General features: G+C 72.9%; 99 protein-coding genes and 1 tRNA gene (2 of these 100 running past the window's edge). 39 read left to right on the top strand and 61 right to left on the bottom strand.

From position 1 onward, the window contains the following. Together glgC and serB are read left to right on the top strand one after the other, a co-directional pair. Window positions 1-618: the 3' portion of a glucose-1-phosphate adenylyltransferase gene (gene glgC / locus ICW24_RS13340; RefSeq protein ID WP_226346205.1), read on the top strand. The gene continues 639 nt to the left of window position 1, outside the view; the window shows 618 of its 1257 coding nt (coding positions 640-1257); its start codon lies off the left edge, out of view; the stop codon is at window positions 616-618. Between the two features lie 72 nt (window positions 619-690). Further along, a complete protein-coding gene (gene serB, locus ICW24_RS13335) occupies window positions 691-1404 on the top strand; it encodes a phosphoserine phosphatase SerB (protein WP_226346204.1) in 714 nt (237 codons plus the stop codon). 75 nt (window positions 1405-1479) lie between these two features. Here the strand turns inward: serB and fabI are convergent, their stop codons facing one another. Both fabI and fabG read right to left on the bottom strand, forming a co-directional pair. Then, a complete protein-coding gene (gene fabI, locus ICW24_RS13330; RefSeq protein ID WP_226346203.1) occupies window positions 1480-2238 on the bottom strand; it encodes an enoyl-ACP reductase FabI in 759 nt (252 codons plus the stop codon). Window positions 2239-2311: 73 nt separating this feature from the next. After that, complete coding sequence (gene fabG, locus ICW24_RS13325) at window positions 2312-3034, bottom strand: 3-oxoacyl-ACP reductase FabG (RefSeq protein WP_226346202.1); 723 nt, start codon at window positions 3032-3034, stop codon at window positions 2312-2314. A gap of 201 nt (window positions 3035-3235) precedes the next feature. On the opposite strand from fabG, the gene ICW24_RS13320 reads away from it, so the two are divergent. Continuing rightward, window positions 3236-3643: a DUF3099 domain-containing protein gene (locus ICW24_RS13320; protein ID WP_226346201.1), complete on the top strand. Its 408-nt coding sequence runs from the start codon at window positions 3236-3238 to the stop codon at window positions 3641-3643. Continuing rightward, complete coding sequence (locus ICW24_RS13315; protein WP_264176605.1) at window positions 3631-3888, top strand: hypothetical protein; 258 nt, start codon at window positions 3631-3633, stop codon at window positions 3886-3888. Before ICW24_RS13320 ends, ICW24_RS13315 begins: the two co-directional genes overlap by 13 nt. Window positions 3889-3937: 49 nt before the next feature. On the opposite strand, the gene moaA is transcribed toward ICW24_RS13315, so the two are convergent. After that, a complete protein-coding gene (gene moaA, locus ICW24_RS13310) occupies window positions 3938-4948 on the bottom strand; it encodes a GTP 3',8-cyclase MoaA (protein WP_226346200.1) in 1011 nt (336 codons plus the stop codon). Window positions 4949-4991: 43 nt separating this feature from the next. Between moaA and ICW24_RS13305 the strand changes: the two genes are divergently transcribed. Beyond that, window positions 4992-5810: an SURF1 family cytochrome oxidase biogenesis protein gene (locus tag ICW24_RS13305; protein ID WP_226346199.1), complete on the top strand. Its 819-nt coding sequence runs from the start codon at window positions 4992-4994 to the stop codon at window positions 5808-5810. A 10-nt stretch (window positions 5811-5820) separates the two neighbouring features. Here the strand turns inward: ICW24_RS13305 and ICW24_RS13300 are convergent, their stop codons facing one another. Together ICW24_RS13300 and ICW24_RS13295 are read right to left on the bottom strand one after the other, a co-directional pair. After that, window positions 5821-7662 (bottom strand): ABC transporter ATP-binding protein, encoded by a 1842-nt coding sequence (locus ICW24_RS13300; protein WP_226346198.1) that lies wholly within the window; start codon window positions 7660-7662, stop codon window positions 5821-5823. A 253-nt stretch (window positions 7663-7915) separates the two neighbouring features. Then, the gene (locus ICW24_RS13295; RefSeq protein WP_226346197.1) at window positions 7916-9514 is read right to left on the bottom strand and encodes an ABC-F family ATP-binding cassette domain-containing protein; all 1599 of its coding nucleotides are present in this window, start codon (window positions 9512-9514) and stop codon (window positions 7916-7918) included. A 214-nt stretch (window positions 9515-9728) separates the two neighbouring features. Between ICW24_RS13295 and ypfJ the strand changes: the two genes are divergently transcribed. From ypfJ to ICW24_RS13280, 3 genes are all read left to right on the top strand, one after another. Then, the gene (gene ypfJ, locus ICW24_RS13290) at window positions 9729-10679 is read left to right on the top strand and encodes a KPN_02809 family neutral zinc metallopeptidase (protein ID WP_226346196.1); all 951 of its coding nucleotides are present in this window, start codon (window positions 9729-9731) and stop codon (window positions 10677-10679) included. Window positions 10680-11258: 579 nt separating this feature from the next. Beyond that, window positions 11259-11786: a C40 family peptidase gene (locus ICW24_RS13285; protein WP_226346195.1), complete on the top strand. Its 528-nt coding sequence runs from the start codon at window positions 11259-11261 to the stop codon at window positions 11784-11786. 97 nt (window positions 11787-11883) lie between these two features. Continuing rightward, window positions 11884-12510, top strand: a complete 627-nt coding sequence (locus ICW24_RS13280; protein ID WP_226346194.1) for an HAD family hydrolase — start codon at window positions 11884-11886, stop codon at window positions 12508-12510. Window positions 12511-12527: 17 nt separating this feature from the next. On the opposite strand, the gene ICW24_RS13275 is transcribed toward ICW24_RS13280, so the two are convergent. The 10 genes from ICW24_RS13275 to ICW24_RS13230 all read right to left on the bottom strand — a co-directional run bounded on the left by ICW24_RS13275 (window position 12528) and on the right by ICW24_RS13230 (window position 22302). Next, window positions 12528-14012, bottom strand: coding sequence for a long-chain-fatty-acid--CoA ligase (locus tag ICW24_RS13275; protein WP_226346193.1), 1485 nt, complete (start codon window positions 14010-14012; stop codon window positions 12528-12530). A 41-nt stretch (window positions 14013-14053) separates the two neighbouring features. Beyond that, complete coding sequence (gene alr, locus ICW24_RS13270) at window positions 14054-15274, bottom strand: alanine racemase (protein ID WP_226346192.1); 1221 nt, start codon at window positions 15272-15274, stop codon at window positions 14054-14056. A gap of 10 nt (window positions 15275-15284) precedes the next feature. Beyond that, entirely contained in the window at window positions 15285-15620 is a 336-nt protein-coding gene (locus ICW24_RS13265; protein WP_226346191.1) for a metal-sulfur cluster assembly factor, read from the bottom strand. A gap of 58 nt (window positions 15621-15678) precedes the next feature. After that, window positions 15679-16158: a Fe-S cluster assembly sulfur transfer protein SufU gene (sufU, locus tag ICW24_RS13260; protein ID WP_226346190.1), complete on the bottom strand. Its 480-nt coding sequence runs from the start codon at window positions 16156-16158 to the stop codon at window positions 15679-15681. Then, window positions 16158-17468, bottom strand: coding sequence for an aminotransferase class V-fold PLP-dependent enzyme (locus tag ICW24_RS13255; RefSeq protein WP_226346189.1), 1311 nt, complete (start codon window positions 17466-17468; stop codon window positions 16158-16160). Before ICW24_RS13255 ends, sufU begins: the two co-directional genes overlap by 1 nt. Window positions 17469-17571: 103 nt before the next feature. After that, on the bottom strand, window positions 17572-18333 hold the full coding sequence (gene sufC, locus ICW24_RS13250) for a Fe-S cluster assembly ATPase SufC (RefSeq protein WP_226346188.1): 762 nt from the start codon (window positions 18331-18333) through the stop codon (window positions 17572-17574). A 6-nt stretch (window positions 18334-18339) separates the two neighbouring features. After that, window positions 18340-18708: a non-heme iron oxygenase ferredoxin subunit gene (locus ICW24_RS13245; RefSeq protein WP_226346187.1), complete on the bottom strand. Its 369-nt coding sequence runs from the start codon at window positions 18706-18708 to the stop codon at window positions 18340-18342. Further along, on the bottom strand, window positions 18705-20003 hold the full coding sequence (gene sufD / locus ICW24_RS13240; RefSeq protein ID WP_226346186.1) for a Fe-S cluster assembly protein SufD: 1299 nt from the start codon (window positions 20001-20003) through the stop codon (window positions 18705-18707). Before sufD ends, ICW24_RS13245 begins: the two co-directional genes overlap by 4 nt. After that, window positions 20003-21421: a Fe-S cluster assembly protein SufB gene (gene sufB, locus ICW24_RS13235; protein ID WP_226346185.1), complete on the bottom strand. Its 1419-nt coding sequence runs from the start codon at window positions 21419-21421 to the stop codon at window positions 20003-20005. Before sufB ends, sufD begins: the two co-directional genes overlap by 1 nt. Further along, window positions 21418-22302: a helix-turn-helix transcriptional regulator gene (locus ICW24_RS13230; RefSeq protein ID WP_307781343.1), complete on the bottom strand. Its 885-nt coding sequence runs from the start codon at window positions 22300-22302 to the stop codon at window positions 21418-21420. Before ICW24_RS13230 ends, sufB begins: the two co-directional genes overlap by 4 nt. Before the next feature lie 253 nt (window positions 22303-22555). Here ICW24_RS13230 and ICW24_RS13225 point away from each other — a divergent pair, with 253 nt between their 5' ends. The 4 genes from ICW24_RS13225 (at window position 22556) to ICW24_RS13210 (ending at window position 25494) form a co-directional block, all read left to right on the top strand. Further along, on the top strand, window positions 22556-22780 hold the full coding sequence (locus ICW24_RS13225) for a hypothetical protein (protein ID WP_226346184.1): 225 nt from the start codon (window positions 22556-22558) through the stop codon (window positions 22778-22780). Between the two features lie 120 nt (window positions 22781-22900). Further along, window positions 22901-23614 (top strand): ABC transporter ATP-binding protein, encoded by a 714-nt coding sequence (locus tag ICW24_RS13220; RefSeq protein ID WP_226346183.1) that lies wholly within the window; start codon window positions 22901-22903, stop codon window positions 23612-23614. Further along, window positions 23611-24411 (top strand): ABC transporter permease, encoded by an 801-nt coding sequence (locus ICW24_RS13215; RefSeq protein ID WP_372360655.1) that lies wholly within the window; start codon window positions 23611-23613, stop codon window positions 24409-24411. Before ICW24_RS13220 ends, ICW24_RS13215 begins: the two co-directional genes overlap by 4 nt. Before the next feature lie 78 nt (window positions 24412-24489). Beyond that, complete coding sequence (locus tag ICW24_RS13210) at window positions 24490-25494, top strand: COX15/CtaA family protein (protein ID WP_226346182.1); 1005 nt, start codon at window positions 24490-24492, stop codon at window positions 25492-25494. Window positions 25495-25642: 148 nt separating this feature from the next. Here ICW24_RS13210 and ICW24_RS13205 read toward each other — a convergent pair whose 3' ends face one another. Then, complete coding sequence (locus ICW24_RS13205; RefSeq protein ID WP_226346181.1) at window positions 25643-26599, bottom strand: heme o synthase; 957 nt, start codon at window positions 26597-26599, stop codon at window positions 25643-25645. Between the two features lie 286 nt (window positions 26600-26885). On the opposite strand from ICW24_RS13205, the gene tkt reads away from it, so the two are divergent. Genes tkt through ICW24_RS13185 form a run of 4 tightly spaced genes read left to right on the top strand, consistent with a single transcriptional unit; the run spans window position 26886 to window position 32912 of the window. Further along, on the top strand, window positions 26886-29120 hold the full coding sequence (gene tkt / locus ICW24_RS13200; RefSeq protein WP_226346180.1) for a transketolase: 2235 nt from the start codon (window positions 26886-26888) through the stop codon (window positions 29118-29120). 2 nt (window positions 29121-29122) lie between these two features. Then, window positions 29123-30241 (top strand): transaldolase, encoded by a 1119-nt coding sequence (tal, locus tag ICW24_RS13195; RefSeq protein ID WP_226346179.1) that lies wholly within the window; start codon window positions 29123-29125, stop codon window positions 30239-30241. Further along, window positions 30238-31782 (top strand): glucose-6-phosphate dehydrogenase, encoded by a 1545-nt coding sequence (gene zwf / locus ICW24_RS13190; protein WP_226346178.1) that lies wholly within the window; start codon window positions 30238-30240, stop codon window positions 31780-31782. The genes tal and zwf overlap by 4 nt, the downstream gene beginning before the upstream one ends. Further along, the gene (locus ICW24_RS13185) at window positions 31779-32912 is read left to right on the top strand and encodes a glucose-6-phosphate dehydrogenase assembly protein OpcA (protein WP_226346177.1); all 1134 of its coding nucleotides are present in this window, start codon (window positions 31779-31781) and stop codon (window positions 32910-32912) included. Before zwf ends, ICW24_RS13185 begins: the two co-directional genes overlap by 4 nt. 129 nt (window positions 32913-33041) lie before the next feature. Here the strand turns inward: ICW24_RS13185 and ICW24_RS13180 are convergent, their stop codons facing one another. The 9 genes from ICW24_RS13180 to uvrC form a co-directional block, all read right to left on the bottom strand. Continuing rightward, on the bottom strand, window positions 33042-33389 hold the full coding sequence (locus ICW24_RS13180) for an RNA polymerase-binding protein RbpA (RefSeq protein ID WP_226346176.1): 348 nt from the start codon (window positions 33387-33389) through the stop codon (window positions 33042-33044). Between the two features lie 35 nt (window positions 33390-33424). After that, window positions 33425-33670 carry a preprotein translocase subunit SecG gene (gene secG / locus ICW24_RS13175; RefSeq protein WP_226346175.1) on the bottom strand — a complete coding sequence of 82 codons (246 nt, stop codon included), beginning with the start codon at window positions 33668-33670 and terminating at the stop codon, window positions 33425-33427. Window positions 33671-33835: 165 nt separating this feature from the next. Then, window positions 33836-34639 carry a triose-phosphate isomerase gene (gene tpiA, locus ICW24_RS13170; RefSeq protein WP_226346174.1) on the bottom strand — a complete coding sequence of 268 codons (804 nt, stop codon included), beginning with the start codon at window positions 34637-34639 and terminating at the stop codon, window positions 33836-33838. Window positions 34640-34711: 72 nt separating this feature from the next. After that, window positions 34712-35920 carry a phosphoglycerate kinase gene (locus ICW24_RS13165; RefSeq protein ID WP_226346173.1) on the bottom strand — a complete coding sequence of 403 codons (1209 nt, stop codon included), beginning with the start codon at window positions 35918-35920 and terminating at the stop codon, window positions 34712-34714. Between the two features lie 117 nt (window positions 35921-36037). Next, on the bottom strand, window positions 36038-37039 hold the full coding sequence (gene gap / locus ICW24_RS13160; RefSeq protein ID WP_226346172.1) for a type I glyceraldehyde-3-phosphate dehydrogenase: 1002 nt from the start codon (window positions 37037-37039) through the stop codon (window positions 36038-36040). Between the two features lie 334 nt (window positions 37040-37373). Continuing rightward, window positions 37374-38354: a DNA-binding protein WhiA gene (gene whiA, locus ICW24_RS13155; protein WP_226346171.1), complete on the bottom strand. Its 981-nt coding sequence runs from the start codon at window positions 38352-38354 to the stop codon at window positions 37374-37376. A 115-nt stretch (window positions 38355-38469) separates the two neighbouring features. Beyond that, window positions 38470-39411 carry a gluconeogenesis factor YvcK family protein gene (locus ICW24_RS13150; RefSeq protein ID WP_226346170.1) on the bottom strand — a complete coding sequence of 314 codons (942 nt, stop codon included), beginning with the start codon at window positions 39409-39411 and terminating at the stop codon, window positions 38470-38472. Beyond that, window positions 39408-40310, bottom strand: a complete 903-nt coding sequence (rapZ, locus tag ICW24_RS13145) for an RNase adapter RapZ (protein ID WP_226346169.1) — start codon at window positions 40308-40310, stop codon at window positions 39408-39410. Before rapZ ends, ICW24_RS13150 begins: the two co-directional genes overlap by 4 nt. A gap of 58 nt (window positions 40311-40368) precedes the next feature. Beyond that, window positions 40369-42420, bottom strand: a complete 2052-nt coding sequence (gene uvrC / locus ICW24_RS13140; protein ID WP_226346168.1) for an excinuclease ABC subunit UvrC — start codon at window positions 42418-42420, stop codon at window positions 40369-40371. A gap of 299 nt (window positions 42421-42719) precedes the next feature. Between uvrC and ICW24_RS13135 the strand changes: the two genes are divergently transcribed. From ICW24_RS13135 to ICW24_RS13115, 5 genes are all read left to right on the top strand, one after another. Beyond that, complete coding sequence (locus ICW24_RS13135; RefSeq protein ID WP_226346167.1) at window positions 42720-43952, top strand: branched-chain amino acid ABC transporter substrate-binding protein; 1233 nt, start codon at window positions 42720-42722, stop codon at window positions 43950-43952. 172 nt (window positions 43953-44124) lie between these two features. Next, window positions 44125-45051: a branched-chain amino acid ABC transporter permease gene (locus ICW24_RS13130; RefSeq protein WP_226346166.1), complete on the top strand. Its 927-nt coding sequence runs from the start codon at window positions 44125-44127 to the stop codon at window positions 45049-45051. Then, window positions 45048-46775 (top strand): branched-chain amino acid ABC transporter permease, encoded by a 1728-nt coding sequence (locus tag ICW24_RS13125; RefSeq protein ID WP_226346165.1) that lies wholly within the window; start codon window positions 45048-45050, stop codon window positions 46773-46775. The genes ICW24_RS13130 and ICW24_RS13125 overlap by 4 nt, the downstream gene beginning before the upstream one ends. Beyond that, window positions 46772-47671, top strand: coding sequence for an ABC transporter ATP-binding protein (locus ICW24_RS13120; protein WP_226346164.1), 900 nt, complete (start codon window positions 46772-46774; stop codon window positions 47669-47671). Before ICW24_RS13125 ends, ICW24_RS13120 begins: the two co-directional genes overlap by 4 nt. Before the next feature lie 5 nt (window positions 47672-47676). Beyond that, window positions 47677-48381, top strand: a complete 705-nt coding sequence (locus ICW24_RS13115; RefSeq protein ID WP_264176591.1) for an ABC transporter ATP-binding protein — start codon at window positions 47677-47679, stop codon at window positions 48379-48381. A 95-nt stretch (window positions 48382-48476) separates the two neighbouring features. Here the strand turns inward: ICW24_RS13115 and uvrA are convergent, their stop codons facing one another. After that, a complete protein-coding gene (gene uvrA, locus ICW24_RS13110) occupies window positions 48477-51674 on the bottom strand; it encodes an excinuclease ABC subunit UvrA (protein WP_226346162.1) in 3198 nt (1065 codons plus the stop codon). A 164-nt stretch (window positions 51675-51838) separates the two neighbouring features. Between uvrA and ICW24_RS13105 the strand changes: the two genes are divergently transcribed. After that, on the top strand, window positions 51839-52756 hold the full coding sequence (locus ICW24_RS13105; RefSeq protein WP_226346161.1) for an EamA family transporter: 918 nt from the start codon (window positions 51839-51841) through the stop codon (window positions 52754-52756). 40 nt (window positions 52757-52796) lie between these two features. Here ICW24_RS13105 and ICW24_RS13100 read toward each other — a convergent pair whose 3' ends face one another. The 3 genes from ICW24_RS13100 to ICW24_RS13090 all read right to left on the bottom strand — a co-directional run bounded on the left by ICW24_RS13100 (window position 52797) and on the right by ICW24_RS13090 (window position 56706). Beyond that, complete coding sequence (locus ICW24_RS13100; RefSeq protein ID WP_226346160.1) at window positions 52797-53786, bottom strand: TerC family protein; 990 nt, start codon at window positions 53784-53786, stop codon at window positions 52797-52799. 218 nt (window positions 53787-54004) lie between these two features. After that, the gene (uvrB, locus tag ICW24_RS13095) at window positions 54005-56107 is read right to left on the bottom strand and encodes an excinuclease ABC subunit UvrB (protein WP_226346159.1); all 2103 of its coding nucleotides are present in this window, start codon (window positions 56105-56107) and stop codon (window positions 54005-54007) included. Window positions 56108-56286: 179 nt separating this feature from the next. Then, the gene (locus tag ICW24_RS13090; RefSeq protein ID WP_226346158.1) at window positions 56287-56706 is read right to left on the bottom strand and encodes an aldo/keto reductase; all 420 of its coding nucleotides are present in this window, start codon (window positions 56704-56706) and stop codon (window positions 56287-56289) included. Here ICW24_RS13090 and ICW24_RS13085 point away from each other — a divergent pair. Continuing rightward, window positions 56705-57031, top strand: a complete 327-nt coding sequence (locus ICW24_RS13085; protein ID WP_226346157.1) for an MmyB family transcriptional regulator — start codon at window positions 56705-56707, stop codon at window positions 57029-57031. The two genes, ICW24_RS13090 and ICW24_RS13085, sit on opposite strands and share 2 nt — an antisense overlap. 74 nt (window positions 57032-57105) lie before the next feature. On the opposite strand, the gene ICW24_RS13080 is transcribed toward ICW24_RS13085, so the two are convergent. From ICW24_RS13080 to rpsA, 3 genes are all read right to left on the bottom strand, one after another. After that, complete coding sequence (locus ICW24_RS13080) at window positions 57106-57699, bottom strand: hypothetical protein (protein ID WP_226346156.1); 594 nt, start codon at window positions 57697-57699, stop codon at window positions 57106-57108. A gap of 87 nt (window positions 57700-57786) precedes the next feature. Continuing rightward, window positions 57787-58980 (bottom strand): dephospho-CoA kinase, encoded by a 1194-nt coding sequence (coaE, locus tag ICW24_RS13075; protein WP_226346155.1) that lies wholly within the window; start codon window positions 58978-58980, stop codon window positions 57787-57789. A 152-nt stretch (window positions 58981-59132) separates the two neighbouring features. After that, window positions 59133-60602 (bottom strand): 30S ribosomal protein S1, encoded by a 1470-nt coding sequence (rpsA, locus tag ICW24_RS13070; RefSeq protein ID WP_226346154.1) that lies wholly within the window; start codon window positions 60600-60602, stop codon window positions 59133-59135. A gap of 405 nt (window positions 60603-61007) precedes the next feature. On the opposite strand from rpsA, the gene ICW24_RS13065 reads away from it, so the two are divergent. Continuing rightward, entirely contained in the window at window positions 61008-61892 is an 885-nt protein-coding gene (locus ICW24_RS13065) for a class I SAM-dependent methyltransferase (protein WP_372360642.1), read from the top strand. Window positions 61893-62073: 181 nt separating this feature from the next. On the opposite strand, the gene polA is transcribed toward ICW24_RS13065, so the two are convergent. After that, entirely contained in the window at window positions 62074-64863 is a 2790-nt protein-coding gene (gene polA / locus ICW24_RS13060; protein WP_226346153.1) for a DNA polymerase I, read from the bottom strand. 134 nt (window positions 64864-64997) lie between these two features. Between polA and ICW24_RS13055 the strand changes: the two genes are divergently transcribed. Further along, on the top strand, window positions 64998-65354 hold the full coding sequence (locus ICW24_RS13055; protein ID WP_226346231.1) for a PaaI family thioesterase: 357 nt from the start codon (window positions 64998-65000) through the stop codon (window positions 65352-65354). A 79-nt stretch (window positions 65355-65433) separates the two neighbouring features. On the opposite strand, the gene ICW24_RS13050 is transcribed toward ICW24_RS13055, so the two are convergent. Beyond that, window positions 65434-66042, bottom strand: coding sequence for a GNAT family N-acetyltransferase (locus tag ICW24_RS13050; RefSeq protein ID WP_226346152.1), 609 nt, complete (start codon window positions 66040-66042; stop codon window positions 65434-65436). A 151-nt stretch (window positions 66043-66193) separates the two neighbouring features. On the opposite strand from ICW24_RS13050, the gene ICW24_RS13045 reads away from it, so the two are divergent. After that, window positions 66194-67045 carry a DUF554 domain-containing protein gene (locus tag ICW24_RS13045; protein ID WP_226346151.1) on the top strand — a complete coding sequence of 284 codons (852 nt, stop codon included), beginning with the start codon at window positions 66194-66196 and terminating at the stop codon, window positions 67043-67045. Between the two features lie 72 nt (window positions 67046-67117). Here ICW24_RS13045 and ICW24_RS13040 read toward each other — a convergent pair whose 3' ends face one another. The 15 genes from ICW24_RS13040 to hisI form a co-directional block, all read right to left on the bottom strand. Next, window positions 67118-67822 (bottom strand): ANTAR domain-containing response regulator, encoded by a 705-nt coding sequence (locus ICW24_RS13040; protein WP_226346150.1) that lies wholly within the window; start codon window positions 67820-67822, stop codon window positions 67118-67120. Window positions 67823-68017: 195 nt separating this feature from the next. Continuing rightward, window positions 68018-68100: transfer RNA gene (locus tag ICW24_RS13035), tRNA-Leu, on the bottom strand. Between the two features lie 114 nt (window positions 68101-68214). Next, a complete protein-coding gene (gene pyk, locus ICW24_RS13030) occupies window positions 68215-69633 on the bottom strand; it encodes a pyruvate kinase (RefSeq protein WP_226346149.1) in 1419 nt (472 codons plus the stop codon). Between the two features lie 122 nt (window positions 69634-69755). Beyond that, window positions 69756-71210 carry a glutamate synthase subunit beta gene (locus ICW24_RS13025; RefSeq protein WP_226346148.1) on the bottom strand — a complete coding sequence of 485 codons (1455 nt, stop codon included), beginning with the start codon at window positions 71208-71210 and terminating at the stop codon, window positions 69756-69758. Further along, the gene (gene gltB / locus ICW24_RS13020) at window positions 71203-75729 is read right to left on the bottom strand and encodes a glutamate synthase large subunit (RefSeq protein WP_226346230.1); all 4527 of its coding nucleotides are present in this window, start codon (window positions 75727-75729) and stop codon (window positions 71203-71205) included. The genes ICW24_RS13025 and gltB overlap by 8 nt, the downstream gene beginning before the upstream one ends. A 211-nt stretch (window positions 75730-75940) precedes the next feature. Further along, window positions 75941-76840 carry a prolipoprotein diacylglyceryl transferase gene (gene lgt, locus ICW24_RS13015; protein ID WP_226346147.1) on the bottom strand — a complete coding sequence of 300 codons (900 nt, stop codon included), beginning with the start codon at window positions 76838-76840 and terminating at the stop codon, window positions 75941-75943. 10 nt (window positions 76841-76850) lie between these two features. Continuing rightward, complete coding sequence (locus ICW24_RS13010) at window positions 76851-77633, bottom strand: DsbA family protein (RefSeq protein ID WP_226346146.1); 783 nt, start codon at window positions 77631-77633, stop codon at window positions 76851-76853. 149 nt (window positions 77634-77782) lie between these two features. Next, window positions 77783-78355, bottom strand: coding sequence for a DoxX family protein (locus ICW24_RS13005; RefSeq protein ID WP_226346145.1), 573 nt, complete (start codon window positions 78353-78355; stop codon window positions 77783-77785). Further along, window positions 78339-79178 (bottom strand): tryptophan synthase subunit alpha, encoded by an 840-nt coding sequence (gene trpA, locus ICW24_RS13000; RefSeq protein WP_264176585.1) that lies wholly within the window; start codon window positions 79176-79178, stop codon window positions 78339-78341. Before trpA ends, ICW24_RS13005 begins: the two co-directional genes overlap by 17 nt. Next, window positions 79172-80416, bottom strand: coding sequence for a tryptophan synthase subunit beta (gene trpB, locus ICW24_RS12995; RefSeq protein WP_226346229.1), 1245 nt, complete (start codon window positions 80414-80416; stop codon window positions 79172-79174). Before trpB ends, trpA begins: the two co-directional genes overlap by 7 nt. Before the next feature lie 199 nt (window positions 80417-80615). Further along, window positions 80616-81446 (bottom strand): indole-3-glycerol phosphate synthase TrpC, encoded by an 831-nt coding sequence (gene trpC, locus ICW24_RS12990; RefSeq protein ID WP_226346143.1) that lies wholly within the window; start codon window positions 81444-81446, stop codon window positions 80616-80618. Between the two features lie 84 nt (window positions 81447-81530). Beyond that, a complete protein-coding gene (locus tag ICW24_RS12985; RefSeq protein WP_226346142.1) occupies window positions 81531-81770 on the bottom strand; it encodes an HGxxPAAW family protein in 240 nt (79 codons plus the stop codon). Window positions 81771-81885: 115 nt separating this feature from the next. After that, window positions 81886-82677, bottom strand: coding sequence for a Trp biosynthesis-associated membrane protein (locus tag ICW24_RS12980; RefSeq protein ID WP_226346141.1), 792 nt, complete (start codon window positions 82675-82677; stop codon window positions 81886-81888). Beyond that, window positions 82674-84218, bottom strand: coding sequence for an anthranilate synthase component I (locus ICW24_RS12975; RefSeq protein WP_226346140.1), 1545 nt, complete (start codon window positions 84216-84218; stop codon window positions 82674-82676). The genes ICW24_RS12980 and ICW24_RS12975 overlap by 4 nt, the downstream gene beginning before the upstream one ends. Further along, entirely contained in the window at window positions 84215-84652 is a 438-nt protein-coding gene (hisI, locus tag ICW24_RS12970; RefSeq protein ID WP_226346139.1) for a phosphoribosyl-AMP cyclohydrolase, read from the bottom strand. The genes ICW24_RS12975 and hisI overlap by 4 nt, the downstream gene beginning before the upstream one ends. A gap of 64 nt (window positions 84653-84716) precedes the next feature. Between hisI and ICW24_RS12965 the strand changes: the two genes are divergently transcribed. Together ICW24_RS12965 and ICW24_RS12960 are read left to right on the top strand one after the other, a co-directional pair. After that, window positions 84717-85355, top strand: a complete 639-nt coding sequence (locus ICW24_RS12965) for a TIGR03085 family metal-binding protein (protein WP_226346138.1) — start codon at window positions 84717-84719, stop codon at window positions 85353-85355. A 97-nt stretch (window positions 85356-85452) separates the two neighbouring features. Next, window positions 85453-85740, top strand: coding sequence for a hypothetical protein (locus tag ICW24_RS12960; RefSeq protein ID WP_226346137.1), 288 nt, complete (start codon window positions 85453-85455; stop codon window positions 85738-85740). Window positions 85741-85869: 129 nt separating this feature from the next. Here the strand turns inward: ICW24_RS12960 and ICW24_RS12955 are convergent, their stop codons facing one another. Beyond that, window positions 85870-87474, bottom strand: coding sequence for a cobyric acid synthase (locus ICW24_RS12955; protein WP_226346136.1), 1605 nt, complete (start codon window positions 87472-87474; stop codon window positions 85870-85872). A 1-nt stretch (window position 87475) separates the two neighbouring features. Then, window positions 87476-88429: a cobalamin biosynthesis protein gene (locus tag ICW24_RS12950; protein ID WP_226346135.1), complete on the bottom strand. Its 954-nt coding sequence runs from the start codon at window positions 88427-88429 to the stop codon at window positions 87476-87478. A gap of 164 nt (window positions 88430-88593) precedes the next feature. On the opposite strand from ICW24_RS12950, the gene cobU reads away from it, so the two are divergent. Further along, complete coding sequence (gene cobU / locus ICW24_RS12945; protein ID WP_226346134.1) at window positions 88594-89172, top strand: bifunctional adenosylcobinamide kinase/adenosylcobinamide-phosphate guanylyltransferase; 579 nt, start codon at window positions 88594-88596, stop codon at window positions 89170-89172. Beyond that, window positions 89169-89966: an adenosylcobinamide-GDP ribazoletransferase gene (locus ICW24_RS12940; RefSeq protein ID WP_226346133.1), complete on the top strand. Its 798-nt coding sequence runs from the start codon at window positions 89169-89171 to the stop codon at window positions 89964-89966. The genes cobU and ICW24_RS12940 overlap by 4 nt, the downstream gene beginning before the upstream one ends. A 643-nt stretch (window positions 89967-90609) precedes the next feature. On the opposite strand, the gene gcvT is transcribed toward ICW24_RS12940, so the two are convergent. Continuing rightward, window positions 90610-91719 carry a glycine cleavage system aminomethyltransferase GcvT gene (gcvT, locus tag ICW24_RS12935; protein WP_226346132.1) on the bottom strand — a complete coding sequence of 370 codons (1110 nt, stop codon included), beginning with the start codon at window positions 91717-91719 and terminating at the stop codon, window positions 90610-90612. Window positions 91720-92139: 420 nt separating this feature from the next. On the opposite strand from gcvT, the gene ICW24_RS12930 reads away from it, so the two are divergent. The 8 genes from ICW24_RS12930 (at window position 92140) to ICW24_RS12895 (ending at window position 103395) form a co-directional block, all read left to right on the top strand. Next, window positions 92140-93735, top strand: a complete 1596-nt coding sequence (locus tag ICW24_RS12930; protein WP_226346131.1) for a leucyl aminopeptidase — start codon at window positions 92140-92142, stop codon at window positions 93733-93735. A 333-nt stretch (window positions 93736-94068) separates the two neighbouring features. After that, window positions 94069-96141: an acyltransferase family protein gene (locus ICW24_RS12925; RefSeq protein WP_226346130.1), complete on the top strand. Its 2073-nt coding sequence runs from the start codon at window positions 94069-94071 to the stop codon at window positions 96139-96141. A gap of 202 nt (window positions 96142-96343) precedes the next feature. Beyond that, entirely contained in the window at window positions 96344-97747 is a 1404-nt protein-coding gene (lpdA, locus tag ICW24_RS12920) for a dihydrolipoyl dehydrogenase (protein ID WP_226346129.1), read from the top strand. Between the two features lie 56 nt (window positions 97748-97803). Next, window positions 97804-99663: a 2-oxoglutarate dehydrogenase, E2 component, dihydrolipoamide succinyltransferase gene (gene sucB / locus ICW24_RS12915; RefSeq protein ID WP_226346128.1), complete on the top strand. Its 1860-nt coding sequence runs from the start codon at window positions 97804-97806 to the stop codon at window positions 99661-99663. Between the two features lie 91 nt (window positions 99664-99754). Beyond that, window positions 99755-100654, top strand: coding sequence for a TIGR01777 family oxidoreductase (locus ICW24_RS12910; protein ID WP_226346127.1), 900 nt, complete (start codon window positions 99755-99757; stop codon window positions 100652-100654). A gap of 98 nt (window positions 100655-100752) precedes the next feature. Then, window positions 100753-101466, top strand: a complete 714-nt coding sequence (gene lipB / locus ICW24_RS12905; RefSeq protein ID WP_226346126.1) for a lipoyl(octanoyl) transferase LipB — start codon at window positions 100753-100755, stop codon at window positions 101464-101466. Between the two features lie 138 nt (window positions 101467-101604). Further along, on the top strand, window positions 101605-102627 hold the full coding sequence (gene lipA, locus ICW24_RS12900; RefSeq protein WP_226346125.1) for a lipoyl synthase: 1023 nt from the start codon (window positions 101605-101607) through the stop codon (window positions 102625-102627). An 18-nt stretch (window positions 102628-102645) separates the two neighbouring features. Continuing rightward, window positions 102646-103395 (top strand): DUF4191 domain-containing protein, encoded by a 750-nt coding sequence (locus ICW24_RS12895; protein WP_226346124.1) that lies wholly within the window; start codon window positions 102646-102648, stop codon window positions 103393-103395. Between the two features lie 110 nt (window positions 103396-103505). Here ICW24_RS12895 and ICW24_RS12890 read toward each other — a convergent pair whose 3' ends face one another. Continuing rightward, window positions 103506-103973, bottom strand: coding sequence for an RDD family protein (locus ICW24_RS12890; protein ID WP_226346123.1), 468 nt, complete (start codon window positions 103971-103973; stop codon window positions 103506-103508). 235 nt (window positions 103974-104208) lie between these two features. Here ICW24_RS12890 and glnA point away from each other — a divergent pair, with 235 nt between their 5' ends. Further along, window positions 104209-105633: a type I glutamate--ammonia ligase gene (glnA, locus tag ICW24_RS12885; protein ID WP_226346122.1), complete on the top strand. Its 1425-nt coding sequence runs from the start codon at window positions 104209-104211 to the stop codon at window positions 105631-105633. 147 nt (window positions 105634-105780) lie between these two features. On the opposite strand, the gene ICW24_RS12880 is transcribed toward glnA, so the two are convergent. The 8 genes from ICW24_RS12880 to ICW24_RS12845 form a co-directional block, all read right to left on the bottom strand. Further along, window positions 105781-106731, bottom strand: a complete 951-nt coding sequence (locus ICW24_RS12880) for a dihydrodipicolinate synthase family protein (protein WP_226346121.1) — start codon at window positions 106729-106731, stop codon at window positions 105781-105783. A 288-nt stretch (window positions 106732-107019) separates the two neighbouring features. Next, window positions 107020-107550, bottom strand: a complete 531-nt coding sequence (locus ICW24_RS12875) for a MarR family winged helix-turn-helix transcriptional regulator (RefSeq protein WP_226346120.1) — start codon at window positions 107548-107550, stop codon at window positions 107020-107022. A gap of 59 nt (window positions 107551-107609) precedes the next feature. Beyond that, window positions 107610-109376 carry a sensor histidine kinase gene (locus ICW24_RS12870; protein ID WP_226346119.1) on the bottom strand — a complete coding sequence of 589 codons (1767 nt, stop codon included), beginning with the start codon at window positions 109374-109376 and terminating at the stop codon, window positions 107610-107612. Then, window positions 109369-109824: a hypothetical protein gene (locus ICW24_RS12865; RefSeq protein WP_226346118.1), complete on the bottom strand. Its 456-nt coding sequence runs from the start codon at window positions 109822-109824 to the stop codon at window positions 109369-109371. The genes ICW24_RS12870 and ICW24_RS12865 overlap by 8 nt, the downstream gene beginning before the upstream one ends. A 146-nt stretch (window positions 109825-109970) precedes the next feature. Beyond that, window positions 109971-110633, bottom strand: coding sequence for a response regulator (locus ICW24_RS12860; protein ID WP_226346117.1), 663 nt, complete (start codon window positions 110631-110633; stop codon window positions 109971-109973). Next, window positions 110630-113788 carry a bifunctional [glutamine synthetase] adenylyltransferase/[glutamine synthetase]-adenylyl-L-tyrosine phosphorylase gene (locus ICW24_RS12855; RefSeq protein WP_226346116.1) on the bottom strand — a complete coding sequence of 1053 codons (3159 nt, stop codon included), beginning with the start codon at window positions 113786-113788 and terminating at the stop codon, window positions 110630-110632. Before ICW24_RS12855 ends, ICW24_RS12860 begins: the two co-directional genes overlap by 4 nt. Then, window positions 113785-115122 carry a glutamine synthetase family protein gene (locus ICW24_RS12850; protein ID WP_226346115.1) on the bottom strand — a complete coding sequence of 446 codons (1338 nt, stop codon included), beginning with the start codon at window positions 115120-115122 and terminating at the stop codon, window positions 113785-113787. Before ICW24_RS12850 ends, ICW24_RS12855 begins: the two co-directional genes overlap by 4 nt. A 74-nt stretch (window positions 115123-115196) precedes the next feature. Further along, a protein-coding gene (locus ICW24_RS12845) for an SPOR domain-containing protein (RefSeq protein WP_226346114.1) crosses the window boundary here: on the bottom strand, window positions 115197-115343 show its 3' portion. 30 nt of this gene lie beyond the right edge of the window; 147 of the gene's 177 nt are visible here — the last part of the coding sequence; its start codon lies off the right edge, out of view; its stop codon occupies window positions 115197-115199.

Below are 115343 nucleotides of genomic sequence, written 5' to 3'. Positions count from 1 at the left end.
CGCGAGGTCGTCACGAAGGACGCCGAGAACGCCGACAGCAAGCACGACATGGGCGGCGACATCGTGCCCTACTTCGTCGACCGCGACGAGGGCTACGTGTACGACTTCAAGGACAACGAGATCCCCAACGCGACGGAGCGCGACAAGGCGTACTGGCGCGACGTCGGGACCATCGACTCCTACTACGACGCGAACCGCGACCTCATCGCGATCCACCCGGTGTTCAACCTCTACAACGCCGAGTGGCCCATCTACACGAGCTACGGCAGCAGCTACCCGCCGGCGAAGTTCGTGCACAACGAGGCCGGGAGGCTCGGCGAGGCCCTCAACTCGGCCGTCTCCCCCGGCGTCGTCGTCAGCGGCGCCCACGTCGACGGCAGCGTCATCTCCCCCCGCTGCCAGCTCCACAGCTACTCGCAGGTCCACGACAGCGTCCTGCTCGACAACGTCGAGATCCACCGCAAGGCCGTCGTCGAGAAGGCGATCCTCGACAAGAACGTCGTGCTCGAGGAGGGCGCCGAGGTCGGCGTCGACCACGACCGCGACCGCGAGCGCGGTTTCCACGTCAGCGCCGGCGGGATCGTCGTCGTCCCCAAGGGGGCCGTCGTCACCGCCTGAGCGAGGTCGGAGCGGTCGGGCCCCGCGGCGGTCGGGGCCCGACCCGTGCCCGGGGGCCGTAACCTGACGCCCGTGAGCAGTCACGAACCCGCGTCCCCCGTGCCCGACCCCGCCCTCGACGGCCCACGCCTCGTCGTCCTCGACGTGGACTCGACCTTCATCCGCGACGAGGTCGTCGAGCTGCTCGCCGGGCACGCCGGCCCGGAGGCGGCCGAGCGCGTCGCGGCGGTCACCGAGGCGGCCATGCGCGGTGAGCTCGACTTCGCGGCGAGCCTGCGCGCCCGCGTCGCGACCCTCGCGGGGTTGCCGACCTCGGTGTTCGCCGACGTCCTCGCCGCGGTGCGGCCGACGCCGGGAGCGGCGGAGTTCGTCGCCGCCCTGCACGCCCGCGGCGACGTCGTCGCCCTCGTCTCGGGCGGGTTCGCGGAGGTCGTCGAGCCGCTCGCCGCGCGGTACGGCATCGGCCTCGTCCGCGCCAACCGCCTGACGGTGCGCGACGGGCGCCTGACCGGTGAGCTGGACGGGCCGGTCGTCGACCGCGCGGCCAAGGCCGCCGCCCTCGCCGAGTTCGCCGCCGAACGGGGGATCCCGGCGGAGGCGACGGTCGCCGTGGGCGACGGCGCGAACGACATCGACATGGTGGAGGCGGCCGGGCTCGGGATCGCGTTCGCGGCCAAGCCGGTGCTGCGGGCCCGCGCCGACGCCGTCGTCGACGAGGTCGACCTGCGCGCCGTCCTCCCCCTCCTGGGGCTGCCGCACGACGACCGCGCCGGTCCGAGGATCTGACCCCGGTGGCCGGACGCGACGACGGCCCGCCCCCGATGGCGGGGCGGGCCGTCGTCGCAGGCCGGGGTCGGCGGGTCAGTACCCCGTCGCGTGGTAGCCGCCGTCGACGTGGACGATCTCGCCCGTCGTCGCGGGGAACCAGTCGGACAGCAACGCCGCGCACGCCTTCGCGGCGGGCGTGGGGTCGGAGATGTCCCAGCCGAGCGGGGCGTGCTCGCCCCACTTCTCGAACTGCTTGAAGGCCGGGATGTGGTTGGCGGCGGTCGTGCTGATCGGGCCGGCCGCGACGAGGTTGCACCGGATGCCCTGCGGGCCGAGGTCACGGGCGAGGTAACGGTTCGTCGACTCGAGCGCGGCCTTCGCGACACCCATCCAGTCGTAGCCCGGCCAGGCGAACTCGGCGTCGAGGGTGAGGCCGACGACCGCGCCGCCGGGGCTCATGAGCGGCAGCGACGCCGCGGCCAGGCCCTTGAGCGAGAACGCCGAGATGTTGAGGGCGGGGGCGACGTCCTCCCAGGAGGCGCCGAGGAAGTCGAAGGCCCCCTTGGGGGCGAAGCCGATGGAGTGGACGAGGCCGTCGAGTCGGTCGACGTGCTCGCCGACCCGCCCGGCGAGGGCCTCGAAGTGCTCGGGGTCGGACACGTCGAGCTCGACGACCGGCGCCGCGCTCGGCAGGCGGCGCGCGATGGCCTGCGTGATCTTCATCGTCCGACCGAACGAGGTGAGGACGACGTTCGCGCCCTCCTCCTGCGCGAGGCGGGCGATGTGGAAGGCGATGGACGCCTCGGTGAGGACACCGGTGACGAGGATGTTCTTGCCCTCGAGCAGAGCCATGGGGGTTCCCTTCGGGTGGTGCGACAGCGTGGTGACGGGTGGTTGGGCAGGTGGGGCGCGTCGGACGCGCGGCTCAGTGGCCCATGCCGAGGCCGCCGTCGACGGGCACGACGGCACCCGTGATGTAGGCGGCCTGCGGGGAGGCGAGGAACGCGACGGCGGCGCCGACCTCGCTCGCGGCGCCGAACCGCCCGGCGGGGATGTGGCCCCTGTACGTCGCCTTGAGGTCGTCCGAGAGCTCGTCGGTCATCGCGGTCTCGATGAATCCGGGAGCGACGACGTTGGCCGTGATGTTGCGGCCGCCGAGCTCGCGGGAGATCGAGCGGGCCACCCCGACGAGGCCGGCCTTGCTCGCGGCGTAGTTGACCTGACCCGGGCCGCCGTGCAGGCCGATGACGCTGGAGACGAAGATCATGCGGCCGCCCTTGCGCTTCATCATCGGGCGGACGGCGCGGCGGGCGCAGCGGATGGCCCCGACGAGGTTGGTGTCGAGGACCGCGTCGACGTCCTCGTCGCTCATGCGCATGAGGAGCTGGTCGCGGGTGATGCCCGCGTTGGCGACGAGGACGCCGACGCCCGAGCCGGTGATCTTCTCGGCCTCGCCGAAGGCCGCGTCGACCGAGGCGGTGTCGGACACGTCGAGCGTGACGGCGTCGAAGTCGTCGGGCGCCTGGCCCGACCGGCACCCGACGACCACGCGGTGTCCGGCGTCGCGCAGCGCGTGGGCGATGGCCAGCCCGATGCCGCGGTTCCCCCCGGTCACCAGGGCGGTCGTGCTCGTCGTGGACTCGGTCATCGGGGGCCTCTCGTTCCGGTTCGTCTGGTCGTCGGCGCTGGTCGTCGGCGTGGCCGGATGCGTGGCGTGGGGCGACGCGATGCGGCGTGACGCCGGTCACGGCCGGCGGCCGTGGACCAACGTACTACGGCGGCGGCGTACGGGTCCCCGTGAGCACGAGCCGGGCGCGACGGCGATGCCGACCGGGCGTAGCCTGAACGGATGCGGACTTCCACGGGCGGGACCTCGGGGGCCGGCCCGGCCGACGGCCGGGCCCCCCGGGCCCGTCGGCCCCACCACGGGTCCGAACCCCGGCAGGTGCAGTCGATCTCGGCCCTGCCCCCGTCGCCGGCCGTCGACCGGGCCCGGCGGCTGCGCGGCTACCTCATCTCGATGGGCATCCGGACGGTGGCGTTCGCAGTGGCGGGCCTCGCCGTCGTGGTCGGGTGGCCGTCCTGGATCGCGTGGGTCTGCATCGTGGCCGCGGTCCTGCTCCCCTACCCGGCGGTCGTGTTCGCCAACAACGTCGACCGGCACGTCGCCCCGGCCCCGCCGGTGCTCGGCGTCCACCGCTCGCTCGGCCCCGCCGGCCAGGCTCCTCCGCCGGAGGACGACCCGTGGCGGGGCTGAGTCTCTTCGGCGCATCGCCCGGCGACGGCGGCGCGGGGTCGCAGGAGGTGCCCGGTGACGCGCCGCAGTGCAGCGCCAAGGGGTGCCGCGCCGACGCGGTGTGGGCCCTGCGCTGGAACAACCCGAGCCTGCACCCGCCGGAACGGCGCAAGACGTGGGCCGCGTGCGAGGAGCACCTCGAGCACCTGTCGGCGTTCCTGTCGATGCGCGGGTTCCTGCGCGAGACCGAGCGGTTGCCGGCCTGACGGTCGTGCGTCCGTCGGCCCGACGAGTCCCACCCGTCGGGCGTGAGGCTCAGCCGCCGATGGACGACATCGGTCGCGCGGGCTGGGTGAAGTCGGGGTCGCCGATGCCGTGGCCACGGCGCTTGCGCCACATCTCGCCACGGATGAGCCGCACGAGCTCGGCGTCGTCCGCGCCGTCGCGCAGCGGGCCGCGCAGGTCGAGCTCCCCGCGCGCGAACAGGCAGTTGCGGACCATGCCGTCGGCGGTGAGCCGCACGCGATCGCACGCTCCGCAGAACGGGGCCGTCACGCTCGCGATGATGCCGACGGTCGCGGGGCCGCCGTCGACGAGGAAGCGCTCGGCCGGGGCGCTGCCCCGCCCGGGCACCGGGGTGAGGGTGAACCGCTCCCCCAGCCGCTCGCGGATCTCGTCGGCGGTGACCATCGACTCGCGGTGCCAGCCGTGCTGCGCGTCGAGCGGCATCTGCTCGATGAAGCGCAGCTCGTAGCCCCGCTCGAGGCACCAGGCCAGCAGGTCGGGCGCCTGGGCGTCGTTGATGCCCCGCATGGCCACCGCGTTGACCTTGACCGGGGTGAGGCCCGCGTGCGCCGCAGCGGCCAGGCCCGCGACGACGTCGTCGAGGCGGTCCCGGCGGGTGAGCGCCTTGAACGTGAGGCGGTCGGTCGTGTCGAGGCTGATGTTGACCCGCGTCAGGCCGGCGTCGGCGAGAGCCTGCGCGGTCCGGGCGAGCCCGACGCCGTTCGAGGTCATCGCGATGCGGGGCGACGGGTCGAGGGCGGCGATGCCGGCGACGATGTCGGGCAACCCTCGCCGCAGCAGCGGCTCGCCGCCGGTGAGACGCACCTGCGTGATGCCGAGGGAGACGAACACCCCCACGACGCGCAGCAGCTCGTCGTCGGTGAGCATCTGCGGCTTCGCCATCCAGTCGAGGCCCTCGGCCGGCATGCAGTACGTGCACCGCAGGTTGCAGTGGTCGGTGAGGGAGACGCGCAGATCCCGACCCACCCGCCCGAAGGTGTCGACGAGGGCGTCCGTGCGAACCGGGGTCGCGACATCCATGCCGCTCACGTTACGCGCAGGTGCGGTGGGTAGCGTCTGCCGGGTGGTGCGCACGCTCCTGACCCGCAAATGGGCGACGGCCCTCGTGGTCGCGGCCCTCTTCTGCGTCGCGTGCGGTTTCCTCGGCCGCTGGCAGTACGGCCGGCATCTCGAGAAGGTCGAGCGGGCCCGGCTCGTCGCCGCGCACTACCACGCGGCGCCGGTGCCCGTGACGGACGTCGTGCCGCCGGGGGCGTCCGCCCTGCCTGCCGGCACCGAGTGGACGCGCGTGGAGCTCGACGGGCGCTATCTGCCCGACGAGCAGCTCCTCGCGCGCGGCCGCCCCTCCGCGAAGGGGGTCGGCTTCGAGGTGCTCGTCCCCTTCCGCCTCGATTCCGGTCCCACCGTCCTCGTCGACCGCGGCCGCGTCGCCGCGGGCGAGCGCGCCGACGTCGTCCCGGCGATCCCGGCCGCGCCGCCCGGACCGGTCCGCGCCACCGGGTGGGTGCGCCCGGGCGAGGAGTCGGTGGGTGACGCCCCGGCCGGGCAGCTCGCCTCGATCGACCTCGCCGCCGCCGCGCGCGCGACCGGCGCCCCGCTGCTGCCGACGTACGTCGTCCTCGAGGCCGAGGACGACGGCTCGGGGGTCCCGCCTGCGCGTCCCGAGCCGCTGGGCGAGCCGGACACCGGCCTCGGCACACATCAGGCCTACGCGTTCCAGTGGTGGCTCGCGGCGCCGCTCGGCTTCGTGCTCGTCTGGGTGTTCGCGCGGCGGGAGTGGCTCGAGTCCACCGGCCAGGCCGAGAACCGCGCCCGCGACCGGGCGGCGCGCAGGGCCGCCCGACCGGCGAAGGTCCGGATCTGGGACGAGGAGGACGGCTGAGGCTCGCGCGTCAGCCCCGAGGTCGGGCGCCGTCTCCCGCGAACTGCGTCGTGTACAGGTCGGCGTACAGCCCCCCGGCCGCGAGGAGCTCGGCGTGGCGCCCCCGCTGCACGATCCGGCCGCCCGCGACGACGGCGATGACGTCGGCGTCGCGGATCGTCGAGAGCCGGTGGGCGACGACGATGGCCGTGCGGTCGGCGAGGGCGGCGTCGAGGGCGCGCTGCACGGCGACCTCCGACTCGCTGTCGAGGTGGGCCGTCGCTTCGTCGAGAACGACGACGCCCGGGTTCTTCAGCAGCAGACGGGCGATGGCGAGGCGCTGCTTCTCGCCCCCGGAGAGGCGGTGACCGCGGTCGCCGACGACGGTGTCCAGGCCTTCGGGCAGGGACGCGACGAGATCCCACACGTGGGCGGCCCGCAGCGCCTCGACGATCTCCTCCTGCGTCGCCTCGGGACGGGCGTACGCGAGGTTGGCGCGGATCGTGTCGTGGAACATGTGCGCCTCCTGCGTGACGACCCCGACCGCCGCGCGCAGCGACGCGGACGACGCCTCGCGCACGTCGACCCCGCCGAGGCGGACGGTCCCGGACGTCGCGTCGTACAGGCGCGCGACGAGGGCCGTGATCGTGCTCTTGCCGGCGCCGCTCGGTCCGACGAGGGCCACGGTCTGCCCCGGCCGGGCCACGAGGTCGACGTCGTGCAGGACGGGCGCGCCGGCGCGGCGGTCTCCCGTCGCCGTCGACTCGAGCGAGGCGAGCGAGATCTCGTCCGCGCCGGGGTAGGCGAAGCCGACGTGGTCCAGCTCGACGGCGACCGGGCCGGGCGTAAGGGTGACCGGGGTGGGCGACTCCGCGACGAGCGGGCGCAGGTCGAGGACCTCGAAGACCCGCTCGAACGAGACGAGGGCGGTCATGACGTCGACCCGGACCGTCGCGAGCGCCGTCAGGGGGGCGTAGAGCCGGGCGAGCAGGGCCGCGAGCGCGAGGAGGGTGCCGACGGTCATGGCGCCGGACACGGCGGCCACTCCCCCGGCGCCGTAGACGATCGCCGTGGCGAGGGCCGCGATGAAGGTCAGGCCGGTCATGAAGATCGACCGGTTGAGGGCGATGCGCACCCCGATGTCGCGGACCGCGGCCGCTCGCTGCGCGTAGCCCTCGTGCTCGCGGGTCGGGTCGCCGAAGAGCTTGACGAGCAGGGCCCCCGCGACGTTGAACCGCTCGGTCATGCGGCTGCCGAGGTCGGCGTTGACGTTCATCGAGTCCCGCGTGAGGCCCGCGAGGCGACGCCCGACGATGTGCGCCGGCACGAGGAAGATCGGGACGACGGCGACGCAGGCGAGGGTGAGCGGCCACGACAACGAGGCCATCGCCGCGAGGATGACGACGACGCTGACGACGTTGCTCACGACCCCCGACAGGGTCGAGGTGAACGCCTGCTGCGCCCCGATGACGTCCGAGTTGAGGCGGGAGACGAGCGCCCCGGTCTGGGTCCGCGTGAAGAACGCGACCGGCTGCGCCAGGACGTGCGTGAACACGGCGCCGCGCAGGTCGTAGATGAGCCCCTCGCCGATCCGGGACGAGGCCCAGCGTTGCGCCACCCCGAGGACCGCGTCGACGACGGCGAGTGCGGCGACGACGAGGGCGAGGCCCACGACGAGCTCCCGGTTCCCCGCGATGACGCCGTCGTCGACGATGCGGCGCAGCAGCAGGGGGGTCGCGACGACGAGGACCGCGTCGGCGACGACGAGGACGAGGAAGACGGCGATGAGTCGCCGGTACGGCACGGCGTAGCGCGCGATGCGTCGGACGGTCCCGGGCTTGAGGCGCTGGCCCTTGACGGAATCCTGCGACATCGAGCGCATCATCTGCCACCCGCCAGCGGCTGCCATGGGGCGCTCCCGTCCTCGTACCCCGGCCGCGAGGCGCGACCCGAAAGGAGACCGCGCGTTCGGGCGACGGTCCCTGCGTGCCAACACCGGCACCGGTCGGGCTCTTCCCTCGCCCCCGCGGTCGCCGGTGCCGGCGACCACGCGGGCGGCCGCGGTGGCCCCGATCTTCTGCCTCGACGCCGGCGGGCCGCGGCCGGCCGAGCTGCCGGTCGAGGACTCAGGCCAGCGAGATGAGGTCGAGGTAGTCGGGGCCCCAGTGGTCCTCGACGCCGTCGGGCAGCAGGAGCACCCGCTCCGGCTCGAGCGCCTCGACGGCCCCCTCGTCGTGGCTGACGAGGACGACGGCACCCTCGTAGCCCCGCAGGGCGCCGAGGATCTCCTGGCGGGAGGCGGGGTCGAGGTTGTTCGTCGGCTCGTCGAGCAGCAGCACGTTGGCGGACGACACGACGAGGGTCGCGAGCGAGAGACGGGTCTTCTCGCCGCCGGAGAGCACCCCGGCGGGCTTCTCGACGTCGTCACCCGAGAAGAGGAAGCTGCCGAGGACCTTGCGGACCTCGGTCTCCCCGAGGTCCGGGGCCGCCGACTTCATGTTCTCGAGGACGCTGCGGTCGACGTCGAGGTTCTCGTGCTCCTGGGCGTAGTAGCCGATCTTCAGCCCGTGGCCCGGTTCGACGCGGCCGGTGTCGGGCGCGTCGACGCCGGCGAGCATCCGCAGCAGCGTCGTCTTGCCGGCACCGTTGAGACCGAGGACGACGACCTTGTGCCCGCGGTCGATCGCCAGGTCGACGTCGGTGAAGACCTCGAGCGACCCGTAGGACCGGGACAGCCCGCTCGCGCGCAGCGGCGTGCGCCCGCACGGCGCCGGCTTGGGGAAGCGCAGCTTGGCGACCTTGTCGCTGCGCCGCTCCCCCTCCAGGCCCGAGAGCAGCTTCTCGGCCCGCCGGGCCATGTTCTGCGCCGCCACGGCCTTCGTCGCCTTGGCCCGCATCTTGTCGGCCTGGGCGAGGAGGGCGCCGGCCTTCTTCTCGGCGTTCGCGCGCTCGCGGTGCCGGCGCTTCTCGTCGGTCTCACGCTGCTGCAGGTACGTCGTCCACCCGACGTTGTACTGATCGATCGTCGACCGGTTGGCGTCGAGGTGGAACACCTTGTTGACGACCGCGTCGAGGAGCTCGACGTCGTGACTGATGACGACGAGCCCTCCTGAGTACGTGCGCAGGTGCTCCCGCAGCCAGACGATCGAGTCGGCGTCGAGGTGGTTGGTCGGCTCGTCGAGCAGGAGGGTCGAGGCGCCCGAGAAGAGGATGCGGCTCAGCTCCACGCGGCGGCGCTGACCGCCGGAGAGGGTGCGCATCGGCTGGCCGAGGACGCGGTCGGGCAACCCGAGCGCGGAGGCGATCGCCGCGGCCTCCGACTCGGCGGCGTACCCGCCGGCGGCCTCGAATCGCTCCTGGAGGCGGGGGTAGCGGGCCATCGCGGCGTCGTGCGTCTCCGGGTCGACGCTCGCCATGGCGCCCTCGGTCTCGCGCATCTTGCGCACGATGACGTCGAGCTCGCGGGCCGACAGGATCACGTCCTGCGCGATGCGGTCGGGGTCGCCCTCGCGGGGGTCCTGCGGCAGGTAGCCGATCTCGCCCGAGCGCGTCACCGACCCCGCGGCCGGCTCGCTCCAGCCGGCGAGCACCTTGGTCAGGGTCGTCTTGCCGGCCCCGTTGCGCCCGACGAGCCCGACGCGGTCCCCGGCCGCGATCCGGAACGTGGTGTCGTCGAGCAGGAGTCGGGACCCGGCGCGCAGCTCGATCCCGGTGGCGGCGATCACGGCATACTCCTCGTCACTTCGGGGCAATGGACGGACGCTCCACGGCGAGTCCTGCCGGGCCGGCGCGGACGGTCACCGGGGCGTCATGTCGTGGGTGGGCCGCCGCCGCGCGATTCGGTGCGATCGTGGCGGTGGGATCCGGCCCGACCAACCAGTCTAGGCGGGCCGACGATCGCCGACGCACGACGGTCGTGCACTGAGAGAGGACGGAACGATGACCTTCAACGACAACGCGCAGCTCGACACCTCGCAGGTGGGTGGCGGCGGCGGGGGCGGCTTCCGACCCGGTGGCATGGTCCTCGGCGGGGGCGGCGGCTGCCTGTCGGTCATCGTCCTGCTCGTCGTCCTCTTCCTCAACGGCGGCCTCGGGGGCGGCGACGGCCAGCAGACCCCGGCCGACCCGGGGCAGGCCGGGCCGACCATGAACCGCGGCGGCGTGGGCGGCGGCGGGCAGCTCGGTTCCGACCAGTTCTCGGACTGCCGGACCGGCGCCGACGCCAACCGCGACGCGCGCTGCCGCGTCATCGGCACCGTCAACAGCGTGCAGGACTACTGGAGCAAGGCCCTGCCGGCGCAGTCGAACGGCCGGTACGAGTGGCAGCCGACGAAGACGATCCTCTACCAGGGGCAGACGCGGTCGGACTGCGGACAGGCCAGCAACGAGGTCGGCCCGTTCTACTGCCCGATCGACCGCCAGGTGTACATCGACGCCTCCTTCTTCGACCTGCTCACCCGCCAGTTCGGCGCCGACTCCGGCGCCCTCGCCCAGGAGTACGTCGTCGCGCACGAGTACGGGCACGCCCTCCAGGACCAGCTCGGCCTGCTCGAGCGCGCCCAGCAGGACCCGAAGGGTCCCGAGAGCGGCGGCGTGCGCATCGAGCTCATGGCCGACTGCCTCGCCGGCATGTGGGCCAAGGACGCCTCGACGACCAAGGACGCCAACGGGAACACCCTGCTCGAGCCCCTCACCCAGCAGGACATCGACTCCGCCCTCTCGGCCGCCACCGCCGTGGGCGACGACCAGATCCAGAAGAAGTCGCAGGGCCGGGTCTCGCCCGAGAACTTCACGCACGGAACGGCCGATCAGCGCCGCCGGTGGTTCATGACCGGGTACACGAAGGGCAGCTTGAACGCCTGCAACACCCTCGACGCGCGCAGTTTGTGACGTTGCGTCCCGATCGGCTGGTCACGCTGTGACTCTCCGACGCGCCCGGGCGTGCGCAAGAAATTTAGTTCCGTCCCGAGGGGCCCGTGACCGTCCCGAGATCGGGCCGTGACCACTCCGTGACATCAGACCGGTGATCGGTGCGTAGACCTCTGACCTGCGCCGTTAGGACGTCGCCCGACGCCGCGGCCCGGATCCCCTCGGTGGGGATCCGGGCCGGGGCAGGCGCTGCCCGAGACGTCCAGGAACGCAACGCGCCATCCTGACGTTTGAATCCGCCTCCGACCTTGGTCTATGTTTGCCGTGGCCCGGTTCCCCTGACCGGTCCACCGAGGGTGACGCTGAGTCCTGCCACCACCCGCGGTCAGAGCGCACAGACATGTGTTGGTGGCAGGAGCGGTGCACCCAGTAGTTCGGGTCCAACGGTCGACAGTCGACATCAGACTGCTGATCAGCGGATCCTCGGGGTGAAGCCGACCGACGTCGATCGTATCGGGGCGATCGAGGGAGGCGGCCGGGGACGCCAGGTCTCCGAATCCGACAGGTCATGCCTCGCAAGCGCTTCCTGGACACACCTTCATGAATCGCGTTCTTTCTGCTGCCCCGGCTCGCGTCGCGTTGACCGGAGTGCTCGCCCTCGGTCTCGGCGGTGGCGTCACGGTCGCGTCCTCGGACGCTGCGCACGCCGCCCCGGCCGCCGTCGCCACGAGCTCCGGCTCCGGCTCCGGCTCCAAGGCCTCGCTCCGCTCCGGCTTCTCCGCCGCGCAGGGCGTCATGGCCGTGCGGATCGCTCGCACGAAGAAGGGTTCGCCCTACCGCTGGGGCGCCTCCGGCCCCCGCGCCTTCGACTGCTCCGGGTACACGTCCTGGACGATGAAGCGCCTCGGCAAGAAGATCCCGCGGACCGCGAACGCCCAGTACCGCGCCTCGAAGAAGATCAACCGCTCGTCGGCCCGCCCCGGCGACCTCGTCTTCTACGGGGGCGGCCACAAGTACCACGTCGGCATCTACGCCGGCAACGGCCGCATGTGGTCCGCCCCGCGGACCGGTGACGTCGTGAAGCTCGCGAAGATCCGCGGCGGCGCCTCCTACGGCCGCGTGCGCTGACCGATCCCAGCACCTCGGATCGCCGCGACGCCCGTCTCACGCCCGTGAGGCGGGCGTCGCGCGTGTGTCCTCCCGGCCCAGGACAAGGAGAGACTCCGTGGTCGTCCGCACCGTCGGCTTCGACATCGATCTGACCCTCGTCGACACCCGCGAGCGCATCCTGCGCAGCGTCGTCGCCGGCTTCGGCGACGTGGGCGTGACGACGACGGCCGACGCCGTCGTCCCCCACCTCGGCATCCCGCTCGCGCACAAGGTCGCCGCCCTCGCGCCCGGGACGGACGTCGACGCGTTCGTCGCCGCCTACCGGCGCCATTACCACGCCCCCGACGCCCCGCCGTCCCCCGCGCTGCCCGGCGCGCGGGCCGCGCTCGAGGCCGTCGTCGCGCGCGGCGACCGGGTCGTCGTCGTGTCGGCCAAGATCGACGCGATGGCGACCGCCGCCGTGCAGGAGGCCGGCCTCGGGGATCTCGTCGCGGCCGTCCACGGCGGGGCGTTCGCCGCCGGGAAGTCGGTCCCGTTGCGGGCCGAGGGCGCGTGGGTCTACGTCGGTGACCACCCGGCCGACGTCGAGGCCGCCCGCGGCGCCGACGCCGTGGCCGTCGCCGTCGCGACCGGGTCGACCGACGCCGCCGGGCTGCACGCCGCGGGCGCGGACGTCGTCCTGCCCGACCTGCGTGACTTCCCCGCCGCCTACGACCGCCTGCGGGCGCGCGCGGACGGCTGAGCCGGCCGGCCGGTGGTTCAGCCCGCGACGGGATCGCGCGGCAGCTCGCGCTTGAGGATCTTGCCCGTCGCGCCCTTGGGGAGTGCCTCGATGAGGCGGACGTCGCGGGGGTACTTGTACGCCGCGAGCCGGTCCTTCACGTACGTCGACAGCTCCGCGGGCTCGACGCTCGCGCCCGGCTGGGCGACGACGTAGGCGACGATCTCCTCGCCCAGGGCGTCGTGGGGGACGCCGACGACCGCCACCTCGGCGACCGCCGGGTGCTCGTAGAGCACCTCCTCGACCTCGCGCGGGTACACGTTGTAGCCGCCGCGGATGATCATGTCCTTCGTCCGGTCGACGATGGCGTAGTAGCCGTCGGCGTCGCGCCGGGCGAGGTCGCCGCTGTGGAACCAGCCGTCCCGGATGGCCTCGTCGGTGGCGTCCGGGCGGTTCCAGTACCCGCGCATGAGGTTCTCGCCGCGGATGACGATCTCGCCGATCTCACCGTCGGGCACCGGGTTCCCCGCCTCGTCGACGACGTCCATCTCGACGCCGGCGACCGGGATGCCGACCGTTCCCGGCTTGCGCGGGAGGTGCGGCTGGTTGAAGCACGCGACCGGGGAGGTCTCGGACAGGCCGTACCCCTCGAGGATGACGCAGCCGAACCGCTCTTCGAACTTGCGCATGAGCTCGACCGGCATGGAGGCGCCTCCGCTGATGCAGACCCGCAGTGACGACGTGTCGGCGTCGACGTCGCGGGAGGCGGCGAGTATGGCGCCGTACATCGTCGGCACGCCGAGGAAAGCGGTCACACGGTCCCGGGCGATGACCTCCAACGCCTTGGCGGGGTCGAAGCGCGGGATGAGCGCCAGGGAGGCGCCGACGGCGAACGCGCTGTTCATCGCGCACGTCATCCCGAAGACGTGGAAGAGCGGCAGGCAGCCCATGACGACGTCGTCGGGGCCGAGGTCGAGCAGCGTCTCGCCCGTCACCGCCTGGTTCGTCTGGAGGTTGACGTGACGCAGCTCCGCCCCCTTGGGGCGGCCCGTCGTCCCCGAGGTGTAGAGCAGGACGGCCGTGTCCTCGTCGTCGCGCTCGGCGACCTCGACGCTCGGCTCGTGGTCGGCGAGGATCCCGGGGAGGTCGGCCACGTTGACGACGTCGACCCCGGCCTCGGCGGCGCCGGTCTGCAGCTCGCCGGGCAATCCGACGACGAGAGAGGCGCCGGCGTCGCCCAGGTAGAAGGCGACCTCGCGGGCCTTGAACAGCGGGTTCATCGGGACGACGACGGCCCCGACGCGCAACGCGCCGTAGTAGAGCACCGCGAACGCGGGAACGTTGGGCAGCGACAGGCCGACCCGGTCGCCGGGGCCGACGCCGCGCCCTCGCAGCCAGCCGGCCACCCGCGCCGTCGCGTCGTCGAGGCGGGCGTAGGTCCACACGTCGTCGTCGGCGCGCAGGGCCACGGCGTCCGGGCGTTCTCCTGCGGTGCGGGTGAGGTTACCGGCGAGATTCGCCATCGACGTCGCTCCTTTGCGGCGGGTGCGGGGTGCCCTTCAGGCTAACCCGCCTGCTCGCGTGGGTCGTCCCGCTCCAAGGGCCCGTCCAGGTGCACCCTCGCGACCCGGGCCCCGATCGCGCAGACGATCTCGTAGGGGATGGTGCCCAGGTCCGCGGCCATGTCGGCGGCCGTGTACGTCTCGCCGAGGAGGACGGCCTCGTCGCCGACGGCCGCGCCGCCCTCCGGCCCGAGGTCGAGCATGAGCTGGTCCATGCAGACCCGGCCGACGACCGGCCGCGCCCGGCCGGCGACCTCGGCCCGGCCGCGGTTCGACAGGTGCCGGTCGAACCCGTCGGCGTAGCCGACCGGCAGGGTCGCGACGAGCGTGTCTCGCTCGGGGGCCCACGTCCGGCCGTAGCCGACGGTCCTGGTGGCCGGCACCTCCTTGACGAAGGAGACGCGCGCGCGCCACTCCAGGGCCGGGCGCACGTCGACGGTCCGCGGGGTCGCCGCGTCGGGGTAGTAGCCGTAGGACATGATCCCCGGACGCACGAGGGTGAGCCACGAGTCGGGGTGGGCGAGGACCCCACCGGAGTTCGCGGCGTGGATCCACGCGGGCCGACGGTCGAGCACGGCCTCGACCGCGGCGACCGCGGCGGCGAACGTCGCGAGCTGACCGGCGGTGAAGGCGTCCTGTCCCGGGGTGTCGCTCGCGGCGAGGTGGGTGAAGACCCCGTCGAGGAGCAGTCCGGGGACGGCGGCGACCGCGGCGGCGACGCGGGCGACGTCGGCGAGCCCGGACTCGTCCCGGGCGTCTGCCACGGGCACGCCGATCCGTCCCATGCCCGTGTCGACCTTGAGGTGCACGGGGATCGGGTCCCGGCGCCCCGGTCCGCCCGCCTGCTCCAGCGCCTCGGCGACGGCGGCGACGTCGGCGCGGGAGGCCACCGTGAGCGTGACGTCGTGCCGGAGGGCGTCCGGGACGTCGCGCGCGGGCGCCGGCGAGAGCTTGAGGATCGGGAGGCGGATCCCGGCGCGGCGCAGGGCGACCCCCTCGGCGACGGTCGCGACCCCGAAGCGGTCGACGACCCCGGCGGCCTCGGCCCGCGCCGCCACCTCGACGGCGCCGTGCCCGTAGGCGTCGGCCTTGACCGGAAGGAGGATCGCCACGTCGGGACCGACCCGGGACCGGATCGCGCGCAGGTTGTCGTGCAGCACGTCGTGGCGGACGAACAGCCGCGAGTCCGGCGCCCCCGCCCGGGGGGTGCCGCGGTCCGTCACCGGGGCGCTCTCAGACGTTGAAGCCGAGGGCACGCAACTGCTCGCGGCCGTCGTCGGTGATCTTGTCCGGTCCCCACGGCGGCATCCAGACCCAGTTGATGCGGTGGGACGCGACGATGTCGGAGAGGGCCTGGTCCATCTGGTCCTCGATGACGTCCGTCAGCGGGCAGGCGGCCGACGTCAGCGTCATGTCGATGACCGCGTGGTTCTGCGGGTCGACGGTGACGCCGTAGACGAGCCCGAGGTCCACGACGTTGATGCCGAGCTCGGGGTCGACGACGTCGTGCATGGCCTCTTCGACGTCGGCGACGTCCGTCGGGGTGGGCTGGGTGGGTGGAGTGGTCATCGGGTCCTCCTGGTGGGCCCGCCGCCGGTGGGCCGGCGGCGCTGGTGCGGTGGTGGTTCTACGGGGTCGTGGGCTTCGGCCCGGCCGTCACGTCGGCGCCCGCGCGTGCGAGCGCATCGGTGAGGGCCGACCACGGCAGGAGCGCGCACTTGACGCGGGCCGGGTACTTCGCGACGCCGGCGAGGGCGACGCCGTCGCCCACGACCTCCTCGTCGCCCGGGTCCTGGCCGCGGCTCGTGAGCATCGTCTTCATCGCGCCGTACGTGCCGAGCACGTCGGCCAACGGATGACCGATCGCCTCCTGCGCGAGGATCGACGCCGACGCCACCGAGATCGAGCACCCGATCGCGTCGTACGAGACGTCGGCGACGACGGCGTCGGGGCCCGTTCCCGCGTTCGGGTCGAGGCGCACGCGCAGGGTCACCTCGTCGCCGCAGGTCGTGTTGACGTGGTGGGTCTGGGCGTCGAACGGTTCGCGCAGGCCGGCGTGCTGCGGCCGCTTGCTGTGGTCGAGGATGAGCTCCTGGTAGAGGTCCATCAGGCGCTCGCCGCCTCGAGGCCGAAGACGGCCGGCACCCGGTCGAGCGCCGCGAGGAAGGCGTCGATCTCACCGATCGTCGTGTAGACCGAGAAGCTCACGCGCGTCGTGGCGACGACGCGGAGGAACCGGTGCAGGGGCCACGCGCAGTGGTGCCCGGTGCGCACGGCGACCCCGGAGTCGTCGAGGATCTGCCCCACGTCGTGCGGGTGGACCCCGTCGACGGTGAAGGAGACGGCCCCCACGCGTCGGTCCGGATCCGTCGGCCCGACGACGGTGACCCACGGACGCTTCGCGAGCTCCGCGAGCGTGTGGGCCACGAGGTCGTGGTCGTGGGCCGCGACCCGCTCCATGCCGATCGCGGAGAGGTAGTCGCAGGCCGCGGCGAGCCCGACCGCCTGCGCGGTCATCGGCACCCCGGCCTCGAAGCGCTGCGGCGGCGCGGCGTACGTCGAGCTCTCGATGCGGACGAGCTCGATCATCGAGCCGCCGGTCACGTAGGGCGGCAGGGCCTCGAGCAGCTCGTAGCGCCCCCACAGGACGCCCACGCCGCTCGGGCCGAGCAGCTTGTGACCGGTGAAGGCGAGCAGGTCGACCCCCAGCTGCGTCACGTCGACCGGCAGGTGCGGGACCGACTGGCAGGCGTCGAGGACGGTGAGGGCGCCGACGGCCCGCGCCTTGGCGACGATCGTCGGGACGTCGTTGAGCGTCCCCAGCACGTTGCTCACGTGCGTGAACGCGAGCACCTTCGTCGCCTCGCCGAGCACGGCGTCGAGGCCGGCCAGGTCGAGCTCCCCGTCGTCGGTCACGTCGACCCAGCGCAGGGTCGCGCCGGTGCGTCGGCACAGCTCCTGCCACGGGACGAGGTTGGCGTGGTGCTCCATCTGGGTGACGACGATCTCGTCGCCCGGGCCGATCGTCAGCCGCGCGGCGAGCTCGGGGTCGACCCCGTCGAGGGCCCCGGGCGCCGACGCGTTGCTCAGCGCGTACGCGACGAGGTTGAGCGCGTCGGTGCCGTTGCGGGTGAAGACGACCTCGCGGGCGGGCGCCCCGATGAACCGTGCGACGGTCTCGCGGGCTCCCTCGTAGGCGTCGGTCGCCTCCTCGGCGAGGAGGTGGGCGCCCCGGTGGACGGCGGCGTTGTGTTGCTCGTAGAAGTCGCGTTCGGCGTCGAGGACGACGCGCGGCTTCTGCGACGTGGCGCCGGAGTCGAGGTAGACGAGGGGCGCGTCGTGGCGCACGCGCCGCGACAGGATCGGGAAGTCCGCGCGGAGGCGGGCCAGTTCGGCGTCCGTGAACGTGGCGGACATCGCGTACCTCCTGGCTGGGCGGTGGACAGTGGTGCCGGCGGCGGGGTGGGAGCCAGCGGTGCGGAGGTCGGCGGACGGTCGCGTCCGCCGACCTCGCCCCCGATCAGGCCGTGGCGGCCGAGGTGAAGCGGTCGTACCCCTCGGCCTCGAGGCGGTCGGCGAGCTCGGGACCGCCCTCCTGCGCGACGCGGCCGTCGACGAAGACGTGGACGAAGTCGGGCTTGATGTAGCGCAGGATGCGCGTGTAGTGCGTGATGAGGAGCACGCCCAGGTCGTCGGTCTCCTTCGCGCGGTTGACGCCGTCGGAGACGACGCGCAGCGCGTCGATGTCGAGGCCCGAGTCCGTCTCGTCGAGGATGGCCATCTTCGGGTGGAGCAGCTCGAGCTGGAGGATCTCGTGGCGCTTCTTCTCGCCACCGGAGAAGCCGGCGTTGACGTCGCGCTCCGCGAACGAGGGGTCCATCTTCAGGTCCGCCATGGCGTTCTTGACGTCCTTGACCCAGGTGCGCAGCTTGGGGGCCTCGCCGTCGATGGCCGTCTTGGCGGTGCGCAGGAAGTTGCTCACCGAGACGCCGGGGACCTCGACCGGGTACTGCATCGCGAGGAACAGCCCGGCCTGGGCGCGCTCGTCGACACTCATCGCGAGCACGTCGGCGCCGTCGAGGGTGATGCTGCCCTGGGTGACGGTGTACTTGGGGTGGCCGGCGATGCTGTAGGCCAGCGTCGACTTGCCGGAGCCGTTGGGACCCATGATGGCGTGGGTCTGGCCCGAGGAGATGACGAGGTCGACACCCCGGAGGATCTCCTTGGGGCCGTTCTCGGTCTGGACGTCGACGTGCAGGTTCTCGATCTTCAACGTGGACATGGGCGCTCAGCTCTCTGTCGTCGGGGAGAGCGAGACGTAGACGTCGTCGCCCTCGATCTTCACGGGGTACACGGCGATGGGGGTGATCGCCGGCGGGGTCAGGGGCCGGCCGGAGCGAAGGTCGAACTGTGAGCCGTGCAGCCAGCACTCGAGCGTGCAGCCGTCGACCTCGCCCTCGGAGAGGCTGACGGCGCCGTGGCTGCACGTGTCGGACACGGCGAAGACCTCGCCCTTGCCGTCGCTCTCGTCCGTGCGGACGATGGCGAGCATCTCGCCGCCGACCTCCGCCTGGGCGGCCTGGCCGGGCGTGAGGTCGCTCAGGGCGCACACTCGCTCGAAGCCCGCCGGGGCGCCGGCGGTCTCGACCGCGCTCACGACGTCGCCGGGACCGGCTCGGCGGCGGTCGCGTCGGTCACGACGTCGGCGAGGGCGCCCGTGCCGACCGGGCCCATCGAGAGCGCGAGCTCGGCGTCGATGGCCTCCATGAGGTGCTCGACGACGTCGGGCACGCCGATGCGCGCGACCACGTCGGCGAAGAAGCCGCGGACGACGAGTCGGCGGGCCTCCTCCTCGGGGATGCCCCGCGCCTGCAGGTAGAACAGCTGCTCGTCGTCGAAGCGTCCGGTGGCCGACGCGTGCCCCGCGCCCTCGATCTGGCCCGTCTCGATCTCGAGATTGGGGACGGAGTCGGCGCGGGCGCCTTCGGTGAGGACGAGGTTGCGGTTGAGCTCGTACGTCTGGGTGCCCTCCGCGGCCGCGCGGATGAGGACGTCGCCGACCCACACCGTGTGGGCCGTCTCGCCCTGCAGCGCGCCCTTGTACTCGACGTTGGAGGAGCACCGGGGCGCCTCGTGGTCGACGAACAGGCGGTGCTCGAGGTCCTGGCCGGCGTCGGCGAAGTAGACGCCGAGGCCGTCGAACGAGCCGCCGGGCCCCGCGTACTCCGTGTTCGTGCAGACCCGCACGACGCGGCCGCCGAGGGTGACGGCGATGTGGCGCACGGACGCGTCACGCCCCACCGTCACGTCCTGCTGGGTGAGGTGCAGCGCGTCGTCGTCCCACTCCTGGAGGGTCACGAGCGTGAGGTCGCTGCCGTCGCCGGTGACGACCGAGACGAGCTCGGAGACCGCGCCGGAGCCGGCGTGCGAGAGCACGACCGTCGCGCGGCTGTGGCGCCCGGTGGTGAGGACGAGGTGCCCGAACGCCGCCTGACCCGCGATCCCCCGCAGGTCGATGCGCACGGGCTCGTCGATCTCGGCGTCCGCCGGCACGTCGACGTGCAGCGCCCCGCCCGAGCGGGCGTGCGCCAGCGCGGCCGGCCGGTCGGCCGGGGGCATCGGGGAGAGCTCGCGCGCCTCGGCCGCACCGATCTCGCGGGCGCTCACCCCCGCCGGCAGCCGCGTCGACCACGTGAGGTCGCCGCCGGCGCCCGTGTCGGCGAGCAGCACCCCGAGGCGGTCGACGGGCGTGAAGCGCCACTCCTCCTCCCGCCCCGTCGGGACGGGGAAGTCGGCGGCGTCGAACGATCGGCGACGCTCGCCGCGGGAGGTGTCGGGCACGACCTGGGTCGTCGTCTCGGCCTCCGGGCGGCCCCCCGGCACGCCGAGCAGCGCCTTGTCGTCCTCGCTGACCGGCACTCCGGTCGAGGTCTCCTTCTGCACGAGCGGCATCAGCCGACGGCTCCTTCCATCTGCAGTTCGATGAGGCGGTTGAGCTCGAGCGCGTACTCCATGGGCAGCTCGCGCGCGATGGGCTCGACGAACCCGCGCACGATCATCGCCATCGCCTCGTCCTCGCTCATGCCGCGCGACATGAGGTAGAAGAGCTGGTCGTCGCTCACCTTGGAGACCGTGGCCTCGTGCCCCATCTGCACGTCGTCCTCGCGGACGTCGACGTAGGGGTAGGTGTCGGAGCGGCTGATGTTGTCGACGAGCAGCGCGTCGCAACGCACGGTCGACTTGCTGTCGTGCGCACCCTCCATGACCTGCACGAGGCCGCGGTAGGAGGTACGACCGCCGCCGCGGGCGACGGACTTGGAGATGATCGAGCTGCTGGTGTGCGGCGCGGCGTGCACCATCTTGGCGCCCGCGTCCTGGTGCTGGCCCTCGCCGGCGAAGGCGATGGACAGGGTCTCGCCCTTGGCGTGCTCGCCGAGGAGGAAGACGGCCGGGTACTTCATCGTCACCTTGGAGCCGATGTTGCCGTCGACCCATTCCATCGTCGCGCCCTCGGCGCACGTCGCGCGCTTGGTGACGAGGTTGTACACGTTGTTCGACCAGTTCTGGATCGTCGTGTAGCGCACGCGGGCGTTCTTCTTGACGACGATCTCGACGACCGCGGAGTGCAGCGAGTCCGACTTGTAGATCGGCGCCGTGCAGCCCTCGACGTAGTGCACGTAGCTGCCCTCGTCGGCGATGATGAGCGTCCGCTCGAACTGGCCCATGTTCTCGGTGTTGATCCGGAAGTAGGCCTGCAGCGGGATGTCCACATGGACGCCCGGCGGGACGTAGATGAACGAGCCGCCCGACCACACCGCGGTGTTGAGCGCGGCGAACTTGTTGTCCCCGGCGGGGATGACGGAGCCGAAGTACTCGCGGAAGAGGTCCTCGTGCTCGCGCAGGCCCGTGTCGGTGTCGACGAAGATGACGCCCTTCTCCTCCAGGTCCTCGCGGATCTGGTGGTAGACGACCTCCGACTCGTACTGCGCGGCGACGCCGGCGACGAGGCGCTGCTTCTCGGCCTCGGGGATGCCGAGGCGGTCGTAGGTCGCCTTGATGTCCTCGGGCAGGTCCTCCCAGGACGTCGCCTGCTTCTCGGTCGACTTCACGAAGTACTTGATGTTCTGGAAGTCGATGCCCGACAGGTCGGAGCCCCAGCTCGGCATGGGTTTCTTGTCGAACAGCCGCAGCGCCTTGGCGCGCAGCTTGGCCATCCACTCCGGCTCCGACTTGCGTCCGGAGATGTCGTCGACGGTCGCCTGGGACAGCCCGCGCTTCGCGGAGGCGCCCGCGACGTCGCTGTCGGCCCAGCCGTACTCGTAACGGCCGAGATCCTTCAGGCCCGGGTTGAGCTCTTCGATGGTGCTCATCGCGGCGTCCTTTCCTTCGAACGGTGCTGATCGTGCTCACGGGACACGGCGGCGGCGCCGTGCGTGCTCGGGTCCGGTCGGGGTGGACCCTCGCGGGCAGCGGCGGGCCCGGGGCCCGGCCGCGCGTCGTGCGGTCTCGTCCCGAGATCCGGGACGAAGGTCGTGCACACGTGCTCGCCGCCCGCCAGCGTGGCGAGGCGCTGCACGTGGACTCCGAGGAGCCGGGCGAAGGCGTCGGTCTCCGCCTCGCAGAACTGGGGGAACTCCGCCGCGACGCGCTGCACCGGGCAGTGCCCCTGACACAGTTGAACACCGCCGTGGGCGGGGTCCATTCCGGCGCCCGGGCCCCGGACCGAGCGGGCCGAGGCGGCGAACCCGTCCGCGGCCAACGCCGCGGCCAGCGCCTCGACCCGGGCGCGCAGGTCGGGCCCGGCGGCGTCGACGACCTCGACGTAGCGGCGCTCGAGCCCCGCGAAACGCTCACGCGCGAAGGCGTCGACGGCCTCGGGGCCGGCGTGGTCGGACAGGAAGCGCAGGGCCGCGAGAGCGACGCCGGCGTAGTCGGACTCGAGCCTGCGGTGTCCGTGCTCGGTGACGACGAAGAAGCGCGCGGGCCGCCCCCGGCCACGGGGGCCGACGGGGCCCTCGCCGGCGGCGATGTCGCCCACCTCGACGAGGTGCTCGAGGTGCCGGCGCACGGCCGTGGGCGTGAGGTCGAGCAGCTCGGCCAGCGTGGCGGCCGTGACGGGGCCGTACTCCGAGACGTAGGCGAGCACGCGGTCACGCGTGCGGGCGTCGTGGACGGGAGCGTCCGCCGGGGCACCGACCGCCCCGGGCACGCCCGTCACCGGACCGCCCATCACGTCGCCGTCGAAAATCACAACACCATTGTTGCTTAATTGGTCGGAGGCTCACCAGCAAGGGGAGCCTAACGTGTCGAACGTCCGTCCGATGAGCTCCCCGGGTGTCGCTGCGACGCCGTGCCCTGGAGATCCGTGTGGCACGCCTCGGTGCCCCTGGATTCGGTGCCACCGGTGCGACGTGGTGCTCATCGCCGCCACCGGAGGTCGCCGGCGTGCTCCCGGCCCGGCCGGCCCGACGACCCGCGGCAGTGAGTGTCGCTAGGTTGGTGGGATGACGCCCCGCGTGCGCTCCGCGGTTGTCCGCGGCACGGTCCTGAGTGTGGCCTTCTTCGTCATCCGAGTGCTCCTGCTGCTCTGGCCCGGGCGCACTCCCGAGCCTCTGACGCGGACCGTTCTCACGGCGGTGGTCGTCGGCGTGCTGTGGGGGATCGTCTCGTGGCTCCTCTGGCCGCGAGAGCAGCGCCGGCTCTCGGAGCGCGGCGACGCCCGACGCTGAGGACGGACTGCAACGGCGCCGACCCGCGACGCAGGACGCGTCCGGTGGTCCGGAACCAGACCCCGTCGGGTCCTCGGCCCTCGCCGGGGCATTGCGGGCCACGCCCTAGACTCGCTGACCGTGACCTCCCCCGTCGTCGTCGAGTCCCTCGTCAAGGGCTTCGGCGGCGTGCGTGCGGTCGACGGGATGTCGTGGTCGGCGCCCCCCGGCGCCGTGACGGCCGTCCTCGGCCCCAACGGGGCGGGCAAGACGACGACGATCGCGTGCCTCGAGGGCCTGCTGCGTCCCGACTCCGGTCGGGTGCGCGTCCTCGGCGCCGACCCGTGGCGCGCCGACGCCGCCCACCGCGCCCGGGTCGGGGTCATGCTCCAGGACGCCGGCCTCGTCAACACGTCCCGCCCGGTGCGTCTGCTGCGGCACCTCGCCGCCCTCTACGACTCGCCCACCGACGTCGACGAGCTCGTCGAGACCCTCGGCATCGCGGCCTTCGCGGGGACGACGATCCGCCGGCTCTCCGGCGGCCAGAAGCAGCGCGTCGCCCTCGCGGCGGCGTTGCTCGGACGCCCCGAGGTCGCGTTCCTCGACGAGCCCTCCGCCGGCCTCGACCCGCACGCGCGTCTCGACGTGTGGGCCCTCCTGCGGCGCACCCGGGAGGCGGGCGCGACGGTCGTCGTCTCGACCCACTCGTTCGAGGAGGCGGAACGCCTCGCCGACCACGTGGTCATCGTCGCCGGCGGGCGGGCCGTGGCCGAGGGGACCCCGTCCGACATCGCCGGCGAGGCCGGCCTCGAGGCCACGTACTTCGCCCTGACGTCCCCCGAGGCGGCCCGGTGAGCGCGGGGTCCGCGGCGACTCCGCGCCCCCGCCCCGCCCCTCGGCCCGTCCCCCGGCCGGCGGGCGCGCTCGCCCGGGCGGGCGCCCAGGCCCGCTTCGAGACGGGCATCCTCCTGCGCAACGGCGAACAGCTCCTCGTCGCGCTCGTCCTCCCGGTCCTCGCGCTCGTCGGGCTCACCCTCGCCCCGTTCCCCGACCTCGGCTCGGGGGTGGCGCGCATCGACGTGGTCGCCCCCGGCACGCTGGCCCTCGCCGTCATCTCCACGGCCTTCACCGGTCAGGCCATCTCGACCGGTTTCGATCGTCGGTACGGCGTGCTGCGCCTGCTCGGCGTCACCCCCCTCGGCCCGCGCGCGATGCTGGCCGGGAAGGTCCTCGCCGTTCTCGCCGTCGAGGCCGTCCAGGTCGTCGTCATCGCGGGCGTGGCGCTGGCCCTGGGGTGGAGCCCCGCCCTGGCCGGGCTTCCCGCGGCGCTGGTGTTCGGCCTCCTCGGCACGTGGGCGTTCGTCGCCCTCGCGCTCCTGCTCGCGGGCACACTCCGCGCCGAGGCGGTCCTCGCGCTCGCGAACCTCGTCTGGGTGCTGCTGCTCGCGCTCGGTGGGGTCCTCGTCCCACCCGAGACCCTGCCCGGAGGGTGGTCGGGCCTCGCGCGCCTCCTCCCCTCCGGGGCGCTCGCCGACGGTCTGCGCGCCGCCCTCGGCGCAGGCACGGTCGATCTCGTCGCGCTGCTCGTCCTCCTCGGTTGGGGCGGACTCGCGTCCCTCGCCGCGGCCCGCCTGTTCCGCTGGTCCGACTGAGTCCGTCCGCGACCGGGCCGGACGCGGCGGCGCCTGCGGCCCGCAGGGTCCCGAGGGCAGGACCGTAGACTGAGGCCCGTGCGTGACGACCCCTCCCACTCCCCCGACCACCGCGGACCGACCACGGCGACCGACTCCCCGTCGGGCACGTCGAGCATGTCGAGCGCGGCGCACGCGGCCCCCGACGTGCGCAGCGATCCGGCGCTCCCCCGCTGGGTGACCTGGGCGTTCGTCGTCAACCTCGTCGTCGAGATCGGCATCGTCGTCACCGGCGGCCTCGTGCGTCTGACCGGATCCGGCCTGGGGTGCCCGACCTGGCCCCAGTGCACCCCGGGGCGCTACACGCCGGTCGTCAAGGAGGCCACGAGCTACCACATCTTCGTCGAGTTCGGGAACCGGCTGCTCACGTTCGTCCTGGTCGCAGCCGCCGCGGCCGTGGTCCTCGCGATCCTGCGCCACCTGCGGCACCGCCGCGGTTTCCTGCTGCCCGCCGCGGCGCTCGTGCTCGGCATCGTCGCCCAGGCCGTCATCGGGGGCATCTCCGTGCGGGTCGACCTGCACCCCGCCTGGGTCCTCTCCCACTTCCTCGTCTCGGCGCTGCTCATCGCGCTGTCCGTCTACCTGCTCGTCCGGCTGAACGAGGGCGACGGCCCGGCCGTGCCCCTCGTCCCCGACGTCGTGCGGGCGCTGGCGATGGTCACCGCCGCCGTGGGCGCGGTCGTCGTCGTGCTCGGGACCGTGGTGACCGGGTCCGGGCCCCACTCGGGTGACGCCGAGAAGCCCATGCGCCTCGGCTTCGCCGTCAAGGACGTCGCGTGGCTGCACGCCGACGCGGTCCTGCTCTTCGTCGGCCTCACCGTCGCGGTGTGGCTGGCCGCGCGGCTCACCTCGACCGCCCGCCGCCCCCGGCGTGCCTGGGAGCTGCTCGGGGCCCTCACCGTCGTCCAGGGCGTCGTCGGGTACACGCAGTTCGCGCTCGGTGTGCCCGAGGCGCTCGTCCTCGTCCACATGCTCCTGGCCGCCCTGTTCGTGGCGGCCCTGACGAACGCGGTCCTCGCCCTCCGGCACCGGCACCACGCCTGATCCGCCGCTGCCCGGCGACCTTCGGTCCGGCAGGGCGCCGCCGGCCCGCCCGGTACCCCACCCCCACGCGACGCGACGGCCTCCCCGGGTATCCGGGGAGGCCGTCGTCGTGTCCGGCCGGCCGGGACCAGCCCGGGACGGGGTGGGCTCAGAAGGGCAGCGGCAGGTGCAGCAGCGGGTCGAGCGCGACGGCCACGAACAGCAGCGTCAGGTAGCTGATCGAGTAGTGGAACAACCGCATGGGCCGCAGCGAGGCCAGCGTGGTGTTCTCGGGGGCGCAGGCACGGCGCAGGAGCCGGTGCGCCTCGAGGAGGAAGACCGCGCCCGAGACGAGCGCCGCGACGAGGTAGATCCACCCCATGTCGGCGACGGGCACGAGGGCGAGCGAGACCACCACGGTCGCCCACGCGTACGCGACCACCTGGCGCGCCACGGTCACGTCCTGCGCGACGACGGGCAGCATCGGGACGCCGGCAGCGGCGTAGTCGTCCTTGAACCGCATCGACAGCGGCCAGTAGTGCGGCGGCGTCCACAGGAAGACGACGAGGAAGAGGACGACGGCGGCCCAGTCGAGCCGGTTCGTCACGGCCGACCAGCCGATGAGCACGGGGAAGCAGCCGGCGATCCCACCCCAGACGATGTTCTGGGAGGTCCGACGCTTGAGGACCATCGTGTAGAAGACGACGTAGAGGAAGATCGCCCCGAGCGACAGGCCCGCGGAGAGCCAGTTGACGGCGAACCCCAGCAGGAGCACCGACGCGACGCCGAGCACGATCCCGAACGCGAGGGCGCGCCCCGGGGAGATGACCCCGGTGGCGAGGGGACGGTTCTCCGTCCGGTGCATGAGCCGGTCGATGTCGCGGTCGAGGTAGCAGTTGAGCGTGTTGGCGCTCGCCGCCGACAGGGTGCCCCCGACGAGGGTGGCGAGGATGAGCCCCACCGGCGGGACCCCGCGCTGCGCGAGAAACATGACCGGGAAGGTCGTGACGAGGAGCAACTCGATGATCCGCGGCTTGGTGAGCGAGACGTAGTCCGCGAGCGTCGCCGACCGGGCCGACGCGTCGAGCTCGGGCGCGCTCGTCCGGCGGGGGTGGAGTGCAGTCACGATGTCCTTTGCGGGGTTCTCGTCCAGCGGTCGTCGGCGTCGCCGACGGCGGGAGGCCCGGCGTCGCTGGTGACCGGCCGACGCTCCCACCCGCAGTCTACGGGGCGGAGGCGCCGAAACGGGGGCGGCCCCAGCTCGCGACGCCTCGACCACGCGTTAGGCTCGAAGTGAGAGTTCTGGGTGTGACGCGGATCATGCCGCGCGACGATCGCGCGGCCCGCACGTCCATTCAGCTTCGTCCAGGTCGCGCCCGGTCGGGCGCGGGCCCGCACAGCGAGAAGGAGTCGTGACCAGCGTGTCAGACACGTCCCCCAGCACGAAGGCATCGCAGGGCGCACGCCGGCGTTCCGTCACCGCGCCGAAGGCCGACCAGGTCGGTTGGACCGATCTCGACGTCCGCGCCGTCGACACGGTCCGCGTCCTCGCGGCCGACGCCGTCCAGAAGACCGGCAACGGCCACCCCGGCACCGCGATCAGCCTCGCGCCCCTGGCCTACCTGCTCTACCAGAACGTCATCGATCACGACGTCCAGGACCCGCACTGGCTCGGCCGTGACCGGTTCGTCCTCTCGGCGGGCCACTCGAGCCTGACCCAGTACATCCAGCTCTACTTCGACGGCCTCCTCGAGAAGTCCGACATCGAGTCGCTGCGCACGTTCGGCAGCAAGACCCCCGGCCACCCGGAGGTGCACCACACCGAGGGCGTCGACCTGACGACGGGCCCGCTCGGCTCGGGCGTCGCGACCGGCATCGGCATGGCGATGGCCCAGCGCCGCCAGCGCGGCATGTTCGACCCCGACGCCGCCCGCGGCGAGTCCGTCTTCGACCACCACGTCTACATCATCGCCGGCGACGGCTGCATGATGGAGGGCGTCGCGAGCGAGGCGAGCTCGCTGGCCGGCACGCAGAACCTCGGCAACGTGACGATGTTCTACGACCAGAACCAGATCTCCATCGAGGACGACACCGACGTCTCGTTCAGCGAGGACGTCGCGAAGCGCTACGAGGCCTACGGCTGGGACGTGCGCGTCGTCGAGTGGCGCACGAAGCACGGCGTCCGCGACGAGGACTACGTCGAGGACGTCGACGCGCTCTTCGCCGCGATCGAGGAGGGCAAGAAGGTCACCGACAAGCCGACCCTCATCATGGTGCGCACCGTCATCGCGTGGCCCTCCCCGAAGAAGCAGGGCACCGGCAAGGCCCACGGCTCCGCGCTCGGCGACGACGAGATCAAGGCCATGAAGGAGCTCATCGGCTTCGACCCCGAGAAGAACTTCGAGGTCGCCGACGACGTCATCACCCACGTGCGCGACAGCCGCCGCGAGAAGAGCGCGACGGCCCGCGCCGCGTGGGACCAGAAGTTCGCGGCCTGGGAGAAGGCGAACCCGCAGCAGAGCAAGCTGCTCGCCCGCGTCCGCGACCACGGCCTGCCCGAGGGCTTCGACGAGGCCTTCCCCACCTGGGACGCCGACCCCAAGGGCATCGCGACCCGTGCCGCGAGCGGCAAGGTGCTCACCGCCCTCGCCGACGTCATGCCCGAGCTGTGGGGCGGCTCGGCCGACCTCGCGGAGTCGAACAACACGACGATGGGCGGCCAGCCGAGCTTCATCCCCGCCGAGCGGCAGACGAGCGAGTGGCAGGGCAACCCCTACGGGCGCACGCTGCACTTCGGCGTCCGCGAGAACGCCATGGGCATGATCGTCAACGGCATCGCCCTCGAGGGGCTGACGCGGCCCTACGGCGGCACGTTCCTCGTCTTCTCCGACTACATGCGCCCCGCGGTGCGCCTCGGCGCGATCCAGGAGTGCGACGCCATCTACGTGTGGACGCACGACTCCATCGGCCTCGGCGAGGACGGCCCCACGCACCAGCCCATCGAGCAGCTCGCCTCCCTGCGCGCGATCCCGGGCCTCGACGTCGTCCGCCCGGCCGACGCCAACGAGACCGCCCAGGCGTGGAAGTCGATCCTGTCCCGCCACGGACGCCCGACGGGGATGGCGCTGAGCCGTCAGGCCCTGCCCGTCTTCGACCGCACCGAGATGGGAGCGGTCGAGGGGGTCGACAAGGGCGCGTACGTGCTCGTCGAGGGCTCGAAGCCGACCCCCGACGTCATCCTCGTGGCCACCGGCTCGGAGGTGTCGATCGCCGTCGAGGCCGCGAAGACGCTCGAGTCCGAGGGGACCGCCGCCCGCGTCGTCTCCATGCCGTGCATGGAGTGGTTCGCGGAGCAGGACGACGCGTACCAGGAGCGGGTGCTCCCCAAGGCCGTCAAGGCCCGCGTCAGCGTCGAGGCCGGCGTGCCCATGTGCTGGCGCGACATCGTCGGCGACGCCGGGAAGATGGTCTCGATCGACCACTTCGGCGCGTCCGCCGACGGCAAGAAGCTGTTCGAGGAGTTCGGCTTCACCCCCGACAACGTCGTCGCCGAGGCCAAGAAGTCACTCGCCGCAGCCGCCGGCGAGTCCGTGCCCGGTGGGGACGGCCCGACGGCCGGAACCGCCTCCTTCGAAGAAGGGAACTGAACATGGCCGCCAACCCGAATCTCGACGCCCTGGCCGAGGCCGGCGTCTCCGTCTGGCTCGACGATCTCAACCGCCCGATGATCACCGAGGGCAAGCTGCAGTCGCTGCTCGACGAGAAGGGCGTCGTCGGCGTGACGACCAACCCGACGATCTTCGCGACGGCGCTCTCCGAGGGCGAGGCCTACAACGACCAGGTGGCCGAGCTCGCGAAGGGCGGTGCCGACGTCGAGGAGGCCGTCTTCGCCATCACCACCGAGGACGTCCGCAACGCGTGCGACGTCCTGCGGCCGGTCTTCGACCGCACCGACGGTGCGGACGGGCGGGTCTCGATCGAGGTCGACCCCCGCATGGCCAAGGACACCGCGGCCACGGCCGACATGGCCAAGAAGCTGTGGACCACGGTGGACCGCCCCAACGTCATGATCAAGATCCCCGCGACCGTCGAGGGTCTGCCGGCCATCGCGGAGGCGATCTCCGAGGGCATCAACGTCAACGTCACCCTCATCTTCAGCCTCGACCGCTACCGGGGCGTCATGAACGCCTACCTCACCGGCCTCGAGCAGGCTCGCGAGAAGGGCGTCGACCTGAGCACGATCCACTCGGTCGCGTCGTTCTTCGTCTCCCGCGTGGACGGCGAGATCGACAAGCGTCTGGAGAAGATCGGCACCCCCGAGGCCCTCGAGCTGCGCGGCAAGGCCGGCGTCGCCAACGCGCGCCTCGCCTACCAGGCGTACGAGGAGGTCTTCTCGACCCCGCGCTGGGCCAACCTCGCGGACGACGGCGCGCACAAGCAGCGTCCGCTGTGGGCCTCCACCGGGGTGAAGAACCCCGACTACCCCGACACGATGTACGTCGTCGACCTCGTCGCGCCGAACACGGTCAACACGATGCCGGGCAAGACGCTCGACGCGGTGGCCGACCACGGCCAGGTGCGCGGCGACGCGGTCACGGGCGAGTACGAGTCGGCCAAGGCCGTGCTCGACGACCTCGAGCGCGTCGGCGTCTCCTACGGCGACGTCGTCGAGTTCCTCGAGAAGGACGGGCTCGACAAGTTCGACAAGTCCTGGGCCGAGCTGCTCGAGACCGTTCAGGGCGAGCTCTCCAAGGCTGCTACCGCGTGAGCCCCGCACGGGTGAGCGCGACGCACAATCCGCTTCGCGATCCGCGGGACAAGCGTCTCCCGCGGATCGCGGGGCCGTGCGGAATGGTCATGTTCGGGGTCACCGGCGACCTCGCCCGGAAGAAGCTCATGCCGGCCATCTACGACCTGGCCAACCGCGGCCTGTTGCCGTCCGGTTTCTCCCTCGTCGGCTTCGCCCGCCGCGAGTGGGCGGACCAGGACTTCAGCAAGATCGTGTACGACTCGATCCGCGAGCACGCCCGGACCCCGTTCCGGGAGGAGGTGTGGCGCCAGCTCGCCGAGGGCCTGCGTTTCGTGCCCGGAGCCTTCGACGACGACGACGCGTTCGACCTGCTCGCCGAAACGGTGCGCTCGCTCGACGAGGAGCGGGGCACCGGGGGCAACCACGCCTTCTACCTCTCGATCCCGCCCGGGTCCTTCGCGCTCGTCTGCCGCCAGCTGGAACGCAGCGGCCTGACGCGCTCGGAGGGCGACGCGTGGCGACGCGTCGTCATCGAGAAGCCGTTCGGGCACGACCTCGAGTCGGCCCGCGAGCTCAACGACGTGGTCGAGAGCGTCTTCCCCCCGGACTCGGTGTTCCGCATCGACCACTACCTGGGCAAGGAGACGGTGCAGAACCTGCTCGCCCTGCGGTTCGCGAACACCATGTACGAGCCCCTGTGGAACGCGAACTACGTCGACCACGTGCAGATCACCATGGCCGAGGACATCGGCATCGGGGGTCGCGCGGGGTACTACGACGGCATCGGCGCCGCCCGCGACGTCATCCAGAACCACCTCCTGCAGCTCCTCGCCCTCACGGCCATGGAGGAGCCGGTCGCCTTCGACGCGACCAACCTCCGGGCCGAGAAGGAGAAGGTCCTCTCGGCGGTCCGGCTCGGCGGCTCCGTGGCCGAGGCCACGGCACGCGGCCGGTACTCCGCCGGGTGGCAGGGCGGCGAGAAGGTAGAGGGCTACCTCGACGAGTCGGGGGTGCCCGCCGACTCGACGACGGAGACCTACGCGGCCCTCAAGCTCGAGGTCGAGACCCGCCGCTGGGCCGGGGTCCCGTTCTACCTCCGCACCGGCAAGCGGCTCGCCAAGCGGGTGACGGAGATCGCGGTCGTCTTCAAGCAGGCCCCACACCTGCCCTTCAGCGACACCGCCACCGAGGAGCTCGGCGCCAACGCCATCGTCATCCGGGTGCAGCCCGACGAGGGCGTGACCATGCGCTTCGGCGCCAAGGTGCCCGGCGCGGCCCTCGAGGTCCGCGACGTGACGATGGACTTCGGCTACGGCCGGGCGTTCACGGAGTCGAGCCCCGAGGCGTACGAGCGACTCATCCTCGACGTCCTCCTCGGCGACCCGCCGCTGTTCCCGCGCCACGAAGAGGTGGAGCTGTCCTGGCAGATCCTCGACCCGGTCACCCGGGCGTGGGCCCGCCAGGCCACGGCGCCGCAGGACTACCCGGCCGGCGGCTGGGGTCCGGAGTGCGCCGACGACATGCTCGCCCGCGACGGACGCCAGTGGAGGATGCCGTGATCGTCGACCTGCCCGACACCAGCGTTCGCGCGGTGTCCAAGAAACTCGTCGCCCTGCGCGACGACGTCGGCGCGATGGCGCTGGGTCGCGTCCTGACCCTCGTCGCCGTCGTCGACGAGGCGCACGTGGGCTCGGCGCTCGACGTCGCGAGCGCCGCCACGCGGCAGCACCCCAGCCGGATCGTCATGCTCGTCACGGGCAACCGGCGCGGCGCCGACCGGATCGACGCGCAGATCCGGGTGGGCGGCGACGCGGGGGCGAGCGAGATCGTCGTCATGCGCCTGTACGGCGAGCTGACGCGCCACGGGGCCTCCGTCGCCCTGCCGTTGCTGCTCGCCGACTCCCCCGTCGTGGCCTGGTGGCCGAACGAGGCACCGAAGGATGTCGCGAGCGACCCGGTGGGGGTACTGGCGCAGCGGCGCATCACGGATGCGGAGCACAGCCCGAACCCGATCAAGACGATCGCGGGCCGCGCCAAGTCCTACGCCGACGGCGACACGGACCTCACGTGGACCCGCACCACGAAGTGGCGCGGCCTGCTCGCCGCGGCCCTCGACCAGCCGCCGTTCCAGTCGGTCACCGCGGTCACCGTCGCGGGTGGCCTCGACTCGGCCGCCACCGATCTACTGGCCGGCTGGCTCGGCGCCTACCTCGACGTGCCCGTCACCCGGGCGCGCACGCCCGCGGGCACGGGCATCGTCAGCGTGCGGCTCGAACGCGAGTCGGGGCCGATCGACCTGGTCCGCCCGGAAGAGAACATCGCGACCTTCGCGATGCCCGGCCAGCAGGTCCGCCGGCTGGCCCTCCCGCGCCGCCAGGACGCCGAGTGCCTCGCCGACGAGCTCGCCCGGCTCGATCCCGACGAGGTGTACGAGCGCAGCCTCATCACGGGGCTCGCGCTCTTGTCGCCGAAGCGGTCGATGACGGCGGGTGACGCCGCGGCGAAGGGGCTCGCCCCCTCCGTCGACGAGGCGCGTCGGGCGTCCGAACAGGTCCGTCGCGCGATGGGCTCGCGCGGCAGCGCCACGATGGTCACGCGGGAGACCCCGGCCGACGACGCGACGTCCGAGGGGGTCCACGAGCTGGCCGAGGAACGCCTCGAGGAGGTCCGCGAGGACCGGGAGGGCTAGCGACCCACCGGCCCCGGGAACACCGAACGGGCGGAGGATCCCTGGCGGGGATCCTCCGCCCGTTCGTGTTGCGCCCGCTGCTGCCTGACGCCTGCGTGCTCCCGCCGGGGCGGACCGCTCAGGGACGGTTCAGCCGCCGCGTCGCGCTCGCAGCGCGGCGAGGGCCTCCCCGAGGAGCTGCTCGCCCTCGGCCGGGCTGCGACGCTCCTGGACGTAGGCGAAGTGGGTCTTGTACGGCTCGGTGCGCGCGGCCTCCGGGGGCGCGTCGCGATCGGGGCCGGCGGGCAGGCCGCAACGGGTGCAGTCCCACACGGGAGGATGCTCGACGCCCTGCTCGTCGGCGAACGCGACGGCCGTGCGGTGGCCCCGCTCGCACCAGTAGGCGACGACGACCCGCGGGGCGGTCGTGCCTCGCTCGGCCTCGCCCAGGGGGCCGGCGCCGACCCGGGAACCGCGGATGAGATGGGAACCGGCCACGTCGAAGTCCTCTCGGAGTGCCGGTGGCGAGGACGTCAGCCGGCGAAACGGATGAGCAGCCCGTGTCCGACGATGCACGCCACCCACACGAGCGCCACGGTGATGGTGATGCGGTCGAGATTACGCTGCGCCACGGACGAACCGCCCATGGTGCTCGACATGGATCCGCCGAACATCTCGCTCATGCCGCCGCCCTGCCCCTTGTGCATGAGGATGAGGAGCGTCAGGAAGAGCCCGGTGATGACGAGGACGGCGTCCAGGGCGATCTTGAGGATGTCCACGGGATGCACTCGCTTTGCGTCGATCGGGGCCGGTGGGTCGGGCGGCCGGGGCGGAAGCACCGACGTCCCAGGGTAACCCCTGACCGGGGACGCGCCGCGGCGCCGCCCCCGGAGGTGGCGGCGCCGCGGTCACGCAGTCCTCGCCGGGTCGCGCCGGCGATCCGCTCAGCCCGCGTGGTGATCGCGGAAGCGGACGATGCCGGCGAAGTCCTCCGGCTTGAGCGACGCCCCGCCGACGAGCGCACCGTCGACGTCGGGCCGCGTCATGAGGTCGGCCACGTTCGACGGCTTCACGGAGCCGCCGTAGAGGATGCGCACACCGTTCGCGACGTCCGCGTCGTAGAGCTCGGCGAGAAGGCCGCGGATCGCCGCGCACACCTCCTGGGCGTCGTCGGGGGTGGCGACCTCGCCGGTGCCGATGGCCCAGACGGGCTCGTAGGCGATGACGACGGAGGCCGCCTGCTCGGCGGGCACGCCCGCGAGGTCGGCGCGGAGCTGGGCCAGCACGTGCTCGACCTGCCCCCCGGCCTTGCGGACGTCCAGGCCCTCGCCGCAGCAGAGCACGGGCGTCAACCCGTGGCGGTAGGCGGCCTTGACCTTCGCGTTGAGCAGCTCGTCGTCCTCGCCGTGGCCCTCGCGGCGCTCGCTGTGGCCCACGAGGACGTACGTGCACCCGAGCTTCGCGAGGAAGGCGCCGGAGACGTCGCCGGTGTAGGCGCCCTCGTCGTGCGGCGAGAGGTCCTGGGCGCCGTGGACGAGCTGGAGCTTGTCGCCGTCGACGAGGGTCTGCACCGTGCGGATGTCGGTGAACGGCGGGAAGACCGCCACCTCGACCGCGCTGAAGTCGTGCTTCGCGTCGCGCAGGGTCCAGTCGAGCTTCTGCACGAGGTGCGTCGCCGCGACGTGGTCGAGGTTCATCTTCCAGTTGCCCGCCATGAGCGGCGTGCGACCGGTGGTGTTCGAAACCATGGTGATCCCTTTCGGTGGACCGGCCCGGCGGGGGCCCGGACCGCGTCGCGCGCGGCCCGGCCCCCACCGCGGTCAGTCGGAGAGGACGTCGATGCCGGGGAGCGTCTTGCCCTCGAGGTACTCGAGGCTGGCGCCACCGCCGGTGGAGATGTGACCGAAGTCGTCGTCGGAGAACCCGAGCTGCCGAACGGCCGCCGCGGAGTCGCCGCCGCCGATGACGGTGAGTGCGCCGGCCGACGTCGCGTCGACGAGCGCCTTCGCCACCGTCTTCGTCCCGTCGGCGAACGGGGCCATCTCGAAGGCGCCCATGGGCCCGTTCCAGAAGATCGTCCGGCAGTCCGCGAGCTTCTCGGCGAACAGCTTCGCGGACTCCGGGCCGATGTCGAGCCCCATCCGGTCGGCGGGGATGGCGTCGACCGCGACGACCTCGTGGTCGGCGTCGGCCGAGAAGGCGGTTGCGACGACGACGTCGGTCGGGAGCACGATCTCGACGCCCTTGGCCTTCGCGTCCTGTAGGTATCCCTTGACGGTGTCGATCTGGCCGGCCTCGAGGAGGCTCTTGCCCACCTCGTGGCCCTGGGCCGCGAGGAACGTGAAGACCATGCCGCCGCCGATGAGGAGGCGGTCGGCCGTGCCGAGCAGGTTCGCGATGACGCCGAGCTTGTCGCTGACCTTGGCGCCGCCGAGGACGACCGCGTACGGACGCTGCGGGTCCTCGGTCAGCCGGCGCAGGACCTCAACCTCGGACGTGACGAGACCGCCCGCGTAGTGCGGCAGGCGCGTCGCGACGTCGTAGACGCTCGCCTGCTTGCGGTGCACGACGCCGAAGCCGTCGGAGACGAACGCGTCGGCGAGGGCGGCGAGCTCGTCGGCGAAGGCGCCGCGCTCGGCCTCGTCCTTGCTCGTCTCACCGGGGTTGAAGCGGAGGTTCTCCAAGACGGCGACGCCGCCGTCCCCGAGGCCGTCGACGACTTCACGCGCCGACTCCCCCACCGTGTCGGTCGCGAACGCGACGTCGCGGCCGAGCAGCTCGCTCAGGCGCCCGACGACCGGCTCGAGGGAGTACTTGGCCTCCGGCGCGCCCTTGGGGCGGCCGAGGTGGGCGACGACGACGACCTTGGCGCCGGCGTCGGAGAGCGCCTTGAGCGTCGGCACCGACGCGCGGATGCGCCCGTCGTCCGTGATCGTGCGGTTGTCGTCGAGGGGGACGTTCAGGTCGCAGCGGACGAGGACGCGCGTGCCGCGCACCTCGCCGGCGAGCAGGTCTTCCGTGGTCTGCATGGGGCGGTTCACTCCTTGTCGGGTCGGGGACGGGGCTACGGTCGGAGGCCCCACGACGGACGTGCGCCGGGCGCCCCGGTCGGGGTCGCCCGGCGCACGCCGCTCATCCGGTCACGCTCAGAGCTTGGAGCCGACGAGCTCGACGAGGTCGACGAGGCGGTTGGAGTAACCCCACTCGTTGTCGTACCAGCCGACGACCTTGACCTGGTTGCCGATGACCTTGGTCAGGCCCGCGTCGAAGATGCAGGACGCCGGGTCGGTCTCGATGTCCTTGGACACGATCGGGTCCTCGGTGTAGACGAGCTTGCCCTTCATGGGGCCCTCGGCCGCCTTCTTGACGATCGCGTTGACCTCCTCGACGGAGGTCTCGCGGCCGGCCTCGAAGGTGAGGTCGGTGGCCGAACCGGTGGGCACCGGCACGCGCAGCGCGTAGCCGTCGAGCTTGCCCTTGAGCTCGGGCAGCACGAGGGCGACGGCCTTCGCGGCGCCCGTGCTCGTCGGGACGATGTTGAGCGCGGCGGCGCGGGCGCGACGGAGGTCCTTGTGCGGCGCGTCCTGCAGGTTCTGGTCCTGCGTGTACGCGTGGATCGTCGTCATGAGGCCCTTGACGATGCCGAGGTCGTCGTTGAGCGCCTTCGCCATCGGCGCGAGGCAGTTCGTCGTGCACGAGGCGTTCGAGATGATCGTCTGGCTGCCGTCGTACAGGTCGTCGTTGACGCCCATGACGACGGTGAGGTCCTCGTTCTTCGCGGGGGCGGAGATGATGACCTTCTTCGCGCCGCCGTCGATGTGCGCCTTCGCCTTGGTCGCGTCGGTGAAGAAGCCGGTCGACTCGACGATGACGTCGGCTCCGACGCCCTTCCAGTCGATCTGGGCCGGGTCCTTCTCCTCGAAGACGCGGAACGTCTTGCCGCCCGCGGTGATCGACTTCTCGTCGTACGTCACGTCTCCGTCGAAACGGCCGAGGATCGAGTCGTACTTGAGCAGGTGCGCCAGCGTCTTGTTGTCCATGAGGTCGTTGACGGCGACGATCTCGACGTCCGCCCCCGACGCCACGACGGCGCGGAAGAAGTTGCGGCCGATGCGGCCGAAGCCGTTGATTCCCACACGTACGGTCACGAGTTGACCCTCCTGGTAGTGGATTTGGGGTTTGGCCTTCGGGTGGTTCCGGTGCTGCCGGTCGTACCGGCCCGCGGGACCCGGGTCGGTTCCACGGAACCGGTGCTTCGCCGACCGCTCCGCGCCGGACCCGGCGGCGTGACCTCGTCACGCGCCCACCGGGCTCGACCGGACCGGTCGGCCGGTCCACGACTCGACCCTATCGGAGGCGCCCCGGCGCGCAGTAGGGACAGGGGTCCCTGGTCGCGGGGTCGCGGCCCGGGGCCGGTCGTGGGGCCGAGGACCGGGTCGCCCCGGGTCCGCGCCACGCCCCTCCGGCGCCGGCGGGAGGCGATCAGGCGTCGAGCATCTCTTCGCTGAGGACAGCCTCGGTCGAGGGAATGCCCAGGTCGGAGGCCCTCTTGTCGGCCATCGCGAGGAGGCGGCGGATGCGCCCGGCGACGGCGTCCTTCGTCATCGGCGGCTGCGCCAGGGTGCCCAGCTCCTCGAGGCTCGCCTGCCGGTGCTCGAGCCGCAGAGCGCCCGCCGTGCGCAAATGTTCGGGCACGTCGTCGCCGAGGATCTCGAGGGCGCGCTCGACGCGGGCGCCGGCGGAGACCGCGGCGCGGGCGGACCGGCGCAGGTTCGCGTCGTCGAAGTTCGCGAGCCGGTTCGCGGTCGCGCGGACCTCCCGGCGCACCCGGCGCTCCTCCCAGGCGAGGACGGCGTCGTGGGCGCCGAGCCGCGTGAGCATGGCGCCGATGGCGTCCCCGTCCCGGAGGACGACGCGGTCGACGCCGCGCACCTCCCGCGCCTTCGCGTGCAGCTCCATCCGGCGGGCCGCCCCCACCATCGCGAGCGCCGCCTCCGGACCCGGGCTCGTCAGCTCCATCGACGAGGAGCGGCCGGGCTCGGTGAGCGAACCGTGGGCAAGGAACGCGCCCCGCCACGCCGCCTCCGCGTCGCACACGGCGCCGTTGACGACCCGCGGCGGCAGCCCCCGCACGGGGCGACCCCGCAGGTCGATGAGCCCGGTCTGCCGCGCGAGGGCCTCGCCGTCCTCGACCACGCGCACGACGTAGTGGCTTCCGCGACGCAGACCGCCGGCGGAGACGACGACGACCTCGGCCTGGACGCCGTACATCTCGGCGAGGTTGTGACGGAGGCGCCGGGCCGCCGCAGCGGTGTCGAGCTCGGCCTCGACGACGACGCGGCCGGAGACGATGTGCAGCCCGCCGGCGAAGCGGAGGGTCGCGGACACCTCCGCCTTGCGGCAGCAGGGCTTGGTCACCGTGTGGCGAGCGAGCTCGTCCTTCACCTTCGCGGTCATGGCCATGGGGGCCATCCTGCCAGGGTGGTCAAGCACCCTCCGGGTGGGCCCGACCGACGGAGAACCCGGATGAAAGTCGTGAATACCGTTGGACGACAGTCCAATTCAGCGAACCGAGCGGTCAGTCGAAGAGGTCTCGGTAGGCCGCGGCGAGACGCAGCACGTCGTGAACGCCCGGGTGGTCGTGCCGGGCGACGGGCGCGACGACGAGGCGGGCGCCGAGGCGGTCCACGGCGCCGCGCAGCGCCGACTCGTCGTCCACGACGCTGGGGTCGGCGAGGACGACGTCGAACGTCAGGCCGGGCGCGTGCTGGGCGAGGACGTCGAGGTGGGCGGCGGCCGTGTACCCGTTCGTCTCGCCCGTGTCGAGCTCGAGGTTGAGGGTGAGCAACCGCCGCGCCTCCGTGGTGCGGATTGCGTGGGCGAGGTCGGGAACCAGCAGGTGCGGCAGGACGGAGGTGAACCAGGACCCCGGTCCGAGGACGACCCACTCGGCCTCGCCCACCGCGCGGACCGCGAGATCGGAGGCGGGCGGGTCGCCCGGCTCGAGCGCGATCCGCCGCACGTGGCCGGTCGTCGTCGCGACGCTGGCCTGGCCCCTCACGAGCGCCTCGGCCTCGGGGCGGGCGGGGTCGAGGCCCTGCACGGTGGCGCTGATCTCGAGCGGGACCGTCGACATGGGCAGGACGCGGCCGCGCGCCCCGAGGAGCCGGCCGACCATGGCCAGGCCCTCCGACGGGTCGTCGCCGAGCAGCTCCCACAGCGAGACGATGAGCAGGTTGCCCAGCGCGTGTCCCCCGAGCGGCCCGTCACCGGTGAACCGGTGTTGGAGCACGTCGCGCCACAGGTGCCCCCACTCGGAGTCGTCGCACAGTGCCGCCAGTGCCATGCGCAGGTCGCCGGGCGGGAGGACCCCGTACTCGTCGCGGAGCCGCCCGCTCGAGCCGCCGTCGTCGGCGACGGTGACGACGGCGGTGAGGTCGTCGGTGACGTGGCGCAGCGCGGCGAGGGAGGCCGACAGGCCGTGCCCTCCGCCGAGGGCGACGACGGACGGGCGGATCACTCGCGCCCCAGGTCTCGGTGGAAGAGGAGGGTCATGATCTCGGGGGCGCGCAGCCGCGTCGCGAGCTGCTCCGCGATGGCGACGGACCGGTGCTTCCCGCCGGTGCACCCCACGGCGAGCGTGATGTAGCGGCGGCCCTCGGACAGGTAGCCCGCGAGCATCGGCTCCATGAGGTCGACGACGCGCTCGACGAACTCCCGCGCCTCGGGCCGCGCGAGCACGTACTCGGCCACCGGGGCGTCCAGGCCGGTGTAGGGCCGCAGCTCCGGCACCCAGTACGGGTTGGGCAGGAAGCGCAGGTCGAACACGAGGTCGGCGTCGAGCGGGACGCCGTACTTGAACCCGAACGAGACGATGGCGATCCGGAGCCGGGAGGCCCTCTCGGCCCCCATGGCGTCGCGGACCTTGGCCGAGAGCTGGTGGACGTTGAGGCCGGAGGTGTCGACGAGGACGTCGGCGTCGGCGCGCAGGTCGGCGAGGATCCGCCGCTCCTCGAGGATGCCGTCGAGGAGGCGGCCGTCACCCTGGAGCGGGTGCGGCCGGCGCACCGACTCGAACCGGCGCACGAGCGACTCGTCGTTGGCGTCGACGAACACGACCCGGGGGCGGAGGCCGAGCTCCCGGACCTGCGCCAGCGCTCGTTCGAAGTGGTCGAAGAAGTCGCGGCTGCGGGCGTCGACGACGGCGACGAGGCGCCGGGCCTCCCCCGTCGTCGTGTCGTCGACGAGGCGCACGAGGTCGGGGAGCATCTGCGGGGGCAGGTTGTCGACCACGTACCAGCCGAGGTCCTCCATGGCGTGCGCCGCGGTCGAGCGTCCCGCGCCGCTCATCCCGGTGAGGATGACGACGTCGACGGCGTCGGCCGACCCGCCTGGTGCGCGTTCCCCGTCCACCGTCATGTCCGCCTCCGCCGTTCCGCCTCGACCCGGATCGTGTCTCGTCCTCGAGTATCCCCGATCACTCCAGCACCTCCCCGGTGGTGAGGTTCACGGCGGGTTCGGCGGGCTCGCCGCCGTGCAGCGCGGCGTGGATCGCCGCGGCGAGCGCCGGACCGATGCCCGGGACCTCGCACAGCTCCGCGACGGTGGCGGCCCGCACCCCCTTGACCGAGCCGAAGCGGGCGAGGAGCGCGGCGCGTCGCGACGGCCCGAGGCCCGGCACGTCGTCGAGGGCGCTCGTCGTCATGGCCTTGGAGCGTCGCTGCCGGTGGAAGGTGATGGCGAACCGGTGCGCCTCGTCGCGCAGCCGCTGGAGGAGGAACAGCCCCTCGCTGGTGCGCGGCAGGACGACGGGGAAGCTCTCGCCCGGCAGCCACACCTCCTCGAGCCGCTTCGCGAGCCCGACGACGGCCACGTCGTCGACCCCGAGGGAGTCGAGGGCGGCCTGGGCGGCCTCCACCTGGGGCAGGCCCCCGTCGACGACGACGAGCTGCGGCGCGTAGGCGAACCGCCTGGGCCGCCCCGTCTCCGGGTCGATCCCCGACGGAACGGTGACGGCGGCCTCGTCCTCCCCCTCGGCCGCGACGTCTCCCACGCCCCCCGGCAGAGGGTCGGCGGGACCGTCGGTCTGCACCGCGGCCGGGTCGGGGGCGGCCACGTGGCGCCGGAAGCGCCGCAGGAGCACCTCACGCATGGCGGCGACGTCGTCGGTGCGGGCCCGGCCCGCCTCGTCGAGGACGTCGCCGCGCACGATGAACCGCCGGTACTCGCTCTTGCGGGGCAGCCCGTCCTCGAACACGACCATGGAGGCGACGACGTTCGTGCCCTGCACGTGCGAGACGTCGAAGCACTCGATCCGCAGGGGCGCCTCCGGCAGGTCCAGCGCGTCCTGCAGCTCCTCGAGCGCCTGGCTGCGAGCGGTCAGGTCCCCCGCCCGGGCCACCTTGTGGCGCGCGAGGGCCTGCTGGGCGTTGCGCTGCACCGTCTCCATGAGGGTCCGCTTGTCGCCCCGCCGCGGCACGCGGAGGTCGACGCGGCGTGTGCGCACCGCGGCGAGCCACTCGGCGAAGGACTCGGCGTCGGGCGGGAGCGTGGGGACGAGCACCTCGGCCGGGACGCCCTCGGCCGACTCGGTGCCGTACACCTGCTGCAGGAGCTGCTCGATGAGCAGGCCGTCGTCCTCGCCGGCGATCTGGTCGCGCTCGAGGACCCAGCCGCGCTGGCCGCGGATGCGGCCGCCACGGACGTGGAACACCTGCACCGCCGCCTCGAGGTCGTCGCCGGCGAGGCCGAACACGTCGGCGTCCGTCGCGTCGGTGAAGACGACCGCCGACTTCTCGAGCGCCTTGTTCAGAGCCCCGATGTCGTCCCGGAGGCGGGCCGCGGCCTCGAAGTCGAGCTCGGCGCTCGCCTCCTTCATCCGGCGCTCGAGCCGCTTGACGAAGCGGCCGGTGTTGCCGGCCATGAAGTCGCAGAAGTCGTCGGCGATGGCGCGATGCTCGTCGGCGTCGACGCGGCCGACGCACGGCGCCGAGCACTTGTCGATGTACCCGAGCAGGCAGGGCCGGCCCACCTGCCCCGCGCGCTTGAACACCCCCGAACTGCACGTGCGCAATGGGAAGACCCGCAGGAGGGTGTCGAGGGTCTCGCGGATCGCCCACGCGTGGGCGTACGGACCGAAGTAGCGGGTGCCCTTGCGCTTGGCGCCGCGCATGACCTGCGCCCGCGGGAACTCCTCCCCCATCGTCACCGCGAGGTACGGGTAGGACTTGTCGTCGCGGTACTTGACGTTGAAGCGGGGGTCGAACTCCTTGATCCAGCTGTACTCGAGCTGGAGCGCCTCGACCTCCGTGGACACGACCGTCCACTCGACGGCGGCGCCCGTGGTGACCATCCGCCGGGTGCGGGGGTGCAGGGCCGAGAGGTCCTGGAAGTACGAGGACAAGCGGGAGCGCAACGACTTGGCCTTGCCCACGTAGATGACCCGCCCTTGGGCGTCGCGGAACCGGTACACCCCGGGGTCGACGGGGATCTGCCCCGGCGCGGGGCGGTAGGTCGCTGGATCGGCCACCGGGCCAGCCTAGGAGTCGCCCCCGACAGGGTCGTCGGGCCCCAGGGCCACACGACCGGAGACGCCGCCCCGCCCGCGCTGCTTCCCGGATCCTGCCGCCGCGTGCAGGGAGCACCCGTCGCCGAAAGGTCCGGACCCGTCGCCCAAAGGTCCCCGGGGTGGGGAATGGGTAACGAACTGGACACGTGAACCCGGATGGGCGGTGGGTCGGGGCCCGGGAGGCTTATGTTCCTGGCACTCGCTGCGGCGAGTCGTGCCCGGGCGTGTGCCCGGCGCGGCATCCCTGAGGAGGACCTTCCGTGCGTCTACGTTCCGTGACCACCGTCGCAGCCAGCGTGCTCGCGACCTCCCTCGTGCTGTCGGCCTGCGGATCGCGCGGTGACAACTCGAACTCGAACTCCGGTTCCGGCGGCGGCTCCGGTGAGAAGACGGCCACCATCGGCGTGATCGCGCCCCTGTCCGGTGACCTGTCCGCCCTCGGCCTCGGCATCAAGAACAGCGTGGACCTCGCCATCAAGCAGGCGAACCAGAACAAGATGATCCCGGGGTGGACGCTCAAGCTCGACGCCAAGGACGACGAGGCCAAGCCCGACACCGGCGCGAACGCGGCCACCGCCCTCGCGGGCGAGGCCGACGTCGTCGGCGTCGTCGGCACCCTCAACTCGAGCGTCGCCCAGAACGTCCAGCCGATCCTGTCGACGGCGAAGATCGCGCAGGTCTCGCCGGCGAACACGAACCCGGCCCTGACGAAGGGCGCCGCGTTCGCGACGGCGCCCAAGCGCACCTACCCCGGCTACTTCCGCACGTGTACGACGGACGACGTGCAGGGCCCCTTCGCGGCGCAGTACCTCCTCGAGAAGGGGATCAAGAACGTCGCGACGATCCACGACAAGAAGACGTACGGGCAGGGTCTCGTCGACGCCTTCACCAAGGAGTTCACCGCCAAGGGCGGCAAGGTCGTCGCCGCGACGACCATCAACCCCGACGACGCGAACTACCAGACCGCCATCACCGCGGTGAAGGGCGCCGGCCCGCAGGCCGTGTACTACGGCGGCGAGTTCCCCCAGGCCGGCCCGCTCTCCAACCAGATGAAGAGCGCCGGCCTCGCCGTGCCGCTCATGGGCGGCGACGGCATCTTCGACCCGAAGTACATCTCGCTCGCCGGCGGCGCCAAGGCGAACGGCGACCTCTCCACCTCCGTGGGCGCCCCGATCGAGGAGCTCGCGAAGGGCAAGGAGTTCCAGGACGCCTACAAGGCGGCCGGCTACGCCGAGCCTCCGGGCGCCTACGGGGCCTACTCGTACGACGCCGCGCAGGCGATCATCGAGGCGCTCAAGACCTCGCTGGCGAGCGCGCAGGACGCGCAGAGCGCCCGCCAGGCGACGATCGACGCGCTCGGCAAGGTGAGCCTCGACGGCGTCTCCGGCAACGTCGCCTTCGACGAGTACGGCGACAGCAAGACCCGCACGCTGACCGTGTACACGGTCAAGTCCGGCGCCTGGGCGCCGGAGAAGACGGGCGAGGTCAAGTAGGACCGCTCACGAACGACGCAGGCGTCGGGGGTCACCCCGGCGCCTGCGTCCGTCCGGGTCGACCGGCCCGGAGCCCCAGTTCGCATCGCACCGTCGCGCCTGCGCGTTCGAGTTGCGGCCGCGCAGGTACGGCCGCAGGCCCGCTCCCGAGGACAGAGGTCCGCCCACCACCATGAACGACATACCTCAGCAGCTCGTCAACGGCCTGACCAACGGCTCGTTGTACGCCCTGATCGCCGTCGGATACACCGTCGTCTACGGCATCGTCCAGCTCATCAACTTCGCCCACGGCGAGGTCTTCATGATCGGCGCCTTCGGGGCGTTGAGCACCTGGTTCCTCCTCTTCCGGGACAACACCTCGGTGTGGGTGCTCCCGGTCATGATCGCCGGGGCGATCGCCGCCTCCGTCGCGACCGCGGTGATCATGGAACGCATCGCCTATCGCCCCTTGAGACACGCGCCGCGCCTGGCGCCACTCATCACCGCGATCGGCATCTCGGTGTTCCTCCAGGAGTTCGTCCGCCTCTTCTACGGCACGATCCCCGGCTTCCCCTCGGCGAAGTCCAAGATCCCCTTCCCGGCGATCGACGGCGTCACGGGAAGCCCGTTCCACCTCGGCTCCGTCGTCATCCAGCGACCGGCGCTGTTCACGATGGGCGCGCTGCTCGTCTGCGGTCTCTTCCTCGGCTGGTTCATCAACAAGACGAAGCAGGGCCGCGCGATGCAGGCCGTCTCCCAGGACCCCGACACCGCCCGACTCATGGGCATCGACGTCGACCGGATCATCGTCATCGCCTTCGCGCTCGGCGCGGCGCTCGCCGCCATCGCCGGCGTCGCCCAGGGTCTGCAGAACAACAACATCGACTTCAAGATGGGCTTCATGGCCGGCCTCAAGGCGTTCACCGCCGCGGTGCTCGGCGGCATCGGCAACATCCAGGGCGCCGTCGTCGGCGGCCTGACCCTCGGGGTGGCCGAGGCCCTCGCCACCGTGTTCGTCACGGGGGCCTGGAAGGACGTCTTCGCGTTCGGTCTCCTCATCCTCGTTCTCGTCTTCCGCCCGCAGGGTCTGCTGGGCGCCCGGGTGGTGGATCGCGCATGAGTACGACAGTCGACCGCGCCGACGGGGCGAACAGCCCCGACAGCTCCGCCCCCGCCCCTGCGCCCCGCGCCACGGGCAAGGGTGTGCCCCTCGCCTACGCCGGCAGCGGCCTCATGACGGCCTCGGCCCTCATGTCGTGGTGCTACGACCCCGACGTCCTCGGGGACCTCACCCTCTACGGCAACCCCGCCCCGGTGCAGCTGACGATGCTCGTCCTCGGATTGCTCGGACTCGTCCTCGCGATGTCGGCGAAGGGTCCCCTGCGCCGACTCGGGGCCGGCCTCGACACGAGCCGGGGCGCGTTCCGCCTCGGGCTCGGCGCCGTCGCCTACATGGCGTTGACCCTGGCGGCGATCACGGCGCAGGCCGGCGGGCTCGTCAACGCCGACCCGGGGGCCTGGGTGGCCCTCGTCGGATCGCTCGTGCTCGTCGTCGCCGGGCGCCTCGGGGTGAGCCGCCCGAGCCGCAACATCGGGGCGATGCGGGCCAAGGGCTGGGTCGAGATCCTCGTCCTCGTCGCGCTCGTGGCGATCGCGCTGCTGCTCGTCGCCGACGGCCTGACGCTGCGCGACCCCTGGGCCTTCGTCCTGCTCCTGCTCGGGGTCGGCGCGGCCGCCGCCGGGCTGGCCGGAGCGAACGCGTTCACGTGGCTGGGCGTCACCGCCTCGTACCACAGCCGCGTGCTCACGCTCGCGGCGTTCGTGGCCGCGTTCGCCTTCCCGCTGACGCAGAACGGGTCCGACGCGAACATGTCCATCGCGACCCAGGTCATCATCTTCTCGGCGACGGCCCTCGGGCTGAACATCGTCGTCGGGCTCGCGGGCCTGCTCGACCTCGGGTACATCGCCTTCCTGGGCGCCGGTGCCTACGTCGGGGCGATCCTGTCGGGCTCGGCGTTCGCGACGATCGACTGGCAGCCGCCGTTCCTGGTCACGGTCATCATCGGCGCGCTGTTCTCGGCCCTGCTCGGCCTCATCATCGGGTCGCCGACCCTGCGGGTCTCCGGCGACTACCTCGCGATCGTCACGCTCGCCTTCGGTGAGATCTTCCGGCTCGCGATGTTCAACCTCGACGGCAACAACGGCCCGAAGATCACGAACGGCCCCAACGGCATCCCGGCGATCCCGGAGCTGAACTTCTTCGGCTTCGACTTCGGGGTCACCCACCACCTGTTCGGGATCCCCATCACGCGCTTCTCGAACTACTACCTGCTCCTGCTGTGCGTCATCGCGCTGATCATCGTCATCTTCTCGAACCTCAACAACAGCCGCATCGGTCGCGGCTGGGTCGCGATCCGCGAGGACGAGAAGGCGGCCGACGCGATGGGCGTCAACGTCTTCGGGCTCAAGCTGCTCGCGTTCGCCGGCGGCGCCTTCCTCGCGGGCCTCGCGGGGACGATCAAGGCGCACCACGACGTCTCGGTCACCCCCGATCAGTACCAGTTCCTCGAGTCGGCGTTCCTCCTTGCGGCAGTCGTCCTCGGCGGCATGGGCACCGTGGGCGGTGTGCTCCTCGGCGCGGTCGTGCTCAAGCTGCTCCCCGAGAAGCTGCGCTTCTTCTCCGAGTACCGCCTCCTCATCTTCGGGCTCCTGCTCGTCCTCATGATGCGGTTCCGCCCCGAGGGCCTCGTCGCGAGCAAGCGTCGCAAGCTCGAGTTCCACGAGGACGACGAGCACCTCGCCGACAAGGTCCAGACGATCCACCTCGAGGAGAAGACCTCATGAGCACCGCGGTCGCCCACGACACCGGCGCGCCCGACGCCCCCTCGGGCCGCGACGTCCTGCTCGAGGCCCGGGGGGTCGTCATGCGCTTCGGCGGCCTCACCGCCGTCGACGACGTCGACCTCACGGTCCGCGAGGGCGAGATCGTCGGCCTCATCGGCCCGAACGGCGCCGGGAAGACGACGTTCTTCAACTGCCTGACGGGTCTGTACAAGCCGACGGAGGGCGAGGTGCGTCTCAGCGGCACGGTCCTCCCGCCGAAGCCGGGACGGGTCGTGCGGGCCGGGATGAGCCGGACGTTCCAGAACATCCGCCTGTTCGCGAACATGACCGCGCTCGAGAACGTCATGGTCGGGCGGTATTGCCGGACGAAGGCGGGCGCGTTCGACTCGATCCTGCGGACGCCGCGCTTCCGTCGGGAGGAGGCCCAGACCCGGGAGCGGGCCCAGGAGCTCCTCGACTACGTCGGCCTGGGTCGATCGACCGAGCTGCTCGCGCGCAACATGCCGTACGGCGACCAGCGCCGACTCGAGATCGCCCGCGCGCTGGCGACGGACCCGAAGGTGCTCCTGCTCGACGAGCCGACGGCCGGCATGAACCCGCAGGAGACGGCCGACGCCGAGAGGCTCATCTTCAAGATCCGCGACTCGGGTCTCGCCGTGGTCGTCATTGAGCACGACATGCGCTTCATCTTCAACCTGTGCGACCGCGTGCTGTGCCTCGTGCGGGGCAAGACGCTCATCGAGGGCACGCCCGGCGAGGTGCAGTCCGACCCGCGGGTCATCGAGGCGTACATCGGGACCGGCGACGGGACCGAGCCCGACGATCCGGACGACATCGACGCGAAGATCGAGGCGCAGGTCGAGGCGCGCGAGGCACGGGAAGGAGGCCGGGGATGACGGCGATGTTGGAGGTCACGGACCTCGTCGTGGCCTACGGCAAGATCCAGGCGGTCAAGGGCATCACCTTCTCCGTCGAGGAGGGCCAGGTCGTCTGCCTCATCGGGACGAACGGCGCCGGCAAGACGACCACCCTGCGCACCATCTCGGGTCTGCTCCGGCCCGAGTCGGGGAGCATCACGTTCGAGGGCGAGCGCATCGACAAGGTGCCCGCCCACAAGATCGTCACGCTCGGGCTCGCCCACTCCCCCGAGGGACGCCGGATCTTCCCGCGCATGACCGTCGAGGAGAACCTGCGGCTCGGCGCCTTCAGCCGGACCGAGAACACGCAGAAGGAGGACCTCGAGGCGGCCTACGAGCTGTTCCCGATCCTCGCCGAACGCCGCAGTCAACCGGCGGGCACGTTCTCGGGCGGCGAGCAGCAGATGCTGGCCATGGGGCGGGCCATGATGAGTCGCCCCCGGCTGCTCCTGCTCGACGAGCCGTCCATGGGGCTCTCGCCGCTGATGATGAAGAAGATCATGTCGACGGTGCGCACCCTGCGCAGCCAGGGCACGACCATCCTGCTCGTCGAGCAGAACGCCCAGGCCGCGCTGAGCCTGGCCGATCACGGGTACGTGCTCGAGGTCGGCAAGATCGTCCTCCACGGCACCGGCAAGGAGCTCCTCACCAGCGACGAGGTCCGCAAGGCCTACCTCGGCGAGGCGTGACGCGCGTCGCCCGCAGGCGACGACCTCTCAGACGTGACGGCGGGGCCTCGGCCCCGCCGTCACGCGTCACCGCACCGTGTGCTGCGCCCGATCCGTCAGCGCGTCCCGCGCGCCCGGTTCGCGCCGGCCTTGGCGGCCGTCTTCTTCGCGGTCGACTTCTTGGCCGGCGTGTTCGTGGCGGCCTTGCCCGTCGCCTTGGTGGTCGCGCCGTTCGGCGACGTCCCGGCGCGGGCCGACGACCGGGTGCCCTTGGCGGACCGGTTCGCGGCGTCGGCCGCGCGGCGTCGCCCGGCCGAGAGGGGCAGTTCCTCGGGGCGTTCGCCCAGCGGGGCCACGGCGGGGACGTGGTCGGCGCGGGCGAGGACCGGCGCGAGGAATCGACCGGTGTGGCTCTCGGCCACGGTCGCGACCTGCTCGGGCGTGCCCGTGGCGAGGATCCTGCCGCCACGGTGACCGCCCTCCGGGCCGAGGTCGACGATCCAGTCGGCGTTCTTGATGACGTCGAGGTTGTGCTCGATGACGAGGACGGTGTTGCCCTTGTCGACGAGCCCCTGCAGCACCCCGAGGAGCTTGCGGATGTCCTCGAAGTGCAGGCCGGTCGTGGGCTCGTCGAGGACGTAGACCGTCCTCCCGGTCGAGCGCTTCTGCAGCTCGGAGGCGAGCTTGACCCGCTGGGCCTCGCCGCCGGACAGCGTCGGCGCCGGCTGACCGAGTCGCACGTAGCCGAGCCCGACCTCGTGCAGGGTCTTCATGTGGCGCGAGATCGCGGGGACGGCCGCGAAGAAGTCGACCGCTTCCTCGATCGGCATGTCGAGGACCTCGGCGATCGACTTGCCCTTGAAGCGCACCTCGAGGGTCTCGCGGTTGTACCGCGCCCCGTGGCACACCTCGCACGGCACGTACACGTCGGGCAGGAAGTTCATCTCGATCTTGATCGTGCCGTCGCCCGAGCACGCGTCGCAGCGACCGCCCTTGACGTTGAACGAGAACCGCCCGGGCTGGTAGCCGCGTACCTTCGCCTCGGTGGTCTCGGCGAAGAGCCGACGGATGTGGTCGAAGACCCCGGTGTACGTGGCCGCGTTGCTCCGCGGCGTCCGTCCGATGGGGCTCTGGTCGACGTGCACGACCTTGTCGAGGTGCTCGAGGCCGGTGACCGTCTTGTGGCGGCCCGGGACGTGACGGGCGCCGTTGAGCTTGTTGGCGAGCACGTTGTAGAGGATGTCGTTGACGAGCGTCGACTTCCCGGAGCCCGAGACCCCGGTGACGGCGACGAAGGTGCCGAGCGGGAACGACGCGTCCACCCCGTGGAGGTTGTTCTGCCGCGCGCCGACGACCTCGAGCATGCGTTCCGGATCGACGGCCCGGCGCATCCGCGGCACGGGGACGACCTTCCGCCCGGACAGGTACGCCCCCGTCATCGACTCGGGGTTCTCGAGCAGCTCGGCGACCGGCCCCGAGTGGACGACATGACCGCCGTGCTCGCCGGCGCCGGGCCCGATGTCGACGATCCAGTCGGCCTCGTTGATCGTGTCCTCGTCGTGCTCGACGACGATGAGGGTGTTGCCGAGGTCCCGCAGGCGCGTCAGGGTCTGGATGAGCCGGTGGTTGTCCCGCTGGTGCAGCCCGATCGAGGGCTCGTCGAGAACGTAGAGGACTCCGACGAGCCCGGAGCCGATCTGGGTCGCGAGCCGGATCCGCTGGGCCTCGCCGCCGGAGAGGGTCGCCGCGGGGCGGTCGAGCGAGAGGTAGTCGAGGCCCACGTCGAGGAGGAAGCCGAGCCGGGCCTGGATCTCCTTGAGGACCCGCTCGGCGATCCGCGCCTCCCGCGCGCCGAGGGTGACCTCGTCGAGGAAGCGCGCGCAGTCGACGATGGACAGCGCGGACACCTCGGCGATGCTCCGGCCGCCGAGCCGCACCGACAACGCCTCGGGCTTGAGCCGCGCCCCCTTGCACACCGGGCACGGCACCTCACGCATGTACCCCTCGAACCGCTCGCGCGACCACTCCGACTCGGTCTCGGCGTGCCGGCGACGGACGAACGGCAGGACGCCCTCGAAGCCCGTCGAGTAGGAGCGCTCCCGCCCGAACCGGTTGCGATACCGCACGTGGACCTGGTGATCGCGGCCGTCGAGCAAGGCCGTCCGGGCCCGGTCGGGCAGGGAGTGCCACGGCTGGTCGAGGGAGAACTTGAGATCCGAGCCGAGCGCCTCGAGGACCCGGACGAAGTAGTCGGACAGCCCGTTGGCCTGGGACCACGGGGCGATCGCGCCCTCCCGCAGGGTGAGGTCCTCGTCGGGGACGACGAGCTCGGCGTCGACCTCGAGCTCGGTGCCGATCCCCGTACACGCCGGACAGGCCCCGAAAGGGCTGTTGAACGAGAACGTCCGCGGCTCGATCTCGTCGATCGACAGGGCGTGGTCGTTGGGGCAGGCCATCCGCTCTGAGAAGCGCCGCTCGCGCGGCAGCCCGATCTCGGGGTGCACCGCGTCGACGGAGTCGACGCCGTCCTCTCCCCCGACCGGGACGTCGACGAACTCGACGACGAGTCGCCCGTCGGCCAGGCCGAGGGCGGTCTCGACGGAGTCGGTCAGCCGTCGCTTGGCGCCCGCGTCGTCGCCCTTGGCCACGAGACGGTCGACGACGACCTCGATCGTGTGCTTGCGCTGCTTCTCGAGCTTCGGCGGCTCCGAGAGGGAGACCGTGTCGCCGTCCACCCGGGCGCGGGAGAACCCCTTGGTCTGCAGCTCCGCGAAGAGGTCGATGTACTCGCCCTTCCGGCCGCGCACGACGGGCGCGAGGATCTGGAAGCGGGTCCGCTCGGGCAGGGTGAGCAGCCGGTCGACGATCTGCTGCGGCGACTGCCGGGTGATGGGCTCGCCGCAGACCGGGCAGTGCGGGCTCCCGGCCCGGGCGAAGAGCAGGCGGAGGTAGTCGTACACCTCGGTGATGGTGCCCACCGTGGAGCGGGGGTTGCGGTTCGTCGACTTCTGGTCGATGGACACGGCCGGCGACAGGCCCTCGATGAAGTCGACGTCGGGCTTGTCCATCTGGCCGAGGAACTGCCGCGCGTAGGCGGAGAGGGACTCGACGTAGCGGCGCTGCCCCTCGGCGAAGATCGTGTCGAAGGCCAGGGAGGACTTGCCCGACCCCGAGAGCCCGCTGAAGACGACCATCGAGTCGCGCGGGATCTCGATGGAGACGTCCTTGAGGTTGTGTTCCCGCGCGCCCCGGACGACGAGATGGTCGTGGCGCGGACGGGGGGTGGCTGAGCTTGGCGATGGCACGTCCGCCATCGTATTCGGGCCCACCGACAGGGTCCGCGCGCCGCCCGGGTCCGGTCCCGCGACGGGTCGGTCGGCCGCCGACCGGCCGGCCCCCGGGTGTCCGGCAGCCGGCAGTCCCGCGCCCACCGGGAGGCCCGACGGGAGGCCGGCCGACGGCGTCTAGGTTGGGACCCATGCGTGCCGCCCCCACCCTCGACCCCAGCTCGCGCGCCTCCGCCGTCGGCCTCGTCCTCGCGGCCGTCGTCTCGGTGCAGTTCGGCGGGGCCCTCGCGGCCACGCTGCTGCCCATCGTCGGCGTCGCGGGCTCGGTGACCCTGCGCCTCCTCGTGGCGGCCGTCGTCCTCCTGCTCGTCGCGCGGCCCCGGATCCGCGGCCGGTCCCGCGGCGACTGGGCCACCGTCGTGGCCTTCGGGCTCGCGCTCGCCGCGATGAACACGTCGTTCTACGCCTCGCTCGTCCACCTGCCGATCGGCGTCGCCGTGACCGTCGAGTTCATCGGGCCGCTCGTGCTCGCCGCGGTGCTGTCCCGTCGGGTCCTCGACGGGGTCGCCGTGGTCGTGGCCGCGGCCGGCGTCGTGCTCATCTCGAGGATCGTCGACACCGACGGGGCCGCGGTCGACGTCGTCGGGCTCGGCCTCGCGCTCACGGCGGGAGCGTGCTGGGCCGCGTACATCCTGCTCTCGGCCCGCGTCGGGGCCCGGTTCGCCCGCCTCGACGGGCTCGCGATCGCGCTCGTCGTGGCGTCGGTCGTCGTGACCCCGTTCGGCGTCGCCGGGCACGGGAGCCGGCTCGTGGATCCGCATCCGCTCCTCGTCGGAGCGGGCGTGGCCCTGCTCTCGTCCGTCCTGCCGTACTCCCTCGAGCTCCTTGCCCTGCGCCGCCTGCCCGCCCACGTGTTCGGCGTCCTGCTCAGCCTCGAACCCGCCGTCGCCGCTCTCGCCGGCTTCCTCGTGCTCTCGCAGACCCTGGCGCCGGCGCAGCTCGTCGGGATGCTCCTCGTCGTGGCCGCCTCCGCGGTCGTGACCCGGCGGGATCCGGCGGACCCGGAACAGGAGGCGCCCTCCGGCCCGCAGACCGACGCCGGCCCCTGACGCGTCGTGCGTCAGGGGCCGGCGGGGCGGCGGCGGGCGGTCAGGAGACGCGCTCGTCCCGGCGGGTCTTCGCGAGACTCGCGACGGTGGTCACGCCGAGGATGACGACGATCGCGCCGAGCGACACGGAGATGGGGATCTCCGGGACGGAGTGGATCGGCTGACCGCCGTTGAGGAACGGCAGGTTGTTCTCGTGCAGGGCGTGCAGGATGAGCTTGACGCCGATGAAGGCGAGCAGCACGGACAGGCCGAGGCTGAGGTACACGAGGCGCTTGAGCAGACCGCCGATGAGGAAGTACAGCTGGCGCAGACCCATGAGGGCGAAGATGTTCGCGGTGAGCACGAGGTAGGGCTCGCGGGTGAGGCCGTAGATCGCGGGGATCGAGTCGAGCGCGAACATGAGGTCGGTGGTGCCCAGGGCGAGGATGACGATGAGCATCGGGGTGATGATGCGCTTGCCGTTCTCCCGGGTGAAGAGCTTCGTGCCGTGCTCCCACGAGTTCGTGGCCGGGAACTTCCGGGTGACCCACTTGAGGAACGCGTTCTCTTCGTAGTCGTCATCGTCGTCGTCGCCCATGCCCTCCTTGGCGAGCTTGACGGCGGTGTAGATGAGGAAGAGACCGAAGAGGTAGAACACCCACGCGAACTGGTTGATGAGGGCGGCCCCGGCCGCGATGAAGATGCCGCGGAGCACGAGGGCGATGATGATGCCGACCATGAGGGCCGCCTGCTGATACTTCTCCGGCACCCCGAACTTCGCCATGATGATGATGAAGACGAAGAGGTTGTCGACCGACAGCGAGTACTCCGTCATCCAGCCGGCGAAGAACTGGGCGCCGTAGTCCCAGCCGGACAGGACGCCGATCGCGATGCCGAAGACGATGGCGGATCCGACGAAGAACGCGAGGTGCCGGGCGCACTCCGCCATCGTCGGGACGTGGGGCCGACGCGCGATGACGAGCACGTCGACGAGGAGGAACGAGACCGTCACGACGAGGGTGGCGATCCACAACCACAGCGGGATGTTCACGGGGGCCTTCCGGAGGGCAGGGGGCCGGAGGTCTCTCCCACCCCGAGGGGCCGACCTCCCGGGCCGGGCGTCGGTGCGCCGGGACCGTGCTGACGGGAGGTCGTGACAGGGATACTCCCCTCCGTTGACGTTCGCACCTTACCGGTTCCGGCGCCCCGTGCCGATCCCCGCCCGCCACCGGTGTGCGCACAACCGGCCGGCGCGCCGATCGGTGCAGGTCAGCGTGTCGCCTCCTGCATCTGACGCAGCTCCTTCTTGAGGTCGCCGAGCTCGTCCCGCAGCCGGGCCGCGAGCTCGAACTGCAGCTCCTCCGCGGCGCCGTGCATCTGCGTGGTGAGCTCCTGGATGAGGTCGGACAGCTCCGAGGCGGCCATCGACGTCGTGTCGACCGCCCGGGACCGGCCGGCGTCGGCGTCGGCGCCCTTGCGGCCGCCCTTCTTGCCGCGCGACTGGTTGCGGCCCGAGCCGAGCAGCGCCTCGGTGTCGGCGTCCTCCCGGTTGATCATGTCGGTGATGTCGGCGATCTTCTTGCGCAGCGGCTGCGGGTCGACCCCCCGCTCGAGGTTGTAGGCCACCTGCTTCTCACGGCGTCGGCGCGTCTCGTCGATCGCCGACTCCATCGACGGCGTGATGGAGTCGGCGTACATGTGCACCTGGCCGGAGACGTTGCGCGCGGCCCGCCCGACGGTCTGGATGAGGCTGCGGGCCGACCGCAGGAACCCCTCCTTGTCGGCGTCGAGGATGGAGACGAGAGACACCTCGGGCAGGTCGAGGCCCTCGCGCAGCAGGTTGATGCCGACGAGGACGTCGTACTCCCCCATCCGCAGCTCCCGGAGCAGTTCGACCCGGCGCAGGGTGTCGACCTCGGAGTGCAGGTAACGGACCCGCACCCCCTTGTCGAGGAGGTAGTCCGTGAGGTCCTCGGCCATCTTCTTGGTCAGCGTCGTGACGAGGACGCGTTCGTTCTTCTTCGTGCGCTCGCCGATCTCGAAGAGCAGGTCGTCGATCTGGCCCTTGGTCGGCTTGAGGACGATCTCGGGGTCGAGCAGTCCGGTGGGCCGGATGATCTGCTCGACGACGCCGTTGCTCTTGGCGACCTCGTAGTCGCCAGGGGTCGCGGACAGGTACACCGTCTGCCCGATCCGGTCGAGGAACTCCTCCCATTTCAGCGGGCGGTTGTCCATCGCGCTGGGCAGCCGAAAGCCGTGGTCGACGAGGGTGCGCTTGCGCGACATGTCGCCCTCGTACATGGCGCCGATCTGGGGCACGGTGACGTGGGACTCGTCGATGACGAGGAGGAAGTCCTCGGGGAAGTAGTCGAGGAGGCAGTTGGGGGCCGACCCGGGTTCGCGGCCGTCGATGTGCAGCGAGTAGTTCTCGATGCCGTTGCAGACGCCGACGGTCCGCATCATCTCGATGTCGTACGTCGTGCGCATGCGCAGGCGCTGCGCCTCGAGGAGCTTGCCCTGCTGCTCGAACGTGCGGAGCTGATTCTCGAGCTCGTGCTCGATGCCGCCGATGGCGCGCTCCATGCGTTCGGGGCCCGCGACGTAGTGCGACGCGGGAAACACGTACATCTCCTGCTCCTCGCGCACGATCTCCCCCGTGAGCGGGTGGAGCGTGTACAGGCGCTCGATCTCGTCGCCGAAGAACTCGATCCGCACGGCGAGTTCCTCGTACATGGGGATGATCTCGACGGTGTCACCCCGCACCCGGAACGTGCCCCGCGTGAACGCGAGGTCGTTGCGGGTGTACTGCATCTGCACGAACCGGCGCAGCAGCGTGTCGCGGTCGATCTCCTGCCCGACCTTGAGCCGCGCCATCCGGTCGACGTACTCCTGCGGCGTGCCGAGACCGTAGATGCACGAGACCGAGGCGACGACGATGACGTCACGCCGGGTGAGCAGGCTGTTCGTGGCGGAGTGCCGCAGCCGCTCCACCTCGTCGTTGATCGAGCTGTCCTTCTCGATGTACGTGTCCGTCTGCGGGACGTACGCCTCGGGCTGGTAGTAGTCGTAGTAGCTGACGAAGTACTCGACGGCGTTGTTCGGCAGCAGCTCCCGGAATTCGTTGGCCAGCTGCGCCGCCAGCGTCTTGTTGGGGGCCAGCACGAGCGTGGGCCGCTGCACCTGCTCCACGAGCCAGGCCGTGGTGGCCGACTTGCCCGTGCCGGTGGCGCCGAGCAGGACGACGTCCTGCTCCCCGGCCCGCAACCGCCGTGTGAGGTCCGCGATCGCGGTCGGCTGGTCGCCGCTCGGGGAGAACTCCGAGACGACGTCGAACGGGGCGACGGTGCGCTGCAGATCGGTCACGGGACGCATGGGTGACACGGTAGACGCCCCCACCGACAACCTCGACGCACCCGGACGACGACCGCCCCGCCCGGGTGCGTCCCCAGCTCAGAAGAGCTCGCCGATGGCCTGCTCGGAGGACTCGACGTAGCGGTGGCGCTGCTTCTCGCCGAACGGCCCGTACGGGTAGTCGTTCGGCGTCGGGGCGCTCACCTCGTCGAGACGTTCGTCTCCTCCATCGGGGTCAGCGCATCCCAGCCGTGCAGCTGGTATAGGTCGATGTTCTCGCGCCCGAGGCGGCGCAGCGACGCGCTCAGGGCGCGGTCGAGGTTGCGGCGGGAGTTGCCGACCTCGTTGACGTCGGGCCCCGTGCCGAACCGTGCCTTCGTGGCGAGGACGACGCGCTCGCTCAGGTCGTCCGGGCGGTCGGCCATCCAGCGGCCCACGACCTCCTCGGAGACGCCCCCGCCGTACACGTTGGCGGTGTCGACGAGGTTGCCGTCGGCCTCGACGAACCGGTCGAGGATCGCGAACGCGTCTTTCTCGTCGGTCGCGGTGCCGAACCCCATCGTGCCGAGGGCCAGGTTGGAGACGCTGATTCCGGTGCCGGGCAGGTGGCGGTATCTCATGACGCCGAGTCAACCCGTTCCCGGTCGCCCGCGCGAGGGTCCGCCGGTAGGTGCACCGGCAGGGACCCCTCCCGGAGCCGCCCACAGCCAGGAGTTCCGGGAGCTCTGGGACGCCCACGACGTCGTCGACCATCGCGCCGGCACCAAGAGCATCCGGCACCCGGTCGTCGGCGACCTCGACCTCGTCTTCCAGAGCATGGACCTCGCCGTGGACCGCGGACTGCAAATGCTCGTCTTCTCCGCGGCGCCCGGGTCCCGCTCCGACGAACGCCTCCGGCTGCTCGCCGATCGGACCTCCTCCGGAGTGCGGTCCGCGACGTCGTGACACGGGCGAGATGCCGCGGGGACACGGTCCCGCGACGCCTCGGCTCATGCCAGGCGTCGATTCGACCGGCGCGGTCAGGGCGCGTGGGGCGCGACGGGTGTGGCCTCCGGCATCGCCGAGGAGTGGTGGCTCGTGATGAGCCACCGGTGGCCGGTCCACCGGTACGTGAACGTGTACCGCGCCGGCACGACCCGCCCGTCGCCGAAGGTGAAGGTGTAGAGCCCGGCGTCGACGGCCGTGCGGCAGTCGATGTCGATGTGCCGGGACACGATGCGACCGGTGGGTCGGCCCGCGAGGAAGTGCGTGAAGTAGTCACGCTGCTCCTCGGGAGTGTCCCGCGGGACGTTCGACAGCGTGGGCAGCAGGACGGAGCCGGGGGCGTAGTTGCGTCGCACGACCGTGTCCGCCCGTCCCGTCGCGAGGGAGGCGTTCCATCGGTCGAAGAGGCGGGCGATCTCCTTCTCGTTCGTCGCCCGGCACCGGGGCCGATGACGCTCGCCGCCGGCAACGGCATCCGGGGCGTCCGTCAGGGGGCGGTCGGCCGAGGCCCGGACGGCCGTCGGCGTCGTCGACGAGGCGGGGGCGGAGGCCGCCGTACCGGCGAGCAGCACCGGGACTGCAGCGAGGACGGCGAGGGCGGCACGAAGGGACGACGGCACGACGATCACCCGATTCTGTGGTGGGACAGGGTGAGTGGACTGTACCGGAGGCCGGCGCCGGGTGGGCCGATCGAGCTCGTCGGATCGGCGGTGGGGTCAGTCGTGCCAGCCGGACCGCTGCGCCCAGGCCTGGATGCGGGGCCAGATCTCACCGAACCACGGGGCCTTCGCCTCGGCGTAGTCCGCGCTCGAGGAGGACTCGCGCCGGAGCCGGTCCTTGACGTCGACGTACTCGGCCGCGGCCTCGGGATCGGCGCGCAGGAAGTCGCGGAACAGGAGGGCGTACTGCCAGCCTGCGCTGCCGAGCTCCCGGACGTGGACATGGACGACGCGGCCCGGGTCGCACGAGGCGTGGAACCGCTTCACCCACAACGACGGGTCCGGCAGGTCCTCCGTGGGGTGATCCATCCGGTAGTCGTCGATCCGCGGGAAGCCGAGGTCGGCCATGGTCGACATGAAGTCCGGGTCGTCGGCGTCGGCGAGCCTGGACACCCCGATCTGCACGTCGATGACGTCCTTGCCGGGCATCCCCGGCACGGCGGTGGATCCCACGTGCTCGATCTCGGGCGCCCGGTCCCCGAGGGCAGCCCCGAGACGGTCGACGATCCGCCGAGCCGCGTGGGGCCAGCCGGGGTCGTAGTCGACGAGCACCGGGGTGTCGGGCCGCCGGAACGGGCGGCCGAGCCGGACGTTCTCCTCGAACGGGCGCAGCCGCTCGTGCCACAGCTCGTGCACCGCCGCCACGAGCTCCTCGCGCGAGCCGCCGTTGGGCAGCAGCACGTCGGCGGCCGCACGCCGGGTGTCGTCGTTCGCCTGGTGCTCCATGCGGGCTCGCGCGTCCGCCTCCCCCATGCCGCGTTCGCCGACGAGGCGCTCCAGCCGCACCGCGGCCGGCGCATCGACCACGACGACGAGGTGATAGCCGGGGCCCATGTGCTTCTCGACGAGCAGAGGGACGTCGTGCACGACGATCGCGTCGGGCGGCGCGGCCGCCACGACCTGCGCCGTCCGCTCCGCGATGAGGGGATGCAGGATGCCTTCCAGGTCCGCTCGGGCGGCGTCGTCTCCGAAGACGGCGGAGGCGAGGGCGGGCCGGTCCAGGGACCCGTCCGCCGTGATGACGCCGTCCCCGAAGCGGCGCCGCACGCGCGCCAACCCGTCACCACCGGGGGCCGCCACCTCGCGCGCGAGAACGTCCGAGTCCACGACGCACGCGCCGAGCTCTGCCAGTCGGCGCGCCACCGTCGACTTGCCGGATCCGATTCCGCCGGTCAGGCCCACCTTCAGCATGACCCCACTGTAGGCGCGCCGCCCGGAGCGTGGGGGTCTTGCGGTCGGACGCCCGACCAGGCGGGTCCGACGCGGAGACGACGGACGGCCCGCCCCCCGGTGGGGGACGGGCCGTCCGCGTGAACCGTCGAGGCGGCCGGGGCCGCGCCGACTCAGTTGCCGGTGAGCTTCTCGCGCAGCGCGGCGAGAGCCGCGTCGGAGGCGAGGGTGCCTTCGGTGGAGGTCACCTGACCCGTGTCGGACGACGAGCCGCCGCTCGAGTACGAGGTCGCGGGGGCCTCGCCCGTGGTGACGGCCTCGGCGTCGGCCTTCTGGGCCTCCTCGACCTGGGCGCGGTGCGCCTCCCAGCGCGCGTGCGCGTCGGCGTACTGCTTCTCCCAGGTCTCCCGCTCCTTCTCGTGGCCCTCGAGCCACTCGTTGGTCTCGGGGTCGAAGCCCTCGGGGTACTTGTAGTTGCCCTGCTCGTCGTACTCGGCCGCCATGCCGTACAGCGTGGGGTCGAACTCGGCGTTGCCCGCGGCCGCGTCGTTGGCCTGCTTGAGCGACAGCGAGATGCGGCGACGCTCGAGGTCGATGTCGATGACCTTGACGAAGATCTCGCCACCGACGGTGACGACCTGCTCCGGCAGCTCCACGTGACGCTCGGCCAGCTCGGAGATGTGGACCAGACCCTCGATGCCGTCGTCGACGCGGACGAACGCACCGAACGGAACGAGCTTGGTGACCTTGCCCGGCACGACCTGACCGATCGCGTGGGTGCGGGCGAAGTGCTGCCACGGGTCTTCCTGCGTCGCCTTGAGCGACAGGGAGACGCGCTCGCGGTCCATGTCGACGTCGAGCACCTCGACCGTGACCTCCTGGCCGACCTCGACGACCTCGGAGGGGTGGTCGATGTGCTTCCAGGACAGCTCGGACACGTGGACGAGACCGTCGACGCCGCCGAGGTCGACGAACGCACCGAAGTTGACGATGGAGGACACGACGCCCGGGCGGACCTGGCCCTTCTGGAGCTCCTTGAGGAAGCTCGTGCGCACCTCGGACTGCGTCTGCTCGAGCCACGCGCGGCGCGACAGGACGACGTTGTTGCGGTTCTTGTCGAGCTCGATGATCTTGGCCTCGATCTCCTTGCCGACGTACGGCTGGAGGTCGCGGACGCGGCGCATCTCGACGAGGGAGGCGGGGAGGAAGCCGCGGAGGCCGATGTCGAGGATGAGACCACCCTTGACGACCTCGATGACGGTGCCGGTGACGACGCCGTCCTCTTCCTTGATCTTCTCGATCGTGCCCCAGGCGCGCTCGTACTGGGCGCGCTTCTTGGAGAGGATCAGGCGACCCTCCTTGTCCTCCTTCTGGAGGACGAGCGCCTCGACGTCGTCGCCGACGGCGACGACCTCGGACGGGTCGACGTCGTGCTTGATCGACAGCTCACGCGAGGGGATGACGCCCTCGGTCTTGTAGCCGATGTCGAGCAGAACCTCGTCGCGGTCGACCTTGACGATGACTCCCTCGACGATGTCGCCGTCGTTGAAGTGCTTGATCGTCGCGTCGATGGCGGCGAGGAGGTCTTCCTCGGACCCGATGTCGTTGATCGCGATCTCGGAAGTGGCCGGGCTGGCAGTCATGTAGTTGGGGCTCCGTTGGTGGACAGTGGAATCAAGGGGCACGCGTTCGGCAGCGCACTCCGGCGAACAGGGTGTGCACACCCGAGCGAACGAACCGCGGAACGGCCGATCGTGAAGGTGTGCGGTGCGACACGGGTCCGCTCACCGGTGCGACGATCGGGCGGGGTCGTGCATCCTCGGGCCACCCGTTGGTCTCGGGTGGCCGCCGGAGCGATCTGGGACGATCGCGGCCGGAGCGATGCGGACGATGGACGATCGTGCGGCGAGCGCACGCCATGCGCACGTCTACCCTACCGATCCCACCGTCGGTCTCCAAGTCCCGGTCGCCACGCGACGGATCCGCCCGACCGACGATCCGCTCGCGCGGGGGTCCGCCGGGACGCCACAGGCTGGGAGACTGCCGGGGTGAGCGACTCCGACCAGACCGCCGCCGTCGCCTTCGGACCCGACGGGAAGCCCGTGCACGACGAGATCGTCGCCGCCCGCCGCGACGTCGGGGCCGACGACTCCGCCCGGGCGAACCGGGCCTGGTGGGACGAGCAGGCCGAGGACTACTACGCCGAACACGGGGCGTTCCTCGGCGACGCCGAACTCGTCTGGGGACCCGAGGGCGTCCGGGAGTCCGACCTGCACCTCCTCGGCGACGTGGCCGGCGCCGACGTCCTCGAGATCGGCGCGGGAGCCGCGCAGGGCGGCCGGTACGTCGCCCGCACCGGCGCCCGCGTCGTCGCCACCGACCTCTCGGCCGGGATGCTCCGCCGGGCCCGCGCGATCGACGGGTCCGCGCGCGTCGACGACGCCGACGAGAAGGGCGCTCGCGCAACGCTGCCGCTCGTGCAGTGCGACGGCCGGGCCCTCCCCTTCGCTGACGCCTCGTTCGACATCGTCTTCTCCGCCCACGGGGTCCTCGCGTTCGTCGCCGACCCGCACGTCGTGCTCGCCGAGGTCGCCCGCGTCCTGCGTCCCGGCGGGCGGGCCGTCTTCTCCACCCCGCACCCGATGCGGTGGTGCTTCCCCGACGACCCCGGTCCGGCCGGTCTCGTCGCGACGATGTCCTACTGGGACACCACCCCGTACGTCGAATCCCTCGCCGGCCGGCCCACGTACGCCGAACACCACCGCACGCTCGGCGCCCGCCTGCGGGAGTTCGTCTCCGCCGGCCTCGAGGTGGTCGACCTCCTCGAACCCGAATGGCCGGACGAGAACACGTCCGTCTGGGGCGGATGGAGCCCCACCCGCGGCGCGATCCTGCCCGGCACCTGCATCTGGGTCGCGCGACGGCCGGGGTGACGACCGGTGCGCAGGTGGTCAGAACTCTCTGTCGCGCTCACGACGGCTCGCACGCTCGCCTCCGTTCGCCGCTCAGAACCCTCTGTCGCGCTCACGACGGCTCGCACGCTCGCCTCCGTTCGCCGCTCAGAACCCTCTGTCGCGCTCACGACGGCTCGCACGCTCGCCTCCGTTCGCCGCTCTAGTGACCGGCCGCGTGCCAGCTCCCTCCCACGCCCACGCTGACGTCGAGCGGCACGTCCATCTCGACGGCGCTGCCCATCTGTTCGCGCACCAGCGCCTCGAGGGACTCCCGCTCCCCCGGCGCGACCTCGAGGATCAGCTCGTCGTGCACCTGCAGCAGCACGCGCGACGCGGCGTCGGCCTCGCGCAGCGCGCGGTCGACCCGCAGCATGGCGAGCTTCATGACGTCCGCCGCCGACCCCTGGATCGGGGCGTTGAGCGCCATGCGCTCGGCCATCTCGCGCCGGGCACGGTTGCTCGAGCCGAGGTCGGGCAGGTAGCGGCGCCTCCCGAGCATCGTCTCGGTGTATCCCGCGCGCCGGGCCTGCTCGACGACGTCGCGCAGGTAGTCGCGGACCCCGCCGAACCGCTCGAAGTAGCCGTCCATGAGCTCGGTCGCCTCGGACGTCGGGATCAGGAGCTGACGCGACAGGCCGAATGCCGACAACCCGTAGGCGAGTCCGTAGGACATCGCCTTGACCTTGGCCCGCATCGCCGACGTGACGTCGGCCGGCTCGACACCGAAGACCCGGCTGCCGACGAACCGGTGGAGGTCCTCCCCCGCCCGGAAGGCCTCGATGAGGCCGGCGTCGCCCGACAGGTGCGCCATGATCCGCATCTCGATCTGGCTGTAGTCGGCCGACATGAGCGACTCGAACCCGTCCCCGACGACGAAGGCGGACCGGATCCGGCGACCCTCCTCCGTGCGCACCGGGATGTTCTGCAGGTTGGGGTCGGTGGAGCTCAGGCGGCCCGTCGCCGCGATCGTCTGCTGGTAGGTCGTGTGGATCCGACCGTCGTCCGAGACGGACTTCATGAGGCCCTCGACGGTGACCCGCAGGCGCGAGGCGTCGCGGTGGCGCAGCAGGGCCTCGAGGAACGGGTGCTCGGTCTTCGCGTAGAGGTCGGCGAGGGCCTCGGCGTCGGTCGTGTAGCCGGTCTTCGTCCGCTTCGTCTTCGGCAGGCCCAGCTCCTCGAACAGCACGACCTGCAGCTGCTTGGGCGAGCCGAGGTTGACCTCGTGGTCGATGGCGGCGAACGCGTCGGCCTGGGCGGTGGCCACCTTGGCGGCGAAGTCGGCCTCCATCGTGGCCAGCCCGTCGGAGTCGACGGCGATCCCGGTGCGCTCCATCCGGCCGAGGACGTCGAGGACCGGCAGCTCGAGGTCGCGCAGCAGCGGCAGCCCCTCCCGCGACTCGAGTTCGGCGACGAGGACGTCGGACAGGTCGACGACGGCGCGGGCCCGCACCATCGCCCCCTGGGCCGCACCGTCGGACTCCTCCGCCGCGAAGTCGAGGACCCCCTGCCCCGAGGCCTGTTCCGCGTCGTCGCGCAGCTCGCGGTGGAGGTGGCGCAGCGCGAGGTCCGCGAGGTCGAACGAGCGCTGGTCGGGCTTGAGCAGGTACGCGGCGAGGGCGGTGTCGCAGACGAGGCCGGCGACCGGGAGGCCGCGCGCGGCCAGGGCGTGGAGGGGGCCCTTGGCGTCGTGGAGCACCTTGGGCCGGGCCGGGTCGGCCAGCCAGGCGGCGAGCTCGCGCTCGTCATCGCTCGTGAGGTCGACGAGGTCGACGTACGCACCGGTGCCGTCGGCCCCGGCGAGGGCGAGGCCCTGGGCGTCGCCCACCCCGAAGCGCGCGGTCGCGCCGACGACGTGGACGCCGGTCCGGGCCGCCGACGGCGGGGCCGGCGTGGTCGACGGCGTGGCGGCCGGCTCGACCTCGGCGGTCATGCCTTCGGCGGTGACCTCCTCGGGCCGGGCCGCGGGATCCACCGGCTGCTGGGCGGACGTGTGCTCACGCAGCCACGCGGCCACGGTGCCGGGGGCCAGGGTCTCGCCGCGCACGTCGAAGCCGCCCTCGCCCTCCGGCTCGGCGGTGGTCAGCGTGGCGAAGAGGCGGTCGCGCAGGACCCGGAACTCGAGCCCGTCGAAGACCTGGTGCACCTCGTCGCGGTCCCAGTCGGCGCGCGCGAGATCGGCGATGTCGAGCGGCAGGTCCACGTCGTGCACGAGCTGGTTGAGCCGTCGGTTGCGCAGCACCTGGTCGAGGTGCGCCCGCAGGTTCTCCCCCGCCTTGCCCTTGATCTCGTCCACCCGGGCCACGACCCCGGTGAGATCGCCGTACGCGCCGATCCACTTGGCCGCGGTCTTGGGGCCCACTCCGGGGACGCCGGGGAGGTTGTCGGAGGTCTCCCCGACGAGGGCCGCGAGGTCGCTGTACCGGTTCGGCGTCACGCCGTACTTGGCCTCGATCGCCGCCGGCGTCATGCGGGACAGCTCGGAGACGCCCTTGACCGGGTAGAGCAAGGTGGTGCGCTCGTCGACGAGCTGGATGGCGTCGCGGTCGCCGGTGCAGACGAGCACCTCGTCGAGCCCCGCGGCCGCCGCCCGGGTGGTCAGGGTGGCGATGATGTCGTCGGCCTCGAACCCCTCGACGGAGACGTGGCGGATGCGGAGCGCGTCGAGCACCTCTTGCAGCAGCGAGATCTGGCCGCGGAACTCGTCGGGCGTCGCCGCTCGGCCGGCCTTGTACTCGGCGTACTCCTGCGTGCGGAAGGTCTGCCGGGACAGGTCGAAGGCCACGGCGAGGTGCGTGGGCTCCTCGTCGCGCAGCAGGTTGATGAGCATGGACGTGAATCCGTACACGGCGTTCGTCGTCTGGCCGGTCGTCGTCGAGAAGTTCTCGGCCGGCAGCGCGAAGAAGGCCCGGTAGGCCAGCGAGTGTCCGTCGAGGAGGAGAAGTCGGCTCACACATGGCAGCGTAGGGGCAGGCACCGACACGAAGGAGACGAGGCGGGATGAGCGAGGCGGGTCGCACCGGCGGAGACGGGACACGAGGGTGGGTCGTCGACCCCGACGACGTCGCGGACACCCTCATCGGGCGCATGGGGATCGAGCTGGACGAGTACGGCCCGGAGGGTGGGTCCGGTTCGATGCCCGTCGCCGGCAACACCCAGCCGTACGGCCTCCTCCACGGCGGCGCGAGCGCGGTGCTCGCCGAGACCCTCGGGTCGTTGGCCGCGGCCGCCCACGCCGGCGCCGATCGCATCGCCGTCGGCATCGAGCTCGGGTGCACCCACCACCGGGCGGCCCGCACGGGGCGGGTCCACGGCGTGGCCACGGCGCTGCACCGGGGCGGCAGCCTCGCCACGTACGAGATCGTCGTCCGCGACGACGAGGGCCGGCGCGTGTGCACCGCCCGGCTCACCTGCCTGATCCGCCTGCGCCCGCCGGGCGCCTGAGTCGGTCCCGCGTACCCCGTGGGGCACCTCGGCCCGGTCCGCCCTCCGGGGGGCCGACCGGGCCGCTCGGGGCAGGGATTCAGCGGGCCAGGGCCACGCCTTCCGCGGCGAGTCGGGCCCGGTGGGTGCGACGGCGCAGCAGCACGGCGTCCCGCGGCGAGGACCCGCCGCGCAGGCGGCGGAGCAGCGCCGACGAGGAGGCGACGCGGGACGTGGCCGCCGGCACGAAGCCGAGCCGGGCGAGAACCCGGTTGAGGGTGCGGGCGTGCGTCGGCGCGACGCAGGCGATCTGGTCGCCGCCGTTGCGTTGCGACAGGGTGCCGGCCGCGACGAGCAGCGCCTTGGCCGTCCCGTGGCGGCGGCGGTCGGGGTCGACGTACATGTCCTCGATCGTCACGCCCGGGCTGTCGAGGAGGGTCGACAGCGGGCGGACGGCGACCCACGCGAAGCCGCGGATCTCCCCGGCGCAGACCGCGAGCTGGACGACGACGTCGCTCGACAGGGCCGCCTCCCGGAGCCGGCCGTCGGCGACCGCCCGGCGGGCGCTGTCGGCGGGATGACCGAGGTCGACCCGGCGCTGGACCCACAGCTGCGCGAACGCGGCGAAGGCCTCGTCGGGCGCGAGCTCCGGCACCCCTCCCGACACGGCCTCCGACAAGACCCGGATCGACGTACCGACTCGCGACATCGCTGCTCCTGAAGGGGGTGGGGTCGGACGCTGGTGGACTCGTCCGCCGCACACACTAGACCCTCCGCGCCCCCGTGGTGAGCGGTTGTCCGGGACGCTCGTCCGAGGAGGACGCGGCGGCCCCGGCCGACCCGCCGTCTAGGGTGACGCCATGACGAGCTTCCCCGGCCTCGGCACGGTCCTCAACGCGTCGACGGTCGTCCTCGGCGCCCTGGTGGGGATGACGATCGGGCACCGGCTCCCCGCGGCCACCCGGGGGGTCGTCACCGATTGCCTCGGCCTCGTCACCCTGCTCATGGCGGCCCTGTCGGCGACCGCCGTCACGGACGCCGCGTTCGCCGACGCGGTCGGCGGATCCGCTCCCGTGCTCATCGTCCTCGGCAGCCTGCTCATCGGCGGCGTCGTCGGCTCCCTGCTGCGGATCGAGCACCGTCTCGAGGGGCTCGCCGACCACGTACAACGCATCGTGGCCCGGCGCCTGCCGGGCGGCCGCCGCGCGTCGGGCCCCGCGGGCCCGGGGCGAGGCTCCGTCGCGTCGGACGAGCCCGCCACCGAGCGCGCGCCGGGCGCCCGCGAGGTCGAGGCCTCCCCGCGGGAGCGGTTCATCGAGGGGTGGCTCACGGCGACCCTGCTCTTCTGCGTCGGCCCGCTGACCATCCTCGGGGCGCTCAACGACGGGCTGGGCCGCGGCATCGACCAACTCGCCGTCAAGTCGGTCCTCGACGGGTTCGCGGCAATGGCGTTCGCGGCGTCCTTCGGCGTGGGGGTGCTCGCGTCGGCGGTGTCGGTCGTCGTCATCCAGGGCCTACTCACCGTGGCCGGACTCGTGCTCGGCGGCGTCATGCCGGACGCCCAGATCAGCGCGCTCACCGCGACGGGCGGGCTCCTCCTCGTCGGGATCGCCTTCCGACTCCTGCGGATCCGGGACATCCCCGTGGGCGACCTGTTGCCCGCGCTCGTCGTCGCCCCGCTGCTCACCCAGCTCGTCGCGACCCTGGCCTGAGCCGCATCATGCGGGACGTCCGCCCCGACGTCGGTCGGAGCGGGCGTCCCGCAGGTCACGTGGCGCGGCGCGTCAGCGGCCGGGGATCCCGTCGATGACGGCCTCGGCCACCTGCCGCATCCCGAGGCGACGGTCCATCGCCGTCTTCTGGATCCAGCGGAAGGCGTCCTTCTCGCTCAGCTTGAGCTGGCTCATGAGGATGCCCTTGGCCCGGTCGACGGCCTTACGGGTCTCGAGGCGCTCACCGAGGTCGGCGATCTCGGCCTCGAGCGCCACGACCTCGGCCCAGCGCGACCGGGCGATGTCGATGGCGGGCCGGAGGTCGTCGATGGTGAAGGGCTTGACGACGTAGGCCATGACCCCGGCGTCGCGGGCGCGCTCGACGAGCTCCCTGTCGCTGAACGCGGTGAGCATGACGACCGGGGCGATCCGCTCACGGCCGATCTCCTCGGCGGCGCTGATGCCGTCGAGCTTGGGCATCTTGACGTCCATGATGACGAGATCGGGACGGTGCTCCCGGACCGCCTCGACCGCGGCGGCCCCGTCCCCGACCTGGTCGACCACGTCGTACCCGGCCTCGCCGAGCATCTCGGCCAGGTCCAGGCGGATGAGCGCCTCGTCCTCGGCGACGACGACGCGGGTGCGGCCGGCGCCCCCCTCGCGGTCCTGGGCGTCGTCGGCCCCGGGCGCGGAGGTGGCGGGCTCGGCGGCGTCGGGACCGCTCGGGGCGGCCGGAGCCGCGGGAACCGGGATGGCGGAGTCGTTGGCGTCGGTCACGTCGCCCACCCTAGACCGCCGAACCGACCGCCCGGCGCCGGGGCTCGCGTCGATGCCGGTGGGCCGGGTGGGGGTCTCGCGCAAAGGCGTCCTGCCGCCGTCGGGGGCCGCCCTCCCCCGCACCGTATCCGCTCCGGCCGGCCCCTGCGCTGACGCGTGCAGACGTCCGCCGCGCGGAACGTGCAGGGAGTGCGGTGCCGGGAGCGGGACTCGAACCCGCACGACCTCTCGGCCAGAGCATTTTGAGTGCTCCGTGTCTGCCATTCCACCATCCCGGCCGGGAATCGTCGTTCAGCATAACGCGGCCCGCCGCCCCCGTCGGCCGGCACGGCGGAGGCCGGCCGGCCGAGGACGAGCGGCCGGCCGCGGGCCGGGCGACGCAAGGCTGCGGCTCAGGTGCCGGAGACGCCCACGCGGTGCACCTGCAGGGTGTTCGTGGAACCCGAGACGCCGGTGGCGACCCCGGCGACGACGACGATCGCGTCGCCCTCGGTGCACCGGCTCTGGGCGAGGAGGATCTCGTCGGCGTGCGTGACCATCTCGGCCATCGTCTCGATCATCGGCAGGTTGATCGTCGTGATGCCCCACGTGAGCGCGAGCCGGCGACGCGTCTGCTCCTCCTGCGAGAACGCGATCATCGGCAGCGACGGCCGCACCCGCGACATGCGCCGGGCCGAGTCGCCCGACGTGGTGAAGACGACGAGGTACTTGGCGTGCAGGAACTGCCCGATCTCGGCGGCGGCCCGGGTGATGGCGCCCCCGGTGGTGCTCGGCGTCGACCCCAGCGGAGGGATGCGACCGAGCCCGTGGTCCTCGGTGTTCTCGATGATGCGGGCCATCGTGCGGACGGCGATGATCGGCCACGCGCCGACGCTCGTCTCGCCCGAGAGCATGATCGCGTCGGCCCCGTCGAGCACGGCGTTCGCGCAGTCGCTCGCCTCGGCGCGCGTCGGGCGGGGGTTCTCGATCATCGACTCGAGCACCTGGGTGGCGACGATGACCGGCTTGGCCTGGCGACGCGCCAGCTCGACCGCCGTCTTCTGGACGAGCGGGACCTCCTCGAGCGGCATCTCGACGCCGAGGTCGCCGCGGGCGACCATGATGCCGTCGAAGGCGTCGATGATCTCGGCGAGGTTGGCGACGGCCTGGGGCTTCTCGATCTTCGCGATGACGGGGCGGACGATCCCCTCCTCCGCCATGATCTCGTGGCATCGCTCGACGTCACGTGCGTCGCGGACGAACGACAGCGCGATCCAGTCGGCCCCCTCGCGCAGACCCCAGCGCAGGTCCTCCTCGTCCTTCTCGGACAGGGCCGGCACGGAGACGGCCACGCCCGGGAGGTTGATGCCCTTGTTGTTCGACACGACCCCGCCGACCTCGACCTCGGTGACGACGTCGGTCTCGCTCACCTCGCGGGCCCGCAGCAGCACCTTGCCGTCGTCGATGAGGAGCATGTCGCCGGGGCGCACGTCGCCCGGCAGGCCCTTGAACGTCGTCGAGACGCGGTTCTGGTCGCCGTCGACGTCGTCGATGGTGATGGTGAAGCGGTCGCCCGGGGCGAGGGTGACCGGGCCGCCCGAGAAGCGGCCGGTGCGGATCTTCGGCCCCTGCAGGTCCACGAGCACGGCCACGGCCCGGCCGGTGGCCTCGGAGGCGGCCCGGACCCACGCGATCTGCTGCGCGTGCTCCTCGGCGCTCCCGTGGGACCGGTTGATCCGGGCGACGTCGACGCCCGCCTCGATCAGCTCGCGGATCTTCTCCTCGCTGGCGACGGCGGGGCCCAGGGTGCTGACGATCTTGGCTCGGCGCATGAGCCCAATCCTAGGGGCAGCCCGGACGACGATCGGGGCGGCCCGTTGCTCGGACCGCCCCGACATGGTGAACGTCTCGTGACCGGCGCTCGACGACCCGGTCGACGCGCCCGCCCTGGTTCTCAGACCACCAACGGGCGGTCCGTCGGCGCGATCGGCCGCGGCAGGGTGGACCGACCGGTCAGCCACGCGTCGACGCCGTTGGCCGCCGATCGACCCTCCGCGATGGCCCACACGATGAGCGACTGGCCGCGGCCCGCGTCGCCGGCGACGAAGACGCCGGGGACGCTCGTCATGAAGGCCTCGTCGCGGGTCACGTTGCCGCGCCCGTCGAGGTCGACGCCGAGCTGCTCGACGACCCCCTCCTTCTGAGGGCCGACGAAGCCCATGGCGAGGAGCACGAGCTGCGCGGGGATGACCCGGTCCGTGCCGGGGACCTCCTCGAAGCGGCCGTCCTTCATCTCGACCTCGACGATCTCGAGACCGGAGACGGCGCCGTCGTCGCCGAGGAACCGACGGGTGCTCGTCGCGTAGACCCGCTCGCCGCCCTCCTCGTGCGCGCTGGCCACCCGGAAGAGCATCGGGTAGGTGGGCCACGGGTGGGCCGAGGACCGCTCGGTCCCGGGCTGGGGCATGATCTCCAGCGACGTCACCGAGCGTGCGCCCTGGCGCAGGGCCGTGCCGATGCAGTCGGCGCCGGTGTCGCCGCCGCCGATGACGACGACGTCCTTGTCGGTGGCCAGGATCTGGTCCGGCACGTCCTGGCCGAGGCTCGCGCGGTTGCTCTGCGGGAGGTACGTCATCGCCTGCACGACGCCGCTGAGGTCCGCGCCTGGCACGGGCAGCCCGCGCGGCACGGTCGACCCCACCGCGAGGACGACGGCGTCGTAGCGACGCCGCAGGTCCTCGCCCGAGATCTCGCCGCCGACGTCGACGCCGGTACGGAACCGGGTGCCCTCAGCGCGCATCTGCGCGAGGCGGCGGTCGAGGACGGCCTTCTCCATCTTGAACTCCGGGATGCCGTAGCGCAGGAGGCCGCCGGCCTTGTCGGCGCGCTCGAAGACGGCCACCGTGTGGCCGGCCCGGGTGAGCTGCTGGGCGGCGGCGAGCCCCGCCGGGCCCGACCCGACGACGGCGACGGTGCGGCCCGACAGGCGCTCGGGGGCCATGGGGACGACGCGGCCGTCGTCGAAGGCCCGCTCGATCGTCGTGACCTCGATCTGCTTGATCGTCACCGGGTCGGAGTTGATGCCGAGCACGCAGGCGGTCTCGCACGGCGCGGGGCACAGGCGCCCGGTGAACTCCGGGAAGTTGTTCGTCGCGTGCAGCCGCTCGATCGCCTCGGGCCAGCGGCCCTTCCACGAGAACGTGTTCCACTCGGGGATGAGGTTCCCGAGCGGGCACCCGCTGTGACAGAACGGGATGCCGCAGTCCATGCAGCGGCTCGCCTGCCGCTGCAGCTGCTCGACCGGCTGCGGCTCGTAGACCTCCTTGTAGTCCATGATCCGCACCGGCACGGGCCGGCGGGCGGGCAGCTCTCGGGTGCGGTGCTTGAGAAACCCTCGGGGGTCAGCCACGGGAAGCCTCCATGATCCGGTCCCAGACCTGGGCGCCGTCGAGATCGAGCCCTTCGGCCTCCGCGGCGGCGCGGACGTCGAGGACACGCTGGTAGTCGCGCGGGAGCACGAGACTGAAGCGGCCCGCCTGGGCCGGCCAGTCGTCGAGCAGAGCCCGCGCGGTCGGGGAGTCGGTGTACTCGACGTGGCGACGCAGGAGCGTCTCGACCACGTCGAGATCGGTCGGTCGCAGCGGCGACACGTCGACGAGCTCGGTGTTGACGCGCTCGGTGATGAGGTCGTGCACGTACGCGACGCCACCGGACATGCCGGCCGCGAAGTTGCGGCCGATGCGACCGAGGACGACGGCCACGCCGCCGGTCATGTACTCGCACCCGTGGTCGCCCACGCCCTCGACGACCGCGCTGGCCCCGGAGTTGCGGACGCAGAACCGCTCCCCCGCCTGCCCGCGCAGGAACAGCTCGCCGCTCGTGGCGCCGTAGGCGATGACGTTGCCGGCGATGACGTTGCCCTCGGCGAGGCCGTCGGACCCGGGCGCCGGGCGCACGGCGATGCGACCGCCGGAGAGCCCCTTGCCGACGAAGTCGTTGGCCTCGCCGGCGAGCCGCAGCGTGATGCCGGCCGGCAGGAACGCGCCGAAGGACTGACCGGCGCGGCCCGTGAGCCGGACGTCGATGGTCCCGTCGGGCAGCCCGTCCGGGTGGGCCGAGGTGACCGCGTGGCCGAGCATCGTCCCGACCGTGCGGTTGACGTTGCGCACCGTGTGCTCGATCGTCACCCGCTCGCCCGACTCCAGGGCGGGCCGGGCGGCCGCGATGAGCTCGTTGTCGAGCGCGCGCTCGAGCCCGTGGTCCTGCGTCTTGGTGCAGTAGCGGTCCTGGTCCTCACCCGGCACCGCCTCCGCGAGGATCGGCGACAGGTCGAGGCCCGAGGCCTTCCAGTGCTCGACGGCCTCCCGCGTCTCGAGGACCCCGCCCTGGCCGACCGCCTCGGCGATGCTGCGGAAGCCGAGCTTGGCCAGCCACTCCCGGACCTCCTCCGCGATGTACTCGAAGAAGGTCTCGACGAACTCGGGCTTGCCCGAGAACCGGGACCGCAGCTCCGGGTTCTGTGTCGCGATGCCCACCGGGCACGTGTCGAGGTGGCAGACGCGCATGAGGATGCAGCCCGAGACGACGAGCGGGGCGGTCGCGAAGCCGAACTCCTCGGCGCCGAGCAGCGCCGCGACGACGACGTCGCGACCCGTCTTGAGCTGCCCGTCGGTCTGCACGACGATCCGGTCGCGCAGCCCGTTGAGGATGAGCGTCTGCTGCGCCTCCGCCAGGCCCAGCTCCCACGGCCCGCCGGCGTGCTTGAGCGACGTGAGCGGCGAGGCGCCCGTGCCGCCGTCGTGGCCCGAGATGAGCACGACGTCCGCGTGGGCCTTGCTCACCCCGGTGGCGACGGTGCCGACGCCGACCTCGGAGACGAGCTTGACGTGGATGCGCGCATTCGGGTTCGCGTTCTTCAGGTCGTGGATGAGCTGCGCGAGGTCCTCGATCGAGTAGATGTCGTGGTGCGGCGGCGGGCTGATGAGGCCGACGCCGGGCGTGCTGTGCCGCGTCCGCGCCACCCACGGGTAGACCTTCGGCCCCGGCAGCTGCCCGCCCTCGCCGGGCTTGGCGCCCTGGGCCATCTTGATCTGGATGTCGTCGGACTCGGTGAGGTAGAGGCTCGTCACCCCGAAGCGGCCGGAGGCGACCTGCTTGATGGCGCTGCGGCGCTCGGGGTCGACGAGGCGCTCGGGGTCCTCGCCGCCCTCACCGGTGTTCGACCGGCCGCCGAGGCGGTTCATGGCGATCGCGAGCGTCTCGTGCGCCTCCTTGGAGATGGAGCCGTAGCTCATCGCCCCGGTGTTGAAGCGCGTGACGATCTCGGAGACCGGCTCGACCTCCTCGAGCGGGACCGGTGGGCGGACGCCCTCCTTGAGGGAGAAGAGGCCGCGCAGCGTCATGAGGCGGCGCGACTGCTCGTCGACGCGCGCCGTGTACTGGCGGAACACGTCGAAGCGGCGGCTGCGCGTGCTGTGCTGCAGGCGGAAGACCGTCTCGGGGTCGAACAGGTGCGGCTCCCCCTCGCGGCGCCACGTGTACTCGCCGCCGATGTCGAGGACCCGGTGGCTGGGGCTGATGCCGTCCTTCGGGTACCCGATGGCGTGCCGGGCGGCGGCCTCCGCGGCGATGACGTCGAGTCCCACGCCGCCGAGGCGGCTCGTCGTTCCGGTGAAGTAGGCGTCGATGAGGTCCTGCGCGAGACCGACGCACTCGAACACCTGCGCGCCGCGGTACGACGCGACGGTGGAGATGCCCATCTTCGACATCACCTTGAGCACGCCCTTGCCGAGCGCCTTGATGAGGTTCTTCGTCGCGGTCTCGGCCGTGACGCCGGTGATGGCGCCGCGCCGGACCATGTCCTCGACGGTCTCCATCGCGAGGTAGGGGTTGACGACGGCCGCCCCGTACCCGATGAGGAGGGCGACGTGGTGGACCTCGCGCACGTCGCCGGCCTCGACGACGAGCCCGACCTGGGTGCGGGTCTTCTCGCGGATGAGGTGGTGGTGGACCGCGGCCGTGAGCAGCAGCGACGGGATCGGGGCGAGCTCCGCGGTGCAGTCGCGGTCGGAGAGGACGACGTTGCGCACGCCCTTGGAGATCGCGCTGCTGACCTCCTTGAAGATCTGCTCGATCCGGTCGCGCATCGCGCGGGCCCCGCCGGCCACCTCGTACAACCCGCTGACGACGAGCGTGGGCCGGTTGCCCTGGACGTCGCCGAACGGGTCCTCGTCGAGGTGGACGATCTTCGCGAGCTCGTCGTTGTCGATGACCGGGAAGGGCAGGACGATCTGCTGGCAGGCCTCCGGCGTCGGCTCGAGGGCGTTGGCCTCGGGGCCGATGACCGAGCCGATGGACGTGACGAGCTGCTCGCGGATGGCGTCGAGCGGCGGGTTCGTCACCTGCGCGAACAGCTGGCTGAAGTAGTCGAACAGGAGCCGGGGCCGGCTCGACAGGACCGCGATGGGCGTGTCGGTGCCCATCGATCCGAGGGCCTCGGCCCCCGTCGTCGCCATCGGCGCGAGGATGGTGCGCAGCTCCTCCTGCGTGTACCCGAAGGTCTGCTGGCGCCGGGCCACGGACGACGCCGTGTGGAGGATGTGCTCGCGCTCGGGCAGGTCCTTGAGCTCGACGAGACCCTCGGAGAGCCACCGGCCGTACGGGTGCTCGGCCGCGAGGGCGTTCTTGACCTCGTCGTCGGGCACGAGCCGGCCGGCGGCCGTGTCGACGAGGAACATGCGCCCCGGGGAGAGGCGGCCGCGCTTGACGATGCGGGCGTCGTCGATGTCGAGGACGCCGGCCTCGGAGCCGAGGACCACGAGCCCGTCGTCGGTCACCCAGTACCGCCCGGGGCGGAGCCCGTTGCGGTCGAGGACGGCGCCCACGAGGGTGCCGTCGGTGAAGGTGACGCAGGCCGGGCCGTCCCACGGCTCCATGAACATCGAGTGGTACTCGTAGAACGCGCGCCGCTCCGGGCTCATCTCGGCGTGGTTCTCCCACGCCTCGGGGATCATCATGAGCACGGCGTGCGGGAGGGAGCGGCCGCCGAGGTGGAGCAGCTCGAGGACCTCGTCGAACGACGCGGAGTCGGAGGCCCCGGGCGTGCAGATCGGGAAGGTGCGGCGCAGGTCGCCCGGGATGACCGAGCTGCGGAGCTGGCTCTCGCGGGTGCGCATCCAGTTGCGGTTGCCCTTGACCGTGTTGATCTCGCCGTTGTGGGCGATGAGGCGGTACGGGTGCGCGAGCGGCCAGCTCGGGAACGTGTTCGTCGAGAAGCGGGAGTGGACGAGCGCGAGCTCGGTGGCCATGCGCTCGTCGGACAGGTCGGGGAAGAAGTCCCCGAGCTGCTCCGTGGTCAGCATGCCCTTGTAGACGAGGGTCCGCGAGGACAGCGAGGGGAAGTAGACCGCGAGGTCGCGCTCGGCGCGCTTGCGCAGGCAGAACGTGAGCCGCTCGAGGTCCAGCCCCTCGACCGAGGCGTCGAGCGGGCGCAGGAAGAGCTGCTCGAACCGCGGCATGACGGCGCGGGCCGCCGCCCCGACGATGTCGGCCCGCACGGGCACGTCGCGCCACGCGAGCACCTCGAGGCCCTCGTCCGCGGCGAGCTTCGCGACGCCGCCGCGGACCGCGTCGGCCTCCGCGTCGTCGGTGGGCAGGAAGGCCAGGCCCGCGGCGTAGTGACCGGCCTCCGGCAGGTCCACGTCGAGGACGCCGCGGAAGAAGGCGTCGGGGGTCTGCAGGAGGATCCCCGCGCCGTCGCCGACGGTGGGATCGGCGCCCGTCGCACCGCGGTGGTCGAGGTTGCGCAGCGCCTCGAGGGCGTGCTCGACGATGTCGTGGCCGGGGGTGCCGCGCAGGGTCGCCACCATGGCGACCCCGCAGGCGTCGTGCTCGAGGCTCGGGTCGTACAGACCCGTCAGGCCGGGCATGGCGGAGAAGAGCGGACCGGGCACAGAACATCACCGTCCTGGGAGGAGGCGGCCTGCGCACAGGCCGAGGAGGCTCGCATGGACGTCGATGGCCTGCGATGACTGACGAGAGCGTCAGTTTAGGGCCTGCATCCCGTCATCCGGTACGCAACCGATCGCATCGTGAGACCGCCGAGGTGGGCCCGACCGGGCCCGCCGGGCGAGGGCGATCTCAGGGTCGCGGGGCGCTCGCGGCGTCGGCGGCCGCGGAGCCCACCCGCTCGCGGTGCGGCTCGATCGCCGGTCGACCGCGCCGACCGAGCCACCACCACCAGGCGAGGCCGAAGGCGAGGACGAGGACCGACGTCCACACGTTGAGCCGGAGCCCGAGGACGTGGTTCGCCTCGTCGATGCGCACGTTCTCGATGACTCCCCGACCCATCGTGTACGCGACGAGGTAGAGCGCCATGAGCTGGCCCTGGCGGCGGTAGAGCGGGCCCCGACGGCGCCCGACGGCGACGAGGACCGCCGCGGCGGCGAGGCACCACAGGAGTTCGTAGAGGAACGTGGGGTGGAAGGTGCCGAGGACGACGGGGGCCCCGTCCGGAGCCACCGTGGCCCGGCCCAGGGCGTGGTCCCACGCGTGGATCTCGAGGGCCCACGGCGCGTCGGTCGGCGCCCCGTACAGCTCGTTGTTGAACCAGTTCCCGAGCCGACCGATGGCCTGGGCCGCGAGCAGCGGCGGCGCGAGACTGTCGGCGAGCGTGAGGTAGTCGACCCCGGCCCGCCGGCAGCCGATCCACGCCCCGACCGCCCCGAGGGCGACGGCCCCCCAGATGCCGAGGCCGCCCTGCCAGATCTTCAGGGCGTCGACGGGGTGACCGCCCGGGCCGAAGTACGGCTGCCACGACGAGGCCACGTGGTAGAGCCGCCCGCCGACGATGCCGAACGGGACGGCCCAGACGGCGACGTCGAGGACGGCGTCGCGATCCCCGCCCCGCGCCTCGAGCCGGCGGCCCGTCCACACGGTGGCGACGACGATGCCGAGCAGGATGCACAGCGCGTAGGCCCGGAGGGGGAAGGGGCCCAGGTACCAGACGCCCTGGTCGGGGCTGGGGATCGCGGCGAACACGGCCAGTGCCTCAGGACGTGGGCGACGCGGCGCCGCCGGCGAGGACGGCGGCCCGGAACCCGGCGGCGTCGTTGACCTTGCTCAGGTCCATGTCCTTGCCGTTGACGCGGAACGTCGGGGTGCCGGTGACGCCCGCCTTGGCGGTCGTCTCCTCGACGCCCTTGACGTAGTCGGCGTACTTCTTGGTCGAGTAGCAGGACTTCCACGTGTTCAGCGCGTCGCCGGTGACGCCCGACTGCGTCGCGAACGTCTCGAGCTGGGCGTCGGTGTACCCCTGCCCCTCGGGCGTGTTCGCCGCGAAGACGGCGTCGTGGAACTGCTGGAAGCGGCCGGCGTCGGCGGAGCAGGACGCGGCGAGCGCCGCGCGCGTCGAGGAGTCGTTGCCGAGGTTCGCGTCGAGGAACGACTTCATGTGGTAGACGACCTTGGCCTCACCGTCGGCGGCCATCTTCCTGATGGTCGGGCCGACCGCGGCCTCGGCCTGCATGCACGCGGGGCACTGGAAGTCCTCGTAGACGTCGAGGGTGGGCGCGCCCGCCTTCGCGTTCGTGGTGACGGCGATCCCGCCGGTCGCCCCCGTGGCGCCCTTGGGGGCGGCGGCCGCCGGATCGGTCTGCGACCCGCGGGTGCCGAACCACACCGCGGCGACGACGCCGAGGACGGCGACGATCGACACGAGCGCGATGAGGATCGGCTTGGCCTTGCTCGGCTTCGGCGCGGCGGCGTCGATCTTGGCCTGGCGGGCACTGCGATCCCCCGGCCGGCTGCCGGGTCCCTGGGGCGTGCTGCTCATCGGTTCTCCTTGCTCGGGTGGCTCACGTCTCGGCCGGATCGTGGGTCAGGGGCGTCGTGGGTCAAAGGCTTTGTGGGTCAAGGGCGTCGTGGGTCGGACGGGGCGGGGTCGTGGTGCGGCGGTTCGGTCCGTCGGCCGCGGGTCTCGTGTCATCGCGCGCCGAGGCGAGCGTCGAGCGAGAAGGGGGTGCGTGGGCGCAGCGCGAGCCAGGCCCCGCACAGGGCGAACCCGAGGTCGCGGGCGATCTCCGCCGGGTAGGCGGTCTGGGCCGCGCCGATCTCGCCGCCGCCCCCGAAGCACCCGCAGTCGATGCTCAGGCCCCGCGCCCAGGCGGAGGCGATGCCCACGACGAACGCGAGCATGAGCAGGCCGCCGACGACGGCGGAGACCCGCGTGAAGAGACCGACGACGAGCGGGGCGCCGACGACGATCTCGACCACCGGCAACGCGTAGCCGATGACGGCGGCCACGTCGAAGGGAAAGATCTGGTACGCCTGGACGGCCCGGGCGGACACGAGGGGGCGACCCACCTTGAGGGCGCCCGCGACGATCAGCACTCCCCCGAGGACGAGACGCGCCGGCAGGCCGAGGCCGTCGAGGATCCGGGTGCGTCTCGCGGAGCGGCCCTCGGGCCGCCCTGAGGGATCGGCGGTCGGGAGGGCGGCGTCGGAGCCGTCCTCACCGGGGCCGGAACGCGCCGGCGGTCTACCGTCGACCTGCACTTGCACCCTCCCGTACGCCCGCGCCGAGGTCCGTCACCACCTCCGTCAGGTTAACGAGGTCACCTGGGTTCTCGCTGGAGGCGTCCTGCCCCAGCGCGGCGACGAGCGCGGAGCCGACGATGACGCCGTCGGCGAACGAGGCGACGTCGGCGGCCTGGGCCCGCGTCGACACCCCGAGTCCGACGGCCAGGGGCAGGTCGGTGACGGCGCGCGCCCGGCCGACGAGGTCCCGGGCCCCCGCCCCGACGCTCGTCCGCGCCCCGGTGACGCCCATCGTCGACGCGACGTAGACGAAGCCCCGGCAGTTGCCGGTCGTCATGGCCAGGCGCTCCGGCGTGCTCGAGGGCGCGACGAGGAAGATCGTCGCGAGCCCGTGGCGGTCCGCGGCCCGCATCCACTCGTCGGCCTCGTCGGGGATGAGGTCGGGGGTGATGACGCCGCTGCCGCCCGCGGCGGCGAGGTCGGCCGCGAAGCGGTCGACGCCGTAGCTGAGGATCGGGTTCCAGTAGCTCATGACGACCGCCGCCGCGCCGGCCTGCGTCACGGTGCGGACGGCGTCGAAGACGTGCGGCAGGCGGGTGCCCGCCTCGAGCGCGGTCACCGCCGCCTGCTGGATCGTCGGTCCGTCCATCATCGGGTCGCTGTAGGGGAAGCCGACCTCGACGACGTCGGCGCCGGCCTCGACCACCGTGCGCATCGCGCGCAGGGAGGTCTCGACGTCGGGGTAGCCGACGGGCAGGTAGCCCACGAGCGCCGCGCGGCCCTCCGCCCGCGTCCGTTCGAAGACGTCCTTGATCCGTACCGCCGCCTGCCCGCTCACCAGCCGCTCCCGTCCGCCTCGGCGACCGGTTCGGACGCCTTGAGTTCCTGTTCCTCGACGAGGTCCTCAGCGCTGAGCAGCCCGAACCACCGCGCCGCCGTGTCGACGTCCTTGTCGCCTCGGCCGGAGAGGCTGACGAGGACGACACCCTGCGGCCCGAGCTCTCGGCCGACCTTCATCGCCCCGGCGAGGGCGTGGGCGCTCTCGATGGCGGGGATGATGCCCTCGGTCCGGCACAGCAGGCGGAACGCCTCCATCGCCTCGTCGTCGACGACGGGCGCGTAGGTGGCCCGCCCCGACTCGTACAGGTAGGCGTGCTCCGGGCCGACGCTCGGGTAGTCGAGGCCGGCCGAGACCGAGTGGGACTCGATCGTCTGGCCGTCGTCGTCCTGCAGGACGTAGGTCGCGGCCCCGTGCAGGACCCCGCGGGTCCCGGTCGAGAAGCGCGCGGCGTGCCGCCCGGAGTCGATGCCCGCTCCCCCGGCCTCGAAGCCGAAGAGGCGCACCGAGGCGTCGGGGACGAAGGCGTGGAAGATGCCCATGGCGTTCGACCCGCCGCCGACGCAGGCGCAGACGGCGTCGGGCAGGCGCCCGACGGCCTCGAGCACCTGCTCGCGGGCCTCCTCGCCGATGATCTTGTGGAAGTTGCGGACCATCTCGGGGAACGGGTGGGGGCCCGTCACCGTGCCGAGGACATAGTGCGTGGAGTCGACGTTGGCGACCCAGTCGCGCATCGCCTCGTTGACGGCGTCCTTGAGGGTGCGGCTGCCGTTCTTCACCGGCACGACCTCGGCACCGAGCAGCCGCATCCGGGCGACGTTGAGCGCCTGCCGCTGCGTGTCCCGCTCCCCCATGTAGACGACGCACTCCAACCCCATGAGCGCCGCCGCGGTCGCCGTCGCGACGCCGTGCTGACCGGCCCCGGTCTCGGCGATGACGCGCGTCTTGCCCATCCGCTTCGTGAGCAGGGCCTGCCCCAGGACGTTGTTGATCTTGTGGGAGCCGGTGTGGTTGAGGTCCTCGCGCTTGAGGAAGACCCGGGCGCCGCCGGCGTGCTCGGCGAAGCGCGGCACCTCGGTGAGCAGGCTCGGGCGGCCCGTGTAGGTGCGCTGGAGGCGCAGGAGCTCGTCGGTGAAGTCGGGGTCGACCTCGGCCTTGCGCCGGGCCTCGTCGAGTTCGTCGAGCGCGGCGACGAGGGCCTCGGGGACGTACCGCCCGCCGAAGTCGCCGAAGCGGCCTATGCCGACGCCCGGTGGGGCGGGGCGGGGCGGGTTCTCGGGGCGATGGGGTTCAGGGGTCACGACGGGGGCCTTCTGCCGGTGCGGTCGGTGGGCGGGGTGGAACGGTGTCGGAGGGAACGGCCGGGGCGTCCGGGCCGCCGGTCCGGCAGGGCCTTCGTGCCGGACGGCGACGGCTCGGTGTCCGGTCCCCTCGGGCGCGTCAGGACGGGCCGTGCCCGGCGCGCAGGGCCGGGTGGGAGCCGGCGGCGACGAGGTCGGCGACGGCCGAGGCGGGGTCGCCGCCGGTCACGAGCGTCTCGCCGACGAGCACGGCGTCGGCGCCCGCCTGGGCGAACTCGATGACGTCGTGGGGTCCGCGGACCCCGGACTCGGCGATGCGCACGAGGTCGTCGGGCAGGTGGGGCGCGACGCGGGCGAAGGTCCCGCGGTCGACCTCGAGGGTCTTGAGGTTGCGGTTGTTGACGCCGACGACCCGCGCTCCCGCGTCGACGGCACGCCGGGCCTCCGCCTCGTCGTGGACCTCGACGATGGCCGTCATGCCGAGGGAGCGCGTCCGCTCGAGCAGCCCGACGAGCTCGTCGTCGTCGAGGGCCGCCACGATGAGCAGGACGAGGTCGGCGCCGGCCGCCCGGGCCTCCCAGAGCTGGTAGCTCGTGACGACGAAATCCTTGCGCAGCACGGGGATGTCGACGACCGCGCGCACGGCCTCGAGGTCGGCGAGGCTGCCGCCGAAGCGGCGCTGCTCGGTGAGCACACTGACGACCGAGGCGCCGCCCCGCTCGTAGTCCTGGGCGAGGGAGGCCGGGTCGGCGATGAGGGCCAACGCGCCCTTGCTAGGGCTGGACCGCTTGACCTCCGCGATGACCCGCACACTCTCGCCCTCGCCCCGCCCGCGCAGGGCGGCCACCCCGTCGAGCGCGGGCGTCACGCGTTCGACGCGGCGCTTGAGGTCGTCCAGGCTCACCCTGGTCTGGCGCTCGGCGAGGTCTTCACGGACCCCGACGATGATGTCGTCCAGTACGGTTCCCACCCCGACAGGCTATCTCGCGCCGACCGGGGCGCCGCACGCCCCGGGGAGGCCGGGGCGGGGGTGGGCGCCGCGGCCCCCGAGCGGTCAGCGGACGGCGGTCGTGCCCTGCTCGTGGCCGGCCTTCGCGGAGGCGGCCTTCTTGGCCAGGACCACCCAGGCGGCCGCGCCGACGACGATCCCGACGATGCCGACCATCCACATGAGGGGCACGTCGAGGACCATGCCCAGGCAGATCAGAGCGGAGGCCACGAGGAGGATGCCGACCCCGGTCCAGGCCGCGGGGCTGTGGCCGTGGTCCTCTGCGTGGGCGTGTGCGTCTGCCATGGGTGTGTCTCCTTGCCGAGCCGTGATCCGGTGCGGTGATGGTCGCTGCGACGGCGGCGCCGTCGGACCGATTGTGTCAGGCGGGGGGCCCGTTCGGGGCCACCGGTCCGGCGGCTCACGCCGTCGGGTCGTCGCCCCGGCTGAGCCGGTCCCAGTCCGTGACGGCGGAGTCGCGCCGGGAGCGGGGGGCGTCCTCGCCCTCGCGCGGGACCCGGCCGACCGCGGGGTCGCCCGCCGCGGGCGCCTCGGCCGGCCGGCCTGTCCTCGCGCCCTCGTCGTCGGCGTCGGTGCGTCCGTGCGGCCCGGCGGGCCCGCCCACCGTGGCCGCGCCGACGGGCGCCTCGTAGCGCGACGACAGGCCGGAGGGTCCGCGCACGGCGAACGCGAGGACGAGCCCCGCCACGACGAGGAGCGCCCCGACGACCGCGGCCGCGTAGGCGGCGGGGGCGGCGACAGCACCGGTGACCCCGGCGGCGTCGGCGCGGCCGACGCTCCCGGCCGCGCCGCGCGCGAGGGCGGCTCCCGGGTCACGGAGGACGAGCGCGGTGGCCCAGACGATCCCGATCCCGCATCCGAGCGCGACGACGGCGGCGACGACCCGCGCGAACCTCCCGGTGAGGGCGCCCGCGAGGCCCGCGGCGCCCGCGGCGAGCGAGAGCCCGAGCACCGCGGGGGCCACGACCGTGCCGGGCAGCGCGGCCCGATGCGGTCCGAGCGCCGGGTCGACCACGTCGCCCGCGACCCACGTCGGCAGCGCGAGGACCGCGCCGAGGGCCGCGAGCCCCACGAGCGAGGCGACGACCGCACCGCGTCGCGGCGTCCGCCGCACTCGGGCCGGCGTCCCGACACCGCCGGACCCCTCGACGGCCGGCCGGCCCGGGGGTGGTTCGGGAGGCGAGGACGTCACGGTGTCATCGTCCGCATCGTCGCGGCGGTGGCCACGGCCCGCAGGGCGGCCGCGGCCTTGTTGACGGACTCCGCGAACTCCAGATCGGGCACCGAGTCGGCGACGATGCCCCCGCCGGCCTGGACGTACGCCTTTCCGTCCTGGATGACGGCGGTCCGGATGGCGATGGCCATGTCGAGGTCGCCGGCCACGTCCATGTACCCGACGACCCCGCCGTAGAGGCCGCGGCGGCTCTGCTCGAGCTCGTCGATGAGGGCCATGGCCCGGGTCTTCGGAGCCCCGGACAGGGTCCCGGCGGGGAACGTCGCCGCGAGGGCGTCGTAGGCGTCGGCCCCCTCCTTCAGGCGGCCGACGACCGTGGACTCCAGGTGCATGATGTGGCTGTACCGGCGCACGTCGAGCAGGTCGACGACCTCGACGGTGCCCGGCCGGCAGACGCGCTGCAGGTCGTTGCGGGACAGATCGACGAGCATGACGTGCTCGGACAGCTCCTTGGCGTCGACGAGCAGGTCGGCCTCGAACGCGGCGTCCTCCTCCGGCGTCGCGCCGCGCGGGCGGGAGCCGGCGATGGGGTGCGTGACGACCCGGTCCCCGTTCACCTTGACGAGGGCCTCCGGGCTGGAGCCGACGACGTTGTAGGGCGTCCCGTCCGGCTTCGTGAACCGCATCAGGTACATGTACGGGCTCGGGTTGGTCGTCCGCAGGACGCGGTAGACGTCGAGCGCGTCGGCCGGGCAGGGCGCGGTGAACCGTTGGGACAGCACGACCTGGAACACCTCGCCGGCCCGGATGGCCTCCTTGCCGGCCTCGACGATCCCGTGGAAGTGCTCCGGGGTCACGTCGCTCGTCGCGTCCGGCGGGGCCGCGTCCACCGCCACCACCGTCGACGGGGCCGGCGCCGCGAGGTCGGCGGTCATCGCGTCGAGGCGCGCCAGCGCGTCGGCGTGCGCCTCGTCGACCCGCTCGTCGCTGCCGTCGTAGTTGACGGCGTTGGCGACGAGGAGGATCGAGGCGTCGGCGTGGTCGAGCACCGCGAGGTCGGTGGCGAACATCATCGCCAACTCGGGCAGACCGAGCACGTCCGGCAGGGCATCGGGGACCTTCTCCCAGCGCCGCACCGCGTCGTACGTCACCATCCCGACCATGCCGCCGGTCAGCGGGGGCAGGCCAGGCAGCGGCGGGGTGGCGAGCACCTCGAGCGTGGCCCGCAGCGCCTCGAGCGGGTCGTCGCCCTCGCGGGGCACGCCGGCCGGCGGCTCGCCCAGCCAGTGGACGCGACCCTCCGACTCGGTGAGCACCGCCCGGCTGCCCGCGCCGATGATCGAGTACCGCGACCACACGCCGCCGTGCTCGGCCGACTCGAGCAGGAAGGTCCCGGACGCGTTCTTCGCGAGCTTGCGGTAGAGCCCGACCGGCGTCTCCGCGTCCGCGAGCAGCCGGCGGACGACGGGGATGACGCGGCGGTCCGGCGCGAGCGCGCGGAAGGTGGGCAGGTCCGGCCACGTGGTCCCGTACGTGAGGTCGGGGGCGGGGGTGGTCATCGAGGGGCCCTCTCGGTCGGCCGGGTCGGGTGGGTCGGCGGGGCGGGGGTCGGCCGGGGGGCGGTCGCGCCGGTCACGGCCGGCAGGTCGCGGGTGAAGCAGGACCAGGTCCCCGTGTGGCAGGCCGCCCCCACCTGGTCGACGACGACGAGCAGGGCGTCGCCGTCGCAGTCGAGGCGGACCTCGCGGACGAACTGGGCGTGCCCGCTCGTGTCGCCCTTGCGCCAGTACTCCCCGCGGCTGCGGGACCAGAAGGTCACGCGGCCCTCCGACAGGGTCCGGCGCAGCGCCTCGTCGTCCATCCACCCGACCATGAGCACGTCCCGCGTGGCGTGGTCCTGGACGACGGCCGCCACGAGCCCGGCGGCGTCGCGCTTGAGCACGCGCGCGATCTCGTCGGGGAGCGGGCCGGCGGGCGGGGTGGGGTCGGTCACGGTGTCATTGTGCCAACGCCCTACGGTCGCCGGCCCTCCGCCCGGGTCTGCGACGATGGTCGACATGACGGGACTCGCCCAGCTCGAACGCCGATCGCTGTGCTCGACGCTCACCCGCGTCGGACCGCACGCGCCGACGCTGTGCGACGGGTGGGACACCTCCGATCTCGCCGCGCACCTCGTCGTCCGGGAGCGCCGCCCCGACGCGGCGGCGGGCGTCGTCATCCCCGCCCTGGCCGACCGCACGGCCCGCGTCCAGGACACCTACGCGGAGCAGGCGTGGCCGGGCCTCGTCGACATGGTCCGCCAAGGGCCGCCCGGCTGGTCCCCCGTCCGCGTGCCCGCGGTGGACGACGCCGTCAACCTCGTCGAGTTCTACGTCCATCACGAGGACGTCCTGCGCGCGCAACCCGACGAGCCGCGCCGGGCCCTCGACGCCGACGTGCAGGCCGCGCTCTGGTCGCGTCTGCGTCAGATGGGTCAGCTCATGTTCCGGCGCTCCCCCGTGGGCATCGTCCTCGTCACCCCCGAGCACGGGCGCAAGGCCGTGCGCGGCCCGACGAAGCTCGGCACCGTCGTCCTGCGCGGCGAGCCGGGCGAGCTCGTGCTGTACGGGTTCGGCCGGGGGGCCGTCGCGGCGGTCGAGGTCGAGGGCGAGCCCGACGCCGTGGCCGCGCTGCAGGAGACCCGCCTCGGGCTCTGAGTCCCACCACGTCACGCCCCGTCCCATCCCTGCCGCATCGACGACCCGCCCGCGACGCGCACCTCGTGGTGGAGCCGCGGAACGTAGCGTGGTCGACATGTTCGGATTCGGCGATGAGCAACGGGAACGGCGCCTCGCGCGCATCGAGCGCACCCTCGTGCGCCAGGACGAGCTGCTGCGGCGCCTCGCGGCGCACGCCGGCGTCGAGACCGACGACCTGCCCGACGAGTTCGCCCTGACCGCGGACGAGAAGGCCCTCGTCGACGCGAACCGGTCGATCGAGGCGATCAAGGCCTACCGCGAACGCACCGGCGCGGGCCTGGCCGAGGCGACGCGCTGGGTGCGGGGGTACCAGTCCGGCCGGGACGAGCGTCCGCGCAGCTGAGGAGGCCGCCTCTGCGGCACGGTGAGGCCCGGGCCGCGGTGCGCGGCGGCGGCCTGCGCCGCGCCCGCCAGGCGACGAGCCCACCGAGCGACGTCGGCGGCCACGCCGACGGGGCGGCATCGTCCCGGCTCAGATGCGCATGAGGCGCCGGAGCTCGCCGGTGTCGAGGTGGCCCTCGACGGCGTCGGCGAGGTGCTCGAGCATGGTCTCGCGGCGGGCGCGGAAGCCCGGCGCCCCGGTCCGGGCCCGCCACGGCAGGCGCCGGCGGTCGGCGACCTGGGCGAGGAACGCGCGACGGAAGCCGTCGTTCTCGAACGCCCCGTGCCACGTCGTGCCCCACACGGCACCGGCGGACCAGCCGTCGAGGAACGGCCGCACCTCCCCCGTCGGTGACGCGCCCAGCGCCGGGACTCCGCCCGGCTCCCCCGTTGGGCCCGGCTCACAGCGGCGGGCCACCCCGTGGTGGATCTCGTACGCCTCGACCCGGTGACCCTCCCACGAGCCGACGGGCGTCCCGAGGCGCTTCTGCGCGTGGAACGTGACGTCGACGGGCAGCAGCCCGAGGCCGTCGACCGCTCCCCCGCCGGGGATCTCGACCCCGGCGTCGTCCCGGATGCACCGGGCGAGCATCTGGTACCCGCCGCAGATGCCGACGATGGGCCCCCCGTCGGCGGCCCGCCGGGTCAGGGCCTGGGCGAGACCGCGCGAGCGCAGCCAGGCCAGGTCGCTCGCGGTCGCGCGCGAGCCGGGCAGGACGACGAGGTCGGCGCCCGCGAGGTCGCCGGGGCGGCGGGTGACGACGACCTCGACGCCCGGCTCCGCGGCCAGCGCGTCGACGTCCGTGGCGTTCGACAACCGCGGGAAACCGACGACGGCGACGCGCAGCGGGTCGATCCCCGCCGCCCCGGACCGCGTTCCGGCACTCCCGGCATTCCCGACAGGGCCGTCGGAATCGTCACGGCGGTCGGGGTCGTCGAGGTCGTCGAGGTCGTCGAGATCACGGTCGCCCCACGCCCCGAGCGCGAGGGCGTCCTCGCCGTCGAGCCACGCGTCCTCCAGCCAGGGGACGACGCCGAGCATCGGCAGGCCGGTGCGGGTGCGCACGACGTCGAGTCCGGGCGTCAGCAGGTCGAGGGCGCCGCGGAACTTGTTGACGATCCAGCCCGCCAGGCAGGCGCGGTCGTCCTCCGGCAGCAGCGCCCACGAGCCGTACATCGAGGCGAGGACGCCGCCGCGGTCGATGTCGCCGACGACGACGACGGGCAGCCCCGTCGCGCGGGCGAGCCCGAGGTTCGCGAAGTCGCCCTCGCGCAGGTTGACCTCGGCGATGCTGCCGGCGCCCTCGGCGACGACGACCTCGTGGCGGCCGGCGAGCTCCTCGACCGCCGCGAACGCCGCGGCCGCGAGCTCTCGCCGGCCCGTCGACCACTCGCGGGAGTGCAGGTGCCCGGCCGGGCGGCCGAGGAGGACGACGTGGGAACGCCGGTCGCTGCCCGGCTTGAGTAGCACCGGGTTCATCGCGGCCTCGGGGACGACGCGGGCGGCCTGCGCCTGCAGCCATTGGGCGCGGCCGATCTCGGCGCCGTCGGCGCACACCATCGAGTTGTTCGACATGTTCTGCGCCTTGAACGGCGCGACGTCGACGCCGTCGCGGGCCAGCCAGCGGCACAGGCCCGCGGTGAGCAGGGACTTCCCGGCGTCGGAGGTCGTCCCGCCGACGAGCAGACCACGCACGTCAGGCCCCGATCCGCGAGGCGAGGGCGACGCAGCACCCGAGGGCGGCGGCCCCGACGGCGCCGGAGAGGCGCAGCACGCGGGGCACGTCGCCGACGCCGACCGGGCGGCCGCGGCCGAGGGTGCCGCGGTGCTCGACGACGTTCCCGTAGGCGTTGCTGCCGCCGAGTCGCACGCCGAGCGCGCCGGCGGCGCTGGCCTCGACCGGGCCGGCGTTGGGGCTGGGGTGCGCGGGCGCGTCGTCGCGCCAGGCGCGCCACGCCTGCGCCGGGGCGCCGCCGACGAGCGGGGCGAGCGCGACCGTGAGGGCCGCGGTGAGCCGGGCGGGCACGACGTTGAGCGCGTCGTCGAGCCGTGCCGCGGCGCTGCCGAAGCGCGCGTAGCGGGGGCTGCGGTAGCCGACCATCGCGTCGAGGGTGTTCGCGCACCGGTAGGCGACGATCCCGGCCGGCCCGGCGACCGCCCCCCAGAACAGCGGGGCGACGACGGCGTCGGAGGTGTTCTCGGCCAACGACTCGACCGTCGCGCGGGCGAGTTCGTCGACGTCGAGGCCCTCGGGGTCGCGGGCGCACAGGTGACTCAGGCGGCGACGGGCCGCGGCGACGTCCCCGGTCGCGAGCAGGGCGGCCATGACGACGCCCTCCCGGTACAGGCTGCGCCCGCCGAGGGCCGCCCACGTGCACGCGGCGACGAGGACCGCGCGGGCCGCGGGCCGGCGCCGGACGAGGGCGTCGGCGCCGGCCGCGAGCAGCGTGGGCGCCCCGACGGCGACCGTCACGTAGCGCGCCCCGGCCCGCACGTCGTCGGCGTAGAGCGACCGCTCGAGCCGCAGGGCGGCGCTCCCGAACCCGGCGACGGGGTGGAACCGGCGGGGGTCGGCGAACACGAGGTCGGCGGCGTAACCGATCGCGAGGCCGGTCATGAGCGCGGCGGAACGCGCCGTGGTCGAGGGCACCGGCCCAGTCTGCCGTGAGCACCGCCCTCCCCGGCGTCAGGGGGACGGCCGCGTGGTGAGATGCCACGTCGTACCGGCCAGGGCCCGCCGGGGGCGGTCGGTCGTGCGATCTCACGATCCGGCCGGGGCGCCGGTTAGGGTCGGGGCGTGAGTGGAGGGACGACGTGACGACGGTGCTCGTGCTGGGCGGGGCGCGCAGCGGCAAGAGCGCCTACGCCGAACGGCTGCTGGCCGGTCGCGAGGCGGTCACGTACGTCGCGCCCGGACCCGTCCCCGGTCACGGGGACACCGAGTGGGCCGCACGCGTCCGGGCCCACCGCACCCGCCGACCGGCCGCGTGGACGACGCTCGAGACCGCCGACGTGCCCGGCGCGCTCGCGGACGCCGGGCCGGGTGACGCTCTGCTCGTGGACTGCCTGGGGACGTGGTTGACGCGGCTCGTCGACGACGCGCGCGCCTGGGACGACGCCGGCCGGGCGCGGGCCGAGATCGGGGCGGGGATCCGCCGGCTCGTCGCGTCCGTCGAGCAGACCCGCGCGGACGTCGTGCTCGTCTCGAACGAGGTGGGCTCGGGCGTCGTCCCGGCCACGCCCTCCGGGCGCGTCTTCCGCGACGGTCTGGGCCGCGCCAACGCCGCCGTCGCCGACGTCGCCGACCACGCGGCGCTCGTCGTCGCGGGTCGCGTCCTCGACCTCACCGGGGTGCCGCGGCTCGACGACGCCCCCCGTTTCGGCCTGTCGTGACCTCGGATCCACCCCCGCCGCGGGGGCGCGTCCTGCGCGACGCCCTGCGCCTCGCGGTCGGCACGCTCACCGCGTTCCCGGTGCCGCCACCCGAGCGGGTGGACCGGCGCGTCGCGGGCGCGGCGATGGCCCTCGCCCCGCCGGCGATGCTGCCGACGGCGGTCGTCCTCGGGCTCGTCGCGTGGGCCGGATCGCGGTCCCCGGCGCCCCCGCTGCTCGTCGCCTCCCTCGTCGTCGCCGCCCTCGCGCTGAGCACCCGCGCGATGCATCTCGACGGCCTGGCGGACCTCGCCGACGGGCTGTCCGCGGGGTTCGACCGCGAGCGCGCGCTCGCCGTGATGAAGCGCAGCGACACCGGGCCGAGCGGCATCGCGGCGATCGTCCTCGTCCTCCTCGTCCAGGTCGCGGCCCTGTCCGGCCTGATCGTGTCGCTCGCCGGCATCGGGCTCGCCCTCCTCGCGGTCCTCGTATCGCGCCACGTGCTCGCGTGGGCGTGCCGTCGGGGTGTCCCGGCCGCCACCGCCGGGGGGCTCGGCGCGACCGTCGCCGGGACGGTCTCCCCCGCCGCGCTCGCGGCCGCCACTGCCGCCGCGGCGGTGCTCGCGGTGGCCGTCGGCCTGGCGGTCGGAGACGTCCTCGCGGCCGGGCTGACCCTCGTCGTCGCCGTCGTCAGCGCCGTCGTCGTGGTCGAACACGCCCGACGGCGTCTGGGCGGCATCACCGGCGACGTGCTCGGCGCCGCCGTCGAGGTCTCGCTGGCCTGCGCGCTCGCCGCGGCCGCCGCGACCCTCTGAGCCCGGGTTCTCGGGCCATGCCTCCGCGCCGCGGGCGCGGTGCGGCCCCTTCTGTGGCGCTCGCCTTCGTTCGCCGCTCGACTCGTGGGACGCGGGGGCGGTGCGACCATGCCACATGCCCGAGAACGTCCCCGATCACCCGTCGCCGATGGAGACCCGCCGGGTCGACGGTGGGTCGGAGGCCCGTCCCCGGATGTCCCCCAAGCTGCGCGCGCTGTCCTGATTCACCGCCGCCGTCTGGGGCGCGATGTTCCTGCTGCACGCCCTCGACGGGAGGTCGTGCACGGTGGCCGTCTACGGGGCGTTGGCCCTGTTCCACGTCGGCTTGGCGCACCTGCCGGGACGCTGGTTCCAGGTCGACGGGGACGGGATGAGGATGAGATGGCCGCTGCGGCGGGCGTGGTCCTGGGACGACGTGGACCACGTCATCACGCCGGGCCGCTGGGACCCGGACGTCGTCCGCGTGGTGACCTCGAGCGGGCGCGTCTCCGCAGCATCGGCTTCCTCCCCGAACACGCCGCGGAGATCGCGCGCATCGGCGGAGTGCCGCTCGACCCGTCGGAACACGTCCTGCGGGACCGGACCGGCTGAGAGCCCAGCGACCGTCCGGTCCGGCGTGCTCGCCCCCGGGTCGGCCTCCCCGTCAGTCCCCGGCGCCGGCCTGCACGAACGGGGGCTTGGTGACCGTGGCGGCGACGTCGCGGCCCCGGACGTCGACGACGACCTCGTCGCCGACGCTCGCCCCGCGGTCGAGCAGGCAGAGGGCGATGCCCTTCTTCAGCGTCGGCGACATCGTCCCGGACGTGACGACCCCGATCTCGGCGCCCTCCGCGTTCTTGACGACGCACCCGGCCCGCGGGATGCCGCGACCGTCCACGAGCAGTCCCCACGCGAGGCGGCACGACTTCTCGGCGCGCTGCGCCGAGAGGACGTCCTTGCCCCAGAACGTCTCCTTGTCCCAGCCCACGGCCCAGCCCGCGCGCGCCATGTTCGGGGTGATCTCCATGCTCAGCTCGTGACCGTGCAGGGCGTACCCCATCTCGGTGCGCAGCGTGTCGCGCGCCCCGAGACCGCAGGGCAGCCCCTCGTACGGGGCCATCGCCTCGACGAGCGCGTCCCACACCGCCTCGGCCCGGCCCCACGGCATGACGAGCTCGTACCCCTTCTCCCCCGTGTAACCCGTCCGGCACACCGTCAGCGGCTCGCCGCCGAACGCGGCGTCCGCGTAGCTCATGTACTCGAGGTCCGTGGGCAGGCCGAGCGCGGCCACGACCTCAGCGGACCGCGGCCCCTGCACGGCGATGATGCCGTGGTCGTGATGGAGGTTCGTCAGCGTCAGCCCCTCGGGCAGCTCCGCGCGCATCCGCGCCACGACCTCCGTCGTGTTCGAGGCGTTGGGGATGAGGAAGACCTCGTCGTCCCCCTTGTAGTACTGGATGAGGTCGTCGACGACGCCGCCCGTCTCGGGATCGCAGCACATCGTGTACTGCGCCTTGGGCGGGGTCACCTTGCGCAGGTCGTTCGTGAAGCAGGCGTTGCAGAAGTCCGCCGCCCCGGGCCCCGAGACGAGGGCCTTGCCGAGGTGGGAGACGTCGAAGATGCCGACCCGCTCGCGCACGGCCGTGTGCTCACGCAGCACGCCACCGCCGGGGTACTCGATCGGCATCTGCCACCCGCCGAAATCGGCCATCTTGGCGCCGAGCGCGACGTGGCGCTCGTGCAGGGGCGAGGTCAACGGGTCCGTCTGCGTCATGACCGCCAACCTAGCGGCAGGGGCTTTCTGTCGCGCTCGCTTCGGCACGCACGCTCCCCTCCGTTCGCCGCTCAGAGCCTTCTGTCGCGCTCACTACGGCTCGCACGCTCCCCTCCGTTCACCGCTCAGAGCCTTCTGTCGCGCTCACTACGGCTTGCACGCTCCCCTCCGTTCGCCGCTCAGATTCTTCTGTCGCGCTCACTACGGCATGCACGCTCCCCTCCGTTCGCCGCTCAGAGCCTTCTGTCGCGCTCACTACGGCTCGCACGCTCCCCTCCGTTCGCCGCTCAGAGCCTTCTGTCGCGCTCACTACGGCTCGCACGCTCCCCTCCGTTCGCCGCTCGAATATCCTGAGGTCACGGACATCCCCGACGGCCGCCCGATCCGGACGCCGGTGCCACCCCAGCGAAAGGACCACCCGTGACGACGCTGTCCCCGTCCACCTCGGCCCCCCACGAGATCGAGGCCGACGCCCTCGTCCTCTTCGCCGTCCCCGCTCAGGGGTCGACGACGAAGGGCCGGCCCGGCGTCCGCCTCCTCGGAGCCGAGGCACTCGGCAAGAAGGCGCGGACCCACCTGACCGAGACGCTCGCCACCCTGCGCGCGGCGGGCACCGCCGGCGAGAACGTGTCGGTCACCGGCACCCCCGGAGTCGCCGCCCCGCTCGTCGTCGTCGCCGGCCTCGGCGCCCACGAACCGGGCGAGGTCCCAAGCGAGGAGACCGTCCGCCGGGCCGCCGGCGCCGCGATCCGCTCCCTCGCCGGTCGCAGCCGGGTCGTCGTCGCGGCCCCCGCGGGCGAGGCAGAAGGCGCCAAGAACGCCAAGGGCACCAAGAGCGCCCGGAGCGCCACGAGCACTGAGATCGCGAGCGGTACCGCGCTCGCCGTCGCCGCGGCCGAGGGGGCGGCGTTCGGGGCCTACCGCTTCGACCGCCACCGCAGCACGCCCGGCGAGGGGTCCGGGGCGCCCGTGGCGGAGGTCGTCGTGTGCGGCCCGTCGTCCGCCGAGCTCGACGCCGCCCTCGAGCGCGCGGCCGTCCTCGCGCAGGAGCAGGCCTGGGCCCGCGACCTCGTCAACACGAGCCCCAACGCCCTGTACCCCGCCAGCTTCGCCGACGCCGTCCGCGAGCACGCGCCCAAGCGCGTCGACGTCGAGGTCCTCGACGAGTCCGCGCTCGAGGCGGGCGGATTCGGCGGCATCCTCGGGGTCGGGCAGGGGTCGGCCCGGCCGCCCCGCCTCGTGACGATGACCTACCGCCCCCGCCGCAAGGCCCGCGCCCGCCTCGCGTTCGTCGGCAAGGGCATCACCTTCGACTCGGGCGGCCTGTGCATCAAGCCCGCCGGGAGCATGATCACGATGAAGTGCGACATGGGCGGTGCCGCCGCCGTCGCCGCGGCCGTGTCGGCGATCGCCCGCCTCGGCCTGCCCGTCGAGGTCACCGGCTACCTGTGCCTCGCCGAGAACATGCCCGGATCGAACGCGCAGCGTCCCGGCGACGTCGTGACCATGCGCGGCGGACGGACCGTCGAGATCATCAACACCGACGCCGAGGGCCGCCTCGTCATGGCCGACGGCATCGCGCTCGCCGCCGAGTCGGACCCCGACGCCATCGTCGACGTCGCCACCCTCACCGGCGCGGCGATGATCGCGCTCGGCAAGCGGACCGCCGCCGTCATGGCCAACGACGACGACCTCCAGGGCGAGCTCACGAGCGCGGCCACGGCCGCCGGCGAGAGCGTGTGGCCGATGCCGATCGCCGAGGAGATCCGGTCCGGCATGGACTCCCTCGTCGCCGACCTCAAGCACACGGGCGAGCGCGAGGGCGGCGCGATGGTCGCGGCCGCGTTCCTGCGCGAGTTCGCCGGCGCGAGCGCCGACGGCCGCCCCCACTCGTGGGGTCACCTCGACATCGCGGGTCCGGCCTACAACGAGGGCTCCGCGCACGGCTACACCCCCAAGGGGGGCACGGGGTACGGCGTCCGCACCCTCGTCGGCTTCGCCGAGTCCCGCGCCTGACCTCGGGCGGGATTCGCCGGCCCGACCCACCGCCGGCCACCCGGACGGCCGCACCCACCTCGACGCCCCCGCGACGGCGGGCCCCTGACCCCGGGCTCCGCGGCGGGGCGTCGCGGTGGCCCGAGGTCGGGCGGTTGCGGTGGGTCCGCCGGCCGGCACGGCCGGCCCGCGGCGCGGCGGGTCGACCGGGCGCGGCGGCGCGGCCCATCGGGGCCTCCGCCGTAGACTGGGGGACGTCATCGCAGGCCCGCGCGCCGCGGGGGGCCAGGGATGCCACCGCGATCCACACCGCGACCACCGGGCGTGCGCCGCAGCGTCAGGAGTCGTCCCCTCGTGAGCCAGCCCGCGCCCGCCCCGGCCCGATCGCGTCGCGGTACGCGTCCACGGCGCCTCGACGCGCTCGACGGGCTGCGGACCGTCGCCGTCTTCCTCGTCATCGCCTACCACGTGAGCCTGCCGTTCTCCCACGGCGGATTCCTCGGCGTCGACGTCTTCTTCGTCCTCTCGGGCTACCTCATCACCACGCTGCTGCTCACCGAGCTGACGCATCGCGGCCGGATCGACCTCGCCCGCTTCTGGATGCGGCGCGTGCTCCGGCTCCTGCCGGCCTCGATCGTCGTCATCCTCACGGTGCTCGTCTGGGCGATGATCGCCGCTCCCCCGTTCCGACGCCCCGGTCTCGGGGCCGACGCCCTGTGGTCGCTGCTCTACGTGGGCAACTGGCGGTTCATCTCGACCTCGAGCTACTTCGCGGCCGACGGGACGATGTCACCGCTGCAGCACGTGTGGTCGCTCGCGGTCGAGGAGCAGTTCTACCTCCTGTGGCCGCTCCTGCTCGCCGGGCTCGGCGCCCTCGCGCTGCGCCGGGCACGGACCGCCTCCGACGGCCCCATCGACTCCGCCGGCCGGAACGAGCGCAACGCCGACCGCAGGCGCCGGACCGCGACCGCCGCGCTCGTCGCGGCCGGCGCGCTGATCCTCGGGTCCGTCGTGCTCATGGCGACGCTCTACGACCCGTCCGGACCGGACCGCGCCTACATGGGCACGGACACGAAGGCCTTCGAGCCCCTCCTCGGGGCGTTCGGGGCCGCCCTCATGGCCCGACCCGGCGTCCGCCGGGTCGTCACCGAACGCAGCCAGCCGCTCATGTGGCTCGGCCTCGCCGGCGTGGTCGCGGGGGTCGCGACGCTCGGCGACTCCCACGCACCGTCCCCGCTGTACTTCCGCGGCGGCGCGTTCGCCTTCGCCCTGGCCTGCCTCGTCCTCGTGGCCGCGACGAGCGTCGCCGACCGGCGCCGGGGTCTGACCCTGGTCCTGGGGTCGACGCCGATGGCCTACCTCGGGCGCATCTCCTACGGCATCTACCTGTGGCACTGGCCGCTGGCCGTGTGGATCATCGACGGGCACGGCTTCTCGCCGCGCCGCGCCGCCCTCGTCGTCGCGCTCACCGTGGCCCTCGCCGCGCTGTCCTACCACCTGATCGAGACGCCGATCCGGTCCGGTCGCCCGGCCCGGTGGCACCCTCGCCGCGTCCTCGTGCAGGCCGCCGGGGTCATGGCCGTGGTGGCCCTCGTCACCTCGATGCTCGGCGGCACCCCGCTCAACACCGTCGTGCCCGCGCTCGCGTCGGGGACGCAGAGCGACCGCACGGTCGTCGTCGTCGGCGACAGCGTCATGCGGCGCCTCGTGCCCGCCCTCGATCCGGTCGCGGCGCGGCGCGACCTCACCGTGCTCAACGCGGCCCGCGGCGGTTGCCCCGCCATCGGGGTGCCGGCCCTCGACGTCGACGGGACACTCCTCGCCGGGGGGTCCTGTGCGCAGGAGGTCCCCGAGGCGCAGACGGAGACGATCGAGCAGGCCAAGCCCGGCGTCGTCGTCTGGTGGTCGCGCTACGAGCTCGCCGACCGCCAGGGGCCGGACGGTCGGCCCCTCGTCGCGGGCACGGACGAGTTCTGGGCGGCGCAGAAGGCGTCGCTGGCGGAGGCCGTCGACCGGCTCACGGCCACGGGCGCCCGGCTCGTCATCGTGGACGTGGACCGGGTCGGCGACGGCATCGACACCCGGTGCACGCCGCAGAAGTGCCACGCGTTCCTCGACCGGCTGCGCAACCACGACGACCTGCGCCGGACGTGGAACGGCATCGTGCGCGAGTACGCGCAGCGCGACCCTCGCGTGGTCACCGTCCGCGTCGACGACCTCTACTGCCGCGACGACGGGAACCCGTGCGACGACCACACCCCGGCGCGGCTGCCCGGCGCCCGGTTCGCCGCACCCGGCGGCGCCGAGTACGCCCGGCCGGACGGATCGCACTTCTCGGGCCCGGCCATGACCACGGTCTCGACGGGCCTGCTCGACCGCGTCGCCGAGGCGACGGGCGCCTCCTGGGGGACGCCGCCGGCGAACTGAGGCGCCCCGCGGCGGGACCCGCCCTCGTCCACCGTCGACCCGGGACGCGTCGCTCGGCCCGCGTGCCGGCCGCGCCGATGAGAGGATGGGGCCCGTCGTGTCCGGGGCCACCGTCGCCGGCCACGGCCGGCCGGGCGGCCCGACGCCGCGCGGTCGTCCCACCTCGCGTGCCGTGACCCGGCAGGAAGCAGGGCGACACCCCATGACCGCAGGCAACGACGCCTTCGACCTCATCGTGCTCGGAGCGGGCAGCGGCGGATACGCCTGCGCCCTGCGGGCAGCCCAACTCGGCCTGCGCGTGGCGCTCGTGGAACGCGCCGAGCTGGGGGGCACGTGCCTGCACCGCGGGTGCATCCCGACCAAGGCGCTCCTGCACGTCGCCGAGGTGGCCGACACGGCCCGCGAGGCCGAGTCCGTGGGCGTCCGCGCCACCCTGGCGGGCGTCGACCTCGCCGGCGTCCACGCCTACAAGGACCGGGTCGTCGGCCGCCTGTACCAGGGTCTGCAGGGTCTCGTCTCCGGGGCCGAGAAGATCACGTTCGTCCAGGGCGACGGCCGGCTCGCGGCCCCCGACGCCGTCGAGGTGGCCACGGCCGACGGTCCGCTCCGGCTGACCGCCCCGAGCGTCGTCCTCGCCACCGGTTCCCGCGCCCGCACGCTGCCCGGCCTCGACATCGGCGGGCGCATCCTCACCAGCGACGAGGCCCTGAGGCTCGAGACGCTCCCGGACCGCGTCGTCGTCCTCGGCGGCGGGGTCATCGGGGTCGAGTTCGCCTCGGTCTTCCGGTCCTTCGGGGCGCACGTGACCGTCGTGGAAGCCCTCGACCGCCTCGTGGCCGCCGAGGACCCCGCGGTGTCCACCGCCCTGGCGCGGGCGTTCAGGCGCCGCGGCATCGACGTCCGCACGGGCGCCCGCCTCGCCGGGGCGACCCAGGACGCGGACGGCGTCACCGTCACGGTCGAGTCGGGCGATCCGCTGCGCGCCGACCTCCTGCTCGTAGCCGTCGGACGGGGCCCGGTCACGCAGGGCCTCGGCTACGAGGAGGCGGGGGTCGCCGTCGAGCGCGGCTTCGTCCTCGCCGACGAGCGCTGCCGCACGAACGTCCCCGGTGTCCGCGCGGTCGGCGACATCGTGCCGGGCCTGCAACTCGCCCACCGCGGCTTCGCCCAGGGCATCTTCGTCGCCGAGGACCTCGCCGGCCTGCACCCCACCCCGCTGGACGAGAGCGGGATCCCGCGCGTCACGTACTGCGACCCCGAGATCGCCTCCGTCGGGCTCACCGAGGCGCAGGCCCGCGAACGGTACGGCGAGGTGACCACGTACGAGTACCACCTGGGCGGCAACGGCAAGAGCCAGATCCTCGGCACCACCGGGTTCGTCAAGCTCGTGCGCCGGGGCGGGGCGAACCAGACGGGGCCGGTGGTGGGGCTGCACATGGTGGGCGCGAGGATGGGCGAGCAGGTCGGCGAGGCGCAGCTCATCTACGGCTGGGAGGCGTTGCCCGAGGAGGTCGCCGCCCTCGTCCATGCCCACCCCACGCAGAACGAGTCGCTCGGCGAGGCGCATCTCGCCCTCGCCGGAAAACCGCTGCACGCCCACGCATGACCAGGGCCACGGCGTCCTAGACTCACGTCAACACCGACACGGAGGAGATCTCTCAAATGTCCGAACGCGTGACCATGCCGGCTCTTGGCGAGTCGGTCACCGAAGGAACCGTCACCCAGTGGCTCAAGAGCGTGGGCGACAGGGTGGAGGTCGACGAGCCGCTGCTCGAGGTGTCCACCGACAAGGTCGACACCGAGATCCCCTCGCCGGTCGCCGGCACCCTGCAAAAGATCCTCGTCGACGAGGACGAGACCGCCGACGTGGGCGCCGACCTGTGCATCATCGGTGACGGCGACGCCGACGACGCGGGCGGCAGCGACGAGTCCGCCTCCTCCGACGGGTCCGACGCCGAGGCGGCCAAGGAGTCCGACGAGGCCACGGCCGAGACCGAGCAGACCGTCGAGGAGACCACCTCCGCGTCCCCGAGCTCCGAGTCCGACGACCCCGAGGGCACGGCGGGCTCCGGCTCGGACTCCGGCTCCGGCGACTCGGGGTCGGGCGACGGCGAGCGCGTCACGATGCCGGCGCTCGGTGAGTCGGTCACCGAGGGCACCATCACGCGCTGGCTGAAGGAGGAGGGCGACGACGTCGAGGTCGACGAGCCCCTGCTCGAGGTCTCGACCGACAAGGTCGACACCGAGATCCCCTCGCCCGTCGCGGGCAAGCTCACGAAGATCCTCGTCGCCGAGGACGAGACGGCCGAGGTCGGCGCCGACCTCGCCATCATCGGCGGCTCCGGCGGCGGGTCCGCCGCCGAGGATGAGCCGAAGAAGGACGAGCCCAAGAAGGAGGAGCCCAAGAAGGAGGAGCCGAAGCAGGAGGCTCCGAAGAAGGAGGAGGCCGCCCCCAAGCAGGAGCAGGCCCCGACGAAGGACGAGGCCCCCAAGAAGGAGGAGGTCAAGGCGGAGCAGCCGAAGCAGGACGCGTCGTCCGACGACGTCGAGGACGCCTCCGCCTACGTGACCCCGCTCGTGCGCAAGCTCGCCGCCGACAACGGTGTCGACCTGTCCTCGCTCAAGGGCACCGGCGTCGGGGGCCGCATCCGCAAGCAGGACGTGCTCGATGCGGCCAAGGCCGCGGCCGAGCCCGCGGAGCCCGAGCAGCAGCCGGCCCCGGCGCCGGACTCCTCGTCCGCCCCGAGTGCTCCCGCGGCGCAGGCGGCTCCCGCTCCCTCCGGCAAGGGCGGCGGCGCGAGCGCCCCGGTCTCGCCGAAGCGCGGCACCACCGAGAAGATGACGCGCCTGCGCAAGATCATCGCGCAGCGCATGGTCGAGTCCCTGCAGGTCTCGGCGCAGCTCACCGCGGTCGTCGAGGTCGATATGACGCGCATCGCCGCGGTCCGGGCCAAGAACAAGGAGAGCTTCGCCGCTCGCGAGGGGGCCAAGCTGTCGTTCCTGCCGTTCATCGCGGTGGCCACGGTCGAGACCCTCAAGGCGTTCCCGTCGATCAACGCGAGCGTCGACGGCGAGAACATCGTCTACCACGACGGCGAGCACCTCGGCATCGCGGTCGACACCGAGAAGGGCCTGGTCGTCCCGGTGGTCAAGGACGCCGGCGACCTCAACATCGCCGGCATCGCCCGCAAGATCGCCGACCTGGCCCAGCGCACCCGCACGAACAAGATCGGGCCGGACGAGCTCGGTGGTGGCACGTTCACCATCAGCAACATCGGCAGCAACGGGTCGATCCTCGACACGCCGATCATCAACCAGCCGCAGGTCGCCATCCTCGGCACGGGCGCGATCGTCAAGCGGCCCGTCGTCGTGCAGGACGAGTACGGCAACGAGTCGATCGCGATCCGCTCGATGATGAACCTCGTGCTCACCTACGACCACCGCATCGTCGACGGCGCGGACGCCGGTCGCTTCCTCTCCGCGCTGAAGAAGCGCCTGGAAGAGGGTGCGTTCGACGTCTGATCCTGGCAGGGTCGGGGTGCGGGCCACCGGCCCGCACCCCATGGCAGGTCACCGCTCGACACTGCCGCCAGGAGACACTCAGGAGACACCCATGACACAGCGCGTCGCCATCACCGGAGCCTCTGGCCTGATCGGCGGCGCGCTGTCGTCGTCCCTGCTGGAGCGCGGCGACGAGGTCGTCCACCTCGTGCGGCGGGCCCCCCGCACGTCGTCGGAGGTGCGGTGGGAGCCCGGCTCCCCCCTCGACCCGGGCGCGCTCGACGGCGTCGACGCCGTCGTCAACCTCGCGGGCGCCGGCATCGCCGACCACCGCTGGAGCGCCGAGTACCGGGCCACGATCCGGCGCTCGCGGCTCGACTCGACGCGCACCCTCGTCCGGGCCCTCGCCGGGCTCGGACGCCCCGTCCGGCTCGTCAGCGGGTCGGCCATCGGCGTGTACGGCGACGATCGCGGCGAGGCGCTCCTCCCCGAGACGGCGTCGTGCGAGCCGGGGTTCCTGCCCGACGTCTGCCGCGACTGGGAGGCCGAGGCGATGCTCGCCGCAAAGGACGGCCACCAGGTCGCCCTCGCCCGGACGGGCATCGTGCTCAGCACGCGTGGCGGGGCGCTCGCCAAGACCCTGCCGCTCGCGAAGGCGGGCCTCGCGGGGCCCCTCGGCACCGGCGAGCAGTGGTGGGCGTGGATCTCGCTCGAGGACGAGGTCGCCGCACTGACGTTCCTGCTCGACCACCCCGAGATCACCGGACCGGTCAACCTCGTGGCGCCGGAGGCGGCGCGCCAGAAGGACGTCTTCGCCACGCTCGCCCGCCTCGTCTCCCGTCCGTACGGCCTCCCCGCGCCGGCCGCCGCGATCAAGTTCGGCCTCGGCGGGATGTCCACCGAGCTGCTCGGCAGCCGGCACGTCGTTCCCGAGGTGCTCACCGACGCCGGCTTCGCGTTCTCCCGGCCGGACGTGGAGTCGACGCTCGCGGCCGAGGTCACCCGCTCCTGACCGGGGCCGCGGCGCCGCTGCCGGTCCGGTCGCGGGTCGGGCCGGGAGCGGACCGGTCGGCGCCCGTCACCCGCCACCGTGCGGCCTAGACTCGGGCCATGCGTTTCGAAGTGCTCGGCCTGGACCCGGACCTCGTCGACTATCGGCAGGCGTGGGACCACCAGCGGGCGGTGCACGCGCAGGTCGTCGCGGGGACGTTGCCCGACACGACCCTCCTCCTCGAGCACGCCGCCACCTACACGGCCGGCAAGCGCACCGAGCCGCACGAGCGCCCCCTCGACGGCACGCCCGTGGTGGACGTCGACCGCGGCGGCAAGATCACGTGGCACGGCCCGGGGCAGCTCGTCGGCTACCCCATCGTCCGGCTCCCCCGCCGCCTCGACGTCGTCGCGCACGTCCGCCGGCTCGAGGACGTCATGATCGGGGTGTGCGCCGACCTCGGGGTGCACGCCGAGCGGGTCGCCGGGCGCAGCGGCGTGTGGATCCCCGCCGACGCGACCCGGCCCGAACGCAAGGTCGGCGCCATCGGCATCCGCGTCGCCCAGAACGTCACCCAGCACGGGTTCTCGCTCAACGCCGACTGCGACCTCGGGTGGGGCGGGGTGATCGTGCCGTGCGGCATCGCCGACGCGGGTGTGACGAATCTGTCGCTCGAGACGGGGCGCGACGTCACGGTCCGCGAGATCCTCCCCCTCGCCCAGGCCCACCTGAGCCGCGTGCTCGACGCGGTCGCCGTCCGCGCCGACGCGGACTGGCGTGCCGGGGTCGACGAGCCCGACACCGCGCCCCTGGCGCGCGCGGCGGGCGCGTAGGCTGGGGTACCCGCGCCACACCACGGCGCCCCGGCGCGCCACGAGGCGGTTGACGTCCTGCTGACGAACTCCCTCGTGCCGCGCGCCACGGTCGGCGTCACCCGCCGGCCGTACCCGACGTCGAACAAGGAGCCGTCCGTGACCGTCACACCGCAGGGACGCCGACTGCTGCGGGTCGAGGCCCGCAACGCGGAGACCCCGATCGAGCGGAAGCCGTCCTGGATCCGGACCACCGCGAAGATGGGTCCGGAGTACACCCAGCTGCACTCGATGGTCAAGACCGAGGGTCTGCACACCGTCTGCCAGGAGGCGGGGTGTCCCAACATCTTCGAGTGCTGGGAGGACCGCGAGGCGACGTTCCTCATCGGCGGCGACGTGTGCACGCGACGCTGCGACTTCTGCGACATCGCGACGGGCCGACCCACCGAGCTCGACCTCGACGAGCCCCGCCGGGTCGCCGAGTCGATCGCACGGATGGAGCTGCGGTACGCGACCGTCACCGGCGTGGCCCGCGACGACCGTCCGGACGGCGCCGCCGGCCTGTACGCCGACACGATCCGCGAGATCCACCGGCTCAACCCGAACACGGGCGTGGAGATCCTGCCGCCCGACTTCGGCGCCCGACCCGAACTCGTGGGCCAGGTCTTCGACGCCCGCCCGGAGGTGTTCGCCCACAACCTCGAGACGGTGCCGCGGATCTTCCGGCGCATCCGGCCGGCCTTCACGTACGAGAAGTCCCTCAAGGTGCTCTCGATGGCCAAGGCCGAGGGCCTCGTGACCAAGTCCAACCTCATCCTCGGGATGGGCGAGGAGGACCACGAGATCGACGAGGCCATCCGCGACCTGCACGACGCGGGCTGCGACATCCTTACGATCACGCAGTACCTGCGCCCGAGCAAGCTGCACCACCCGATCGACCGCTGGGTCAAGCCGGAGGAGTTCGTCCACTGGTCCGACCGGGCGCGCGAGGTAGGTTTCCTCGGCGTCATGGCGGGCCCGCTGGTCCGGTCCTCCTACCGCGCCGGCCGGCTGTGGGCGCAGGCGATGCGCGCGTCCGGCCGTACGATTCCCGAGCACCTGTCCCACCTCGATCAGGACGTCGACGCGCCCGCGCGCCAGGAGGCCGCGAGCCTCGTCGAGCGGCGCCTGACCGCCTCGTAAGGAGCGACCTCCACCGCCATGGCCCGTTTGTTGAAGAGAAGGACGGACGACGGTTCGGCGTCCGCCAAGCCGCCCAAGGAGAAGAAGCAGCGCTTCGCGCAGCTCCGTCAGGTGTTCACGCTGGCGCACCGGGCCGACCGGCTCATTGGCTGGAAAATGGCCGGCGCGATCCTCGGGATCGTGCTCGTCGGTGTCCTGATCGGCGCCGCGTTCGGCCACCCCGTGTACGGCGGGTTCCTCGCCCTCCCCCTCGGCGCGCTCGCCGCGATGTTCCTGCTCTCCCGCGTGGCCGAGAAGGCGGCGTACGGCGCCATCGAGGGTCGTCCCGGGGCCGGTGGTGCGGTCCTGCAGGGGCTGCGCCGGGGCTGGGCCTACGAACAGGAACCGGTGGCCGTCGACGGCGGTCGCGGCGCGAACCTCGAGCACGCCTCGATGGTCTACCGCGCCGTCGGGCGGCCGGGTGTCGTCCTCATCGGCGAGGGGCCGACGGGCCGCACGAACAAGCTCCTCGCGGCCGAGCGCAAGCGCGTCGGGCGCCTCGTGCCGAACGTCCCGGTCACGACCTACCGCCTCGGCACGGGTGAGGGCGAGAACGTCGTCGCCGCGCGCGAGGTCATCGGCCGGATGAAGAAGCTGAAGAAGCAGCTCACCAACCACGAGGTGACGGCGGTGAACCGGCGCCTGCACGCCCTCGCGCGGGTGGCCCCGCCGGTGCCGAAGGGCATGGACCCGCAGCGGATGCGCTCCGGGGGGCGTCCCCGGATGTGACGCGCCGGCCCCCGGGCCTCGTCACGACATCGAACGCCGCATCGGCCCGCTCCCCGTCCGGGGGCGGGCCGATTCGCGTCCGGGGCGGGAGGCGTCCGGGGCGGGACGCGTCAGGAGCGGACGAGGACCGTCCCGGCGAGGCGGTCGTGCAGGCCGCGACCGTCGCGGCCGACGACCAGGGGCGGGACGGCGAGGCAGAGCAGGAGCGCGCGCACGAGGGCGCGGCGCGGGCCGGCCCACCCGCGGGGGCAGGCGTCGACGCGCATCCCCAGGAGCCGGTGCCCGATGGTCCAGCCACCGGCGCCGACCATGAGCACGTTGATGACGAAGACGACGAGCAGGGGCTTGAAGGCGTCGAAGCCGCCCACCCCGAGCTCGAATCCGAGCAGTCCGCGCGCGATCAGCTGGGCCACCGCTCCGTCGATGAACAGGGCGAGCACACGTCGGCCGATCGGGGCCAGGGAGCCGGGACCGTCCTGCGGGAGCCCGAGGGATGCGCCGGGGTAGGCCTCGGGGTCCTGGGGCCCGCGGGCGCCGGGGCCCTCGAGCCACGAACCGATGTCTCTGCGATCGACCACGGCACCCACTCTAGGCGGCGCTCCGACGACGCCGGGCGGGTCCGGGCGGCGCGGGAGGGGCGCCGACGCGATAGCGTCGAGCACGACCAGGCCTGCGACGGCGCGACCCGGGGCCACGGCCTGAAACCCCCCGGAAACAATCGGGTGACGGTGCCGAAACCCTCCGCGCCTAACGTCGTGGGCGAACGAGATCCAGGTCGTCGCCGCGGGCGACGCCCCGAACAGGAGGCCGTGCGTGTTCAGCAAACCCGAAGAAGTCCTCGAGTACATCAGCAGCGAGGGCGTGCAGTTCGTCGACATCCGCTTCTGCGACCTGCCCGGCGTCATGCAGCACTTCAACGTGCCTGCGAAGACGGTCGACCTCGATTTCTTCACCGAGGGACAGGCGTTCGACGGCTCCTCGATCCGGGGTTTCCAGGCCATCCACGAGTCGGACATGAAGCTGTTGCCCGACATCTCGACGGCCTTCGTCGACCCCTTCCGGGTCGAGAAGACGCTCGTCATGAACTTCTTCATCGTCGACCCGTTCACGGACGACCCCTACTCGCGCGACCCGCGCAACATCGCCGCCAAGGCGGAGACGTATCTGCGGTCCACCGGGATCGCCGACACGGCGTTCTTCGGCGCCGAGGCCGAGTTCTACGTCTTCGACGACGTCCGCTTCGAGACGAAGCAGAACGCCGGCTACTACTTCATCGACTCCGTCGAGGCCGCCTGGAACACGGGCCGCGTCGAGGAGGGTGGCAACAAGGGCTACAAGACCCGGTACAAGGGCGGCTACTTCCCCGTCCCGCCGGTCGACCACTACGCCGACCTGCGTGACCTGATCTGCCAGAAGCTGGACGAGGTCGGTCTCGAGGTCGAGCGCAGCCACCACGAGGTGGGCACCGCCGGGCAGCAGGAGATCAACTACAAGTTCAACACGCTCGTCCACTCCGGCGACGACATCATGAAGTTCAAGTACATCGTCAAGAACGTCTCCTGGGAGGCGGGCAAGTCGGCGACGTTCATGCCGAAGCCGCTCTTCGGTGACAACGGGTCGGGCATGCACACGCACCAGTCGCTGTGGAAGGACGGGAAGCCGCTCTTCTACGACGAGCAGGGTTACGGCGGCCTGTCCGACATCGCCCGCTGGTACATCGGTGGTCTGCTCAAGCACGCGCCGTCGCTGCTCGCGTTCACGAACCCGACGGTGAACAGCTACCACCGCCTCGTCCCGGGCTACGAGGCTCCGGTGAACCTCGTCTACTCGGCGCGCAACCGTTCCGCGTGCGTCCGCATCCCGCTCGCGGGCACCTCGCCGAAGGCGAAGCGCATCGAGTTCCGCATCCCGGACCCCTCGGCCAACCCGTACCTGTCGTTCGCGGCGCAGCTCATGGCCGGTCTGGACGGGATCCGCAACCGCATCGAGCCCCCGGAGCCGGTCGACAAGGACCTCTACGAGCTGCCCCCGGAGGAGCACGAGAACATCGCGCAGGTGCCCGGCACCCTGCCGGAGGTGCTGGACGCCCTGGAGGAGGACCACGAGTACCTGCTCGAGGGTGACGTCTTCACCGAGGACCTCATCGCCGCGTGGATCGAGTGGAAGCGCAAGAACGAGGTCGACCCGATCCGGTTCCGGCCGCACCCGCACGAGTTCGAGATGTACTACGACATCTGACGAAGACGTAGCGGAGGGTGGGCGTCGAGCGCAGCGAGGCGCCCGCCCGAAGCGGAGTCGAGAACATGTCGTCATCGAGGACGACATCCCGACGTGGATGGGCGGATGCCGCCGGTGGAGCTTCGGCTCGACCGGCGGCATCCGCCGTTACCGGAGCGGTGCGAGTCCGGGCACTCCGCGGGCGGCGAGGGTGTCGACGGCGGCGCGGAGTCGGTCGCGGGCGGCCTCGTCGAGGCCGAGGACCGGCCGGGGCAGGTTGGGGTGCCCCACGAGGCCCAGCTCTTCGGCGAGGGCGGAGACGACCCGGTAGCTGCCGTGCGCGGAGAAGAGGTCGAACAGCGGGGCGAGTCGTTCGCTGAGCTGCGCCGTCCGGGCCGCGTCGCCGGCGGCGGCGGCGTGGACGATGTCGCGACAGGCCTCGGGGAGGGTGCCGCCGAGGACGCTGTACCAGATGTCGCACCCGGCGAGGAGGGCGTCCGCGGCCACGTGGTCGCCGCTGATGCCGATGGTGACGTCCGACGGGATCCGGGCGCGGAGGGCCTCGACCCGCCGGCGCACGGCGTCGGGGCCGCCGGTGACGGGCGGGATCTTGATCGAGGCGATGTGGGGCAGCCGGGCGATGCGGGCGTGCAGGTCGTCGTCGAACGTCACGTGGGTCGTGCCGGGGTTGTCGTAGACGACGATCGGCACGGAGGTGGCGGCGTCGACGTCGCTGAACAGGGTGTGGACCTCGTCGTCGGTCAGCGGCTGGTAGGAGACGGGCGCGAGCAGCAGCCCGGCGGCGCCGGCGGTCTGCGCGTCCGCGGCGTGGCGCCGGACCTCGCGGGTGCGTGTGGCGCCGATGCCGGCGATGACGGGTACCTCGCCGGCCTCGGCGACGGCGATCTCGACGGCCCGGGCGCGTTCGTCGGCGGTGAGGTAGGCGTAGCTGCCCGTGGAGCCCAGGACGGTGATGGAGTCGACGCCGGCGGCGGCGGCTCGGGCGACGAGGCGGGCAAAGGCGGTCTCGTCGATCCCGGCGTCGGTGACGGGCGTGAGCGGGAAGGCGCTCAGGCCGCCGGGGAGCGACCCGCGGGGGCCGCCGTTCGGCTGGGTCATGGGGCACTCCTGAGGTGGGACGCGAGGTGCCCCGCGGGTCGGGGCGGGTGGCGCGTGGCCGGCGGACGAGGGGCGGTGGCGGGCCGGCTGCATCTCGACCCCGGGGGATCTCCCGGGCCCGACGCCGGGCCGGGCCCGGGAGACGATTCTCCACCCCGAGTGCCCGCACGGTCAGGATCCGTGCGTGGTGCGAGCTTACCGAGCGGGTCACCCGGCGCGGCGCAGGCTTGGATGCATGGGTGTAGGCGTCGTATGCATGCGGGTGGCGGCTCTGGGGGCCGGGCCGTTTCAGCGTTCGGGCCGGGCCGCGCCCTCGGGGTCGATGTTCTCGAGGATGGCGTCGCCGATGCCGGCGAGCTGGGCGAGCTGGGCGCGGTCGAGGTGATCGAGGACGTACTCGCGGACGGCGGCGACGTGGTCGGGCGCGGCGCTGCGCACCTTGTCCATCCCGGCGGGCGTGATGATGGCGTGGGTGGAGCGACGGTCCGTCGCGTCCCGTTCCCGGCGGATGAAGCCCTGCCGTTCGAGGCGCTTGGCGACGTGGGACAGGCGGGACTGGGACCCGTTCGTGAGCACGGCGAGCCAGCTCATGCGCAGGCTGTGATCGGGGGACTCCGACAGCATCGCGAGGACCATGTACTCGAAGAAGGTCAGACCGTGGTCGCGGGCGAGCTCCCCGTCGAGGAGCCCGGGGAGCTTGATGAGGAGTCCGTTCAGGCCGACCCAGGCGGCGCGTTCCTCGTCGTCGAGCCACCGAGGGTCGCGGGACGGGTCACGGGAACCGTCACCCCCGACGGGGGTGGAGGCGGAACCGGTCATAGGGCGATTCTACCGAAACTTGAGCGTTCAACTATACGGGTGTCTCTCCCGGACCCCGGTCAGGAGCGGACCGGGGCGCGCCACCGGAGCATCGTCCCGCGGGGCGAGCGGGACGTGACGGAGAACGCGCCGCCGTGGGCGAGGGCCCGGTCCTGGAGGTTGACGAGTCCGCGCCGGTCTGCGGCGTCGTCGATGCCGACGCCGTCGTCCTGCACGACGACGAGGACGTCGTCGTGGACGCTGAGCAGGATCTGGGCGTCGCCGGCCCGCGCGTGCCGGACAATGTTCGACAGGCCCTCGCGCACGACGGCGAGGACGTCCTGCTCCATCCCGACCGGGACGTGCGACAGCAGCCCGTCGAAGGCGACGTCGGGCACGAAGCCGCACACCTGGGCGGCCTGGGCGACGAGGGTCTCGATCTCGGGCCCCAGCCCGCCCTCGGGGAGCCGGGAGTGCAGCTCGAAGATCGCGTGCCGCAGGTCCTTCACCGCGAGGTCGAGCTCCGAGACCGCCGCCTCGACCCGGTCGCGGGCGCTCCCCTCCAGGCCGCGGGAGGTGACCTGCAGGGACAGCCCGGTCGCGTACAGGCGCTGGATGACGTGGTCGTGCATGTCGCGGGCGATCCGGTCGCGCTCCTCGAGGAGGGCGGCCCGCTCGCGCTGGCGTTGCGCGCGGGACGCCTCGATCGCCAGACCCATGGCGTCGGCGAACCTCGTCAGGGAGTCAATGGTCTCGAACGCCCGGTGCCGGTCCTCGAACGGCCACGCCAGGGCGATGACGCCGACCTCGACCTCGCCGACGGTGATCGGGACGACGGCGCACGAGCCGAGGGTCTCGAGCCCATGGCCCGCGGCGAGCTCGTGGACGAGGTCGTCGCGGTGGGTGTCGCCGGTCCGGCCCATGACGAGGACCGGCACGCGGGACCGCAGGATGAGCGCGAACCCGATGCCCTCCAGGGGCGTCCCGACGAAGGAGTCGCGGGCCGCGGGCCCGCCGACGGCGGCGACGACGAGCGAGCCGTCGTCCTCGCGGATCGCGAGCGTCCCGAGGTCGGCGCCGCCGAGGTCGCAGGCGTGCTTGACCATGCGGGCGAGGACGCTGTGCTCGTGGCGACCCTCGAGGAGCGTGCGGGTGAGCTCGCCGAGGACCTGGGCCCATTGCTCCCGCATCTGCGCGTCGCGGTACATCTGCGCGTTCTCGACGGCGATGCCGGCGGCCGCCGCGAGGCCCTCGAGCATCGACGCGTCCTGGTCGCCGAACTCCCTGGCCCCGGGCGCGCGGGTGAGGTAGAGGTTGCCGAAGACCCGGTCGCGCACCCGGATGGGGGACCCGATGAACGGCCCCATCGGCGGGTGCCCCCGCGGGATCCCGACGGACGCCGGGTGGTCGCGGAGGTCGGCCAGGCGAAGCGGTCGCGGCTCCCGGATGAGCAGGCCGAGGATGCCGTGACCGCGGGGCGGTTCCACGAGCCGGCCGCGTTCGACCGGGTCGAGCCCGACGGTGATGAACTCGGCGAGCTCGATCCCGGCGCCGTCGAGGACGCCCAGGGCGCCGTAGCGGGCGTCGGCGAGCGTGCAGGCGGACGCGACGATGCGTTCGAGGACGACCCGCAGGTCGAGGGCGGACGAGATGGCGACCACGGCGTCGAGCAGGGAGGCCAGGCGCTCGGTGGTCCGGGTGGCCCCCTCGGCCCGTCGCCCGATCTCGGCCAGCAGGTCGTCGAGGTGGAGGCTGCCGGCCTGGGCCAGGCCCCGGGCGTGACCGCCGCCGCGGCGCGCGCCGGCCCCCCGGTCGCCGGGGTTCGGCGGCGAGGGTCGGTCAGGCATCGACGCCCGCCTGCGCGGGGGCCTGGGCGGGGGCCCCGACGATGAGGACGTCGCAGCGGGCCAGGCGGCGCACGGCCTCGAGCGCCGGGTGGTGGTCGCGACCGAGCACGAGGACGGCGGCGCCGGCGCCGATCTCGACGAGACGCTCCGCCGCACGCGAGGGGTTCAGGCGGAGGGTCTCGAAGGTCACCGGCACCCGCGTCTCGTCGCGCAGGGCGCGCAGGGCGGCCTGGAAGACCATGGACTGCCCCGCGGGGCCGTCCACGTCGCGGGGGTCCCGGCTCGCGTCGATCAGCCTGAGGAAGTGCACCCGCGCCGACCGGGTGCGGGCCTGGCGGGCCGCGGCGCGGGCGACGTCGACGGCGGAGCGCTCGTCCTCGAGCACCGCGATGACGTCGGACATCTCCATCCCCACGTGCGGGGTGACGGACCAGGCTCGACCGGGCATGAGTTCAGCGTCCGCCCCGTGCTCGCGGGCGGCCCGTGACCAAGGTCCCCTCCGCTCGCCCGGCGGTGGCCGGCGCGCGACGACCGGTCCCCCGCCGGCCGGTCGTGGACCCGGTCGGCGTCGGCGGCCCCGCGGTCGCGTGGCCATCACGGGCGGCGGCCTCCGCGCTGGTCGAGGTCGTCGGCGTGCTGGACGGCGAACACCGCCGCCTGGGTCCGCCGCTCCATGCCGAGCTTCGACAGGATCGTCGTCAGGTAGTTCTTCACCGTCTTCTCGGCCAGGGCGAGCTCGGCCCCGATCTGCCGGTTCGTCAACCCGTCGGCGACGAAGGCGAGGATGCGGCGCTCCTGCGGGGTGAGGCTGCGCAGCCGCGGGTCGGCGGGCTCCGCCGCCCCGGGATGCGCCTGCGGCGGGCCCGCCCGGTGCGGGGCGAAGAGGCGACCTCCCCGGGCCACGACCCGGATGGCCTCGACGAGGTCGGTCCCCCGCACGTCCTTGAGCAGGTAGCCGGAGGCCCCCGCCTCCTGCGCGGCGGCGAGGGCCCGGTCGTCGTCGTAGGACGTGAGGACGAGGGCGCGGATCGTCGGGTCGACCGCGCGGACGTGCCGGCACACGTCGATGCCGGACCCGTCGGGCAGCCGGGCGTCGAGGACCGCGACGTCGGGGCGGATGGCGGGGATGCGTCGGGCCGCCTCCGCGGCTAACGCCCCCTCACCGACGACCCGCAGGTCGTCCTCGAGCTCGAGCAGCTCGCGCAGCCCGCGCCGCACGATCTCGTGGTCGTCGAGGAGGTACACCCCGATCGTCATCGGCCGACACCCCGTCGGGCCCCGCCGCCACGCCGGGCCCCCGTGGGCGGGTCGGTGTGCGGCGCGGCCGGGTCGTGTCCGTAGAAGAGGTGCTCGGTCACCGCCCGCGCGCGGCGCGCGACCCGCCGGTACCGCTCGCCCAGCTCCCAGCCGCGGCCCGCTCCCCCACCGAGGATGCGATGGATCCCGTCCGCGTCGCGGACGTCGTCGGGCAGCGATTCGGCGCCGCGCACCCGGTAGAGCACGGCCGCGTTGCGCACCCCCGAGGCGAGCCGCCAGGCCTCCTCGAGGACGGCGGCGTCGGCGGGCTCGATGAGCTTCGCCTCGGCCGCCGCGTGCAGCGCCGACATCGTGCCCGTGGTGGCCAACGCCGGCACCTCGTGCGCGTGCTGGAGCTGGAGGAGCTGGATGGTCCATTCGACGTCGGAGAGCCCGCCGCGCCCGAGCTTGAAGTGCGTCTTGGGGTCGGCGCCGCGCGGGAGGCGCTCGGACTCCATCCGCGCCTTGAGGCGGCGGATCTCGGTGAGGGCCGCGGCGCTCAGCCCGCGGGACGGGTGGCGGATCGGGTCGACGAGGGCCTCGAACTCGCGCCGGAGCTCCGCGTCGCCGGCCACGCCGCGGGCGCGGAGCAACGCCTGGGCCTCCCACGTCGCCGACCACCGGTCGTAGTAGGCGCGGTACCCCTCGATCGTCCGCGACACGGGGCCCGCCTTGCCCTCGGGGCGCAGGTCGAGATCGACCTCCATCGACGGATCGGGCCCCGGCGAGCCCACGAGCCGGCGTAGCTCGTGGACGACGGCCGTGACGAACTCGGTCGCCGCCCGCTCGTCGACGCCCGCCGCCGGCCGGTGGACGACGACGACGTCGGCGTCGGAGGCGTAGCCGCACTCGGCGCCGCCGAGCCGGCCGAGCCCGATGAGCGCGATGTCGGCGCTCACACCGTCGTCCCGGTCGAGCGAGACCTTCTTCGTCGCGATGTAGAGCGCGACCTCGAGGAGGGCCTCCGTGACGTCGGTGAGCGCGCGGGCGACGGCGTCGTCGTCGATCGCGTCGACGAGGTCGGCGAGCGCGATGCGGAACAGCTCCTGGCGCCGGATGACCCGGGCGGCCGACATCGCGGCCGGCGCGTCGTCCTTGCGCCGCACGGCGGCCCGCATCGTCGTCAGGACCTCCTCACGCGTGCGCGGCACGAGGCCGCTCTCCTCGGCGAGGATCTGCACCGACTCGGGCGCCTGCATGAGCAGGTCGGCGGCGTACTTGCTCCGGGCGAGGACGTGGGCGAGGCGTTCGGCGGCCCGGCCCTCGTCGCGGAGCATCTTCAGGTACCAGTGGGTGCTGCCGAGGGAGTCGCTGAGCTTGCGGAAGGTGAGCAGGCCGTAGTCGGGGTCGCTCTCGTCGGCGAACCAGCCGAGCATGACCGGCAGCAGGGTCCGCTGGATCGCCGCGGTGCGGTTCGTGCCGCTCGTGAGGGCCTCGAGGTGGCGCAGCGCGCCGGCCGGGTCGCGGAAGCCCAGCGCGAGCAGGCGGGCCCGGGCGGCCTCGGGGGTGAGCCGGGCCTCGTCGGCCGTCAGCTTGGCCGCCGCAGAGAGCAGGGGCCGGTAGAAGAGGCGCTGGTGCAGCCGACGCACCTCGACCTTCTGGGCGCGCCAGGCGGCGATGACCTCCTCCCCCGGCTCGCTGCGGTAGCCGACGCTGCGGCCGATGCGGCGCAGGTCGGCGGCGTCGGTGGGCATGAGGTGGGTGCGGCGCAGCTTGTAGAGCTGGATGCGGTGCTCGAGGGTGCGCAGCAGCCGGTAGGCGTGGTCGAGCTCGACGGCGTCCTCACGCGCGACGTAGCCGCCGTGCGCGAGCGCCGCGAGACCGACGAGGGTCGTCCCGCTGCGCAGCGAGGGGTCGGTGCGACCGTGGACGAGCTGGAGGAGCTGCACGGTGAACTCGACGTCACGCAGCCCGCCGACGCCGAGCTTGATCTGCCGCTCCGACTCCCGGCTCGGCACGTTGTCCTCGACGCGGCGGCGCATGGCCTGCACGTCCTCGACGAAGTTCTCGCGCTCGACGGCGCTCCAGATGAAGGGCCGGATCGCGTCGAGGTACGCGGCGCCGACCTCGCGGTCGCCCGCGGCGGTCCGCGCCTTGAGCAGCGCCTGGAACTCCCACGTCTTGGCCCACCGGCGGTAGTAGCGCTCGTGGCTCTCGACGGTGCGCACGAGGGGGCCCTGCTTGCCCTCCGGACGCAGCGCGGGGTCGACGGGCCACAGCGTGCCCTCGGCGGTGGACGCCGAGCACGTGCGCATGAGCGTGGTCGCGAGCGTCGTCGCGGCCGCGACGGTCGCCGCCTCGTCGGTCTCCGACGCGCGGGACGGTGCGGCGCCCGACGAGCCGGACCCGTCGCCGCCCCCGCCCTCGGGCGCGTCGCCGGGCGGCTCGGCGACGAAGACGACGTCGACGTCGGAGACGTAGTTGAGCTCGCGGCCCCCGCACTTGCCGAGCGCGATGACGGCGAGCCGCGTGATCGCGGCCTCCTCCGGGTGCTCCTGCCGCGCGACCGACAGGGCGGCCTCGAGGGCGGCGCCGGCGAGGTCGGCGAGCGCCTCGGAGGTCTGCGGCAGGGTGAGGGTGGGGTCATCGCACGACAGGTCCAGCGCGGCGATCTCCAACAGGTGGGCCCGGTAGGCGACGCGGAGCGCGTCGGCCCCGCTGCGGTCGCCGCGGACCTGCGGCGACACGGCCCGGACGAGGTCGTCGGAACGCGACTGCGCGTCCCACAGGCCGGCGTCGGCCGCGCGCGCCCAGTGGCCGGGGTGGCGCTGGAGGTGATCGCCGAGCGCCGCGGAGGCCCCGAGCACGGCGAGCAACCGGGCCCTGCGCGGACCGTCGGACCCGAGCACCTCGCGCAACTCGTCGACGCGGTGGGCGTCCCGGCCCAGGTGCCCCGGGCCGTCGGCCGCCTCGAGCAGGCGCACGAGCCCGAGGAGGGCGACGTCGGGATCCGCCGTGCGCCCGATCGCCCGGAGCAGCCCGTTCTCGTCGGCGTCGGCGTCGGCGAGCCCCGCCAGGGCGGGGTCGGCGGCGAGCGAGCCGGCCCGGGCGGGCTCGTCGAAGCCCCACCGGGCGAACTGGGCCGCCGCGCTGCCCTTGCGCCGTGCCCCGGTCACAGCCGCGGAAGGAGATGGGTGAGCTCGAACGGCGTCACCTGGGCGCGGTAGTCGGCCCATTCCTGCCGCTTGTTGCGCAGGAAGACCTCGAACACGTGCTCGCCGAGGACGTCGGCGACGAGCTCGGAGCGCTCCATGATGTCGATGGCCTCGGACAGCGACGCCGGGAGCGCGCGGATGCCGAGGGCGTGCCGCTCGGCGTTCGTCAGGCGCCACACGTCGTCCTCGGTCTCCTCGGGGAGCACGTACTCCTCCTCGATGCCCTTGAGGCCGGCGCGCAGCAGCACGGCGAAGGCGAGGTAGGGGTTGCAGGCGGCGTCGAGCGTGCGGACCTCGATCCGGGAGCTGTTCTCCTTCTGCGGCTTGTACATCGGCACGCGCACCATGGCGCTGCCGTTGTTGTGCCCCCACGAGACGTGCGCGGGGGCCTCGGCGCCGCCCCACAGCCGCTTGTAGGAGTTGACCCACTGGTTGGTGACGGCCACGATCTCGGGACCGTGGTGCATCAGGCCCGCGATGAACTGCCGCGCCACCTTACTGAGCTGGTATCGACCGCCGGCCTCGTAGAACGCGTTCTGGTCGCCCTCGAACAGCGACAGGTGGGTGTGCATGCCCGAGCCCGGGTGACCCGACAGCGGCTTGGGCATGAAGGACGCGAAGCAGTCCTGCTGGAGCGCGACCTCCTTGATGACCGTGCGGAACGTCATGATGTTGTCGGCCGTGGAGAGCGCGTCGGCGTAGCGCAGGTCGATCTCCTGCTGGCCGGGGGCGCTCTCGTGGTGGCTGAACTCGACGGAGATGCCCATCGCCTCGAGCATGCTGATGGCGTGACGGCGGAAGTCGTGGCCGTCGCCCTGGGCGACGTGGTCGAAGTACCCCGCGTCGTCGACGGGGACCGGCTGCTCCCCCGGCACGACGGGCTTGCGGAAGAGGAAGAACTCGATCTCGGGGTGCGTGTAGAACGAGAACCCCATGTCGCCGGCCACCTTGAGGGCCCGCTTGAGCACGTGGCGCGGGTCGCCGGGGCTCGGGGATCCGTCGGGCAGGAGGATGTCGCTGAACATGCGGCCGGTGCCGGGCGGCGAGCCGCGCCACGGCAGCACCTGGAAGGTGCCCGGATCGGGCAGGACGAGCATGTCCGACTCGGTGATGCGGGTGTACCCCTCGATGGCGCTGCCGTCGAAGCCCAGGCCCTCCTCGAAGGCGGGTTCGAGCTCGGCCGGGGCGACGGCCACGGACTTCAACGTCCCGAGGACATCGGTGAACCACAGCCGGATGAAGCGGATGTCGCGCTCCTCGACGGTGCGCAGCACGTACTCCTGTTGACGGTCCATGACTCGATCTTGCCCCACCGGGCCGCCCGGCGGGCGCCCGGGCCCATGCGCCGGGCGCGCCGCGCGGGCGGGCCTCAGTCGTCCTGCTCGGCCGCGGTCTCCTCGTCCCAGCGGCGGGTCTTCTCGGCGGCGGTCTGCAGCGCCCGCGCCGCCTCGTCGTGCGTCGCGTAGGGACCCATGAGGTTGTCCTTGCGGGACGTGTTGCTGTCCTCCTCGACCTG

Source organism: Agilicoccus flavus, assembly GCF_014857905.1.
Classification (GTDB): domain Bacteria; phylum Actinomycetota; class Actinomycetes; order Actinomycetales; family Dermatophilaceae; genus Agilicoccus; species Agilicoccus flavus.
Note: the sequence above shows the minus strand (reverse complement) of the source record. Positions and strands in the feature narration are given on the sequence as shown.

Excerpts from the sequence above, each read along its gene's own strand:
- fabI (WP_226346203.1), bottom strand. The coding sequence starts at position 2,238 with ATGGCTCTGCTCGAGGGCAAGAACATCCTCGTCACCGGTGTCCTCACC.
- fabG (WP_226346202.1), bottom strand. The coding sequence starts at position 3,034 with ATGACCGAGTCCACGACGAGCACGACCGCCCTGGTGACCGGGGGGAAC.
- ICW24_RS13320 (WP_226346201.1), top strand. The coding sequence starts at position 3,236 with ATGCGGACTTCCACGGGCGGGACCTCGGGGGCCGGCCCGGCCGACGGC.
- moaA (WP_226346200.1), bottom strand. The coding sequence starts at position 4,948 with ATGGATGTCGCGACCCCGGTTCGCACGGACGCCCTCGTCGACACCTTC.
- ICW24_RS13300 (WP_226346198.1), bottom strand. The coding sequence starts at position 7,662 with ATGTCGCAGGATTCCGTCAAGGGCCAGCGCCTCAAGCCCGGGACCGTC.
- ypfJ (WP_226346196.1), top strand. The coding sequence starts at position 9,729 with ATGACCTTCAACGACAACGCGCAGCTCGACACCTCGCAGGTGGGTGGC.
- ICW24_RS13285 (WP_226346195.1), top strand. The coding sequence starts at position 11,259 with ATGAATCGCGTTCTTTCTGCTGCCCCGGCTCGCGTCGCGTTGACCGGA.
- ICW24_RS13275 (WP_226346193.1), bottom strand. The coding sequence starts at position 14,012 with ATGGCGAATCTCGCCGGTAACCTCACCCGCACCGCAGGAGAACGCCCG.
- ICW24_RS13265 (WP_226346191.1), bottom strand. The coding sequence starts at position 15,620 with ATGACCACTCCACCCACCCAGCCCACCCCGACGGACGTCGCCGACGTC.
- sufU (WP_226346190.1), bottom strand. The coding sequence starts at position 16,158 with ATGGACCTCTACCAGGAGCTCATCCTCGACCACAGCAAGCGGCCGCAG.
- ICW24_RS13255 (WP_226346189.1), bottom strand. The coding sequence starts at position 17,468 with ATGTCCGCCACGTTCACGGACGCCGAACTGGCCCGCCTCCGCGCGGAC.
- sufC (WP_226346188.1), bottom strand. The coding sequence starts at position 18,333 with ATGTCCACGTTGAAGATCGAGAACCTGCACGTCGACGTCCAGACCGAG.
- sufD (WP_226346186.1), bottom strand. The coding sequence starts at position 20,003 with ATGCCGCTCGTGCAGAAGGAGACCTCGACCGGAGTGCCGGTCAGCGAG.
- sufB (WP_226346185.1), bottom strand. The coding sequence starts at position 21,421 with ATGAGCACCATCGAAGAGCTCAACCCGGGCCTGAAGGATCTCGGCCGT.
- ICW24_RS13225 (WP_226346184.1), top strand. The coding sequence starts at position 22,556 with ATGACGCCCCGCGTGCGCTCCGCGGTTGTCCGCGGCACGGTCCTGAGT.
- tal (WP_226346179.1), top strand. The coding sequence starts at position 29,123 with ATGGCCGCCAACCCGAATCTCGACGCCCTGGCCGAGGCCGGCGTCTCC.
- tpiA (WP_226346174.1), bottom strand. The coding sequence starts at position 34,639 with ATGGTTTCGAACACCACCGGTCGCACGCCGCTCATGGCGGGCAACTGG.
- ICW24_RS13165 (WP_226346173.1), bottom strand. The coding sequence starts at position 35,920 with ATGCAGACCACGGAAGACCTGCTCGCCGGCGAGGTGCGCGGCACGCGC.
- whiA (WP_226346171.1), bottom strand. The coding sequence starts at position 38,354 with ATGGCCATGACCGCGAAGGTGAAGGACGAGCTCGCTCGCCACACGGTG.
- rapZ (WP_226346169.1), bottom strand. The coding sequence starts at position 40,310 with ATGACGGTGGACGGGGAACGCGCACCAGGCGGGTCGGCCGACGCCGTC.
- ICW24_RS13130 (WP_226346166.1), top strand. The coding sequence starts at position 44,125 with ATGAACGACATACCTCAGCAGCTCGTCAACGGCCTGACCAACGGCTCG.
- ICW24_RS13125 (WP_226346165.1), top strand. The coding sequence starts at position 45,048 with ATGAGTACGACAGTCGACCGCGCCGACGGGGCGAACAGCCCCGACAGC.
- ICW24_RS13120 (WP_226346164.1), top strand. The coding sequence starts at position 46,772 with ATGAGCACCGCGGTCGCCCACGACACCGGCGCGCCCGACGCCCCCTCG.
- ICW24_RS13115 (WP_264176591.1), top strand. The coding sequence starts at position 47,677 with ATGTTGGAGGTCACGGACCTCGTCGTGGCCTACGGCAAGATCCAGGCG.
- uvrA (WP_226346162.1), bottom strand. The coding sequence starts at position 51,674 with ATGGCGGACGTGCCATCGCCAAGCTCAGCCACCCCCCGTCCGCGCCAC.
- ICW24_RS13105 (WP_226346161.1), top strand. The coding sequence starts at position 51,839 with ATGCGTGCCGCCCCCACCCTCGACCCCAGCTCGCGCGCCTCCGCCGTC.
- uvrB (WP_226346159.1), bottom strand. The coding sequence starts at position 56,107 with ATGCGTCCCGTGACCGATCTGCAGCGCACCGTCGCCCCGTTCGACGTC.
- ICW24_RS13085 (WP_226346157.1), top strand. The coding sequence starts at position 56,705 with ATGACGCCGAGTCAACCCGTTCCCGGTCGCCCGCGCGAGGGTCCGCCG.
- ICW24_RS13090 (WP_226346158.1), bottom strand. The coding sequence starts at position 56,706 with ATGAGATACCGCCACCTGCCCGGCACCGGAATCAGCGTCTCCAACCTG.
- coaE (WP_226346155.1), bottom strand. The coding sequence starts at position 58,980 with ATGCTGAAGGTGGGCCTGACCGGCGGAATCGGATCCGGCAAGTCGACG.
- rpsA (WP_226346154.1), bottom strand. The coding sequence starts at position 60,602 with ATGACTGCCAGCCCGGCCACTTCCGAGATCGCGATCAACGACATCGGG.
- ICW24_RS13055 (WP_226346231.1), top strand. The coding sequence starts at position 64,998 with ATGGGGATCGAGCTGGACGAGTACGGCCCGGAGGGTGGGTCCGGTTCG.
- ICW24_RS13050 (WP_226346152.1), bottom strand. The coding sequence starts at position 66,042 with ATGTCGCGAGTCGGTACGTCGATCCGGGTCTTGTCGGAGGCCGTGTCG.
- ICW24_RS13045 (WP_226346151.1), top strand. The coding sequence starts at position 66,194 with ATGACGAGCTTCCCCGGCCTCGGCACGGTCCTCAACGCGTCGACGGTC.
- pyk (WP_226346149.1), bottom strand. The coding sequence starts at position 69,633 with ATGCGCCGAGCCAAGATCGTCAGCACCCTGGGCCCCGCCGTCGCCAGC.
- gltB (WP_226346230.1), bottom strand. The coding sequence starts at position 75,729 with ATGCCCGGCCTGACGGGTCTGTACGACCCGAGCCTCGAGCACGACGCC.
- ICW24_RS13010 (WP_226346146.1), bottom strand. The coding sequence starts at position 77,633 with ATGAGCAGCACGCCCCAGGGACCCGGCAGCCGGCCGGGGGATCGCAGT.
- ICW24_RS12985 (WP_226346142.1), bottom strand. The coding sequence starts at position 81,770 with ATGGCAGACGCACACGCCCACGCAGAGGACCACGGCCACAGCCCCGCG.
- ICW24_RS12975 (WP_226346140.1), bottom strand. The coding sequence starts at position 84,218 with ATGACCACCCCCGCCCCCGACCTCACGTACGGGACCACGTGGCCGGAC.
- ICW24_RS12965 (WP_226346138.1), top strand. The coding sequence starts at position 84,717 with ATGACGGGACTCGCCCAGCTCGAACGCCGATCGCTGTGCTCGACGCTC.
- ICW24_RS12960 (WP_226346137.1), top strand. The coding sequence starts at position 85,453 with ATGTTCGGATTCGGCGATGAGCAACGGGAACGGCGCCTCGCGCGCATC.
- gcvT (WP_226346132.1), bottom strand. The coding sequence starts at position 91,719 with ATGACGCAGACGGACCCGTTGACCTCGCCCCTGCACGAGCGCCACGTC.
- lpdA (WP_226346129.1), top strand. The coding sequence starts at position 96,344 with ATGACCGCAGGCAACGACGCCTTCGACCTCATCGTGCTCGGAGCGGGC.
- sucB (WP_226346128.1), top strand. The coding sequence starts at position 97,804 with ATGTCCGAACGCGTGACCATGCCGGCTCTTGGCGAGTCGGTCACCGAA.
- ICW24_RS12910 (WP_226346127.1), top strand. The coding sequence starts at position 99,755 with ATGACACAGCGCGTCGCCATCACCGGAGCCTCTGGCCTGATCGGCGGC.
- lipB (WP_226346126.1), top strand. The coding sequence starts at position 100,753 with ATGCGTTTCGAAGTGCTCGGCCTGGACCCGGACCTCGTCGACTATCGG.
- ICW24_RS12895 (WP_226346124.1), top strand. The coding sequence starts at position 102,646 with ATGGCCCGTTTGTTGAAGAGAAGGACGGACGACGGTTCGGCGTCCGCC.
- ICW24_RS12880 (WP_226346121.1), bottom strand. The coding sequence starts at position 106,731 with ATGACCCAGCCGAACGGCGGCCCCCGCGGGTCGCTCCCCGGCGGCCTG.
- ICW24_RS12875 (WP_226346120.1), bottom strand. The coding sequence starts at position 107,550 with ATGACCGGTTCCGCCTCCACCCCCGTCGGGGGTGACGGTTCCCGTGAC.
- ICW24_RS12870 (WP_226346119.1), bottom strand. The coding sequence starts at position 109,376 with ATGCCTGACCGACCCTCGCCGCCGAACCCCGGCGACCGGGGGGCCGGC.
- ICW24_RS12865 (WP_226346118.1), bottom strand. The coding sequence starts at position 109,824 with ATGCCCGGTCGAGCCTGGTCCGTCACCCCGCACGTGGGGATGGAGATG.
- ICW24_RS12860 (WP_226346117.1), bottom strand. The coding sequence starts at position 110,633 with ATGACGATCGGGGTGTACCTCCTCGACGACCACGAGATCGTGCGGCGC.
- ICW24_RS12850 (WP_226346115.1), bottom strand. The coding sequence starts at position 115,122 with ATGGACCGTCAACAGGAGTACGTGCTGCGCACCGTCGAGGAGCGCGAC.